This window comes from Flavobacterium covae (assembly GCF_001534645.1).
GTDB classification, from domain to species: Bacteria; Bacteroidota; Bacteroidia; order Flavobacteriales; family Flavobacteriaceae; genus Flavobacterium; species Flavobacterium covae.
The window spans coordinates 800,685-916,027 of the sequence record NZ_CP013992.1; the positions used below are offsets into that span (position 1 = coordinate 800,685).

The window sequence follows — 115,343 nt, forward strand, 5'->3', positions numbered from 1 at the left end:
TCCAGAATATCAAATTCTGTTAGAAAGAATAACAAGCATCTTGATAGAAATGGATGACCTAGTTACAGATTTAGAAAATCAAAGCGAAAAACTAGTTAATGATCCTGAAAAATTAGAATTCGTTAATCAGAAATTACAACTTATTTACAACCTTCAAAAAAAACACCAAGTAAATACAGTTGAAGAATTAATTGAAATTCAAAAAAACTTAGATGCAAAAGTGATATTTGCAGATGATCTTGATGAACAAATACAAAAGTTACAAGCCGAAATAAATATTAAAAATGAACAAGTAACAGAATTGGCAACAAAAATTTCAAAAAAACGTAAAGAAATAGTCCCAGTTTTGATCACTCAAATTACAGAAATTCTAAACGAATTAGGAATGTCAAATGCTCGTTTTGAATTTGATATAAAAGAGTCAACAACATTCTTGCCAAATGGAAAAGATGAAATCCAGTTATTGTTTTCTGCTAATAAAGGAACTGATTTTGGATTGCTAAAAAAAGTAGCATCAGGAGGAGAAATGTCTCGTATAATGCTAGCTGTAAAAGCAGTTTTAGCAAACTATTCAAAATTACCTACTATAATTTTTGATGAAATAGATACAGGAGTATCTGGCGAAGTAGCTCAAAAAATGGCCAATATCATGCAACAAATGAGTCATAAAATGCAAGTCTTTGCTATTACACATTTACCTCAAATTGCTTCAAAAGGACAACAGCATTATAAAGTTTTTAAATCAGATCGAGTAGATGTTACTATTTCTGAATTAAAACTACTATCCCAAGAAGAACGAATTATAGAAATAGCAGAAATGTTATCAGGTAAAAATATTTCAGACTCAGCCATTGCACATGCAAAAGCTTTGCTTAACTAATTATTTAAATTAAATTTGCTAATCAAACTAATTGAAAAGATATGATTATTGAACCAAGAATGAGAGGTTTTATATGCCTGACAGCGCACCCTGATGGTTGTGCTCAAAGTGTAAAAAACCAAGTTAATTACGTATTATCTAAAGGAAAAATAGACGGACCAAAAAGAGTATTAGTAATTGGTGCTTCTACAGGATTTGGTTTAGCTTCTAGAATTACAGCTGCTTTTGGTAGTAATGCTTCTACAATTGGAGTATTCTTTGAAAAAGAACCAACAGAAGGAAAAACAGCTACCCCAGGATGGTATAATTCTGCCGCTTTTGAACAAGAAGCTAAAAAAGGAGGCTTATACGCTAAAAGTATTAATGGAGACGCTTTTTCAAAAGAAATTAAAGAAAAAACAATTAATATGATAAAATCAGATCTAGGACAGGTCGATCTTGTCGTATATAGTTTAGCTTCTCCTGTACGTATGCACCCAAATACAGGAGTGTTACATCGTTCTGTATTAAAACCTATTGGTCAGATTTTTAGTGATAAAACGGTTGATTTTCATACCGGAGTAGTATCGGAAGTTTCTATTCAACCCGCTGTACAAGAAGATATAGATAATACAGTAGTTGTAATGGGGGGAGAAGATTGGACAATGTGGATTGATGCTATGAAAGAAGCTGGAGTATTAGCCGAAGGAGCTACTACTGTTGCCTATTCTTATATTGGTCCAGAAGTAACAGAAGCAGTATATAGAAAAGGAACGATTGGTCGTGCTAAAGATCACCTTGAAGCAACAGCCTTTGAAATAGACGAAAAATTAAAGGATATTAACGGACGTGCTTTCGTATCTGTAAATAAAGCTTTGGTTACGCAAGCCAGTTCAGCAATTCCTGTCATCCCATTGTATATATCATTATTATATAAAACAATGAAAGCAAAAGGAATACACGAAGGATGTATTGAACAAATGCAGCGTTTATTTTCAGAATGCTTATATAATGGAGCAACAGTACCAGTAGATGAAAAAGGACGTATTCGTGTAGATGATTGGGAAATGCGCGATGATGTTCAGGAAACTGTTAAAACTTTGTGGAAACAAGCTGATACAGAAACTTTAAAAGAAATTGGAGATTTAGCAGGTTATAAAAATGATTTCTTAAACCTATTTGGTTTCGGTTTTGAAGGAGTTGATTATTTAGCTGATACAAGCGAAATAGTTCCTATTGAAAGTATAAAATAAATAGCCTAATAAATAAATAAAAAGAGGTTTTCTAATTATTTAGAAAACCTCTTTTTATTTAGACTTAAAATATACTGGATTAAAAAGTAAAATTCTCGATATGTTTTTTAATTTTAAAAATTAAATACAAACAAAAGGTATTTAGAATTCTTTTTTTGAAATTTTCAGAGCAGGCTTAAACCTCTTTAAAAAATGTTTCACAGTGATTTTGGGTAACTAATTCCAATAAAATAAAGAAAATAAACTTTTGTAAAAATAAAAAGATAGTATTTTTATAAAAAAATGAATAAACTGAGATATAATGACAAAATTAAAGTAGTTTATATTAGAACCCTATTTTGAAATGTTTTTTGTAAAAAAAAGACAAATTAAGGTAAAAAAGCACTTATTTTTCATTATTATTTTTTGTTAAAAATGTAACTTTGTCAAAAAAGTAAGAAGAATGAATTTTTCTTTTGTTATCCCTGTTTACAATAGACCAGATGAAATAGATGAATTATTAGAAAGTTTGACTAAACAAACTTATAATAAACCTTTTGAAATTATAATTGTTGAAGACGGTTCTACAATACCTTGTGAACATATAGTAGATAAGTATAGAGCAGAGTTGAATTTGACTTATTATTTAAAATATAATTCAGGGCCAGGAGACTCTCGTAATTTTGGAATGCAATATGCAAAAGGAAATTATTATATTATTTTGGATTCAGATTGTATACTTCCGCCACAGTATCTGTTAGAAGTAGAAAAATCCTTGTCAGAAAAATATGTAGACTGTTTTGGCGGACCAGATGATATGTTGTCCACGTTTACACCAATTCAAAAAGCAATTAATTTTGCTATGACCTCCGTACTCACTACAGGAGGTATAAGAGGAGCTAGTGAAAAAATTGGAAAATTTCAGCCTAGAAGCTTTAATATGGGAATTTCTAAAAAAGCCTTCGAAGCATCAAAAGGATTTTCTAATATTCATCCAGGAGAAGATCCTGATTTGTCAATTAGATTATGGAAAATGGGATTTGAAACAAAGTTAATTCCTAGCGCGTTTGTATACCATAAAAGAAGAATTGATTGGGAAAAATTTTATATTCAAGTTAATAAATTTGGTAAGGTAAGGCCTATTTTAAATAAATGGTATCCTGAACACGCAAAACCCACATTCTTTTTACCCTCATTATTTGTGTTAGGTTTTTTTACAGGTATACTTCTGAGTTTCCTATTTCTGTTTGATTGGTTATTAAAACTATATTTTTTATACACAGTAGCCATATTTCTTGTTTCAACCTATAAAAATAAAAATTTAAAAGTAGGGCTGTATTCTATTATAGCTGTTTGGAGACAGTTTTTTGGATACGGTATGGGCTTTATAGAATCGTATTACAAAATTAATATCTTAAAAAAAATGCCAGAGGAAGCTTTTCCTGAATTATTTTTTAAAGTTTAATGACAAAAGTTATTGGATTAACAGGAGGGATAGGAAGTGGAAAAACCACAATAGCCCGTTTATTTCAAGATAAAGGAATCCCTATCTATATAGCTGATGAAGAAGCTCGTAAAATAATGGAACTACCCCAAACAATTCAGCAAGTCACCGAATTATTTGGGAGTAGTGTATTGCTAGAAGGTAAAATAAATCGAAAACAATTAGCTCAAATTGTTTTCAATAATCCTTCCAAATTAAAAACATTAAATAATTTGATACATCCTTTGGTAGCGAAACACTTTGATCAATGGTTGCAACTACATCATTTTCATTCCTTTGTAGTAAAAGAATCAGCCATACTTATTGAGAGTGGAAATTATAAAAAATGTGATAAAATTATTTTAGTTACCGCTTCAGAAGAAACACGTATCAAAAGAGTAATGCAACGTGATAACTTAACTAAAAAAGCTGTTTTAGATCGTATGCAAAATCAATTATCAGATGAGAAAAAGCGTCTAAAAAGTGATTTTGTTATAATAAATGAAAATTTAAAAGAAACTCAAAAACAATTTGATGATATTCTTAAAATTTTATCAAATTCATACTAAAATCTTTTATTGTTAATGTTTGGTTAATTTTTTTAACAAATGAATGTTAAAATATTATATTTGCTTCAATGAATAAGAATTGGTTCCGTTTTGTCGTAGTATTAATGTCCATCGCTCTTCTAGGAATTGTAGTTGTGCAAGGATATTTGATAAATGTTTCTTTTAAAAATAAAGAAGAACAATTTAAATATCAAGTAAAACAAGTTATTGATAACGTAGCAAGAGAAGTAGAAGAGCAGGAAGCCTATACCTTTTTGAGTCGATTTAGTAAAATAAAAGACAGTATAGGAAAAGAACCAGAACGAAGTGAATTAATGAAGTTTTTTTATGTAGAAAAAAATGAATTAACAAATCAAACCATAATTTATTCAAATAGTATAATTCCCGAAGATTACTCCGTATCTTCATCGTTCTTTGATAAAAACAATGATTCTACACGAATCAAAAATTATGTGGCAAAACGCGTAACAGAAGTGTATAATGAAACCACTTTAAATGATCAAAAGATGAGTTCAGTGGTTTATCCTTCTGAACGAATAGAAAAAGCAGGGGTGGTTGAAATTTTAGATAAAGCAACTTTTGAACTTAATTTTAAAGATATAGCAGCAACCAGACAAGTTTCGCAAAGAGTAAGTGTAGAACAATTACAAGTTTTATTTGCAAATGAACTAAAAGCATTAGGGATAAATACTCCTTTTGAGTTCGGAATTTATAATAACGGTTTAGCCACTAAAGTTAAATCGGAACATTTTAAATACGATAAAAAAAATACCTACGATACACCCCTATTTACGGATAACGATGGCATTAGTAGATATCAATTATTGTTGAGTTTTCCTAAAAAGAAAGTCTTTTTAGCCTCTGACTTTGTTGGAATTGCATTTCTAGCTTTCTTATTCACATCTATTATAATCGTAGCCTATTATAGTGCTTTAAAACAGCTTAATACTCAACGTCATATTTCCGAAATCAAGACAGATTTTATCAACAATATGACACATGAATTTAAAACCCCCATTGCAACAATTAACTTAGCTTTAGATGCTATTCGAAACCCTAAAGTAATTGATGACAAGGAAAAAGTGCAACGTTATTTGCAAATGATCAAAGACGAAAATAAAAGAATGCATGCACAAGTAGAGAATGTTTTAAGAATTTCAAAATTAGAAAGAAAAGAATTAGATATAACAAAAGAATGTCATGATGTACATGATATGTTAGAAGAAGCAATTGAACATGTAAGTTTAATTGTAGAAGATCGACAAGGCGAAATGAAAACCGATTTTAAAGCATTAAAATCAAAAGCCTTACTAAATGATATACACTTTACGAACGTTTTAGTAAATGTTTTAGAAAATGCAGTTAAATACACACCTGAAAAACCTGTAATAAATATAAGCACAGAAAACGTTAAAAATTTTATTGTTATAAAAATTAAAGACAATGGAATAGGAATTGGTAAAGTAGCACAAAAAAAGATTTTTGATAAATTCTATAGAGAACACACAGGCGATATACACAATGTTAAAGGACATGGATTAGGATTGGCCTATGTAAAAAGAATTATGGATGACCACCATGGAGAAGTGGTAGTAGAAAGTGAAAAAGGTAAAGGAAGTACATTTATAATAAAATTACCCTTAATAGTTTGATTATGGAAATGGTAAAAAAAATATTGTTAGTAGAAGATGACCCTAATTTTGGTTCAATTCTTCGAGATTATTTAAGTATGAATGATTTTGAAGTAACGTTGGCTAAAAATGGAATGGAAGGCTTCGAGAAGTTTAAAAAAGACGAATACGATTTGTGTATTCTAGATGTTATGATGCCTTATAAAGATGGTTTTACATTAGCCAAAGAAATAAGAGAAAAAAACAAAGAAGTACCTCTTATTTTTCTTACAGCAAAAACCATGAAAGAAGATGTTCTAAAAGGATATAAGGTAGGAGCAGACGATTATTTGAACAAACCTTTTGATTCAGAAGTGTTGCTGATGAAAATCAGAGCTATTATTCAACGAAAAGCTTCTGAAATGAAAGGAGATACTAGCAAATATGAATTTGAAATAGGTAAGTTTCATTTAAATGCTAAGTTACGCTTCTTAACTTATCCAGGAGAAGAGCCCGTAAAACTTTCTCCAAAAGAAAATGAACTACTAAAAATGTTAGCATTGCACGAAAATGATTTAATGCCACGTGAGTTAGCTTTAACTAAAATCTGGAGAGATGATAATTACTTCACTTCTCGTAGCATGGATGTTTATATTGCCAAGTTGCGTAAATATCTTAAACACGACGAAAACGTCGAAATACTTAATATTCATGGAGAAGGGTTTCGATTAGTTGTAAAGAATAACTAAAAAGACAATGTAGTAAAAAATAGCACCTAAAAAATGTTATTAAGCCCAATGAAATAAGTAGATAAAGAGAAGTATATTGAAACTACTTTCAATATACTTCTTTATTTGTGAAAAAAATAAAAAAGTGTCCTAAGTGTGGCTCAAGTTACACTATAAACATTACAAGTCGTAAGGGAATTAAAAAACAAATGACACTTTCTTAGAGGAGCTCACAAGACGTTTTGTCTTGCATATACTCCCCAAAAACTTTTTCAAAATAAAGTAATACGGGGATTTTACCCATAAGTGAAGGAAATCACCCTAAAAACCACCTAAAGTAGACTTCAAAAAAAGAGGCGTTAAATGCCTCTTGTATATTCTTAAATTTTTACTTCGATATTCTCATAATGGATGGAATCTCAACGGTTCCGTTCAACAGAGGTTTCATTGTTGGCTCTTCGAGCCCAACGAAACCTTAGCTGTTGTAGGTAGTTGTTATTTGTCGGAAGTACTTTCTTTTTTCTTATCTTTATTTTTTTCAGGGAATAAGTTTTTAAGAACAATTACCACCATTCCAATAACATTTGCTGTAGAAGTTACAAGTAAAGCAATTAATACATTATCAGAAAGTTTATAGCCACAAAGATTATTATGAGTTAAAATATGAATTACCTTATTTAGCCAAATAATTAGTAAACAAGTATACACTACTGAAAATATTATGCGTAAAACCGTGTCGATTATGTATCGCCGTGTTTTTGCTATATATCGTTTTTCTTTAAATGAGATGTCTTTATTTACCGCATCATTATCTCTAACTGCATCTGAGAAATCAACATCATTATAATCAATAGTAGGGTTATTAGGTAATCTATCAAAGAAAAACATATTATAACACTTTTTGATTTTCGGTTAGGCTTGCTTCTTTGCTAATTGGTTTTAATTTAGGCAAATAGTGTTCTAAAATTTTTTCATCTTCAATTTCAGAGTTACAACCATAACAATAAGAGTTTTTCCATGGTGTATTGTCTGCGTGTGTCATAGCACTTAATTGTACTCCATCAAATTTACCATACATTGACCATATTTTATCTAAAAATTTAGCATCGTTAATATCTATAACTTCACTAATATTTGTTGGTATAATATCATTTATTTTAATTTTTCCGAAGTTTTTTATGTTCTGATAAAGCTTTGGAAAAACTGGGCCATAATCCCAAGCTTCTAAACGTTCTTCTATTAGCTTTTTATCTCCGTTTGTCAATGCCAAATACCAGCTATACGCCAAATAAGTCATTTTAATCAACTTCATAGGAGTTAGGTCTCCGTATTTGGAGTAATTACGGACGAAATAATTTGCGATTGTTGTTGAATTATAACTCATATTATTTTGGCATTTAATTTATTTAATTTCCCTTTTTTCTATATGCGAAGTTACTAAATATAAACAAATTACAAAAAACATTATGAGAATTATAACGTAAATCATTCTTTCTGTTGTGTTTACGCTTCGGTTCTCGTACAATTACCTACAACGTCAGTCTGTGAAAAAACACAGAAACCTCACCAAATATAGCTAAAATAGTTTGTTAAAAAAGGGGAATTTTCGTATTTTTAAAAATGCAGCATATCCAAGGGATTTCCCGTAATCAGTTACAGGCATCGAGTTTAGAAGACAAAATTACTTCTGAAAACCCAGTTCGATTCATAGATGCTTTTGTTGAACACATAGACCTTCAAAAAGTAGGATTTACAGCAGTGATTTTAAAAAAAGAAGGTCGTCCAAGTTTCAATATCCAAGTGTTTCTTAAAATCTATTTATACGGTTATTTGAATGGTATTCGCAGCTCCAGAAAACTAGAAAAAGAGTGTATTCGTAATATTGAAATGCAATGGTTGTTAGAAGATATTCGTCCTAATTATCACAGTATTTCTGATTTTAGAAAAGACAATTCCAATGCATTGAAGCAACTCTTTAAACTGTTTGTTTCTTTTTTGAAAGATGCCGATGGGGATACAATCATACCAATTTAATAGGACTTGAAAAAGTAAACGGAGAACATAGCTTAATTATGCTAGTGTACAACATCAAGCGTACCATAAATATTCTTGGAGTCCCTGATTTAATAGCAAAAATCAAAGCTTGGAACTCACCTTACAAGACAAAGGACTTGTTTTTGATAAAAACGACTTATTTAAACCTGTTTATAGGCTTTATATTTTTTGAAACACCTCAAAATAAGTTCAAAAATAGCATTGTTTAAAACAAAGTTATGTCAGTTTGGTGGGATGAATTGTATTCAAAAAAGAGGTTTTTTCACGGCCTGACGTTTCACGGCTTTAAGAAGTGGCGATGAACCAAGACCAAGCCTTCACAAATATAAACAAAACTTTAAATTAATAACCTTTCCAATTTCTGATAAATCCCAAGCCTCGCCATTTCTTGAAACCGCTGTTAGCGGTAGTTTTTTCTCTTTAATAGTTCTTAAAAACTTTATTTTCAGTGTTATTCAAAATAATTGAATATTCTCCTTTGTATATTGAATTTGGAAAATTGTTTTTCAACTGTTTTTTTATATTTAAGTCATTAATTTCATGCAAAGCTATTTTAACATTATGACCTTTACCTGGAATTATCATTACTAAATTAAGTATATTATTTTTATTGTTAATAGTTTCGTCAATCAAAAATCTACGAATTTCATTTCTTAACAAGTCAATATTCTGTTTTAGAATCGTTTCAGAAATACTATTTTTTCTAATTTTTCCAATTCTTACTAAATCAAATTTTACTTCCATTTTATTTTCTGAATTTGTTAATTATTTCATTAAAATTTAAACCAATTCCCGCAATATTAGGTTTCAATTCAAGATTGTCAATATCTAAAATCTTATTCCAAAAACTATCATTTTCGCCTAAATTTAATTTTCGTTCTTTTTTTAAACTTCTTTTTATTTTATCAAGTTTAGCTTTGTATTCAGGCGTATAATTAGGTTTTTTTAAAAAGTTGGTTTCAAAATTTTCCATATTTTCTGTAAATTTAAAAGGATTTTCTTCCATAAATTTTTTACAGACTTCCATATGAAGCCATATTGATAAATTATGCAATCTCGATTGATAACCTGTTAATTTAATCTCGCCATTTTCAAGTATCAAATCACCGTTTTCAATTAATAAATCATTTTCTCCTTTTCTATCAATATCTTTAATTAAATAAAAAATGTCTTTGTAGAGAATTTCAATAAAGTTTTCATTTTCACTCCTTATTGGTTCAAGAATTTTTTCAATGAATTCGTCAATTGATTTTTTATCAGTATTTCTGATTTCTTCAATTATCGCTAAATAATCTTCTCTTTTTAACATCTTCAAATATTAAATTTTATTGTTAAACGTCTCGTTTTTAGTAAAATTACCGCTGTTGTAGGTAGTTGTTATTGGGACTTTTGTGATTTTTTTAATAAGTCGGCATAAATTTAAATATCAACTATTAATTCTTTTCTGAAGATACATTGTCATTCCTTTTGCAAAATATTCAACTAATAAATCATCATTTTTATTTTGCTCACATTTTACAATTGTTGAGATATATTCTATTTGTTCATCTTGGGTTGTGACTTCTGGAAATATTGGTGGGCAATTATTAGTCATTAAAACTGCTCCTATGATAATTCGGCATACACGACCGTTTCCATCGGCAAATGGATGTATGTCATTTAAAAATTTATTGTGAAAGAAAGCAATCCTTGTCAATAAATGTTTTTCTATTACTGTGTTGTCAATATCATTTAGTCTATCGTTAAATATATCAACCCAAGAAGCCATTATAAATTCTAAATTAAAATGAGGAGCATATTCTTTATTGTCAAAAAAGGGTTGTCTAGATCCAATCGTTGGGACATTTCTGTAATTTCCAACAAGTTCTGGTTTAAAATCGGTTTCCCATGCTAATGGAGAACTCATTAAGCACGAATGAACATTTTTGATTATTTCTTCAGTTAACTTGAAATTTTCTAAATTTTCAAGAAGATTTTTTAAAACAGATTGATGTTCTGAGATACCAAGTAAAGAATCAAGATTGATACCTCGTACAGTTTCGTTATTTAAAAAACGAATTGTGTCGCCATATTGAAGTTTTGAATCCTCAACTCTAGCTGAATAAAAAGAATAATCATTTATTAGTGAATCTCTAAACTCAGAAGACCATTCATTTCTAGGAAATTTATCTTGGAATCTTAAAAGGACTTTATTAAATTCTAATAAATAGTCTGGAAGCATTGACTATTACCCGCTATATTTATTAAACATAAAGCGAGTCCACTTTTTAATATCATGAGGATATGCAAATAAAGTATCGTCTTTTTTTAAAAAAGTCTTTCCAAAAAAGAAAAGTTGAAAGTCTTTTTTAAAGGTACTAGGAATCCCATCAACTGCAATAAGTTCTTTTGTAGTTGATAAATTTTTTAAAATTATTATGTCTTGTCTTGTAACTAACATATTGCAAATGTACTAAATACTTCTGATTTTTCAACATTCATAATTGAATTTTTTAATGATAAAATAATCAAAAGTTTTTCAAATATTCTACAAATTTTATTCCAAAGCATAATTTTAAGTTGTTTTTCTTTCAACGCGTGGTTCTCTACAATTACCTACAACGTTCCGCCGGCTTGGCTTGCCGTTGCGTAAGTATAGCACAAAAGTTTGCAGGTACAAAACCAAGATTGGAAAAAAAAGAAATTTTCCAAGTATGCCTAAGCCCAGCAATGGCGCCAAACTGCTGTTATGTGATGTACCTATTCTCATTTTTTGTAAGGTCCAAGAAATTTATCTCCATTGAAGTGTACTAAATGGTCAGGATTATCTGCTATCCAAACTTCGGTTTCCCAAGCAATGTCAGCTATAAATTGTCTAAATTTTGGTCGTGTCAGAAATGCTGTGACGTAAACAATATCGGCTTTACAGTTTTTTGTTAGTTTCTGTAACTGCAAAAGACGAATTTCTGAAATTGGACCTGATGAATGAACCGCCTCAATCATATAGAGCCAATTCTTTTTCTTAGAATAAGCAATTACGTCAGGTAATTCTTCGTGAGAAATTTCAAAAAAGTTTAGTTTTTCTAATTTATCCTTTTCAAGGTATAAATATTTGTCCGCTGTATCTCCAACATACAAAACTTCTGCTCCGAAACCATATCTCGGCAGAAAATCTTCAATAATAGCCTTTTGTAAATCGTTATGTTCTCCTACCGAAAATGTCAATTGTCCAGCTGATGGAAGCGTAACTTCAACTTTTGAAATCTGTCTTTCTCTTTTTAGTTTTTGGCTTAAAGGTTCAATATTTTTCAGCTTATCTTTAACCGTTTTCTCCCATTCTTTCTTTCCATAATTTCTTATCAACTCTGCGTAAGTTGGATTGATGGAATACCCACGTGTAGAATCGTTTGTTGCAGAGTTTGGGCTTGATTGTAAAACTACTTCAGCAATTGTCAAAAGTTTTAAATCTTTCCTTCTGATGTCGTCATACGAACCTGAACTGATATTTTCGTTGAAATGTTCGTTCACATAGTTGATTATATCTCTTGTTTTTAGAGCAAAACCACTATTTAAATCTTTTGCTTTTGCAAGTTCTTTTAATGATTTTATATCGCCACTTGCCAAAAAAGCAATAGCCATTCTTTCCAATCGTCGTGGTGTTCCTTCAATTGGAATTCCAAAAGTGTCGAGAATGTAAAGTGCTGTATTAATAAGTTCTTGAATTGCTTTTGGCTTTTCATTAAATGTTTTTGAACTATCTGAATTGATATACTGCTTCATTCTCGAATAATTTAAGTTGCTCAAGTTCAATTACAGGATAATCTTCCTTAGAAGTTCCCATAATGTGAGTTTTAATATTTTTGGCTAAATGGAATGCAAAGTTAGGGGCAACTGCATTGCCAATTTGTGTGTATTGATGTGTTTCTGTTCCTTGAAATTCAAACCAATCAGGAAAACTTTGCAATCTTGCAGCTTCACGAACAGTAATTCTTCTTCTTCTTCCGTCATTTAATCTCACTCGGTGCATATCTCCTGTGGCTCCTGCAAGATTTCGGCAGGTCAAAGTTCGGGCTGGTCTATCTAAATATAAATCTCTTGGGTTTACGCATTTTGACGCTTTTTCATAATTAGCGACATATCTGTCCATAGATTCTGTGAAAAATTTAGAATTTTCATCAAATTCAAATGCTAAATTTCCTAAAGCGTCTCCTGCCGTAACTTTTTTATATATTGGATTTGGTAATTTAATTTTCTGTTTTGAACCAATAACAATTACACGCTCTCTGTTTTGAGGAACCTCAAAATTAACAGCATTCAAAAGAGCATAATCAATATAATACCCCAAACTTTCAAGCTCGTCAATCACTTCTTTTAGATACCATTTGTTTTTGTATAACATTCCACGAACGTTTTCAAACATAAAAACTTCGGGATTTAGTTGTCTAACTGCTGATAAAAAAATAGGGAATCCATCTCTTGAATCTTTTAATCCAAGTTGTTTTCCTCCAACACTAAACGGTTGGCAAGGTGGACCTCCAATTACTATATCTGCTTTGGGATATGTTGATTCAGGAGTTAGTTTTCCTGTAATACATTCTCCTAAAAGGTTTTTGTTGTATGTGTTTGAAGCATTTTCGTCCATCTCATAACCAATAGTTTTAAATCCATTCGCTTCAAATCCAAGAGATAAACCGCCACAACCTGCAAAAAGGTCAACCACCGTCTTTTTCAAGTCGGTGTCTATCCAAGGTTTTAGTTTGTTATTCATCTCTTTCCAATATTCCATTCGGTAAATTTACAAAAATTTTCTTTTGGTATGATGTGTGGTTTTGGTATATCACATAACGTCCAGCCGGCTTTGTGCTGGTGGGGATTTATGTCCCCGAACCATTCCATTAAGACTGAAGTCAAATATATAAAAAAACCTTTAAATTTTGCCTAAAACCCCACTTGCACAAAACCGCTGTTGTGTGACGTAATTTTAATTTTTATATAATTCAATTATTTCACTCAACAATGAAATAGTCTCAGGTTTATATTTATTTTGATTTTTAATTTTTTCAATCAATGATTCAAAATTGTCTTCATAGTATGAGTGAAAACTATTATCTTCTTTGACATGATTGTCAAGAATGAAATCTTTAATTGAACTAATTGTATCTAAATTACATTCATCGAGTTTTGGTAAAAGTTTTAAAAAATTCCCTTCATCATATTTGAATTTATAATCTTTTGTGATAAAGAGGCCAATATAGATACCGATAGTAAAATTTTCGGAGAATCTATAATTAATATTAAACATAACATCTTTTGCATCAAAACATCCCATTTCTGCTGCTTTGGTGATTCTTCTACCTAGTTCTAAACAAAGTTTTTTGTTCAATTTATTTTGAAAAGTTTGACCAAAATCACTTTTTAAAATTCTTATAGAATCTTGTTGTCTGTAGAAATCATTTGAATCAAATTCGATTAGGAATCTTTTATATAGTTCTTCTTCATTTTTATAGAAATCAAATGATTCAATGATGTTTAATTTATTTATATGCTTTTCAAATTTTATTTCTAAAGCTTTTGTAAATAAGTTTTTCTTATAAACTTTACTTATTAGAATTGTTGTTTGATGTTTTTCAGCAGATTCATTTTGTTGTATTATATATTCTAATACTAATTCTTTGGCTCTTTTTGGAATTTTTTTCCAAACTCTATAATCACAAGAACCTAAAACAAATTCATAAGTATGATTTAACGCTAAATCCTCTATTCTCCATTTGCCATCATTTAGAGATTGGGTAGTTGATTTTAAAAGAATATTTGAAAATATTCTCAATCTTTTTAAAATGATTTTTTTGGTGTCATCTGATTTATTTTCTCCAATTTTAGCAATTAAAGATTTATAAAAATATGAATGTAAATCTTTATTGATTCTTGGTATAATTTTTTTAGCGTATGTTTCTATGGTTAAATTGTCATTAGATAAAAAATGAGGTTTATTTATCAAATTTTCAATTAAATCATTTACATAGTTTTTTTTGAATTCTAGTTTTTTGCCTAACGAAATATCTATAGACTGTTTGATTATGAAAGTCAATTCATCTGCATTAGGTTCTTTTTCATAAGGGTGAGCAAATAAGCATCTCTGACTCCAAAAGAATAGTAGTTTTTTATAATCTTCAGGTTCAATTATGCTAATTGTTTTAGCTTCTTCTATTATTTGAATATCTGCTGATTTTTCTATTTCCTCAAGTTTTTCAATTTTTTTAAAAGATTGTGTAGCTTGAATATCACCTGTATTTGCAAGTGCATTTATTTTTCTTTTTAGAGACTCTACAATTGAAATCCATGCTATTATATAACCAGCTCTATAAGTTTTAGATTTTAAACAATTTACAGCTTCTCTAAATAATATTTTGTCAAGATTTATTATAATTTTATCTTCAAGTGATACTATTTCGTCCATTTAAGATTTCGTTTTTCTATTATGTCACACAACACACAAATATACGCAACTCAGCGATGATTACAAAGAACAACAAACAAAACTAAGTTTATCTAGCTAATACCTTTAAAATCAATACTTTAAAAAGATACATCAAATACGTATTTTATGTATCTTTATATAGTTTTATTGCGAAAAATAATATTTAAATATTTAAAATGCGCAGTTATGGATTTATCACAATATCAATTTTCATTCGGCACACATCAAGGTCGAAACATCATTTGGATTCAGTTTAAATATCAGCTTAGTTTGAAAGACGCACTCCGCGAACGCTTTCCATCAGCCCGTTATAGTAGTACACATAAAGCATGGTATTTACCTGACTTAGCTGCCGTTCGTAAGGAGCTAAAACTGCCTCTTAAAACTTTGAAAGAGCAAACTTTTAGTCATATTTCAGAAAATAATCGCTTGGCTGTAATTCAATATAGTAATCAGTTAGATTTAATGGCTTACAGCCCCCACACCAAGCGTACCTATCTGCAAGAGTTTATGCAATTATTGTCACTACTGGGGAACGTTTCTGTAAATTCTCTAACACCAGATAGATTGAAAGATTACTTTCTGTACTGTTTGCAAAAAAATGAACTTAAGGAGCAAAGTATGAACTCTAAAATTAATGCAATCAAATTTTATTTTGAAAAAGTCTTGCATCGCGAACAAATGTTTTTTGATATTCCCAGACCCAAAAACCCTTTAACATTACCCAAAATGTTATCCAAAAATGAAATTGTGAAATTATTCTCAGTTTTGGAAAATAAAAAACATCGGCTTATTTTAAAATTATGTTACGGGATGGGACTACGCGTGAGTGAAATTGTTAATCTAAAAGTAGAACATATTGATAGTCAGTCTATGCGGGTTTTGATTGTAAATGCAAAAGGAAAAAAAGATCGTTATACGAATCTTCCTGAATCGGTTTTAGAAGACCTCCGAGCTTATTATTTAGAATATCGTCCTAAGACATGGTTGTTTGAAGGGGCTTACGGTGGCAATTATTCGATTCGTAGTATTCAAGCTGTTTTTAAAAGTGCTATGAAAAAAGCTAAGATTACTAAAACTATTGGAATACATGGATTGCGACATAGTTATGCTACACATTTAATTGAAGGAGGGGCAGATATTCGTTTTTTGCAAAAGCTTTTAGGACATAGCAATATTAAAACAACTCAAATTTACACGCATGTTACCGATGTGACACTTTCTAAAATAAAAAGTCCTCTAGATGGATTATTTTTGTGATACCATTTGAAAACCTTAGATTTTCTGGATTTTTTAATATATATTGCTATTTTGTGGTTTAGAATTGGGCGGATATAACTTTTGCTAATACTGACCATTCTGTCTGGAACGTTTTTGCTCTTTTTAATTTCTTTTTTTCTCTTTTTTTGAATATTTATTGTATCGCTTACGCTAATCTAAATATTTAGTTCTTGGTAGTTTTATCCATTTAAACTTAAAATATACTGGATTAAAAAATAAAGTTCTCGATCTGTTTTTTTCATTTTAAAATAACTCGAACAAAGAGTTGAGTATATAATTGAAATCATCGTTAGTTCGAGCGTGAAGCGCATCGAGAATCAAGACTAATTTTTATTTCTTTTATAGGATAGTCTCTAAATCAACATGTAGTTTGTCACTCCTACACAAGGAGGAGTTTGATAATCAACATTGTGTGATTTCTCCCTTTGGTCGAAATGACAAGATTGCGAACTTTTTGGGCAGTTTCAGGGTTAAAAAAATAATATTATAAGGAAATTTCAAAGTTAGATGGTATAAATCAACATGCGGTTTGTTTCTCCTGCGTAATCCTGCGTGAGGAGGAGTCTTATAATCAACATTGTGTGATTTCTCCCTTTGGTCGAAATGACAAGATTGCAAATTTTTTGGGCAGTCTCAGGGTTAAAAAATAGTATTATGAGGAAATTTCAAAGTTTAAAATAATATAAATAAACATGCAGTTTGTCACTCCGACGTGAGGAGGAGTCTCATAATCAACATTGTGTGATTTCTCCTTTTGGTCGAAATGACAAGATTGCGAACTTTTTGGGCAGTCTCTAGGTTAAAAAAATAGTATGATGAGGAAATTTCAAAGTTAGATGGTGTAAATCAACATGCGGTTTGCACTCCTACGAAGGAGGAGTCTTATAATCAATACTATGTGATTTCTCCTTTTGGTCGAAATGACAAGATTGCGAATTTTTTGGGCAGTCTCAGGGTTAAAAAAATAGTATGATGAGGAAATTTCAAAGTTTAAATCGTATAAATCAACATGCGGTTTGTCACTCCTACGTAAGGAGGAGTTTCATAATCAATAGTATGTGATTTCTCCTTTTGGTCGAAATGACAAGATTGTGAATTTTTTGGGCAGTCTCGAGGTTAAAAAAATAATATTATAAGGAAATTTCAAAGTTAGATGGTATAAATCAACATGCAGTTTGTTACTCAGTAAGGAGGAGTTTCATAATCAATAGCATGTGATTTCTCCCTTTGGTCGAAATGACAAGATTGTCAGCTTTTTGGGCAGTCTCAGGGTTAAAAAAAAGTATTATGAGGAAATTTTAAAGTTAGATGGTATAAATAAACATGCGGTTTGCACTCCTGCGTAAGGAGGAGTCTTATAATCAATAGTATGTGATTTCTCCCTTTGGTCGAAATGACAAGATTGCGAGCTTTTTGGGCAGTTTCAAGGTTAAAAAAATAGTATTATGAGGAAATTTCAAAGTTAGATGGTGTAAATAAACATGCAGTTTGTTTCTCCTGCGTAATCCTGCGTAATCCTGCGTGAGGAGGAGTCTTATAATCAACATTGTGTGATTTCTCCCTTTGGTCGAAATGACAAGATTGCGAACTTTTTGGGCAGTCTAAGGGTTAAAAAAAGTATTATAAGGAAATTTCAAAGTTAGATGGTATAAATCAACATGCGGTTTGTCTCTCCTACACAAGGAGGAGTTTTATAATCAATAAATAGTATGTGATTTCTCCCTTTGGTCGAAATGACAAGATTGCGAGCTTTTTGGGCAGTTTCAAGGTTAAAAAAATAGTATTATGAGGAAATTTCAAAGTTAGATGGTATAAATCAACATGCGGTTTGTCACTCCTACGAAGGAGGAGTTTCATAATCAATATTATGTGATTTCTCCTTTTGGTCGAAATGACAAGATTGCGAATTTTTTGAACAGTTTCAAGGTTAAAAAAATAGTATGATGAGGAAATTTCAAAGTTTAAAATAATATAAATCGACATCCAGTTTGTCACTCAGTAAGGAGGAGTTTCATAATCAATATTATGTGATTTCTCCCTTTGGTCGAAATGACAAGATTGCAAATTTTTTGGGCAGTCTCAGGGTTAAAAAAAAGTATTATAAGGAAATTTCAAAGTTTAAAATAATATAAATCGACATGCAGTTTGTCACTCCGACGTGAGGAGGAGTTTGATAATCAAAATTGTGTGATTTCTCCCTTTGGTCGAAATGACAAGATTGCGAGCTTTTTGGGCAGTCTCGAGGTTAAAAAAATAGTATTATAAGGAAATTTCAAAGTTTAAAATAATATAAATAAACATGCGGTTTGTCACTCCGACGTGAGGAGGAGTCTCATAATCAACATTATGTGATTTCTCCCTTTGGTCGAAATGACAAGATTGCGAACTTTTTGGGCAGTCTCTTGAAATTGGATTTTTTTGAATGTTTTTTAAGGAAAAACTTTATTTTTTCTTTTTATAGACTTCTTTTATCAGAGTATATTTTATACTTGATCCGTCAGCTGGTGGATTTGGTATTTTTTCTTCTTTAATAATAAGTTCATATTCATTGCCTTGTTCGTATTTAAATCCTTCTATATTATTATAAAGGAATTCCCATTCTTTTTGATTTTTGTCCCATTTTATTTGTAAACATTGGGTTTCCATTACTCCTGCGTTACAAGGTTTTGTTTGAGCTCCAATATAAATGGTTTTTTCGTCTTTGTTCATAGAATTACAAGACATTAGTAAAAAGGTAAAGGTTGATAAAATTATTCGTATCATATTTATTTAGAGAATATAAATTAAACTGTAATTAAACTATGTTGAACTAAATCTTCGGTAGTTGCATTACGTATTTTGATTATTTTTCAAAGATAACTTAATTATTTATTATGGCTAGAAAAAAAAGCATCCTGATGATTTAAGAGAAAACAAAATCCTAAATCAAGCCAAACGAGAAGTAGAAGGCTTTTTAGTACTTATTTACCGCTTTGAACTTAGCATTTCTATATTAGGGAGAAGTCAAAGCACATTTAGCAATTATGCTCGACACGTTGCCGTCGCCGCGCTTTATTTCGGGAAGATTCCAACGGAGTTGGAATCTTCCCACCATTAGTAACCATCGACTCCAAGAAGTAAATTTAAAAGGTGTAACTTTTAGTTACAAGGATTACAAGACGTTTTGCTTTGCATATACTTCCTAAAAACTTTTTTAAAATAAGACATTACGTTTTTTTGAGTAGTATGGGGATTTTGTACCCATAAGTTAAGGAAATCACTATAAAAACCACCCAAAGTAGACTTCAAAAAAAGAGGCGTTTATGCCTCTTGTATATTCTTAAATTTTCACTTCGATATTCCCATAGTGGATGGAATCTCAACGGTTCCGTTCAACAGAGGTTTCATTGTTAGCTTTTCGAGCCCAACGAAACCTTAGCTGTTGGCGGTAGTTTTTTATTTAAATTTATATTTTGTATAAATATCTATGTCTTCAATTTTTCTATAAGCCGCCCCTTTACTTGTGTAGATTTGCTTCGTTTCAATTATGATTTGATCTAAGTCAAATCCCTGAATTGTTCTTCCTAGTAAAAAGGATATTGTGTAGTCATCCCAATTTTTACCTTTAATATTTGCTATTTCAGAAGCTTTTTTCATAATTTCCCAAGTTTCGTTTTCTGTTAAATACCCAACCCAATGACACCATTTTGTAAGTGATACAGCTCTACAAATGTCCCAAGCATAAGCAGATTTTACTTGCTCTACTTTATTTTGCTCAATTCCTAACCCTTTTGCAATTTTTTTTTGAATGGAACTCAATTCTTTTGATTGTTGGTTAATAATTGGTTCAAATTCATTACTTCTTTCTAAATTTAATAATTTATTTAGGGTTTCTTTTGCTTCTGCGGTATTTGAAATTTCCCACTGTTGTTTTAGTCCTCCTATATATTCAAACAAGTTTTTTTCAGGTTTCATTCCAAGTATTTTTTCGCCTCTATAATAAAATAATATTCCTCCAAAGGATAGTAATCTTTTTTGTTCTTCGGTTAATGGTAACCCTGAATTATTTTTCTCAAATTCATCTAAGAGCTTTTGATTTCTTTTTTTCATTATTGTTTTTAAGAAAATCATATAGACAATAAATAGTACTGTAACTCCTCCAATAATTAAATAAGTGTTTGTTGTCATTTTTTGTTAATTGTTTTTATTAAAAGTTATAATTTATTTTATCCTCGGTCATTTTACAAAATTGTACTAACGTCAGTCTATGAAAAAAATTCACAAACTATGTCAAGTATAACTAAAATGATTAGTTTTTAAAAAATAAATTTTGTGCTTTTAAGTATGTAACCTATAAGTGAAGATCTTGATTTTTTAGAAAAATTACTAACAAAGACATCAGGTTCTTTGAAGAAAGACCGAGTAAAGACCTTGATCCTAATTAAGAAAGGGAAATGTGTTTGTTTTAGTGATATAACTAAGAAGCTTGGGAGAACTGAAAAGACAGTAAGAGTTTGGTTTAAAGACTATTTAAAAAATGGTATTTCTGAAATGTTATGTGTTAGAAGTAGGGGAAACAATACTAAGCAAATATCAGATAAAATGGTGAAGTCTATTGAGTAGAAATTGACTGATTCAAAAACAACAATTACATCTTATATAGAATTATTAAGATTACTTGAAGCAAAACGAAACGGTTAACTATGGAACTTTATATTGTAAACGAAAACATCAATCAAAGTTAAAAATAGCAAGAAAATCCCATTACAAAAAGAAAGAAAACACGGAAGTGTTTTTGGAAAACCTTGTAAATAAGCTCGAAGAGTACAGAATTATTCTTGATAAAAATAATTTAAAATCTGTAAATTTATACTTTCAAGATGAAAGTCGCTTCGGGTTGATCACAAAATAAAAAGAGTTATTATGGCAAAAAGAATGAAAGCCATTGGTACCTATAAGCTCAGTTATCTCTAATTGGCTTTGGGGAAGTTTTTCCCCCATAACAGTTGAGAGTTTTTGTATGACAACACAGAGTGTTTGTAAAGAATTATTTATAAAATATTTGGAATCATAAACCAACAGAATTAAAGATTATGATAATTGATAATGTAGCATTTCATTCCACAAAAAATGTAATATCACTGAGAACATATTTCTGTTACCAATTCCTCCATATTCTCCAGGACTCAACCCTGCTGAAAAAATCTGGCAATGGATGAAAGGTAAAATTGCAATGAAAATTTATGATACTCTAGCCGACTTAAATCAAAAAACGTTAGTTAGAATACCGTCACCGAAACTCCTCCGAAATTTAACATCAAAGATTATTTTTTGTAAATTTGACAAAGAAAACAAGTTGAGAACATGAAGGCAAAATACATCAATCCCTTTACGGATTTTGGGTTTAAGAAGATATTTGGGGAAGAAGCCAGTAAAAACCTACTTATCGACTTCCTCAATGCCTTGTTGCCAGAATATGACCAGATCAAAGAACTTTCTTTTAAAAACACCGAGCAACTCGGGCAGAGCGACCTCGATAGAAAAGCCATCTACGACATCTATTGCGAAAACGAAAAAGGCGAAAAATTCATCGTAGAACTCCAAAAAGCCAAGCAAAACTACTTCAAAGAAAGAACCATCTATTACTCCACATTTCCCATTAGAGAACAAGCCGAAAAAGGCGAATGGAACTATAATTTGAAAGCGGTTTATTGCGTAGGTGTTTTAGATTTCACCTTCGACGATTACGAAACAGAACCCGAAAGAAGCGAAGTAGTACATACCATCAAACTAAAAAACCAAAACGGAAAAGTATTTTACGATAAACTGACCTATATCTACTTAGAAATGCCCAATTTTGACAAACAGGAAAACCAATTAAATTCCCGTTTAGACAAATGGTTATATTTCATCAAAAACTTGGAAGATTTTCAAAATATTCCCACAATTTTCAAAGACGAAGTATTTACCCAAGCCTTTGAAAAAGCAGAATTGGCAAATTTCGGGCAATTAGATTTAGACAAATACGAGAGCAGTCTTAAAGTTTACCGAGATTTAAAAGGCGTTATTGACACTGCTTTCGACGAAGGAAAGATGGAAGGATTAATTGAAGGAAAGATGGAAGGAAAAATAGAAATGGCGAAATTAATGAAATCGGAAAACGAAACAATTGAAAAAATCATAAGATATACAGGACTTTCCAAAGAAGAAATCAACAAGCTCTAAAATAAGATACTAGAGGTAACATCAACATCAAAGGTTATTTTTTGTAAATTTGACAAAGAAAACAAGTTGAGAACATGAAGGCAAAATACATCAATCCCTTTACGGATTTTGGGTTTAAGAAGATATTTGGAGGAGAAGCCAGTAAAAACCTACTTATCGACTTCCTCAATGCCTTGTTGCCAGAATATGACCAAATCAAAGAACTTTCTTTTAAAAACACCGAACAACTCGGGCAGAGTGACCTCGACAGAAAAGCCATCTACGACATCTATTGCGAAAACGAAAAAGGCGAAAAATTCATCGTAGAACTCCAAAAAGCCAAGCAAAACTACTTCAAAGAAAGAACCATCTATTACTCCACATTTCCCATTAGAGAACAAGCCGAAAAAGGCGAATGGAACTATAACTTGAAAGCGGTTTATTGCGTAGGTGTTTTAGATTTCACCTTCGACGATTATGAAAGCGAACCCGAAAGAAGCGAAGTAGTACATACCATCAAACTAAAAAACCAAAACGGAAAAGTATTTTACGATAAACTGACCTATATCTACTTAGAAATGCCCAATTTTGACAAACAGGAAAACCAATTAAATTCCCGTTTAGACAAATGGTTATATTTCATCAAAAACTTGGAAGATTTTCAAAATATTCCCACAATTTTCAAAGACGAAGTATTTACCCAAGCCTTTGAAAAAGCAGAGTTGGCAAATTTCGGGCAATTAGATTTAGACAAATATGAGAGCAGTCTTAAAGTTTACCGAGATCTAAAAGGCGTTATCGACACTGCTTTCGACGAAGGAAAGATGGAGGGATTAATTGAAGGAAAGATTGAAGGAAAGATTGAAACGGCTAAATCCTTAAAAAAAATAGGTGTTTCAGTAGAAATCATTACGCAGGCAACAGGCTTAACCAAAGAAGAAATCAACAAACTATAATAAGGTGCTACTACGACAGCTAAGTTTTCGTTGCGTGCGGAGCACGAACATGAAACCTCTGTTTCCAGTCTGCATATCCAGGACACACGCTGTCGATTGAACTAAACCTTCGGTAGTTGCATTGTGTATTTTGATTATCTTTCAAAGATAACTTAATCATTTATTATGTCTACAAAAAAGCATCCTGATGATTTAAGAGAAAACAAAATCCTCAATCAAGCCAAACGAGAAGTAGAAGGCTTTAGCGAATTTATTTACCGTTTTGAGCGTAGCATTTCTATACTCGGTAGAAGTCAAAGTACTTTTAGTAATTATGCTCGGCACGTTGCTGCCGTTGCGCTTTATTTTGGGAAGATTCCAACAACGTTGTGAACTACCCACCATTAGCTACCACGGACTTCAAGAGGTAAATCCAAAAGGGGTAACGTTTAGTTACAAGGATTTGTAGATAATCTAGGAAAAAACATAGAGTTTGTGTTTATAAAGATGTGAAAAAGGGAAGTGGGTGTTTAAAAAGCAGTAACTTAATGTTTAACTTGTTGCTTCAACGGGAAGAAAAGTTATCTTATCAAGGACTATGAGATTTCGTTTGAGTTTCTTTTTGATCCAATGAAAGATTGCGAACTTTTAGAACACCCTTTTTGTTATTCTATTGTTTTAACTCCTTTAATAAAAATCCACTTCATAAAAATTTTTTCTCCATCACGTGTTGTAATTGCTTGAAATTTAGGTGCTAATATGGTGCTAATAACAAAAGCAGTCATAGGAATCCACCAGCCATTTAAATGGGTATATTGATTAACCAAGTAACGTGCTGAAAAAAAGAAAAGAGCGAAGGATAAAAAATTATAAATAAAGGTTTTTGTTTTTTTGTTCATTATATGTTTTTTAGAATTTTTGTACGTAAAAATTGATTAAGTTTTTATTTAGATTTTAGTGTAGATGTAATCTTTTTTGAATAAAATTGTATCCTGCTTTATTATTAAAACCAATATTAAGAAAACTAATAATGTAAAGGGGTGTTTGTTCCTATAACTAAGGGTTGAGTTAAATAAAGAAAAAAATAATTCTATTAATGCAAAATAATACAGTGTTTGTATACTACTTAATAAACATTCTAGAATTATATTTTTCAATATTTATATTTTTAAAATAATAACGGCTGAATTAATGATAGGGTAATTTTAACTATTGGTGTTTAAAAATTTTCCTTTTTTACTACCTTCATACATTTCAAATTTAGCTAAACGGGTTTCTAGCTTTCCATTGAATAGTTTGATCTTTCTTGAAGGTTTTAATCCTACGAATTTCAATGCGTCTATATTACCCGTTATGAACCAAGCATGGGTGTTTGGATATCCTTGTTTTAGGGTATCACCTATTTCGCGATAAAAACGTTCTAAATGAATATCAAGACGCTCTCCATAGGGTGGATTAAAAACCATGTGTAATGGGCCTTCCAATGTTTTTTTAGTTTCAAAAAAGTTTTGTTCGCGAATAATGATGTATTCATCTAGATTGGCTTGTGTAATATTGGTTCGGGCTTTCATTACAGCACTTGGAGCTTTATCGTAACCGATAATTTTATAATGAAATTCTTTTGTTTTGTTTAACAATGAATCCATTATTTTATCAAATAAATCATTATCCCAATCATTCCATTTTTCAAAAGCAAATTCCTTGCGATTGATATTGGCAGGAATGTTGCAAGCAATCATAGCAGCCTCGGCTAAAATAGTGCCTGAACCACACATGGGATCCATAAAATGACAACTACCATCCCATCCTGATAATAATAATATTCCAGCTGCTAATACTTCATTTATAGGCGCAATATTGGTTGCTGTTTTATATCCTCTATGGTGTAAAGAATCTCCTGAAGAATCTAAGGAAACAGAACAGTTTTCTCTATCAATATGTACATTGATACGTATATCTGGACGTTCTTTGTCAATACTCGGACGATGGCCTAATTTTTCTTTAAATTGATCTACAATGGCATCTTTGCATTTTAATGCCACAAATTGCGAATGATTAAAATATTCTGAATTTACCGTTGTGTCAATTACAAAAGTTTGATTGGCTCCAAAATATTGAGCCCAATCTATTTGTTGAATCCCTTTATATAAACTAGATTCGTTATAAACTCTAAATTGATGAATTGGTTTTAATATTTTTAAGGCTGTACGCAATGCTAAATTAGCTTTGTACATAAATCCTTTATCGCCTAGAAAACTCACCATACGAGTTCCTATTTCTACTTTTTGAGCACCTAAAACTTGTAGTTCTTTTGCCAACACTTCTTCCAAACCAAAAAGTGTCTTAGCAACCATTTTAAAATTATTATCCATAAATTATTTTAAATTCCAATAGTCAAAATTTTAATTTCCCAATCTCAAATCCTATAATATTTTCAAACATCAAATTTTAAAACTGAAATTGGAATGCAAAAATACTTTAAATTTGTATGCAAATAAGTATAAATGTCAGAATTATCAAATCATAAAGCACAGACCCCAGAAGCCAAATCAGAAAATTGGTTTGAAACTTGGTTTAATTCCCCTTATTATCATATTCTTTATAAAGAACGAAATGACCAAGAAGCACAGTTATTCATGGATAACTTAACACATTATTTAAACTTACCTGAAGAAGCTAAAATTCTAGATTTAGCGTGTGGAAAAGGACGACATTCTATTTATCTGAATCAATTAGGATATGATGTTACAGGAGTAGATTTAGCAGAAAACAGCATTTCAGAAGCAGCTCAGTTTAGTAATGAAAAGTTACAATTTAAGGTACATGATATGCGCGAACGTACAGAAGAAAAATACGATGCGGTATTTAATCTTTTTACTAGTTTTGGTTATTTTGAGAATGAAAGTGATAATTTAAAAACCTTAATAGCTATCAAGGAAAGCTTAACGGAATATGGTTTTGCGGTTATTGATTTTTTAAATGTTAATTATGTGATCAATAATTTAGTTCCTGAAGAGATCAAAACAGTTGATGGAATTGATTTTTATATTAAAAGGGATCTAAGAGAAGGACATATTTTTAAAGAAATTAATTTTGAAGATAAAGGGAAAAAATACCATTTTACAGAAAAAGTTCGTGCCTTGACACTACAAGATTTTGAAACTATGATGGAAGAAGCAGGAATCTACCTTTTAGAAATTTTTGGAGATTATAAACTGCGTAAGTTTTATAAAAACGAATCGGAACGATTAATAATGATTTTTAAATAAAAGTTGACGGATTCATTTGAATATTGGTTTATTTCAAAATCCGCTTTTCAAATGAATTTATCAGAAATAAACATAAATGATATATTTAATTCCTTTTTTATCTGTTGTATTAGGTTATATAGTAGCTATTTTTTTGCAACCTAAAAACAAGAAGAATCTAAAATTATTATTAGCTTTTAGTGGTTCTTTTCTATTAGCGTTGACTGTTTCTCATTTGCTTCCTCAAATTTTTACAGGTGTAAATAAGGAGATAGGGGAGCATTTGCATAACAATATAGGAATGTTTATTATGGCTGGAATTTTATTTCAGATTATCTTAGAATATTTTTCACAAGGAGCAGAACACGGTCATGTACATGGACACAATGATTTAGCACATATTCCTTGGGCTTTATTTGTAAGTCTGTGTTTGCATGCTCTATTAGAGGGAATGCCAATCAGTCAACACCCTCATGTGGCATGGGGAATATCAATACATCACTTTCCTATTGCAATTATTTTGACAATTTTTTTAATTCAATCCCATCTAAATAAAATTCAAATAGCTATATTTATGTTAAGCTTTGCTTTAATGACTCCTATGGGAACGTATATTTCAGTTAGTATGAATTTTCTTGTACCTTTTCATAAAGAAATTACAGCATTTGTTATAGGTATTTTATTTCATATTTCTTCTACTATTATTTTTGAAAGTAGTGAAGGACATAAATTTAATCTAGCTAAATTAATTGCTATTATATTGGGAATTGTTTTAGCTTATTTTATGTAAAATGTAAATTAAAGATGCTTTCACTTTAAATGTATAAAAAATGACCTTCATAAAAACCACAGAACAATCATCAGAATATCAAGATTTAGAAAAAATGTCGGTTCATGACTTATTGATTAATATTAACAATGAGGATAAAACCGTTCCCTTAGCAATAGAAAAAGCATTGCCACAAATAGAAGCATTAGTTCATCAAATTGTAGAAAAGATGAAAATAGGCGGAAGATTGTTTTATATAGGAGCTGGAACTTCTGGAAGATTAGGAATTGTAGACGCTTCAGAATGCCCTCCTACGTTTGGAGTTCCGTTTGATAGAGTCATAGGAATAATAGCAGGAGGAGACACCGCTATCCGAAAAGCAGTAGAATTTGCAGAAGATGATAGAGAACAAGCATGGAATGATTTAGAAGCATGGGATATAAATAAAGATGATGTCGTTATAGGTATAGCCGCTTCGGGAACTACACCTTATGTTTTAGGAGGGTTAGAAAAATGCAATGATAAAGGGATTATAACAGGCGGAATTACCTGCAACGCTGGAAGTCCCTTAGCATTAACCTCTACATTTCCCATAGAAGTAGTTGTAGGGCCAGAATTTGTAACAGGAAGTAGTCGTATGAAAGCAGGTACAGCTCAAAAGTTAGTTTTAAATATGATTTCAACCTCTACTATGATTCAATTAGGACATATAAAAGGGAATAAAATGGTTGATATGCAATTAAGTAACATAAAACTAATTGATCGCGGCGTAAGAATGATAATGAATGAAATACCTGTAAATTATCAGGAAGCCGAAAGACTTTTAAAAGAACATGGAAGTGTTAGAAAAGCAATTGTAAATTATCTTTAAAATATAAACAACATTAATCAATATGTCAACTAATAAAGATGTTTTATTAAAAGGAATAAAAACGTTAGCAATGGCTCTGCCTCTTATGTTTATAGGACCGTCTGTTATTTTTAGCGCATTCAAAAATCAAGGGCATCCATTTTATATTCCTGTTCTAGGTCTAGGAGTTATTTTATGTTTCTTTTCAATATATCTTATATTCAAAGGAATTCAGACTATCATGAAAAGTTTGTTTGATGGAAAATACTAATCTCTATTTAGAAAGTGTAAAAAAACAGATGTTTTATTACAAAACTATTGCTGAGAAGGCTATAGATCAGTTGAATTCAGAACAATTATTTGTAATGTCTAACGAAGATACCAATTCAATTGCTGTAATACTACAACATATAGCGGGTAATATGTTATCTCGTTGGACCGATTTTCTTACTTCTGATGGAGAGAAAGAATGGCGTGATCGAGATGCTGAATTTGAAAATAAAATAATGACTAAGGAAGAGCTTTTAGTCTTATGGGAAAAAGGATGGAAATGTTTTTTTGATGCAATTAATGACTTAAAACCTCAAAATTTAAGTCAAATTATTTACATTCGAAATGAAGAACAAACTGTTATAGATGCTATTAATCGTCAGTTAGCACATTATCCATATCATATCGGACAAATTGTTTTTTATGCTAAAATGCTAAAAAATAAAACCTGGAACAGTTTATCTATTCCTAAAAATCAGTCAAAAGAATATAATAATATCAAATTTTCAAAAGAAAATAATTTATAAAATCCTTAAACAACTATTAAAATGTTTAAAAATTTATTTTTCCTTCTAACACTTTTTTTTGTTTCTTGTTATAATGTAGAACGTAATTGCAATGATTTTAAAACAGGTACTTTTAAATTTGATGAAGAGATAGAAGGGGTTAAACACACTTCTACTTTTGTACGTAATGATTCTTTACAAATAGAAACATTTGGAGGAAAAATAGATACAGCTAAAGTACGATGGGTTAACGATTGCGAATACATACTGCAAAAAGTAAATCCTAAAAATTTAGAAGAAAAAAAAGCAATTCAGATAAAGATACTGAGTACCAATCAAAAAGGTTATTATTTTGAATATTGTTTTGTAGGAGAATCAAAAAAACAAAAAGGTTTTGTAACAAAAATAAAATAGTCGCGTATAATGATTGTAAATTCAAAAAAACAAAATGGAAATCTTATTTAACCCAGATGCTTGGATAGCATTATTAACTTTAACATTTTTAGAAATTATTTTAGGAATTGATAACATTGTTTTTTTATCAATCGTTTCCGGAAAATTAAAAGAGGAAGAGCAACCCAAAGCGCGTCGAATAGGGTTGTTATTAGCCATGGCTTTTCGTATTGTATTACTATTTGGTATTACATGGGTTTTAAGCTTGCAAGAAGTTTTATTTCACCTTGATTGGGGATGGCTTCAAGCAGGAATAACAGGGCAAAGTCTTATCATATTTGGAGGAGGTTTGTTTTTATTATACAAATCAGTATCTGAAATACATCACAAATTAGAAGGCGAAGAAGAAGGTGAAAAAGGAAGTGCAAGTAGTAGTTTGTCAGCAGCTGTTTTTCAAATTGCAGCACTAAATTTAGTTTTTTCTTTTGATAGTATTTTAACCGCTGTTGGATTGGTAAGTATGAAACCTGCCCCTGAGGGTTTTGGATATGAAGGAGCTTTAGTGATTATGATTCTTTCAATTATTATTTCAATTGTTATTATGATGATATTTGCGGGACCAGTGAGTAAATTTGTAAATAATCACCCAACGATTCAAATTTTAGGGTTATCATTCTTAATACTAATAGGTGTAATGTTGTTAGCAGAAGGAGGACATCTTGCTCATATTGCTTTCTTTGGAGGCACAGAAGTACATAGTATTCCTAAAGGATATTTATATTTCTCAATCTTTTTCTCTCTATTTGTAGAATTCTTAAACTTAAGAATGAAAAAATCTAAAAACCCTGTTAAATTACATAATAATAAAATAGCAGATGCTAAATTAGAAGATCAAGATTTTACTAATTAAGGATCGTTTTAAAAGAAAAAAAACTATTTTATTTTAGACTTTTAATATAAAGGATGTCCTAAAAAATAGTAATTCAATATCCAGTTTGTCACTTCGACGAAGTAAGAACACATTTTTAGTATTATGTGTATTTCACTTGTTCAATTCGTTCGAATTTTTCTTTTCAAACATAGGATGAAGGTTACAATTTTTTTAGGACATTTTTATTTTATATAAAAAATGAATATTCTATTATAATAAAACCAGATTGTACATTATACCATTTAAACTTTGAAATTTCCTTGTAATACTATTTTTTTAACCTTGAGACTGTCCAAAAAGTTCACAACCTTGTCATTTCAACCAAAGGGAGAAATCACATAATGTTGATTTAGACACTATCCTACAAAAGCAATAAAAATTAATGTTGGTTCTCGATGTGCTTCGCTCTCGAACTAACGATGATTTCAATTATATACTCAACCGTTTGTTCGAGTTATTTTAAAATGAAAAAAAATATATAGAGAATTTCACTTTAAATAAAAGGGCGTTTTGTTTTTAAAGTTTATCTACTACAGGTTTTTCATTTCTGTTAGCTAAATTCCATATAATGGCAAAGGCAAGTTTTGCACGTTTTGCTAACGCATCATATTCAATTTTATCAGGATCATCCGTTGGTTTGTGATAGTCTTCGTGGGTGCCATTGAATAAAAAAACAGATGGAATGTTGTGTTTTGCAAAGTTATAATGATCTGAGCGATAGTAGAAACGATTTGGGTCATTCTTGTCATTATATTTGTAATCTAATTTTAGATTTACAAAATCAGAATTGGCATTTTCAACAATTGTATATAAATCAGATGATAAATAATCGGATCCTATTATATAAAGATAATTGTTAGAATCTTTATGTAAATCATCTCTACGACCTATCATATCAATATTAACATTGGCAATTGTGTTTTTTAGAGGGAAAAGAGGATTTTCGGAATAAAAACGAGATCCGTGTAATCCATGCTCTTCACCTGTTACATGCAAAAATAATATAGAACGTTTAGGACCATGTCCTTCATTTTTTGCTTTTTGAAAAGCTTCTGCAATTTCTAGCAAAGATACGGTACCAGAGCCATCATCATCTGCTCCGTTATAGATTTCACCGTTTTTCATTCCTACGTGATCATAATGAGCAGAAACAATTATTATTTCTTTAGGTTTTTCGGTTCCTTTTATAAACGTCCAAATATTTTCAGAATCACCCAAACGGGGGCTAAATGCTTTTTGAAAATAAGAAGAGGGGATAGGTTGGTAGTAAGATGTAGTTTCATCTGGAAAGCTAATATTGTTTTTTATATATTCTGAAATGATATATTTTCCTGCTTTTTTTTGTCCTTCTTCTCCCGTATTTCTTCCTTGCATTTCGTCAGAAGCAATTATATAGAGGTGGTCTTTAAGTTCTTTTTCTGTTATGGTATTTAGATAGGTTGTAACTAAATTTTTATTGTTATGGTCTGATTTTGTCACTTTTTTTTGACTAAAGCAGTTTAGTGATAGGGAGGAAAGAAGTCCTAATAAGATCGTCTTTTTATTCATGATTTAACATTTGATAGACGAATATAGGTAAATGTTGGCTTACAAGCAAGAATTATATCTTTTAAATAGTGCAAGTAAAATCGTTGAGAAAATAGAATAGGTGTCCAGAAAGTAATCAAATTTGTTTTATGAATCTCTAGTTTTCTTGTTTTGATTGAAAAGAATCTAAGAATTAAGTACGATGTTTCTTTTCTTCTTAGAGTGCTCAATTAACTATTTATTTTTTACTTTTTGGACACTTTATATATTGGGTATGGTTATTCTAAATGATTAGATTTTCCATAAAGTCTCCATTTTTCTATACATAAAACCATATCTTCTGGTAATTCAGTATTAAAACGCATGTATTCTTTTGTAACAGGGTGTTCAAATCCTAGTGTTTTTGCATGAAGAGCTTGGCGAGGTAAAATTTTAAAACAATTTTCTACAAATTGTTTGTATTTAGAGAAAGTAGTTCCTTTTAGAATGAGATGACCACCATAACGTTCATCATTGAATAAGGTATGTCCTATATGTTTCATGTGAACACGTATTTGATGTGTACGTCCTGTTTCTAATTTACAGGATACAACAGTAACGTAGCTTAACCGTTCTATGATTTTATAGTGTGTTACAGCGTGTTTCCCTATAGATGAATCAGTATATACGGCCATTTGCATACGATCAGTGGAGTGACGGGCTATATTGCCTTTTATGGTTCCATAATCTTCTTCTACATTTCCCCATACAATGGCTATATATTCTCTTTCTGTAGTTTTTTCTTCAAACTGTTTGGCTAAATGAGCCATAGCTTGTTCGGTTTTTGCAACAACTAAAAGTCCAGAAGTATCCTTGTCAATTCTATGTACTAGCCCTGGTCGGTTACTTGAATTCATAGGTAGGTTTTCAAAATGAAAAGCCAATGCGTTAGCTAAAGTGCCGGTATAGTTTCCGTGACCAGGATGAACAACTAATCCTACAGGTTTGTTAATGACTATAAGAGCATCATCTTCATATATAATGTCTAAAGGAATGTTCTCAGGAATAATCTTATTCTCAAAAGGAGGATGTGATAGTACAACCTTTATTTCATCAAATGGTTTTATTTTATAACTGGATTTTACAGCTATGCCATTTGCTAATATAAATCCTTTTTCAGCGGCTTGTTGTATTTTGTTACGTGTAGTATTTTCTATGCTGGTCATTAAGTATTTGTCTACACGCATTGAGCTTTGCCCTTTTGGAATATCAAATTTATAGTGTTCATATAAATCGTTTTCCCATTCCTCTTCCTTTTCTATAAATGTAATAGCCATTTTTATTCTGTAACAGTAGAGTCTATAGATTCATTTTCAGGATCAGTATTTTCTTCTTCAAAACCTATTTTACCATCTCCTAATATAAGATTAACACGTGTCATTTTTAAAACTTGTTGCCCAGGTCTTATAGGTTTACCATTAATATTCATTTCTAATACCATGTCTTTAGCAAGGTTAGGGACATAGGTTGTGTCTCCTACAGATAATCCTAATGCGTTAAGAGTAGGAACGGCTTGACGATATGTTTTTTGTATTAGATCTGGAAGTCTTACTTTAGCATATTCTTCTGCATTAATTTTTACATAGATTACACGGTTTTGTTTTACTTTACTTCCAGGTTTAGGGTCTTGTTGAACAATAGAAAGTTTTGGAAATGCAGGATTATAATCTGTAGTGTCTAATAATTCATAATCTAAATCTAGTTCATCTAGTTTTTCTTCCGCTTGTTCTAATGTTAATTTGTTTAGGTTAGGAACTGTAATTTCTTCTCCATGATTAGTAGTAAAATGAATCCATTGCATGAAAATAAATAAAGAAGCAGATACTATTAAAAATGCGAAAAATAGTTGCTTAAAAAAAGTAAAACTAAGTATAAAACGTTTCCAGTTCATATAAAAATGCTAATTTTCAAAGGGTTAATTTTTTTATGCTGTTTTTTTTAGAAAAAAAGCAATATATGCAAAGATATAAAAATAGTAAAACGAATTCATTTGAAAAAAAATGATATTTTTGTTTGAAGAGATTTTAGATAAAAAATAAGTTTTTAAATCTTTCTTAAACGATTTTATAAAAAATAAATATACAAATATGAAAGTTGCTGTGGTAATGGGAGGCTATTCAGGCGAAAGTGTAATTTCGTTGCGTAGTGGTCAGTTGATATTAAATAATTTAGATCAGAGTAAATACCAAACTTTTGAAGTGCATATTCTTAAAGAAGGGTGGTATGTTTTGATAAATGATCAAAAGTATACTTTGGATAAATCAGATTTTTCATTTACATTGAATCAAGAAAAAATAACATTTGATGTAATCGTAAACACAATTCATGGTACTCCAGGTGAAGACGGTCATCTTCAAGCTTATTGGGAGTTGCTAGAAATTCCTTATACAGGATGTAACTTTTACCAATCAGCGTTAACATTTAATAAACGAGATACACTTTCTGTATTAGCTAAATTTAATATTTCTAAAGCCAAATCTATTTATCTAACAAAAGGAATGAAAATAGATAAACAAGTAATTATAGATGAGTTAGGATTACCTTTTTTTGTTAAACCAAATCAATCAGGAAGTAGTTTAGGTGTTTCAAAAGTAACAGATTTAAGTCAGTTTGATAAAGCATTAGAATTTGCATTTGCTGAAGATAGTGATATATTAATAGAATCCTTTTTGGAAGGAACAGAAGTTTCGGTAGGAGTATTTCATTATAAAGGTGAAACAAAAGTTTTAGGAATAACAGAAATTGTTTCGCAAACAGATTTTTTTGATTACGAAGCGAAATATCTTGGTAAATCAGAAGAAATTACACCTGCAAGATTAACTGATGAGGTACGTATAAGAGTAGAACAAACGGCAAAAAAAGTATATGAGGCTTTAGGAATGAGTGGTTTTTCTAGAACGGACTTTATTATTATGAACGAGGTGCCTCATTTTATAGAAATGAATACAAATCCAGGTTTGTCACCACAAAGTATTTTTCCACAACAAGCTCAGTACGCAAAGTTAGATTTTGGAGAAATGTTAGATAACGAAATTCAATTAGCATTTCAAAGAAAATTAATTTGGAGAAAATAATGAGAAAAGCGATTTTTCCTGGGTCTTTTGACCCAATAACTTTAGGACATATTGATATTATAGAAAGAAGTCTTCCCTTGTTTGATGAAATTGTAATAGCTATAGGGGTTAACGCTGATAAAAAGTATATGTTTTCATTACAAGAACGCATTCATTTTATAGAAGAAACATTTAAGTATGAAGACAAAATTACAGTTGTATCTTATGAAGGACTAACAATTGATTTATGCAAACGTTTAGAAGCCGATTTTATTCTAAGAGGACTTCGAAATCCAGCTGATTTTGAATTTGAAAAAGCTATTGCACATACTAACAGATTATTATCAAAAATAGACACCGTATTTCTTTTAACCGCACCTGATACTTCATTTATTTCTTCCAGTATAGTACGTGATGTGATACGTAATGGAGGTGATTATACAGGTCTAGTGCCAGAAGCAGTAAGAATCAATAAGTCAAAATAAAATGTTGAAATCTAGGAAAATGAAATTTTTTCATTTTCCTAGATTTCAGTTTCTTTATGTACTCTGAAGAATAGTAATTTTAAGATTAGAGTACGCTATGGGAATTTTTTTGGGGTATGTTTCAGACTGTTAGTTTAGTGGGACTGTATGAAAATGTTTCATATCAATACTCAAAATAATAAGCTTATGAGTTTTAATATATTATTTTTGGTAGCCTTTTTTATAATTCACATATATTTTAATACAGTTTCTTTTCTTTTTATTTTTCCTGTTTCCGTTTCTTCAAATTTAGTTATAAAAACCACTTGCTTAGGTGTTTCATAATGAGTTAATTCACTAAAAATAGAGGGGTTTGTATCTTTTTTTAATCCTTCTATTACGAGTATGATTTTTTCTCCTAATCGTTCATCAGGTAAACCATATATAAAAAAACGTTGTGTGATTTTTTCTATTAATTTAGCTTCTATTTGTTCAGGAAATAATTTTATACCCCCACTATTGATAACATGATCTACTCTTCCTTTCCATATAAATTCTGTTTCGGAAACTAATTCTATTAAATCGTTAGTCACTATCATTTCATCATTTATATTAGGTGCATCTATTATTAAACATCCTCTTTGATCTTGACTAATTGTTATCCCTGATAATAATTTAAAACTTTCTGTTCCTATTTTTTTTAATGCAATATGTGTAATAGTTTCGGTCATACTATAAGATTCATAAGCATTAACCTTATTTTTAATTAGTTTTTGAGCTAAATTGGGATTTACTTTTGCTCCTCCTATTAATACAATTTTAATATTTGATAATTTTTCTAATGATTGTTGAACTTGTAAAGGAACCATAGCTACAAAATCATATTTAAGATAAGAATCCTTTAAAGGAGATGAACTTGGCTCTACAATGGTTAAATCCCATCCTAGCACCATTGCTCTAACTAACATCATTTTACCTGCAATATATTTAACGGGTAAACAGCATAATGCTTTTGATCCTGCATTTAAATCAAAAAAGGCACCTGTGCTTTTAGCGGAATAAATCATCGCTCTTTTTTTTAGTGCTATTTGTTTAGCCGTTCCTGTTGTTCCTGATGTTTGCACTTTTAGATCAGAATCATTATTTAACCATTCTAAAAAGAATGTTCCTATAATTTTTTCGTATTCTTTTCCTACTTTGCTTTTTTCTTTTGCCCAAAAAGACAAAGTTTTTGCATCATAAGATATTCCATTTAATTTAAATTCCGAATGAATTATCATTATTTATTTTGTATTAAAATCGTACCTTTTAATTTTTCTTCCCAATTTTTCCAATGATATTTATTAGAGAAAATCATTAATAAAATAGGAAAAATTATAACTATTGGTAAAAAAAGTTCGAAACTTAATTTTGGATTAGAAACATCCTTTAGAACTGATGCCGTTTGTAACACAGTCCATTTGGAAGTTACCAACAAAGCGGTAATTAAATTATTTGCGGCATGAAATCCTAATGAAAGTTCCATTCCTTCATCCATCAAAGTTATAATGCCTAAAAATAGGCCTGTACCTATATAATAGACTACTAGGATATTACCTAATTTAGCGACTTCAGGATTACTGATGTGTAATACTCCAAACAAAACAGAAGTAAAAAATAAGGGTATTAATTTATTTTTAAATACTAATGCAAAACCTTGCATTAAATAACCTCTAAACATTAATTCTTCTATGGAAGTTTGTATAGGAATCATGAATAAAGCTATAAAAAACAAGATTAAAAAAGGTTTTAATTCAAAATTTAATTGGTAATCAGCAGGTGATATAAAATAAGAAACTAATAATATTAAAACCTGAAGAACAGCCCAAACGGTAAACGAAAAAAGAATACGATTCCAGTCTATAGATGCTCTACTTGTAATAATTTTAACAAGAGGTTGTTTGTGCAACGTTTTAACGACAAAAATAAAACCCAAAAAAGCAAAAACAAAACTTAATAACATTAGAAAAAGTTGAAAATTACTATCTAAAACTTGTAAAAGAGCTGTCTCATCTTTTCCATAAATAGTATCTCTTTTTTCTTCTAATTTAGAAAAAACAGCAATCATAAAGGGTATTTGCCCTATTAAAGTAAAAATAAAAATAATAAAGGTTCCTAAAAGGTATTTCCAAAATTTATTTCCATTAAAAAAAGCTTGTTCTAAAAACATATATTTATTTTTAAAGTATAAGAGCAATTTAATCTATTTTTGTTACAAAAAAAATATTTTAATTTATGATTACAATTTACCATAATACCCGTTGTTCTAAATCAAGAGACGGAGTTTGTTTTTTAGAAAATCAAAATCAAAATTTTGAAGTTGTTAACTATTTAGAAAACACACCTACTGCAGAAGATTTGAAAGATTTATTAAAAAAATTAAATATACCTGCTATTGATTTAGTTCGGAAAAAGGAAACTATCTGGATTGAGAATTTTAAATCGAAAGAATTAAACGAGGAGGAAATTATTCAGGCAATGGTAGAGTTTCCCAAACTTATAGAAAGACCCATTGTAGTTAAAGGGGATAAGGCTGTCATTGCAAGACCTACTGAACGGATCAATGAAATTTTATAAATTAACATTTTATTAATTTTTTAATTCAAGCATATCCGTTAATTTTACCCATTAATTCCCTCTAAATGAAAAAAATACTATTTCTCTTTTTTATTCTTTTTACAATTGTTTTTAATGCACAAGAAAAACAATTTATTAAGAAAATCACAATTACAGGTAGGCTTGTTGATAAGACAACTCAGCAACCACTTGAATATGCCACCATAACTGTTATTAATCCGAGTAACAATAAACCTGTTAATGGTACAGTTACCGATTTAAAAGGAGAATTTACTCTTCAAAATACATCGGGTAATTTTATATTAAAATATGAATATTTATCATTTAAGACTTTATTAACCACTCCTAAATTATACAACGAAAATTTAGATATTGGAATTATTTCCTTAGAGCCTGATGCTAAAATATTAAGTGAAGTAGTGGTAAGATCTGAACGAACAACGGTAGATCTAAAACTTGATAAAAAAGTTTTTACTGTAGGTAAAGATATATTAGTTAGAGGAGGAACTGTAAGTGATGTTCTTGATAATATTCCTTCTATTTCTATCAGTAGTGAAGGAACTGTAGCCCTAAGAGGGAATGAAAATGTTAGAATCTTGATAGATGGTAAACCAACTAATGCAGTTAGTGTAACTGATGCTCTAAAAATGATTCCTGCCGATGCAATAGATAAAGTAGAAACGGTTACAACACCTTCTGCTCGTTATGATGCTGAAGGAGGAGGAGGAATCATTAATATAATTCTTAAACAAGGTAAAAACCAAGGAATTAATGGAAGTATTATAGTGGCAGTAGGAACACCAAAAAACAATAGTCTTTCTACTAACGTAAATTACAAAAATGAAATGATAAATTTTTTTTCAACCGTAGGTTATAATGATCGTGCTAATCCAGGAAGAACAAAAATTGATCAAGAAACTTTTAATAAAAAAACGGGGCTTTTAGATTCTTATTTAGAAGAAAGAAGAGAAAGCGAAAAGTATGCTAAGGGAATCAACTTAAATTTTGGTCTTGAAATTGCTATCAGTAAGAATACATCTTGGACCAATGCTTTTAATTATAGAAATAACAAAGGGGGAAATAATGAAGCCGTTTTATACTATAACTTTGATGCTAATAAAATTTATAACAATACATCTAAACGTGATAATCAATTAGTATCTACAGGTGATAATGTAGAATATACCACTAATTTTACTAAAAATTTTAAAAAAGAAGGACATAAAATTACTTTTGATGGTGCTTTTTCAAAAAACACGGATAAAGATGATTCTGATATTTTACAAATAATCCTAAATAACAATCAATTTGTTAGAAACGAACGTAGTAAAAAACACGATACACAACTACGAAATTTATTACAATTAGACTATGTACTACCTTTAAAAAAAGATTCCCAATTTGAAGCAGGCTATCGTGGTAATTTTGTAAAGTTATTAGCTGATTTTTCTGTACAAAATTTTAATACAAATACAGGTATTTTTGAAAATATTATAGGTTTTTCTAATACAATGAACTATGTAGAAAATGTAAATGCGTTTTACACACAATTTGGGTCTAAAATGAATAAAATATCCTATCTTTTAGGAGTGCGTCTGGAAAATTCACATATAGAAATCAATCAATTGACCTCGCAAATTTTTAAATCAAAAAATTACAATAATTTTTTTCCAAGCGTTTTCTTAACTTATGAATTAGGGAAAAATACAAGTATATCCACCAATTATAGCAAACGTATTACTAGACCGAGAGATCGTTTTATTAATCCTTTTGCTTCTTATACAAGTAATATTAACTTATTTCAAGGGAATCCTGATATTAATCCTGCTTATAGTGACGCTTTTGATATTGGTTTTTTAAAGAAGTGGAATCAATTGACATTAAATACCTCTGTTTATTTAAATCATACAAAAGATGCTTTTCAGGTTATTCGTAAAGAAAGAGGTGATTTTATTGATGGTACTCCTGTAATCATTAATACACCATTTAATCTTTCAATAGACGATAAATATGGCCTAGAAATTACAGCTAATTATACCTTAAAAAAATGGTGGAAATTAAATGCTAATGCTAACTTTTTCTATAATATTACAAAAGGAGATTATCAATATACCAATACCAAAAATGAATTAATTGTTCAAGATTTTAATTTTAAATCTTCTACTTGGACAGCACGTTTAAATTCAAGAATTAATTTACCTTATAAAATTGATTTTCAATCTAATTTTACTTACAACGCATCACAAAAAATAGCACAAGGAGTTCAAGAAGGAGTTGCAGTACTTAATTTAGGATTTAGTAAAGACATCCTAAAGGATAAAGCTACTTTAGCCTTTAATATCAATGATGTTTTTAATTCACGTAAGATGATACGTGATTTAAATTTACCAAGTGTAAATTCTTATTCTGAAATGCAAAATCGTATGCGTGTAGCTACTTTATCTTTTACTTATCGTTTTAACAAATCAAAAACCGAAAAAGAAAAAGATTCTAAGCAGAGACTAAATCATGATGGTAATGATAATGATTATATGGGGGGGTAGTATAATTAAAAAAGCCCCATTTGTGGGGCTTTTTGTTTAAAACAATAATAAAATTACTGTTTTAAGCTTTCTCTATTAGCTCTCTTTTCTTTGTATTCATTCCATAAATAACCTCCTACCCAATAGAATACGAAATTAATTAAGAAAATCATTAACCAAAATCCCATAGTTAAAATGGTTAAGAAAAGTAAGAAACCTAAATACTGTTGAAATTCAAACATTTTCCGGATTTTTTTGTATACTCTACAAAAGTAAAAATACTATTTATTATAGCCAATAATTATGACTCTTTTTTTATTTACTAAAGTTTTCTTTTTTAAAACAATTAAATGTTATTTTTATCCTAGAACCATTTTCTCCATTTAAAATAAATTGCCATAGCTATTAATAATATCACCATAGAAACTAATACCATAAAATAACCATATTTCCAGTGTAATTCAGGCATATTGTCAAAATTCATTCCATAAACACCTACTATAAAAGTCAAAGGCATAAAAAATACGGAAACTATAGTTAAAGTTTTCATTACCTCATTCATCTTGTGGCTTTGTGAAGCAAAATAAAAATTTGAAGCACTCTCTAAAGTTGTTAAATCATATTCTATTTGCTCTAATAACTCTAAACATTTTTGATGTAATCGTTCAAAAAAACTATAATTTTCCTTTTTTATTACATTAAATACATTGTCGTCTTTTGTTGTTCTTATAGAGTATAATGAATCTCGTAAAGGAATTATTGAACGTTTTAAAAAATTAAAATTGTCTCGATGTTTTTCTATTTGCTCTAATATTTCGGGTTTAGAATTTGTTTTAGAAATATTAATTAACGCCTCTACTTTATCTTCTTCTGCCTCTATTGTTATAAAAAAATTTTCTATGATAGCATCTAATAATAAATACAATAAATAATCAACTTCTTTATCACGTACTATACCTGAATGTGTTCGGATGCGCTCTCTTATATGTGCAAAAAAATCACTCTTCTTTTCTTGAAAAGAAGTTAAAATTCCTTCTTTTAATAAAAACGATATCTGCTCTACCTTTATATTATCAGAATGCTCAATGGGTAAAATAGACTTGATGCTAAAAAAGAGGACATTATGATACTCATCTATTTTTGTGCGTTTTGTTGTATTAAGAATATCTCCTAAAATAAATTTATCAACATTTAAAAAAGCACCTATTTTTTGAATTTTTTCTAAATCTGTTAATCCATGAATATTAATCCAATTTTGTTTTTTTAGATCTACATCTACAATCATTTCTTCAAAAAATCCATCAGCACTTTCTACTAGAGTATGTGTATCATAAACAAATAACTGCATGGTGGTGGGTATACTTTTATAACTTCCTGTATACTCTAAAAAAGTAGGAATTATTTTTTTTCCTTTTTTATATTTTATTTTTCGCAAGATTCATTTCTTTTTAGTACAACACAAAAATATATTTTAAAAGACAAAAAACTGTTAAAAAAATAAGCAGTTTTAGTGCGTTTAATGATGTCTTCTTAAAAAACGTAGTTTCTTTTTTTTGATAATAATTTTTTAACACACTTTTATATGAAGAATCTATAATACTGTTATCTTTTTTATTTCTTGAAAATCATTTATCTTATTTTTATAAAGGCTATTAAAATCAGTCTTTTATATCTATTTTTAGAGTAAAAAGAACAGTTTAATAAGATTATTATTCTAAAAAAAACATCTGATTTCTTTTTAAAAAACATTTTTTTTGTTGAATACTATAAAACAAAGTACTTTAGCAAGACTATTTTTATAAAGATGAAAAAATTAATTATAAACATACAAGAATTATTACAAATAAGAGAACAATCTATTCTGAAAGTTTCAGGAAAAGATATGGCTGAACTTCCAAAAATCAACAATGCGTATTTATTAATTGAGGATAATCTTATTTCTGATTTTGGACCTATGGAAAACTGTCCGGAAAAAGTAGATGCTCATATTATAGATGCTAAAGGAAAAGTAGTTTTACCTACTTGGTGTGATAGTCATACACATCTTGTGTATGCGGGCAACAGAGTACAAGAATTTGTAGACCGAATCAAGGGCCTATCATACGAAGAAATTGCTCAAAAAGGAGGTGGGATTTTAAACTCTGCAAAAAAATTAAATGAAACCTCTGAAGAAGAAATTTTTGAACAATCAAAAATTAGATTAGAAGAAGTTATCCAACAAGGCACAGGAGCTATTGAAATAAAGTCTGGTTACGGGTTAACAGTTGAAGGAGAACTTAAAATGTTACGGGTTATTAAAAAATTAGCAAAGCAATATCCTATTAAAATCAAATCTACTTTTTTAGGAGCTCATGCCTTTCCTGCTTCCTACAAAGAAAATCATAGTGCTTATATAGATCTAATTATAAATGAAATGCTGCCTATAATTGCTAAAGAAAACTTCGCTGATTATATAGATGCTTTTTTAGAAACAGGTTATTTTTCTGTTGAAGAAACAGAACGTATTATGAAAGCAGGTCAGGAATATGGCTTACGAGCTAAAATTCACGTTAATCAATTTACTGCCATTAACGGAATTGAGGCCTGTGTAAAACACCAAGCTCTTAGTGTTGATCATTTAGAAATTGTAACGGATCATGATATTGAAGTATTAAAGAATTCAAATACCATGCCTGTAGCATTACCTAGTTGTTCATACTTTATTAGTATACCATATACACCTGCCAGAAAAATGATAGAAGCAGGTCTTCCGTTAGCTCTTGCTACTGATTTTAATCCTGGTACTACTCCGTCAGGAAACATGAATTTTGTAGTAGCTACTGCTTGCATTAAAATGAAAATGACTCCTGAAGAAGCCATTAATGCAGCCACGTTAAATGGAGCGTATGCTATGGGCATCAGTGATACACATGGTAGTATCACGAAAGGAAAAGTTGCTAATTTAATTATTACGAAAGAAATTCCAACCTATTATCAGTTGCCATACGCTTTTGGAAGCCATCTTATTGATCAAGTAATTATAGAGGGTAAAATTATGTAATTTCTTATTTTTATATCAAAAAAAGTCTGTCCTTAAAACCTGAATTAAAAATTATCATTCGTTTTTTATGAACAGACTTTTGTTTTTAAAATAAAATTTTTTCAATATTGGGTTTAAAATAATGAGGTCCTTTTAAAACTTTTCCATCTTCTCGATAGATAGGTTTTCCATCTATACCAAGTTTGCTCATGTTACTTTTTTGGATTTCTTCAAAAACTTCTTCTATTTTATATTGTAATCCATGCTCTAAAATGGTACCACATAATATATAAAGCATATCTCCTAAAGCATCTGCAACTTCTACTAAATCATTGTTTTTAACTGCTTCTAAATATTCTTCATTTTCTTCTTTCATCAAATTAAAACGAAGTTGGTTTAAATCATTGCCTAAATCTGCCACTGGGACTTCTTTTACCCCTAAACCAAAAGATTGATGAAATACGCGTACTGATTCGAGTTGTTTTTCCATTTTTATTTGATTATAAATTTTATATGATAATTAAGATGTTTAAAATAAAAATATACCAATACTAATACTTAATTTTGCAATAAAAAACTATGTTTAGTCAAGGTCAAATTATATTTGCAATTTCTTTTTTTATTTGCTTTGTTATATTAATGATTTTTTCTTACAGAAAAGATATAAAATTACATAAATTACATTACAAAGGTAGTTTTTGGATACTGATCTCTTTTTTAATTTTCATCGGAATTTTATTTCTGATAAAAACAACACTCAAAAATCAATAAGAAATTTGCGTTTTTAACATTTTTTTATAGCTTTACATGAGTTTACACTTAAAAACATGAAGGTAGCTAAATACTTATTCTTATTAATGCTATTACTTACAGGGACTATAGCTGTATTTGTAGCCACAAAAGATGGAAAATATAAGATACAACATGAAAAGTTAATAGGGGTTTCTAAAGAAATCGCTTTTAAATATGTGAGTGATCGTGCCAATTGGGATTCTATTAACCCTTGGAAGGATGGAAAAATTAAAGTAATTCAACTCCAAAAAGTTTCTAATGAATCTATCTCTCATCAAATTGTTTTGAATGAAGCAGTAAATAAATTGATGCTAAAGTTTAAAGATACTTTACAAAATAAGACCAAAGCTATTTGGTCTACCGAAGGAGAATTAACATTTAAAGATAAATTTCTTAGTATTATAGGTAAAGGTGTACAAAACGATTTTGAAGATCGTTTTGAATCGGCTTTAAATTTTGTAAATACAACATTAACAAGAGAGATTAATAGTTTTCAGATAAAACTAGATGGATTTGTAAAAAGAGATACTCTTTATTATATACAACTACCTATAGTTTCTAAAAAAGAACAAATTCCATTGATGATTAAACGTTTTGTTCCTAAATTACAAAAAATACTAACCAGTACAAATACCCCCATAAACGGAGCTCCCTTTCTTATTTACCATGCTAAAGATAGTATACAAAACCAATTTAAGTACTCTATTGCCATACCTATAAAGAAAAAAATATATACGAGTGGAGATAGTGATATACTAAGTGGTCAGATTAATCCTTCAAGTACTGTAAAAGCAACTGTAAAAGGAAATTATATTCATTTAGCAAAAGCTATACCTCAATTATATGCTTTTATGCAAAAAAATAAATTAGAACAAAGTGATAAGTATAGAGAAATAGAAGTTTTAGTTAAAAATAGTACAGCATACCAGTCCGCTTCTTCTTGGGTAACTGAAATTTATATTCCTGTCAGACCTATAAAAATAGCTACCAAAGTGAGTGTTGTAAAAAAAGACACAACAAAAACTCAAATTGATAGCCCTTAGAATCCGCAAAAAAGATAGTGGATTTTTATTTTTTAAGTAAATCTCTAATTACCTTTTCGGCTGCATGTAAACCAAACAAGGCAGGCATCCAACTGTTCGTGCCATAAAATGACTTCTTAAAATTAGATCCATCGGTCATTTTTACACTTGAATAATCAGGTCTTTCGTATGAATAAACTACTTTTACTCCTCCTGAAATTCCTTCTGATTTAAGTCTTTTACGCACTTGCTTAGCTAATGGACAATAGTCTGTTTTACTAATATCTTTCACGCATACTTTACTTGCTTCGAACTTGCCTCCAGCTCCCATATTGCTGATTATTTTTACTTTTTTCTTTTTAGCTGCAATAATAAGATTTAGTTTAGGCGTAATACTATCTATACAATCCATAACATAATCAAAATCCTCTGTAACAAGCTCATAAGCTCTTTCTGGCGAAAGAAATTCTTCGATAACAGTCAGATTTATGTCAGGATTTATATCCTTAATACGTGCGGCCATTAACTGCACTTTAGGTATTCCTACAGTAGAATGTAAAGCGGGTAATTGTCTATTAATATTTGTAATATCAACTACATCACCGTCTACAATAGTCATTTTACCTACGCCTGCACGTGCTACAAATTCTGCTGCAAATGAACCTACTCCTCCCATTCCTACAATTAAAACGTTGGAATTTCTTAATTTTTCTAAGCCTTCTGTTTTAAATAATAACTCTGCTCTTTCCTGCCAAACTGCCATTCAATTTTATTTTTTATTTATTCATTAAAGTTGAAACACTTTCATAAAATTAGCTTCAATTAATTTTTCTATATTTTTGCCTTTAATTATTGAAGCCTTATTGTATACTTCTTCAATCGTTTCTTCTATTGTATCTGTCTCTAAAAAAAAACGATCTTCTGGTACATAATTAAACACTGATGCTAATTCAGGATTTCTTATTAAATATTTTCCAAAAGAAAGATAAAATCCGTTGTCTAATAAGCTTTTAGCAACTTGAATATTCTTAGAAAAGCCATGTATGATAACAGGTTCCTCTATTTTTATTGCTTTTTTTAAACTAATTATTTCCTGAAAAGCTGAAACGCAGTGCAAAATTAAGGGTTTTTTATATTTTTTTGCAAGTTCTAATTGTTTTTCAAAGACTTGTATTTGATCCTCTAATTTTATATCTATTCGTTTATCTAAACCACATTCTCCTATTGCTAAACAATTTTTTAATGGTAATTTATCTTCTATTATTTTCAATTCTGTACTAATATGTTCTTCTTTTATATACCATGGATGTATACCTATAGAAAAATATGGTGTTTTTTCATTAAATTCCAAAGGGTATTGGTTTACAATTTCTAATACCTCTTTTTGATTTTTAAATGAATGTGTATGTAAATTATATTTCATCAGTCATGAAATTTTTTAACTCCAGTAGGAATGGAGATTGATAAAGTATTTTTATAAAGTACTAAAGAGCATGAATATTTTTCATTATAAGTAGAATAGGGGGGTGATTGATTAGAATTAACTAATATCGAAGAGTTTTTAGGAATACATATTTCTAAATGTTTTCTGTTTGCATAGGTTGTTATTCCGTTTGTTTTATCTTTAAATGAAATAAAAAAGTAATTTTTTAAATCTTTTTTATTTTTTAACTTTTGATAGACAGATGATTCTTTTTTTACGTTTTTTATTTTAAAATCTAAAAGACCATATCTTTTGTACCTTACTTTGTGTTCCGTTGTTGTAGTCATTTTAAAAATTTTGCCGTCTTTCATCTGAAAAAAATGCTTTAACTAAATATTTGTCGTTCATAGGAGAAAAAAGTAAGCTTTTAAATTAGTAAGATCTGTTTTTTCTAAAGGTGTGCTTAAGTTATCTAAAAACTCTTTATTTAAAGGTGTTTTTTGAAGAGCCTCCTTTTGTCCAAAAAGATAAAAAAAATAAAAGACTATAAATAAATGTTATTTTTTCATTTGTTAAAATTAAGTAAATATCTATAAATTACATATATTTTCTATTGATGTTTAGTATTTTTGAAAAACTATTACATTATTATGATAAAAGCTGGAATTATTCGTTATGTTAACAATTTTAAGGGATTTTCAAGAGAAATTTGGATATTAACTCTAACCACTTTTATCAATCGCGCAGGTACTATGGTACTTCCTTTTTTATCTAAGTATTTAAAGGAAGATTTGCATTTTAGTTACAAAGAAGTGAGTTGGGTCTTAGTAAGTTTTGGTATTGGTTCTATGATCGGTTCGTGGTTGGGGGGAAAACTTTCAGACAAAATAGGTTTTTATAGAGTCATGCTTTTTAGTCTTCTAACCAGCGGTATTTGTTTTATTATTTTACAATTTATCACTTCATTTATAGGTTTATGTATAGGAATCTTTCTTATTATGATGATAGCTGATATGTATAGACCTGCCATGTTTGTTTCCTTAAATACTTTTGCTACTAAAGAAAATAGAACAAGGGCTTTAACGTTAGTTCGTTTAGCTATTAATTTAGGGTTTGCATTAGGTCCCGCTATGGCTGGATTAATTATTATGGGAATAGGGTATAAAGGGTTATTTTGGGTTGATGGTATAACTTGTATACTGGCTATTAGTCTTTTTAGATATTTTATAAAAATAAAAACGAATAGGCATAACTCTAAAAAAGATGAAAGTTTATCTAGTAATAGCATCAGCGTATTTAGTGATACTCTTTTTTGGATTTTCTTATCTTGTTGTGTGCTTATAGCTGTTTTGTTTTTTCAACTTTTCACTACTTTACCTCTTTATCACAAGATTCAGTTTAATTTAACGGAATTTCAATCGGGATTACTTCTGATGTTCAATGGTTTACTTATCTTTTTTTTAGAAATGCCCATTGTAAGTTATGTTGAAAGAAAACAAATTAATAAAATAAAAATTATTACGATAGGTGCATTTGTAATGTCTTTAAGTATGTTTATACTTTTAGTTTCGTCATGGAGTATAATATTAATAATTATGATGATTTTAATGTCTTTGGGCGAAATGTTTGTTTTTCCTTTTTCAAACTCTTTTGCTATGAGTAGAGCTCCTAAAGGACATGAAGGCAGATATATGGCTATTTTTAGTATGAGTTTTAGTGCTGCTAATATAATAAGCGCAAAAATAGGTATGTCTATCGTAGATTATTTTGGATATACGACAAATTGGTTAATTATGGGGTTTTTAGGAATCATTGCTGTTTTATTAGGTATACTTATCTATAATCTTACCCTCAAAAAAGAATAGATTGTTTTGTCTTTTTCTTAAAAATAACTTAATTTTTAGTTAAACAACTATAAAAATAGTTGCCTAACTAAAAACATCGTTTTAGTTTTGCTTTACTTATTAAAAGTAGTAGAAACGATTTTAATTATGCAAAAGTTAACAAACAAAGAAGAAGAAATTATGCAAATTTTGTGGAAGCTTAAAAAAGCTTTTGTAAAAGACGTAATGGCTGAAATAAAAAATGAAACCCCACATTACAATACCCTTTCTACAATTATAAGAAATTTAGAAGACAAAGGTTATGTAGGCCATTATATTTTTGGTAATACACATCAATACTACCCAATTATTACCTTGGAAGAATATAGAAAAAAGTTTTTTAATAATGCTATTGAAAACTACTTTAATAATTCATATAAAAATTTAGTTTCCTTTTTTGCAGAACAAGAAAAAATTTCCGCTGCTGAACTTAGAGAAATCTTAGAATTAATAGAAAATAAGGAATAATATGGAAACACTTATTTCATATATAACCAAAGTAAATATATTGATAACCATTTTTTATATTGCGTATCATTTTTTTGTAAGTAAAGAAACTTTTTTTTACAAAAATAGATGGTTTTTACTATCTGGATTAATAACATCTGTTATTTTACCTCTTATTTTTATTCGTAAATATATTATAATCAGGTCTCAAATAACATCTAATCCTTCTTTTTTACAAACAACTACAAATTATAGCTCAATAGATTATTCTGAATCCACATCGTTTATTAATTGGACTATCATAATAGCATCTGTTTATTTTATAATTTCTCTGACTTTATTCATTAGACTCGTCATTAGTTTTTTTTCGTTGTATAAACTCCTTAGTAAAGAAGACGTTATTAGAAAAGGATCTTTCAAATTAGTAGATTCAGATAAAGATATTGCTCCCTTTTCATTCTTCAATTATATAGTCTATAATTCTGATTTTTATACCGAAGAGGAATTACAATATGTGTTAGTACATGAAAGGGTTCATAGTAAAGAAAAGCACACAATAGATATGCTAATTACTTCTATATTCTGTATTCTTTTCTGGTTTAACCCATTTATTTGGTTATACAAAAAAGCAATTGTTCAAAACTTAGAGTATATAGCAGATCAAAAAGCAAGTTATTTATCAAAGGATAAAATCAAATATCAAAAAACATTATTAAAAGTAATTACACAACGAAATTATTTTTCAATTTCAAACCATTTTAACTCATCATTAATTAAAAATCGAATCATTATGTTAAACCAATCTCAATCAAAAAAAAGAAAATCTTGGAAATACGCATTAATAATTCCAATGTTAGCCGTTTTTATATTTTTTTTTCAAATAAGAACAATAGCACAAGAAAGAAACATGAATCAGTCAAGCTCTAATGGTTTATATATTACTACTGATAAAAATTCGACTGATCAAGAAATGAAAGACGATGCTAAAATTGCAAAAGAAAGATTTGGTATTACACTTAAATTTTCTAGGATCAAACGTAATACAAAAGGTGAAATAACAGCTATAAAAATAGAATATAAAGATGCTGATGGTAAAAAAGGAATGACTCATATTCAGGGAGAAGAACCCATTAAACCTATTTATTTTCATAAAATAAAAAATAAAATTGGTTTTGGAAAATCAAATGAACCCAGTATATCTAAAAATTTTCATAAATCAAATAATGAAGAAGATTACTTTGGTTTTTCATTTTTAGAAAAAGAAAATGATCTAATATCTGATCCTAATGAACGAATTGCTATACCTGAAATTTCAGATACACTAAGCCAATTAGATAAAAAAAATGATTCCAAAGAAACGCTAAAAAATTATACTAAAAGCATCGTTATAAAAAAACGAAATAATGGAAAACCTGAAGTAATCATAAATGGTAAACCAATAGAAACTGATTCTGAAGAATATAAAAAAATGCTAAATGATTTTAATGGTAATTTTGAATTCAATATCCCAGAAGGAGGTCCTATGATGTTAAAATTTAATAATGAAAATATTTTGAAATTTGATTCTAAAGAAATTGAAAAAATAACCGAAGATGCGTTATCTAATACACAAAAATATTTTCAAAAATTACATGATAAAATGAACAATATTCGTCCTGAAATAGATCAAATGAAAATTGAAATGAAAAAAATTAAACCCGAAGATTTTGATTTTAACTGGAATGAAAAAGAGAGCGAGTCCGAAATAAAAAAAGCTAAAGAAGAAATGCTAAAAGCAAGAGAGGAAATGTTAAAAGCAAGAGAAGAAATGCTAAAGGCAAGAGAAGAAATGCTAAAAATAAAGAATCAACAAAATAAAATAAAGAAAGTATAAGTATTATCCTGAATATATTCCTATCATAGAGGGGATAGATTAAATATTAATTTTTATAAGATATTATCTTTCCAGAAAGAATGTAAGTTAAAAAGTAAGGCTTGGGTTTTTATAATTCGGGCCTTTTCTTAAATAAAAAATGGATTTAAAAAAATGCTTCAATTTTAAATTAGTAATTATCATTTTTAATTGTTTTTTTTAATACTAAGTAGATTGATCTTAAAGTGCTATTATCAATAGATGAAGACATTTTTTCGTTTTTAATTTTTAAAATTCTGTTTTTGATAAGGTTCAATTTTAGTAGTAAAAGAAGAAAAAAATCTTCAATAGGTTAAAAGTAAGAGCCTAAAAAAACATATATTTTTATAAAGACTGTAATATCTTAAATACTCCTAGTATAGTGTGTTTTAGGGGGGGGAATGCTTCAAAAAAGAGTTTTTTGATCTCTTACTATAATGTTTTTGCCATCTTGACAAATTTCTAAACTTCTTTATTGTTTAAAGAAGTTGTTTTGTTAATTATAACTATATGAATTTAAATAATAAAAAGTCATTCGGGAAAATTAGCTCTTTTAAAAGGAGTTGATTTTTTAGAATGACTTTTTAATTTATACAATTTGTATTGTATTTACTGCCTAATGTAATGTTTATACATCACGTGACTATTATCTTCTTTATCTAATTTGAATTTGTTATTTTTAGATCAGCTTAGCTTGGAGTGAAGTGAGGTAAAAACAATGTAATTTTTTATCTTAGAGAAAAACTTGTTTTGGCAACTAATTCGGTTTTATCAAAAACATTTACAAAAAAGGTACCTTCTGAAATATCTTCTACAGGAAGATCTTTTTCTACTTTTACAGTTTTGTTTTCATAACGAACAGAAGACATAAAGCTATAAGTAAGCATTTTATCGCCAAAGCTTTCAATCTTTTTATCGCCTAATACATTATTTTTACTATCTATGATTTGTACGTAATATGACTTATCTCCTGATTTGGCAATTTGATTTTCAGCTATTGTAAAACTAATTTTTAAAAGATTAGCGCGACTTGCTTTATCTGTAACAATTTGTTTACCACTGCTTTTTTGCTTAACGGCCGTTGTCTGTAGGTTTACAATAGAAAGTTTTGATCCTTTTTCAATTGCTTTGGCAAGCATATTGTTTTTTGAGATTAAAGTGTCATTTTTAGAACGAGATTCTTTTAATACAGTATTAGTACTATCAATTTTAGTATTAAGTGTTGCATTCTCTTTTTTTAATCCATCAATTTGTTTTATCAAATTTGCAATTTTTGATTTTAGTTTCTGAACTTCATTTTTATATTTGTTGATAGAAACTGTGTCTGTGCTTTTTGTTTTTTCTAATTCATTCATTAATTGCTGAATTTTCTCTTTTTCAGCCATTAATTCTTCAGTCATTGTAGTATTTGATTCCATGGCAGTTTCTAAAGATTGCTTAGTTATTTCTAAATCTTTCATTAAAGCCTCTTTTTCATTTTTTACTACAGATAAGGTATTTTTAGAATCTTCATTTAGTTTGTAAATGTAAACCAAGCTGGCAGTTAACATGATTAATAAAATACCTATAACAATTTTGAATCCTATGTTGTTAGGTCTTTTTGGAGCATTTCTTTGCATATTAAATTTATTTATTTAGGGTTATTATAGTATGCTAAAATAATTTTTTAATGTGATTGTACCAAGAGTTAACGTAACTTTACATAAAAATAGTATTTTTGACCCAATATAATTTCGTTCCCCAATGGAAAAATTAATTCGTTTTAGACAATCTGATCTTTCAAAAATTACATCTTATCGTAATGGAGAAATAAAATTTGGAGAAAAAATTCAAATTCTCCCTAAAGATGAAGATGTTTTTAGTTTTTTAAAAAGAAGTGAAGCAAGATACGTACTAGTAGGAATTCCAGAAGATATAGGAATACGTGCTAATTTAGGAAGAAAAGGAGCTAAAACAGCATGGGAAAGTACCATTCAAAGTGTAGCTAATATACAACATAACAAGTTTTGTAAAGGAAGCCAAATTATTATTTTAGGACGTGTAGATGTTTCACAAGAAATGAGTGAGGCAGAAGATTTAGATCCTAATAATCCTGATGATCGAAAACAATTATTTAAAATAGTTGAAAATATAGATAAAGAAGTATCTCATATTATTTATCATATTATAAAAGCGGGTAAAGTACCTATTGTGATTGGCGGAGGACATAATAATGCTTACGGAAATATTAAAGGAACCGCATTGGGATTAGGGAAATCTATTAACGCTGTAAATTTTGATGCCCATTCTGATTTTAGAATTTTAGAAGGAAGACATAGCGGTAATGGTTTTTCGTATGCCTTTGAAGAAGGCTTTTTAAAAAATTATTTTATTTTCGGATTACATGAAAGTTATACATCTAAAAATGTATTAGATATTATAAAAAGTAAAAATGATCGTGTCAGATATACTACCTATGATGAAATTAAAATTCGTCAAGAAAAACACTATCAGTCAGAATTAAAGGCAGCCTACGAACATGTAAAAGGAGATCCGTATGGAATTGAAATAGATTTAGATTCTATTCCTAATATACCTTCTAGTGCCATGACATTAAGTGGTTTTTCTGTAGAAGAAGTAAGACAGTTTTGTTATTTTTTTGGTAAACATAAAAATGCTTCTTATTTACATATTTGTGAAGGAGCTCCTTCTTTAGGAGAAGATAAAAATCCTCAATTAGTAGGTAAACTAATAGGATATTTAATAACTGATTTTATAAAAGCACATTCTTCAGTCACAAAATAGTACCTTTACCTAAAATATATATATATGACTTTTGAACAGTTTAGTTTTCATCGAAATATAGTACAGTCAATAAAGGAAGCAACCTATATAAAACCGACAGAAATACAAGAAAAAGCAATACCAATCATTCTTGAAGAAGAAGATTTAGTAGGTTGTGCCCAAACAGGAACGGGAAAAACAGCCGCTTTTGCAATTCCTATCCTAAATTATTTAATTCCTATAGTAGGATCTTTTAAAAAAAGAAAACACATTCGTACACTTGTTTTAGCTCCCACAAGAGAATTAGCCTTACAAATAGAAGAAAGCTTTAATAAATACGGAAAATATACAAATTGTACAACACTTACCATTTATGGAGGTGTATCACAAACCACTCAAGTAGAAAAGTTAAAAGAAGGAATAGATATATTAATTGCTACCCCAGGACGATTTTTAGACCTGAATAAACAAGGAGTAATAGATATCAATCACCTACATCATTTAGTTATAGATGAAGCAGATTTAATGCTTGATATGGGATTTATAAATGACGTAAGAAAAATAACGAAAATAGCTCCTCAGAACAGACAAACCCTATTGTTTTCTGCTACAATGCCCATAGAGATTAGAGAAATTGCTGAAGAATTTCTTAAAAAACCTAAATATATAGAAGTTAAATCAACCATACATAGTAGTCAGAACATAACACAATTGGTTTATTTTGTAGAAAAAACCGAAAAAAAACAACTTTTATTGCGAGTTATTAAGCAAAAAGAACTCGTTAATACCATAATATTTGTAAGAACAAAACAAGGAGCAGATAATCTTGCTGAGTTTTTGCAAAAAAATCAATTAAACTGTGATGCTTTGCATGGGGATAAATCACAAAGTGCACGCCAAAAAGTATTAGAAAATTTTAAAAATAAAACAATTGATTTCTTGATAGCCACAGATGTTGCTTCAAGAGGAATTGATATAGATCAGCTTCCTGTAGTTCTTAATTATGATTTGCCCAATATTCCTGAAACCTATATTCATAGAATAGGAAGAACGGGGAGGGCAGGACATTCAGGTATAGCAATTTCTTTTTGTGGAAAAGATGAAGAAACATATTGGAAAGATATAACCAGATTATTAAAGAATAAAGTAACAATAGAAGAAGATCATCCCTTTCCTTGGAAATCAAATAATAGTAAAAAAAATCAACTAAATCAAAAAAAAGCCATCCTTAAAGGCAATATCCAACCAAAGGAAAAAAGTGGAAAAAAATCAAGGAAGTCAGATAATTCTAAGAAAAATAAAAAAAGATGGTATTAAAAAAAATATTCTAACGAAGATAAGTTATAAATATATATAATCTTTTTAGGAATAAATTTTACTGATAAAAATACACTTTGGTTTAACTTAGCTCATAATATTTTCCGAGTTCTTTTTTAGAACTGAATATGATGTGTGTTCTTTTGTAAAAAAGAAGCTCTTTAGAAAAAAACAATTTAGTATGTTGTTTTAGAGAGCTTCTTTTTTGAGTTTTATTTTATTAAACCTCTAGAAATTACAATTCTTTGAATTTCAGAAGTTCCTTCGTAGATTTGAGTGATTTTAGCATCACGCATCATCCTTTCTACATGGTACTCACTTACATATCCATTACCACCATGTATTTGAACGGCTTCTATTGTTACGTTCATAGCTGTTTCTGAAGCAAATAGTTTTGCCATTGCACCAGAATGAGAAATATCTTGTCCAGCATCTTTTTCACAAGCTGCTTTCAAGCAAAGCATTCTAGCAGCCGTAATTTGAGTAGCCATATCTGCCAATTTAAAAGCAATAGCTTGATGTTGGAAGATAGGTTTTTTAAATGCTACGCGTTCTTGTGAATATTTTAATGCTAATTCGTATGCACCAGAAGCAATCCCCAAAGCTTGAGAAGCAATCCCTATACGTCCGCCATTTAGGACAGCCATAGCAAAATTAAAACCAAAACCATCTTCACCTATGCGGTTTTCTTTTGGTACTTTTACATCTGAAAACATAAGAGAATGTGTGTCAGAACCTCTGATCCCCATTTTTTTCTCCTTAGGACCTATAGAAAAACCTTCCCATCCTTTTTCTACGATGAAAGCATTAATTCCTTTGTGTCCTTTTTCAGCATCTGTTTGAGCAATAACTATATAAGTAGAAGCTGAACCACCATTTGTAATCCAGTTTTTAGTACCATTTAATAAGTAATAATCTCCTTTGTCAATAGCAGTCGTTTTTTGAGATGTAGCATCTGAACCCGCTTCTGGTTCAGATAAACAAAAAGCACCAATAACATCACCTTTAGCTAGAGGAACTAAATACTTCATTTTCTGCTCTTCACTAGCAAATTTTTCTAAACCTGCGCATACTAATGAGTTATTTACAGACATAATTACAGCTGCAGACGCATCAATTTTAGCTATCTCTTCCATAGCTAATACATAAGAAACGCTATCTAAACCTGCTCCTCCGTATTTAGGATCAACCATCATACCTAAAAAGCCTAGTTCAGCCATTTTTTTTACTTGCTCCGTTGGAAATATAGAATGTTCATCTCTTTCTACAACTCCTGGTAATAACTCAGTTTGAGCAAAATCTTTTGCCGCTTGCTGAATCATTAAATGTTCCTCGCTTAAATTAAAGTTCATTGTATTTTTGTGTTTTTGTTTTTATAAAAGTTTTCAAATATAGTTATTTATACTAATTTACCAATGAGTTTAATTATTTTTGCAAGTCATGAAAAAGAACTTTTTTAATGTTATAGGCGTTATGTCTGGTACCTCCCTAGATGGAGTTGATTTGGCTCATATATTTCTAAAAAAAGAGCTTCAAACTTGGAAGTTTGAAATCCTAGAAGTAGAGACCATATCTTATGAAGAAGAATGGTTGTATAAATTAAAATCTGCCGTAAATTTTAATAATAAAGAATTACAGATTTTAAACGAAGAATACACAGTCTATTTAAGTTCTATTATAAATAGATTTATTGATAAGTATCAACTAAAAGACTTAGATGCTATCTGCTCTCATGGGCATACGATCTTACATCAACCTCAAAACGGTTGTACTTTACAAATTGGAAATTTGCCTATACTAGCCGAGCTAATAAAGCAAAAAGTAGTGTGTGATTTTAGGGTTCAAGATGTTGAAAAAGGAGGACAAGGAGCTCCTTTAGTCCCTATAGGAGATCAGATTTTGTTTTCAGATTTTGAATATTGTCTAAACTTAGGAGGATTTTCTAATATTTCATTTGAATTCCAAGGAAAAAGAATAGCTTTTGATATTTCTCCTGTAAATACAGTTTTAAACTTTTTATCAGAAAAAGTCGGAAATAAATTTGATAACAAAGGAAAAATGGCTGCTTCGGGTTCTGTCAATGATCTTTTATTAGCAGAACTAAACGAATTGAACTTTTATAAATTACCATTTCCTAAATCGTTAGGAATAGAGTATGTCAAAAAAGAAGTATTGCCTATAATTAATAAATTTAATTACTTAATTATTCCAGATATTTTATCAACATTTTCAGAACATATTGCCATTCAAATTAAAAATATACTATTAAATAAATCAGGTAAAATGTTGGTTACAGGAGGTGGAGCTTACAATGATGATTTGATAGAAAGGATAAAAAAGAATAATCCAAATATAGAAATTGTTGTGCCTGAACAAAAAATAATTGAGTTTAAAGAGGCACTAATTTTTGCATTTTTGGGAGTTTTAAAGTTAGAAAATAAAATTAACGTACTTTCAAGTGTTACAGGGGCTTTTGAAGATCACTCATCAGGATTTATATATACGTTTTGAATGAGAATAAAAAAAAATCATTTTTTGGAATGAAATTTAAATGTAATACATTTGTATTACCCTAAAAAATTCAAAAATATGAAACTAAAAAAGTTATTTTTTACCGCTTTTATGTTTGTAACATTCTGGTCTAATGCACAAACACAATTTGAGACAGAAGGCGTAATTGTTCCTAGAAACATAGAAGTAAATGGAGGAAAAAAAATTCAATTAAATGGATTTGGAACTCGTTCAAAAGCTTGGGTTGATGTATATGTACAAGCTTTGTATTTAACAGCTTTATCTCAAGATCCACAAGTTATTATGGATAGTGAAACAGATATGGCCATTCGTATTGAAATAATTTCAAAAATGGTTACAGCTCGAAAGTTAACCAGTGCAATGGAAAAAGGTTTTGAAAAATCATGTGGAGAAAAACTAAACGCTATGATGCCTAAAATTAACCAATTTAAATCATTGCTTTCCGAAGAGATTGTAAAAGGAGACGTATACGTATTATCTTACAATCCAAAAGAAGAAGCTATTTCAGTTACTAAAAATGATAAGTTAAAAGGTAAAGTAGAAGGAAAAGATTTTAAAAAAGCTCTTTTCGGTATTTGGTTATCAAATGAGCCAGCAGATGAAGATTTAAAGAATGAACTTTTAGGAAAACATTAAAAAATTAACCTATAAAAAAAGTTGTGCAAAATATTTACATTTGCGCAACTTTTTTTATAAGATACACATCTAAAAATAAATAGAATAACATGAAAGAGCTTTTAAAGAAATTTGAAAATAAAGAACCAGAAGTAGTATTTCATTGGAAGGATCCAGAAACAGAAGCAGAAGGTTGGACTGTAATTAATTCGTTGCGTGGAGGAGCTGCTGGAGGAGGAACTCGTATGCGTAAAGGATTAGATATGAATGAAGTTTTATCGTTAGCCAAAACAATGGAGGTTAAATTTTCAGTTTCTGGACCAGCTATAGGAGGCGCAAAGTCAGGAATTAATTTTGATCCAAATGACCCTAGAAAAAAAGAAGTATTACAACGTTGGTATAAAGCAGTTTCTCCTTTACTAAAAAGTTATTATGGTACTGGAGGAGATTTAAATGTAGATGAAATTCACGAAGTAATACCAATGACCGAAGAATGTGGCGTTTGGCATCCACAAGAAGGTGTTTTTAATGGACATTTTAAACCAACTGAGGCTGATAAAATAAACCGTATAGGACAATTACGTCAAGGAGTTGTAAAAGTTATAGAAAATACCACCTTTTCACCTGATATTCATAGAAAATATACTGTAGCAGATATGATTACAGGGTATGGAGTAGCGCAAGCCGTTAGACATTATTATGATATTTATGGAGGGAGTGTTGTAGGTAAAAAAGCCATTGTTCAAGGTTTTGGTAACGTAGGTTCAGCAGCTGCGTTTTATTTAGCAGAAATGGGAGCCAAAATTGTAGGAATAATAGATAGAGATGGTGGTCTTATTAATGAAAATGGTTTTAGTTTTGAAGAAATTAGAACATTATTCTTAAATAAAGATGGAAATAAATTAGTAACGAATGATATGATTTCTTTTTCTGAAATTAATGAAAAAATTTGGTCTATAGGAGCAGATATTTTTGCACCATGTGCCGCATCACGTTTAGTTACAAAAGAACAGGTTGAAAGTATGATTACTTCAGGATTAGAAGTGATTTCTTGTGGAGCCAATGTTCCTTTTGCAGATAAAGAAATTTTCTTTGGTCCTATTATGGAAGAAACAGATAGCAAAGTAAGTTTAATTCCTGATTTTATTTCAAATTGTGGTATGGCTCGTGTTTTTGCTTACTTTATGGAACGAAAAGTACAAATGACAGACGAAGCTATTTTTAATGATACTTCAGACGTTATTAAAACAGCTATCCAAAAAACATTTGATTCAAGTTCTGATAAAAAGAATATAAGCGCAAGAGCTTTTGAAATAGCATTAAAACAATTAGTTTAAAAAAATTAAATCTCCAAAAAGAAAAATTTTATGCACATAAATAATATTGTAAAAATCATATAAAATATTTTGACAACAATGTCTTTGGCGATTAAAATGAAGATAGTTGATCAAGTTAAGTGGATAAGATTTTAAACTTTTGGATAGTCTTAGATATTATAGATTTATATAAAAAGAGAATATTATCATTATATGAATATTCTCTTTTTTAAATTTATAGGATCTAGCCAAGCCAACCTTCTCGATCTAGACTCCTGTATTGTATAGCTTCCGCTATATGATGAGCGTGTACACCATCTGAATTTTCAAGATCAGCAATAGTACGAGATACTTTTAATATTCTATCATAAGCTCTAGCGGATAAACTTAGTCGTTCCATTGCAGCTTTTAATAAATGAAGAGAATCATTATCTAAAGAGCAATATTCTCTTATTTGTTTTGTAGTCATTTGAGCGTTATAGTGTAAATATTCATATTTCTCAAATCTTAAACTCTGTATTTCACGTGCTTTACAGACTCTTTTTCTAATTTCTAAACTACTTTCGGAAGGACGATTGTCTGAAAGTTTTTCAAAAGGAACAGGTGTTACCTCTATATGTAGATCTATTCGATCTAATAAAGGACCTGATATTTTGTTCATATACCGTTGCATTTCATTAGAACTTGAACTTAATTTAGAAGAAGAATCATGAAAATAGCCACTCGGACTAGGATTCATACTGGCAACAAGCATAAAGGATGAAGGGTAGGTAATTGTAAATTTAGCTCTGGAAATAGTTACTTCTCGATCTTCCAATGGTTGACGCATTACTTCTAAAACTTCTCTCTTAAACTCAGGGAGTTCATCTAAAAAAAGAACACCATTATGAGCTAAGGAAATTTCTCCAGGCTGTGGATAACTGCCTCCACCTACAAGAGAAACACTTGAGGCAGAATGATGAGGAGCCCTAAAAGGACGTTGATTAATTAAACCTGAATCTTTTGATTTTCCTGCAACACTATGTATTTTTGTTGTTTCTAATGCCTCTTTTAATGTCATAGGAGGTAAAATGCTGGGTAACCTTTTAGCTAGCATGGTTTTGCCTGCTCCAGGCGGACCAATTAATATAATATTATGTCCTCCAGCTGCTGCTATTTCCATACATCTTTTAATTGATTCCTGACCTCTCACTTCTGCAAAATCAAATTCAGGAAAATCAATAGTCTTAAAAAAATTTTCTCGAGTGTTTATTTTTATAGGTTCTAGTTGTGTTTTATTTTCAAAAAAATCAATAATTTCACTCACGTTTTCAATGCCATACACCTCTAAATCAGATACGATTGCGGCTTCATTGGCATTTTGTTTGGGTAAGAAAAATCCTTTAAAACCCTCTTCTCTAGCCTTTATAGCAATAGGCAAAGCACCTTTTATAGGTTGTAAACTTCCATCTAAAGAAAGTTCGCCCATTATGACATATTGGTCTATTTTATCCTTGCTAATTTGTTCTGAAGCGGCTAGAATACCAATAGCAATCGTTAAGTCATAAGCGGATCCTTCCTTGCGTAAATCAGCAGGAGCCATATTTACGATTATTTTTTTTCCTGGAAATTGATAATGATTATTTTTAAGAGCAGCTGCTATTCTAAAACAACTTTCCTTGATGGTGCTATCAGGCAATCCTACTAGATGATAACCAATCCCTTTTTCTGTGTTTACTTCTACTGTAATAGTAGTAGCATCTACGCCAAAAACGGCGCTTCCAAATACTTTTACTAACATGGCTTATATTATTTTAAAGGCTTTATATCTAATAAAATTAGTAAAAAAAGAATATTAATTCTTATTTTAAACTTAAAATTTTGTTAAAATTTAATTAAAATAAAATATATTGACTGCTTATTTTTAATTTTCAAGAATTAAACAAAACTTTAATAATGAAAAATATAAAAGCATTTTTACTCCTAAATTTAGTGTTTTTACAAACAATAAATTCGCAAGAATATTTTCCAAATAATGAAAATGTTAAAAATAGATTCCATAACCTAAAAGCTTTTATTAATGCAAAAATTTACATTACACCTTCTGAAATAATAGAAAACGGAATACTATTAGTTAAAGAGGGTAAAATAATAGAAGTTGGTCAAAATGTAATAATTCCTAAAGAAACTATTAGTATTGATTTAAAAGGAAAGACAATTTATCCTTCATTTATTGATTTGTACACTAATTTTGGAATCGAAACAACGACAAAATCTAATACAAATAGAAATGATAATCTTTTTTATGATACTAAAAGAAAAGGATATTATTGGAATGAACACATTAAAACAGAAAATAATGCTTTTGAAGTTTATAAGTATGACAATCAAAGAGCAGAAGAATTTTTAAAAGCAGGATTTGGTCTTTTATGTACCCATATTCCAGATGGAATTGCTAGAGGTACAGGTGCTTTAGTATTTTTGAATAATGAACAAGAAACCCATAATTTTTTAGAAAAAACAATAACTCATCATTTCTCTTTAATGAGAAGTACATCTTCTAATCAAGCGTATCCATCTTCATTAATGGGAACATTAGCACTGTTGAAGCAGATGTATCACGATGCTAATTGGTATAAAAAAGAAAATTCAGACTATAAAGATACTTCTTTAGAATCTTTGATAAAAAATGAAAAACTAGTTCAAATTTTTGACACAGAAGATAAATTAAACAGTTTACGAATAGCCAAAATAGGAAAACAATTTGGAATTAATTATATATTCAAAGGAGCAGGAAACGAATTTGAACGTATTGAAGAAATTAAAAAAATAAATTCTAAATTTATTATCCCGATTAATTTTCCCGAAGCTTATGACGTATCAGATCCTTATATAGCCAATCAAATAGAATTGGCTGATTTACGATTCTGGAATCAAGCTCCCTTAAACCCTAAAATATTAGATGATAATGGCGTTGTATTTGCCCTAACAACAGATAAATTAAAAAAAATAGAGGACTTTAAAACGAATTTATTAAAAGCCATAAAATACGGTTTAAACAAAACTAAAGCACTAGAAGCATTAACTACAGTTCCAGCTAGTTTGCTAGGGAAAACCAATAAAATAGGATGTCTGAAAAAAGGAGCTTATGCCAATTTTTTAATTACTTCAGGAGATATTTTTGATGTAAAAACTACCTTGTTTGAAAATTGGGTTAATGGTAGAAAATATATAATAAACGATTTAGAAACAAAAGATATCAGAGGAACCTATCAATTAACCATTGGAGATGAAAAATATAAAATGAATATAGAAGGAGAAATAAATACTCCCAAAATAGAAGTTAAAAACGATCAGGATAAAAAAGTAAACTCTAAATTAACAGTTTCTCATAATTGGATAAATCTTCTATTACAAACAACAGATTCCACCACAACAAAATTTCATAGATTAACAGGGTTTATTTCAGATGCTAAAAACATACAAGGAAAAGTTGTAACAGCCCAAGGATTAGAATCTACTTGGGAAGCTAAGCAAACAAATGTTTTTGTAACAACCAAAGAAAAACCATCGAAAGACGAGATAAAAAAAATTTCCCCTATAACCTACCCAAATTTACCGTATGGAAACCCTGAAAGACCTAAAGAAAGAAATATACTATTTAAAAATGCCACAGTTTGGACTAATGAAAAAGAAGGAATACTAACAGAAACAGATGTCTTAATAAAAAATGGAAAAATAAAAACAATAGGAAAGAATATTAGTGATATTACAGCCGAAGTAATAGATGCAAAAGGCAAACATTTAACAAGTGGAATTGTTGATGAACACTCACATATAGCAATATCTAAAGGAGTAAATGAAGGAGGACATAATTCATCAGCCGAAGTAACAATAGAAGATGTTGTTAATTCAGAAGATATTAATATCTATAGAAATTTAGCAGGTGGAGTAACCACCTCACAATTATTACACGGTTCAGCCAATCCTATAGGTGGGCGGTCAGCTATAGTACGTTGGAAATGGGGATTAGCACCCGATGAAATGATTTTTCAAAACGCACCTCAATTTATCAAATTTGCTTTAGGAGAAAATGTAAAACAATCTAATTGGGGAATTTCAAATCCAACCCGTTTCCCGCAAACCCGTATGGGAGTAGAACAAGTATTTATAGATTATTTTACCCGAGCATTAGAATATGATAAAATGTGGAAACTCTACAATACACAAGGAAAATCAGGTAAATTAAAAGAACCACGGATTGATCTTGAATTACAAACAATAGCTGAAATCTTAAATAAAAAACGATTCATCTCATGTCATTCTTACGTTCAGTCTGAAATTTTATCTTTAATGAGAGTAGCTGAAAAATTTAACTTTAAGGTAAATACCTTTACGCATATATTAGAAGGATATAAAGTTGCGGATGAAATAAAAAAACATGGGGCAGGAGCTTCCACTTTTTCCGATTGGTGGGCCTATAAATATGAAGTAAATGATGCCATACCTTATAATGCTTCCATTCTTCATAAACAAGGAGTACTTGTAGGAATAAACTCTGATGATGCCGAAATGTCAAGACGATTAAATCAAGAAGCAGCAAAAATAGTTAAATATGGCGGCATATCAGAAGAAGAAGCTTGGAAGATGATAACATTAAATCCAGCTAAATTACTACACCTAGATGATAGAATAGGAAGTATAAAAATAGGTAAAGACGCAGATCTAGTTTTATGGAATGATAATCCATTATCAATATATGCAAAAGTAGAGAAGACCATAATTGAAGGAACTATATATTATGATAGAATACAAGATCAACAATACAGACAAACAATTCAACTGGAGAAAATAGAATTAATAAATCAAATGTTGCAGCAAAAAAACCAAGGAGCCCCTGTGCGACCAGCAACTAAAACAGAAAAAAAGCATTACCATTGCGATACAATAGAAGACTAAAAGACTCATGATAACCAATAAAGATTTAAATAAATGAAAACATATATAAAACTTCTATATTCCGTATTATTTATAACAGGAATGTATGCTCAACAAATACCAGCTCCTAAACAAACTAAATCAATACTTATTATAAATGCTATAGCCCATTTAGGAAATGGTCAGCTAATAGAAAATAGCGCGATAGGATTTAAAGACGGGAAGCTAAATTTAATAGCAGATGCACGTCTGACACGTATTGATTTAAACTCTTATGATGAGGTAATAAAGGCAGAAGGTAAACACATATATCCTGGTTTTATAGCACCTAATTCCACCATAGGACTAGTAGAAATAGACGCAGTAAAAGCAACCAATGACGAAAGAGAAATAGGAAGTTTTACTCCTAATGTAAGAAGTTTAATAGCCTATAATACAGAATCTAAAATAATAGAAACAGCTCGTATAAATGGAGTTCTCACGGCTCAAATTACACCTAGAGGAGGATATATAGCAGGAACCTCTTCTATTGTACAAATGGATGCTTGGACTTGGGAAGATGCAATAATTAAGGAAAATGACGGAATTCATTGTTATTTTCCAATTACATTCAAAAAAACAGGTTGGTGGGCTGAACCAGGTACTATAGAAGTAAATAAAGAGTATCTAAAAGAAGTAACCGAATTTTCAGATTTCTTAAAACAAGCCAAAGCATATTTGAATAACGAACCAATAGAAAAAAATATTGTTTTTGAATCTATGAGAGGAATTTTTAATGGAACCCAAACACTATATGTAAACGCCTATGAAGAAAAACAAATCATCGACGCTATTCGAATAATAAAAGAAAATAATATACAAAAAATGGTAATCATTGGAGGCTATCAAGCAGATAAAGTAGCCCCCCTTTTAGTTCAAAATAATATTGGAGTTTTAGTAGGAAGAGTACACAGTTTGCCCAATTTAGATCACGATGATATAGATCAGCCTTTTAAACTAGCAAAGATTTTAATGGATAAAGGAGTTTTAGTAGGATTAGAAAATAGTGGTGATATGGAGCGAATGAATACAAGAAACCTTCCATTTTTAGCAGGTACAACAGTAGCATACGGATTGACAAAAGAACAAGCCCTACAAACCATTACACTAAATACAGCCAAAATTTTAGGAATAGATTCAACTTGTGGTTCCTTAGAAGTAGGTAAAGAAGCAACATTATTCATCTCAGAAGGAGATGCTCTGGATATGCGAACAAATAATTTATCACAAGCTTACATTCAAGGAAGAAAAATTTCTTTAGAATCGCATCAAACTCAATTAAACGACAAGTATAAAAAAAAATACAATATCCAATAAAAAAATATAAGAAAAGTAAGAATAATATAACAAATAACACTCTGTTTTTACACTAAAACAAAGACACAAAAGAAGATATTTAGATCAGATAAAAAAACTTAAATCTCTAATTCTTGGTTCTTGAAACAAAAATCGTAATTTTGTATTCCAAAATAGAAGAATTACAATATGTTAGACAGACTTCAATATGTAAAACAACGTTTTGATGAAGTATCAGACTTAATTATTCAGCCAGATGTTATAGCTGATCAGAAACGTTATGTACAATTAAATAAAGAATACAAAGATTTAAAAGCATTGGTTGAAAAACGAGAAGAATACGTAAATCTTGTTGGAAATATTAATGAAGCTAAAGAAATAATAGCAGATGGTTCTGATGCAGAAATGGTAGAAATGGCCAAAATGCAATTAGAAGAAGCACAAGAAAGACTACCACAATTAGAAGAAGAGATCAAGTTTATGCTTATTCCTAAAGATCCAGAAGATGCTAAAAATGTAATGGTAGAAATTAGAGCAGGTACAGGTGGAGATGAAGCTTCTTTATTTGCAGGAGATTTATACAAAATGTACACCAGATACTGTGAAACAAAAGGATGGAGAACCTCTGTTGTAGATCTAAACGAAGGAACAGCAGGTGGATTTAAAGAAATTATTTTTGAAGTAACAGGAGAAGACGTTTATGGAACTCTAAAATATGAAGCAGGTGTACATCGAGTACAACGTGTACCACAAACAGAAACACAAGGACGAGTACATACCTCAGCAGCTACTGTTATGGTATTACCAGAAGCAGAAGAATTTGATGTACATATAGATATGAATGATGTACGTATAGACTTATTCTGTTCTTCAGGACCAGGCGGACAGTCCGTAAATACAACTAAATCAGCTGTTCGGATGACACATATTCCAACAGGATTAGTGGCACAATGTCAAGACGAAAAATCCCAACATAAAAATAAAGATAAAGCCTTATCAGTACTACGTTCCCGCTTATATGAAATGGAACTAGCTAAAAAACAAGAAGAAGACGCTAAAAAACGTAATTCGCAAGTTAGTTCAGGTGACCGTTCTGCAAAAATTAGAACTTATAACTTTCCACAAGGACGTGTAACAGATCACCGAATAGGAATGGATATCTTTGATATGGATGGGGTGATGAGTGGGAAAATTCAAAAATTCATAGACGAATTACAATTAGTAGCTAATACAGAAAAACTAAAAGAATCAGAAGTATATTAATAAGACTGTCCCGAAAGGAACAGTCTTTTCATTTTGACCAAACAGAAACTCCAACGAAGTGAATAGTAAAAGTAAATTATATAACACTAATAATGTGTTTATCCTATAATAGATACTGATCTTTAACTTTTCAGACCCCACGAAAAAAAAACTTTTTAACCATCAAATAAATTTAAATGAAAAAAATTTTAGCATTATTTTCCCTATTTCTTTGTACAGAGCAAATAGAAGCACAATCCTATATAGGATTTGTACCCGATAATTACAGTGGTGTGCATGGGATGATTTATAACCCTGCTACTATAGTAGCATCTCCTTATCGTTTGGATTTAAATCTAGTTTCAGGGAGTGCCTTGCTAGGCAATGATTATTTTGGTGTAAAAATTACAGATCTTTTAAAAAAAGATTTTGACATAGATTTACAATCTAAAAAATTTGCTTCATCAAATAATAATATAATCGTAAATGCAGACATACTAGGTCCTTCATTTATGTTTAATATAACACCAAAACATTCTATTGGATTCTTCTCCAGAGCTAGAGGAAATGCAAACATACACGAACTAAATGGTACTCTATTTGATAAATTTAGAAAAGACTTTAAAGACATTAAAGACTACAACATAGATGAAGGAGACTTTAATATGGTAGCAAATAGCTGGGCAGAATTAGGGCTATCTTATGGAGCTATTATATTAAATAATGAGCAATATTCATTAAAAGGAGGTATATCACTAAAATACTTACAAGGATTTGCTAACTCCTACGCTTATGGAAAAAACATAAACCTATTTTTCAACGCAAACAATTTTCCTAATAATCAAAAAATTACAGCTACAGGAGATTTTGTTTATGGAGGTACAAAAGATTTTAATAACCTAGATAAAGAACTAAAATACAACCCAAACTCAAATGGTTTTGGAGGTGATCTAGGATTAATTTTTGAAATAAAAAACCAAAATGTTCAAAAAAAATATGGACCTAATTATAAATGGAAATTTGGAGTATCTGTAACAGATATAGGTACTATTAATTATAAAACAAATACTGAAAACCATTACGAATTTAATAGCATCACCGTAAATCAAGTATTAGTAGAATCAGCAGGTAATTTAGAAAAGATATTAGCCCTATTTGATACAAGACCAGAAATCTATTCTTCACAAAAAGTAACGCTGCCAACAGCCTTGCATACTAATATAGATTGGAATTTTTTTAGAAAATTTTATTTAAATATTAATGGAGATTTTAATCTAAATGATAAAAAAGCACTAAATACAACATCAATTGCAAACACCTATATTGTAACTCCACGTTACGAAAGCAAATGGTTTAGTTTTGCAATACCTATTAATTATTTAGAATATAGAGGACTAAATGTAGGAACTAGTTTACGCTTAGGTCCTTTATTTATAGGATCAGGATCTGTTTTAAGCAATTTAATTTCTTCAGAATCAAAAGGAGCAGATGTATATTTTGGATTAAAAGTGCCAATCTACAAAGGAGAAAAACGTAAAAAAGAACCAAAAGAAATTAAAATACCAGAACCTACTCCCGTAGCTCAAGAAAAAATAATACCTGATACAGATAATGATGGAGTCCTAGATAATCTAGACCAATGTATTAACGAAAAAGGACCCAAAGAAAATAAAGGATGCCCTTATAAAGACACAGATAATGATGGTGTTATAGACCCTGAAGATAAATGTATAACAGTAGTAGGACCTGTTGAAAACAACGGTTGCCCTTGGCCTGATACTGATGGAGACATGGTTTTAGATAAAGATGATAAATGTGTAAACGTTCCTGGAACAATTAAAAATAATGGATGTCCAGAAGTTACACAAGCAGTTGTTAAAAAACTAAACGATTATGCAAAAACAATTTTATTTGATGCAGGAAAAAACACTTTCCAAGCCTCTACCTATTCAGTATTAGAAGCCATGACAGCCTTATTAAATGAATATCCTACAGCTAAATTTTCATTAGAAGGACATACTGACAGTGTTGGTAAAGCAGAAGTTAATAAAACACTTTCAGAATCTCGTGCATCTGCTATTATGAATTACCTAGTAGATAAAGGAATTGATAAATCTCGACTAAAAGCTATAGGTTACGGAGAATCAAAACCCATTGCCTCTAATAAAACAAAAGCAGGAAAAGCATTAAATAGAAGAGTAGAAGTGAAATTAATCATTGAATAATTCATCCTTCTTTAGTATATTGAACGTTATTGAAACACAATAACGTTCAATATGAAAAAAATAAATTTTTAAAAAAGAGACTGTTCAAAAAGTTCGCAATCTTGTCATCTCGACTAAAGGAACAAATCACATAATCTTGATTTATTACTTTTAGGACAGCCTCTTTTTTTTCTTACTGCTCAAGAAAAAGAAACGAATGAATTAAAAATTAGCTGCCGAATAGTTTCCATAAATAATATTATAAATACTGTTACGAACAGCTACCAGACCAGCAAGTTTAGGAACCATACCAATTGACAATGAAGTCAGTAAAGGTACATTTACTCTAGAGTATAACTATGCAATAATTAATAGATTAAATTTATGATTACATCTAGCTTATGAAGTTTTTGAATCAGATGTATTATCTAATAATAAAGTAATTAATAAGCAAAAAGAAGATAACATTACCCTAGCCCTAAAATCTAATTATAACTATTTTTTAAACCATAAATTTAGACTATGTTCAGGACTAGCAATAGGATATACTCTTATACGAAATAGAACAAATCAATTATTATCAGAAGGAATATCCTTTGATAATTCAAGCCAATTTAATTTTTAAATCAAAGACATAGTATTTAGGTGTGGGAAAAAATTAGAAATCAGCGTAGAATCAGGATTAGGTTATAAAAGAATTTTAAACAGAGGAATTTCCTATCAATTCTAAAACTAATATATTTCTTAAAAGGATGTTCAATTTGAATATCCTTTTTTTATTTTTGCACCACAAAATAAGATGATGACAACACAACAATTGATCCAACAAATCCAACAAAAAAAATCATTCCTTTGTATAGGTTTAGATGTAGATTTAGAAAAAATTCCACAACACCTATTAACAAAAGAAGACCCTATTTTTGAATTTAATAAAACCATTATAGATGCTACACACGATTTGTGCGTAGCTTATAAACCCAATATAGCTTTCTTTGAAGCCTATGGAGTTAAAGGATGGATTTCACTAAAAAAAACCATCCAGTACATCAACGAAAATTATCCTCAAATTTTTACCATTGCAGATGCAAAAAGAGGAGACATAGGCAATACTTCTACTATGTATGCTAAAGCTTTTTTTCAAGATTTAGAATTTGATTCAATTACCGTAGCACCCTACATGGGAAAAGATTCAGTAGAACCCTTCCTATCATTTGAAAATAAACATACAATCATGTTAGCCCTAACATCTAATGAAGGAGCCTTTGATTTTCAAACACTAACTACTAATGGAAAAGAATTATACCAACAAGTAATAGAAACTTCTAAAACTTGGAAAAATACCCAAAATTTAATGTATGTAGTAGGAGCAACTAAGGCAGAATATTTTCAAGAAATTAGAAAAATAATTCCCGAAAGCTTCCTGCTAGTTCCAGGAATAGGAGCACAAGGAGGAAACCTACAAGAAGTATGTAAATACGGAATGAATAAAAATGTAGGTTTATTAATTAATTCCTCCAGAGGAATAATTTATGCCTCTAAAAATCAAGATTTTGGTATAAAATCAAGAGAAGAAGCCCTGAAAATACAAAAAGAAATGAAACAAATTTTAATAGAAAGAGCAATTCTATAAAAGGAAACTATAAAAGAGTTGAATTATCAAACTTAAACAAATGATTTATACGGATCAAATAGGAAATCAACATAATTTAGAAACAACACCAAAAAGAATAGTTTCATTAGTACCTTCACAAACAGAACTATTATATGATTTAGGATTAGAAAATAAAATTGTAGGTATTACAAAATTTTGTGTACACCCTTTCCATTTTAAATCAACTAAAACCATAGTAGGAGGTACAAAAAATATAAAATTTGATAAAATAAAAGAATTAAAACCTGATATTATAATTTGTAATAAAGAAGAAAACACACAAGAAATAGTTCAAGAACTAAGTTCAATCTGCCCAGTTTGGGTAACTGATATTTATACACTAGAAGATAATAACAAGATGATTGAAGATTTTGGCAAACTATTCAACGTTCGTACCGAATCACAAAAATGGATTGATAAAATTAATTTTCTAAAAAATGATTTTCTACATTTTATAGAAAATTATGAAAAACAAACCGTAGCGTATTTCATTTGGGGAAAACCCTATATGGCAGCAGGAAGAAATACTTTCATAAATCACTTATTAGAGATCAATAAATTAGAAAACATTTATGCAACTAATGATAAGTATCCTGAAAGATATCCTGAAGTTATTGTACAAAAAATGCGTATTCAAGGCGATCCCGATCTTATTTTCTTATCATCAGAACCATATCCATTCAAAGATGAACACGCATTTGAATTAGGACGATATTCTCATCATGCCAAAACCGTTTTTGTTGATGGAGAAATGTTTTCTTGGTACGGTTCACGACTAGTAAAAGCCTTTGATTACTTTAAAAAATTACGTTTAAGAATAGGAGAACTACATCTTCACCACACACATTGATAACATAATAAACATCTCAAAAAATATGATTCATTATACCATTTATGAAAATACTTCCACAAATCAATGGGTAACCTTTATACATGGAGCAGGAGGGAGTTCTTCTATATGGTTTAAACAAATTAGAGAATTTCAAAAACACTTCAATGTCTTACTGTTGGATTTAAGAGGACATGGAAATTCTAAAAAAACAAGCCTCTCAAAAAAATATACCTTTATATCTATAGCTCATGACGTACTAGAAGTTATAGACTATCTAAAAATACAATCATCTCATTTTATTGGAATTTCCCTAGGAACTATAGTAATTAGACAATTAGCCGAAATACAACCAGAAAGAGTTAAAAGTATGATAATGGGAGGAGCAATCTTAAAAATGAATTTCCGTTCACAAATATTGATGAGAATAGGAAATGTTTTTAAATACATACTCCCTTATTTAGTTCTCTATAAATTATTTGCCTTTATTATTATGCCAAAGGAGAACCATAAACAATCTCGTTTAATGTTTATCAATGAAGCCAAAAAAATATATCAAAAAGAATTTATAAAATGGTTTAAACTAACAACCGAAATAAATCCCGTATTAAGTTGGTTTAGACAAGTAGAATTAAATATTCCAACTTTATATATAATGGGAGAAGAAGACTATATGTTCCTTCCAGCTGTAAAAAAGGTAGTAGAAGCACATTATAAATCAGCAAAACTAACCATTATTGAAAAATGTGGACATGTTGTAAATGTAGAACAAGCCCACGCCTTCAATAAAAAAGCAATTGATTTTTTAAGAAAATTGTAATAATCAATTTAAAATCTTTTAACTCAGATTATATATTAGACTTTGTGATGAAAATGAAAAAGAATAAAAAAATTTTCATATAGACAGTTTACCATACTAACAACAAAAATCGTTAGTTCGAGCGCGAAGCACATCGGGAACCAATACTAATTTTTATTGATTTTGTAGGATAGTGACTAAATTAACATGTAGTTTGTCACTCCGACGTGAGGAGGAGTCTCATAATCAGCATTATGTGATTTCTCCCTTTGGTCGAAATGACAAGATTGCGGACTTTTTGGGCAGTCTCGAGGTTAAAAAAAGTATTATAAGGAAATTTCAAAGTTAGATGGTGTAAATCAACATGCGGTTTGTCACTCCTGCGTAAGGAGGAGTCTTATAATCAATAGTATGTGATTTCTCCCTTTGGTCGAAATGACAAGATTGTGAATTTTTTGGGCAGTCTCTAGGTTAAAAAAATAGTATTATGAGGAAATTTCAAAGTTAGATGGTGTAAATCAACATGCAGTTTGCCACTCCTAAACAAGGAGGAGTTTGATAATCAATAGTATGTGATTTCTCCCTTTGGTCGAAATGACAAGATTACAAATTTTTTGGACAGTCTCAGGGGTAAAAAAGTATTATGAGGAAATTTCAAAGGCACATTCATAATTACCCAAACACTTGCATATCAACAAAATAAGTGTTATTTTAGAAGAAACAAACCCCGAAATTGCTCAAAAAGAGTCAAAAACGGGGTTTTTCTTTAAATGCTATGCCAAAAATAATACGTTTAAGCGAATTTCAATACCAAATTCCATTTTTTACTATCAATAAAGATTTTGATGGTTTTTACGCCCAATTTTTAAAAACAGATTTGGGTAAAATTTATCTTTCGATGCCTTTTTCAGAGCTTGCTCAAGCCTTCAAACTGAAAGATTCTCAAAAAGGGACTCATTGTTATTTTAGTCCTAAAGGCAAAATTGCTCTGATGATGCTTAAAAACTACTACGGTTGTTCGGATAAAAAGTTGATTGAACTTCTCAATGGAAATATCTTTATGCAATTTTTTTGTGATATTCTGATTCCGATTGATAAACCTTTGAAAAACTTTAAAATCGTGAGTCAAATCAGAATGGAGCTATCCAAGACTTTAACCATTGGCAAAGCTCAAGAAGTACTAGCTAAGAACTGGATTCCTTATATGGGAGATTTAGATAAAATGCTTACGGATGCTACTTGTTACGAGAGTGAAGTGCGCTTTCCTACGAACCAGAAATTGCTTTGGGAGTGTGTACAGTGGAATTATAAGCAAATGGAAGCTTTGTGTCATTTGTTTAAAATAAAACTACCAAGAACTAAATATTTAGATTGGTGTAAGCGATACAATCAATATTCAAAAAAGAGAAAAAAACAATCAAAACATCGCACAAAAGTTACCCGAGGTTTACTTAAATTATTATACAAACTCAATGGCGAACTTAGCCGTATTGAAGCACAAAATCCGTTTGAAGCCACTACAAAATATAGCAAACAGCGCCTGATTATCAAACAAGTATACAAACAACAAATTCAGATATTTAAAACTGGTAAAAGTGTTCCAGACAGGATTGTAAGTATTAGCAAAAGTTATATCCGCCCAATTGTTCGCGGGAAAGAAGTAAAGCAAGTTGAATTTGGAGCCAAAGTAAACAAAATTCAAATCGATGGCATTAACTTCATCGAACACATTCAATATCGAGCTTTCAACGAAGGAACTCGTCTGCAAAGCAGTGTTTTTTGCGCTCAGAATTTAACTAAAACAAAAGTAAAAATACTTGGAGCCGATGCCATTTATGCTACCAATAAAAATCGAACCTTCACGTCTACCAATACTATCCAAACCGATTTTGTACGTAAAGGAAAAGCTGGAAAAAATGAAGAACAACGCAAAATTTTAGCGCAACACATCAAGAAAGAACGAGCTACTCGACTAGAAGGAAGTTTTGGCAAGGAGAAGGAACATTACCATCTCAAGAAAATCAAAGCCAAAACCCAAAAAAGTGAGATCCTTTGGATTTTCTTTGGCATTCACACAGCCAATGCATTAGAAATAGGGAGACGGATTTATCTACAACAGCAAACTTTAGTAGCATAAAAAAAATGTAAGACCAGCATCATAGGGGAACGTGCGTCGTGTTGCGACCCAAAAACCTATTTTTAAACATTTGAATCCTTTAAAAAACAAAAATGACCCAAATTTGTAAATCAAAATGGGTCATTGTTTTATTTTTTTACAAAAGTGAGGTTACTTCTGAATGTGCCTTCAAAGTTTAAATGGTATAAATCAACATGCAGTTTGCCACTCCTAAACAAGGAGGAGTTTGATAATCAATAGTATGTGATTTCTCCCTTTGGTCGAAATGACAAGATTGCGAGCTTTTTGGGCAGTCTCGAGGTTTAAAAAAAGTATTATGAGGAAATTTCAAAGGTTAAATGGTATTATTCTAAAAAAAATCTAAATCAGTTCTAAAAAACACATTTACCTATTAGATAAGCATCCTTGATAATTATCTAAAAAATAAAAACAAAACTTCAGTTTATCATTTTTGAGCAAAAAAAACGATATAATCAAGTATGCAATTTAAAGTACACCTTCCCGTAATCTATTTTTTTATAGTAAAAAGACAGGTGAAAAATGATAAAATCTAACTTTTTATTACTTTCATTATTCTTAAAAATCATTTAAAAAATTAAATAAGATTCTAGCTATTATCATTCTCTTTAAATAGGTTTATATATTTTATTCGTTCCTTGTAAATTTGAATCATCTCTAAATTGTGATAATAATCTAAAGAATTTGGATTTAGAATTTTTAAGATTTCCTCACGTTGAGCAATCATATCATTCAAATGCTTGATCGTTTTATCATGTTCGTTTTCTTTGAAATAAATAGAAGCAGGTTCGTTTACATAATTTGCACTGAATAAGACATTTTCTAAAATTTGATATTTTGTTGATGGAATTTTCTTCCCATTTTCGTATCCGTTATAAGTTTGGAATGAAACACCTATTAAATCAGCTACTTCTTTTTGAGTCAAGCCCTTCTTCTTTCTAGCTATTTTTAATTTTTCTGGAGTCATAGATTTTTCTGTGGTTTGGTCTAATTTTAAAATTGTTTATTATTTTATATATTTGTGTGTCTGGTTTTCATATATAATTTGAGCGTGTATATAATCTGTTTAATTATAACATGCAGTTTACGCAAACTATTTGTGAAAATAGTTATGGTATTACTCTAAAAAAAAATCTATATCAGTTCTAAAAAACACATTTACCTAATTAGATAATCATCCCTAATAATTATCTAAAAAAATAAAAACAAAACTTCAGTTTATCATTTTTGAGCAAAAAAAACGATATAATCAAGTATGCAATTTAAAGTACACCTTCCCGTAATCTATTTTTTTATAGTAAAAAGACAGGTGAAAAATGATAAAATCTAACTTTTTATTACTTTCATTATTCTTAAAAATCATTTAAAAAATTAAATAAGATTCTAGCTATTATCATTCTCTTTAAATAGGTTTATATATTTTATTCGTTCCTTGTAAATCTGAATCATCTCTAAATTGTGATAATAATCTAAAGAATTTGGATTTAGAATTTTTAAGATTTCCTCACGTTGTGCAATCATATCATTCAAATGCTTGATCGTTTTATCATGTCCGTTTTCTTTGAAATAAATAGAAGCAGGTTCGTTTACATAATTTGCACTGAATAAGACATTTTCTAAAATTTGATATTTTGTTGATGGAATTTTCTTCCCATTTTCGTATCCGTTATAAGTTTGGAATGAGACACCTATTAAATCAGCTACTTCTTTTTGAGTCAAGCCCTTCTTCTTTCTAGCTATTTTTAATTTTTCTGGAGTCATAGATTTTTCTGTGGTTTGGTCTAATTTTAACATTGTTTATTATTTTATAAATTATTTGATTTTTTATTTGTTTAACATCAAATATTTTATATATTTGTATATCTGGTTTTCACATATAGTTTGAGTGTGTATATAATCCGTTTAATTATAACACACAGTTTACACAAACTATTTGTGCAAATATTTTGTGCATATATTAAAAACAAATATACAAAAGTTATGTTAGTTGATTCTAAAAATACAATGAAGAAGAGAGAACTGTCTACATTAAAACGTATTGAGCTAATTCAGCGTTCAAGTAGCCTTTTGATGGGTTTTTTTCATAAAGGTTTTAGAAGTTTTGATGCCTTCAAAGCAGTTATTCAAAATTATTATCCAGAAATACCAGAATCAAAAGTGTTTGATTTTTGGCATTTCAGAAATGTAAATGAAGAAGTGTGTAATAAAATAGAATTAGTTCTAGGAGTCTTGGTTAATCAATAAGACCCCAAAAATAAACTTAAAAAAAGAGTTAATTCAGAGATAATATTTCAATAAATTATTTAGTAATCAAACTATTACGAAATAGATAGTGAAAAATAGATCTTATAGAGATAATTTATTTGATAAAAAGATATTTATTGATGAAATAAAGAAGTCATTAAAAAGAGATTCAGATAATATAACAAAAATAAAAGGATAAAAAATCATGAAATCATTATCAAATCTATTTTTTATTAACATTGAAAATTATATATGAAAACTATAAAAAAAATAGGAATGTGTAATAATTGTTTGGTCTGGTTATTAATAGGAGTAATATTAAACCTATTCGTTCAAGCTATACTTTATTTGATATTATAATCAAAAAAATACATTAGAAAAAATACAATTTGTTTTTAACTCATGAAATAAAAACACCTAAAAATAAAAGACCTAAAAGTCTTGTGGCATCCTTATATAATCTATTAAGCTTACAGTTTTTAGTTTTTTTTTAGTTTTTTTAGTCTTTAATTTTAGGTCTATTAATGAGGTCTAATGTATTTCCCCTAGGAATGTCTACAGTTAAATGTTTGTAGAAAAAAAGTTTTAAAAATGACAAACTTGGTGGTTGGGAGTCGTTTTTTAACTTCTGTTTTTTTAATAAAAAAGATAAACTATTAAACTAAACTTAGGCATTCCTTTTTTTAATCCTTTGCAATCAAAAGAAAAGTTGTATTATAAAATATGTTTTAAGTCTAAAAAAAAAATAAATAAAGACTTGTTAATACTTCTGGCTAAAAAGGGGGGCTACTTGTCTAATGTATAAGATCTGTGTTGAGATAATCTAAAAAAATAATCTTATTTAATTACTCTGCTAGTGGTAATAATCTTGTTAGATATGATAAAATAATCTATAAAGTTTATATTCAGATTATCTAAATTTTTGTATAATTAATTTCTAACTTTTTTCTTGATCCATCATTAGTTTGATGAATTGTTGATAAAACTGAAAAGCTCATACATCATGATAAAATGATCTATGAGCTTTATAGCTTTAAACTGTTATGTTTTGTGATCCAATCAGGATTCGAACCTGAGACCTACTGCTTAGAAGGCAGTTGCTCTATCCAGCTGAGCTATTGGACCTTTTAGATAAAATCTAAATTTTTCTTTGTCGGGGTGGCAGGATTCGAACCTGCGACCTCCTGGTCCCAAACCAGGCGCGATGACCGGGCTACGCTACACCCCGTAAGACTTTAGAAAAGCGGAGAGACAGGGACTCGAACCCTGGCATCGGTTACCCGATGACAGATTAGCAATCTGCTCCGTTACCACTCCGGCACCTCTCCTTAATTTTAAATATTTTAATGAACTTTCAACCTATTTAAGTTGATTTTTGTGATCCAATCAGGATTCGAACCTGAGACCTACTGCTTAGAAGGCAGTTGCTCTATCCAGCTGAGCTATTGGACCTTTTAGATAAAATCTAAGCTTTTCTTTGTCGGGGTGGCAGGATTCGAACCTGCGACCTCCTGGTCCCAAACCAGGCGCGATGACCGGGCTACGCTACACCCCGTAAGACTTTAGAAAAGCGGAGAGACAGGGATTCGAACCCTGGCATCGGTTACCCGATGACAGATTAGCAATCTGCTCCGTTACCACTCCGGCACCTCTCCAACGATTTTTACAAGAACTTTTATTTCGTTTTGCGGTTGCAAAGATATAATAAGATTGTGTTTTTACAAGTATTTATTTGTTTTTTTTTAAAAAAAAATAAGGATCATTTTATTTAAAAACATAATGTCTTAAACTCTAAATGTTTAGAGTTGTTAAATCATATTAACGAACTCTTAATTTAATATCTTCAATACAAAATAAGATAAGAAAATAAATCAAAAAAGGAAAACCCATGATAAAACAAATTAAAATCAAATAAAGTTTTATACCAACTTCTTATACGAATTATCATTAAAAGAGTTTACTATTTCTATTTTAAATTAGTATTTTCGCACAAACTAATTTAGAAAATTATTCGTAATGAAAAAAGTGGTTATAGTATCAGCTGCCCGTACACCAATAGGAAGTTTCATGGGGGCTTTATCAACGGTTACAGCTCCACAACTAGGTGCTGTTGCCATTAAAGGTGCTTTAAATAAAATAAATTTAGATCCAGCCTTAGTAAATGAGGTATATATGGGAAATGTTATTCAAGCAGGAGTAGGACAAGCCCCAGCTAGACAAGCAGCATTATTTGCAGGACTTACAAATGAGGTTCCTTGTACTACTGTAAACAAAGTATGTGCATCAGGTATGAAAGCGGTTATGATGGGAGCACAAGCTATTATGTGTGGTGATGCAGATATTATTGTAGCAGGAGGAATGGAAAATATGTCGTTAATTCCTCATTATGTACACATGCGTAATGGTGTGAAATTTGGTCCTACCACATTTGTAGATGGAATGCAAAAAGATGGTTTAACAGACGCTTATGACAATAACGCTATGGGAGTATGTGCAGACTTATGCGCAACAGAACATAATATTACCCGTGAAGAACAAGACCATTTTGCGATCCAATCATATCAAAGATCAGCCTCTGCTTGGGAGTCAGGAAAATTTGATAACGAAATTATTCCCGTTACAATTCCTCAAAGAAAAGGAGAGCCCATTGTAGTCTCTAAAGATGAAGAGTATACAAATGTAAAATTAGATAAAATTCCAGCTTTAAACCCTGTATTCACAAAAGAAGGAACTGTTACAGCAGCAAACGCTTCAACAATTAACGATGGAGCAGCCGCATTAGTTTTAATGAGCGAAGAAAAAGCAAATGAATTAGGATTAAAACCATTAGCTTATATAAAAGGATATGCGGATGCCGCACAAGAACCTAAATGGTTTACAACAGCCCCAGCTAAAGCATTACCATTAGCCCTAGCCAAAGCAGGTCTAACCTTAGATCAAGTAGACTTTTTTGAATTTAACGAAGCTTTTTCAGTAGTAGGATTAGCAAATGCTAAAATACTAGGGCTAAATAATGAAAAAGTAAATATAAATGGAGGAGCTGTTTCATTAGGTCATCCACTAGGATGCTCTGGAGCAAGAATCATCGTTACTTTATTGAACGTATTAGAGCAAAACAATGCAAAAATAGGAGCAGCAGCCATTTGTAACGGTGGAGGAGGAGCCTCTGCTATTGTAATAGAAAAAATCTAATAATAAAATCCCTATGAGTTATGAGTAAAGTCCTTAAAAAAGAATTTTTTCATAACTCATAATTTAAAAAATAGAATACACAAAATGTTTGGCATTTGTAATTTAGCTAATATCCCTTTACGTCTAGAACCAAGTGATCGCAGTGAACTCGTTTCACAAGTTTTATTTGGCGAGCATTTTCAGATAATAGAGCAAAACCCAAAATGGTCTAAAATAAAATTAGCCTTTGATGCCTATGAAGGATGGGTAGACAATAAACAATTTAAACCTATAACAGCTCAAACCTATCAAAAACTTGAAAACTCTGATTTACTACTAAATGGCGATTTTATAGAATATGTTACAACGTCAGAAAAAGGACTAATGGCTATCCCTCTTGGAGCTTCTCTACGTTTTTTAGATCTGCCAACCATAAATACAGAAAACTATCATTTTGAAGGATTAAAAATAACAGGACAGAAATCAAAAACCGAAATTATTAATACGGCCTTTATGTACTTACACAGCCCCTACTTATGGGGAGGAAAAACACCTTTTGGAATAGATTGTTCCGGTTTCACTCAAATGGTATACAAATTAAACGGCTATAAACTACTCAGAGATGCTTCTCAACAAGCCGCACAAGGTGATGCTCTAAGTTTTATAGAAGAAAGCGAACCAGGTGATTTAGCCTTTTTTGACAACGAAGAAGGTAATATTATTCATGTAGGAATCATAATGGAAAACAATTATATCATACATGCCAGTGGAAAAGTTAGGATAGATCGCTTAGACCATTTAGGAATATACAATGCTGAACAAAATAAACATACACACAAATTAAGAGTGATAAAAAAAATTATCTAATTCATCTTTTTTAATACATCATTAGCATTCATTTATTCTTAAAAAAATATAGTTAACTTTGCTACTAAATTTTTTAAGATATTCATGAATCTAGACACTATTGTAGCGCTTGCTACTCCATCAGGAGCGGGAGCCATAGCTGTAATCCGTATTTCAGGTAAAGAGGCAATTGTTAAAGCACAACAAGTTTTTAAATCCATTAAAAATAAAGACTTAGCCAAACAAAAATCCCATACGCTACATTTAGGGCATATTGTAGATGGAGATAAAATTCTAGATCAAGTCCTTCTTTCCTTATTCAAAGGACCCAATTCCTACACGGGCGAAGACACCGTAGAAATTTCCTGTCACGGATCTATATTCATACAACAACAAATCATCCAGCTACTACTTCGCAAAGGCTGCCGTATGGCACAAGCAGGCGAATTTACTCTGCGCTCTTTCCTAAACGGAAAAATGGATCTTTCACAGGCCGAAGCCGTAGCCGACTTGATTGCCTCGGACAACGAAGCCAGTCATCAAATTGCCATGCAACAAATGCGTGGCGGCTTTAGCAACGAATTAGCAAAACTACGCGAGGAATTATTAAACTTCGCTTCCTTAATTGAATTGGAATTGGATTTTGCCGAAGAAGATGTAGAATTTGCCGATAGAAGTCAGTTTATAGATTTATTAAACCGCATCGAATTTGTTTTAAAACGCTTAATCGACTCCTTTGCCGTAGGTAACGTCATTAAAAACGGAATCCCCGTAGCCATTGTAGGCGAACCTAATGTAGGTAAATCGACCCTATTAAATGCCCTATTAAACGAAGAACGCGCCATTGTTTCTGATATTGCAGGAACCACCCGTGATACCATAGAAGATGAACTAGTCATCAACGGCATAGGCTTTCGTTTTATAGACACCGCAGGCATACGAGAAACAAAAGATGTCGTAGAAAGCATAGGAATCCAAAAAACCTTCGAAAAAATCGAACAAGCACAAGTGGTTCTATTTTTAGTTGACAGTTCACAGCTAATAGTCAACAGTTTAGATTCACTTAAAAATGAAATAGAACAAATTAAAAACAAATATCCTCAAAAAACGTTACTGACAATTTTCAATAAAATGGATTTGATGCCAACCGAATTAATGTCAAACATCAAATCTCAAATTTCAAATTGTTTATTCATCTCAGCTAAACAAAAAATAGGTATCGATGAGTTAAAGAACACCCTATTATCATTTGTAAAGACAGGAGCCCTGCGCAACAACGAAACGATTATAACGAATACCCGTCATTACGATTCGTTACTCAAAGCCCTAGAAGAAATTCAAAAAGTACAATGGGGCATACAACAAGGTTTGTCTTCAGATTTGATGGCAATTGATATACGACAGGCATTGTATTATTTTGGTGAAATTACTGGGGAAGTAACTAACGATGAATTGTTAGGTAATATCTTTGCAAACTTTTGTATTGGGAAGTAACAGCTCTTATTTAACAAATATTATAAACACACTAAAACACTATAAAGTCCTATATTTAGGGCTTTTTTAATGTCTTATACTATCCGTTTGTTAATATCTATTATTTGTTGTTTATGTATTTATTTGTACCTTATTTGTACCTTTGAACTTTCGAGGTACAAAATTTGCCGTTTTTAATAAAGTTATTTCGCCAAATTTGTAACTAATCGTACTTAATGTAGCTTAATAATATTTAATCGTATTTAAAGAAAATGAGTTCAAATATTAAAATTCAAAAAATATGTAGTTTCTGTAAAAAGGAATTTACTGCACAAAAAACCACTACAAAGTATTGTTCTCACATTTGTAATAGTCGAGATTATAAAGCGAAAGCCAAGCAAGTAAAAATTGATACCACAAATAGCCAAACAGTTAAAACAATATCGTTTCCATTAGAGCAACTAAAAGCCAAAGAGTTTTTAACCGTTAAAGAAGCATCATTATTATTGAACTGTTCTATTAGTAGTATTTATTATTCAATTGATACTGGTAGAATAAATGCAGTCAATTTAGGTCAAAGAATTATAAGAATTAAACGCTCCGAAATTGATAAATTATTTAGTCGATAGTAAATTAAAGTTTTAAAACCCAACTACATTTTATACACAACCTACACAATTAAAAATAAAAGACAAAAATAAAAGACAAATGGCAACCAAAGTAACTTTAAGACAAAAGCCAATATCTAAAGGGCGTAAAAGTTTGTATTTAGACTTTTATCCACCAATTACCGTAGCTGGTTCAGATACTTCTACTCGTAGGGAGTTTTTAGGACTTTATATTATGAACAGCCCAAAAACACCATTGGAAAAGCAGGACAACAAACAAACTTTACAACTTGCTGAACAGATAAAGCAGAAACGAGATAACGAAATAAACAAACCCGAAGTTTACACGGCTTTTGAGATTGAACAACTTAAAGTAAGAGAAAAAGGAGAACTTTCATTTATTAGTTACTTTGAACAGCAAATGGAAAAACGAATAGGTAAAAATTATGATGTATGGTTTTCATCATTTTTCTACTTAAAAGAGTTTTCAAAAGGTAGTTTGAAGTTTTCAGACCTCAACGAAAAGTTTTGCAACGACTACAAAGATTACTTATTAAATGCCAAAAGTAGAAGAACAGGAAATACAACCATTTCGCAAAATACAGCCCACAGTTATTTCAATAAATTTAAAGCAACAATAAAACAAGCATTCAAAGACAATCTTATACCTATTGACCTCAACGGAAAAATAGAACCAATAAAAGAAGCCGATACCAACAGAACATTTTTATCAATAGAAGAAGTTAATCTACTGGCAAATACAGATTGTCCGAACCCAATACTAAAACAAGCGTCTTTGTTTTCGGCACTTACAGGGTTGAGGTTTTCAGATATTGAAAAACTAAAATGGAGTGAAGTCATTTATACTAATGAACAAGGTTATTTTATCCACTTTCAACAACAAAAAACAAAAAGCAACGAATATTTACCAATATCGGAACAAGCATACAATTTAATGGGAGAACCAAAAGAACCAAGCCAAAAAATTTTTGACGGTTTAATGTATTCAGCACACCAAAATAGTATTTTACTAAAATGGGCTATAAATGCTGGAGTACAAAAACATTTAACTTTTCATTGCTTTAGACATACATACGCAACACTACAACTGAATAACGGTACTGCAATAACAACCGTTTCAAAAATGTTAGGACACAAAGACTTAAAAACTACTATGATTTACGCCAAAATTGTTGATGAAACCAAACGTAAAGCAACTGATAAAATAATAATTGATTTCAAATGAAAAACCAAATAAACAGACATAAAACATTCTTAATTAATGAGTTTAAAGAATACTCATATTGTGATAAAAAAATGTACCAAGCAACTGGTGGCGAATACGAAATTCCCTTTGCTACTCAAAAAACTGATGGAAAACATAGTTTAGAAAGTTGCGAAAATTGTAGAGGTCATTACAATTTATTAGTATCTGAATTAACAACCAAATTTGATAAATTTCCAAATTGTTGTGATTTTCATAAAAACTTAAACAATTTAGATTTTTTCAAAAAAGAAGATTATGTAGATTTTGCAAATATTACCGCAAATAAAATACTCTTTTGTTATCATCATATTATTAATAATCTTGACAATGAAGATTGGTTTAATGACATCAAAGATTATTTAGAATACACAATAGAAAGTTATGGAAGTTTACCAGCAGGTTATGGAGAACCATTAGAATTGAGCAACTTTTACAGATGCCTTTTGCATTTAATAAATGGAATAGAGAACAAAGTTAGTTCAGATGTGATTTCAAAAGTTGAAATCAAAACACGAATGAACAGAGTAAAATATTTATTAAGTCCAATTAAAAATGATGTTGAAGAAAACACAACTGATTTGAATTTATTATGGAGTACATACGAGGACTGGTATAAAATTTTTCCATTTGATTTACCTTACTTTAAACACTTAAAAGATAAATTTAAAAATATTGTTCCACTCCATACTGGGCGACAAAAGACAAATAGATATTCTAAAGTTACCACTTATGAAGTACACACTAAAAACAGTTTAACAGTTGCATTGCTTCAAATTACCAAGAACATCATAACCAGTATAAACGGAGCAACATTATTTGAAAAAGGACGGCTAAACAACGCTGAAAAGATAAAATTAGATTTAATACTAAACAACCGTAAATTAGAACTTTACGAGTTAAGTAAAATGCAGAATAATAGTAAAACGGAATACATTAAGATTTTAAAAAAGTGGTTCAAGTCCGAAAAGAATTTTATTGAAGAAATTGCACCATTTACAAACAAGCAAATTGAACCTAAAGCAAAATCTGAACCAACAAAAGCACAAGTATTGGAAAATAAACTTAATCAATACAATTTCGATAGTTTAGACAAGGTAACTGAAAACAATAAAACAAGTTTGATAAATAAAATCGCTAACTCCGACTTGCCGATGCAAATTGCGTATTTAGAGTATTTGGGTTTCATTAACCATTTAAACAACAATCATTGTAATTCAGGCGTTGCACTTCACAAATTAATTGCGGATATTTTGAAAACAACTGAAAGAGCAGTAAGAGGAAATATAAACGGTATTAGAAACATTAAAAGCACAGACAGAACACGCTATACGGCATACCAGCACCAAGAAAACGTAGAAAAACATTATGCAACATTAAAATAGGGCGTACTCCTATCTTTTTGCCCTAAAAAGCCCCAACTAACATTGCACTATTATTTAACAATTAAAAAAATAGTGTAATGGAAGCATTAAAATTTGAACAGTTACCAAGCGTAATTGCAGACCTAAAAAACGAGGTTCAAGAAATGAAAGCCCTTTTACTTCAAAAGGTAGAACCTCAACCCGAAGCTGACAATCCTTTAAGCATTAAAGAGGTTGCAGAACTTACTGGATTAACCGTACCTACTCTATACGGTTATTGTCAGCGTAACGAAATCCCTTTTAACAAAAAAGGCAACCGTTTGTATTTCTTTAAATCTGAAATACTTGTTTGGATAAAAACAGGAAAACAGAAAACACTTAAAGAAATCCAAGAAGATGCCAACGCTTATTTGTCAAACAATAAAAAAGGGCTGAATTATGGAAAATAACCACAAAAACAGCCCGAATAAAAGACAAAGCGAAGATACTACTTTAATCATAAACTTTATAAAATCTAAAGTAGAAAAAGGTACTGGATTGACTTATGAAGAACTGAAAGAAAGTTATTTTGAAGAAGAACTTTTTTATGTTGCCTTAAAGTACGTTACAACTACAAAAAAAGCAATTTGTACCGCAATGGAAATACCAGTAGAAGCTGGTTGTAGATATAAAAGACGTTATGAAAAAGATGGCTTACTAAAACAGTCTAATTACGATGTTGTATGTCCTATTACAAAACATTTTGCACGTTTAATAAGTACCAATCCCAATGAATTTGATGGATTAACCAATACTAATCAATTAACGCTATTCTAATGAAAAAAGATAAAAAAACGAATATCGGAATTGATGACGTACTAAAAGAACAAAACGAACTTTTAGAAGCCGTTGCACAGGATAAAGAGTTATTAAAGCAAAACCAAGTTGCAAATATTCTAAATGAAATGCTTAATCACATTGAGCCAGTCAATTTTAGAGAATATTGTAAACTGGATAATGATAGCGACAAACTCCAAAGAAAACATTTTTTAGTTGCGTGTATCGAAATTCTATTGAATACCGTAAACGAAAAAGGTTTTAGTCTTTGCCGTAAAAGTGAATTTATCTATTTGTATAATTCTGAATATTGGGAGAACGTAAACGATGAGGTTTTCAAAGACTTTTTAGGTAGTGTTGCCCTAAAAATGGGCGTTAATCGATTTGATGCAAAGTACCACGATTTTAAAGACAATCTTTACAAGCAATTTATCGCCGATGCAGGGCTAAAAGAAATAAAATCAACCAGCAACACCACTTTAATAAATTTAAACAATGGCACGTTTGAAATCACACCAAAAAAGCAATCGTTAAGAGAATTTCGCAAAAGCGACTTTATTACTTACCAATTGCCATTTGCTTACAATAAAGATGCAACTGCTCCAATATTCAAAACCTTTTTAGATGAAGTTTTGCCCGAAGCAGAACTACAAAACATACTTGCTGAATATTTGGGCTACATTTTTGTAAAAAACAGTATATTAAAACTTGAAAAAGTCCTTTTGTTGTATGGAAGTGGAGCGAATGGAAAAAGTGTATTGTTTGAAATATTAATGGCATTATTGGGTTCGCAAAATGTCGCCAACTATTCTTTACAGAATTTAACTTCTGAAAACGGTAATGCAAGAGCTATGATAGTTGATAAATTGCTAAACTACACAAGTGAGATTAACGGAAAACTTGAAAGCAATACATTTAAGCAACTGATTTCGGGCGAACCAGTAGAAGCTCGATTATTATACAAAAACATTCAAATCGTTTCTGACTATGCGAGATTTATGTTTAACTGTAATGAGTTACCTAAAGAAGTTGAAAATACAAACGCCTTTTTTCGTAGGTTCATAATCTTACCTTTTCGGGTAACAATACCACAAAACAAGCAAGACAAAACACTTTCAAATAGAATAATTGAAACCGAATTATCGGGCGTTTTCAATTGGGTTTTGGCTGGACTTACTCGCTTACTTCAAAACAAAGGATTTACAGATAGTAAAATTGTAGAAAATCAAGTATTGGAGTACCAAAAAGAAAGCGATAGCGTATTGATGTTTTTAGAAGATGAAAACTATAAGCAATCTTTTGAACATCATAAACCATTGCAAGAAGTTTATACAGAGTATAAAAATTACTGTTTAGATAATGGCTATTTCAAAGGTTCAAACAAAACATTTTCACAACGATTGCGAAAAAATGGTTTTGTAATTGAACGTAAAAGTTACGGAAATGCGATTTACATTGAAAAAGCGATTGTGTAGCAAGTTTATAAAATGTAGTTTAAAAACAAAACAAAAAATCAAGTTATGAATGATTTTCAATACACATTAGAACCATACAACGGAATGAAAACAAGGTTTCAATGTCCGAACTGTAACAAAAAAGGAATATTCACAAAATACATTGACAACACAACAAACGAATATTTGAATGACAAAGTAGGCAAATGCAATAGAACTATTAAATGTGGCTACCATTATACGCCAAAACAGTATTTTAATGACAATGATTTTTCAAATAACGGTAAGGTTACGGCAAGGATAAAACAACGAGTTTACAACGAGAATAACCACAAGGTTACCACAAGGGCGAAAACTAAAATTGAAACCAGCTTTATACCAAAAGATGTTTTCAATAAAAGTTTACAAACTGAACACACTAATTGCTTTATAGATTACTTGGCAAACATTTGGGATTACGAAATAGCGTATTATTTAGCAGAAAAGTACAACATTGGAACTTCAAAGCATTGGAACGGTGCAACCGTATTTTGGCAAGTAGATAAAACTGGAAATGTTAGAAGTGGTAAAATTATGCTTTACAATCCAATCACAGGAAAAAGAGTAAAAGAACCGTATAATCACATTAATTGGGTGCATACGGTTTTGAAACTGGAAAACTTCAATTTAGAACAATGTTACTTTGGAGAACATCTATTGAATGAAGATAAAAGCAAACCAGTAGCAATAGTTGAAAGCGAAAAAACAGCAATTATTTCAAGTGTTTTTTTGCCTGATTTCATTTGGATTTCTTGCGGAAGTGTAAACAATTTAAACTACACAAAAACAAGCTTTTTAAAAGGTAGAAACGTTGTGTTATTTCCTGATTTGAGTTGTTACGAATTATGGAATAGCAAAATAGCAACACTTACTAAACTTGCTACATTCAGAACCTCAACCCTATTAGAAACCAAAGCAACCGAAGAAGAAAAAAAGCAGGGTTTAGATATTGCCGATTATTTAATACAAATCAATAACAACTATAAACTATGAAAGAAAAAGAAAAAATATTAACCAGCGATTTGCGTAACAGTCTAAAAGAGGTTGTGCAAAAGGAACTAAAACAATTACCTGAACAATTGGAAACATTAGAGCCAAAAGACAGGATAAATTTTGTTTGTAAACTGATGCCTTATGTGTTTCCAACAGTACAAAAGGTTCATTTAAAAGAGGGCGAACCCTTTACTTTTGATTAAAAATTAATGCAACGTTTCCTAAAGATTTAGGTTTTAAAATTTACAAAAATGCCAAAAAACTCAACTTTTCCGTTCCTTTTCGATGAAGAAAAAAGCATAAGTATTACCAATTTAAACAAATGGAACTACTTAAAAATGAACAGTCAAAAAAGCGGTACACTAATTTGGAGCAGGAACAATGTAGAAACTGGTAAAATTTCAATAGAAGTGTTTATCTATGGAAATACTTCATTTGTTACATTGAATTATAAATGCAACGGCACAGATTACAATTACCAAGTACCGTTGATTACATTACCGTCTAATTTAGGGATTGGCTACGTTTGGTATTTCGTTTGTCCTTTTACAAATAAGCGATGTCGTAAACTTCATTTAATAGACGAACGCTTTATGCACCGTTCCGCAATACCAAGCGGAATGTACTCTACACAAACCCAAACAAAAAAGTGGCGACAATTAGAAAAGGTTTACGGTGCGTATTTTGATAGTGAAAAACATTTTGAAGAACTACACAGCAAACATTTCAAAACACACTACAACGGAAAACCAACAAAACGCTATCTGAAATTACTTGAAAAAATAAATGAAATAGAGAACTTTTCAGCAGAAGAAATTGAAAGATTGTATTTGATGTAACTGAATTATGTTGCATAATGTTACCAAAGAAAAATATTTGTCATTTAATGTCGTTTTTTATCTGAAATTATCATTTAACTTACTAACAACAAACCAATTAACATCAATTAATTAAAATAAAGCGTCATAAAACCGAAAAGTAGTATTAATGTCATTTTATGTCCTATAAAAAATATCCTATATTTGCAGTACATAATAAATAATCAATGAGATAAATAAAACATTTGATTTTTAAAATATAATAAAGCGTTAGTCTTTATTCTTGTTTTCGGAAAACTGGCAAAACTTTCTAAAAAACTACAAGGATAATAGAATGATGCTCACGTTACGGCGTGGGCTTTTCTATTTTGTAGTTTTTAGGTATGCCAGTACCTCCGAAAGCAGAAGTAGATTAAGTTCCACGCTTTTTTTATTGTTTAATGTTACTTGGAACGGTAACAGTTTACTTTAAAAAATGAAAAAAACATTACTACTCTTATCAATGATTTTGTCTTTTAACCTAATCTTTTCACAGGATATAGAAACAAAAGACAATAACGGTTTTACTACAATAGGTTACTTTTCTTCAAAAAACCTTATCGGAATAAAAGGCAAAATCTTAAAACTCGAAAACTATACTTTTCTACAAATCATTTTAGATGAAGAACTTTATACAAGTGATTACGATGCTTCAATTGGAGTAAGTTTCAATTTCGATTTAGGCAACGGAAAATTGAAAAACGATTATGCAATTTTCACTCCAATATCAAACACAACGAATGATAAAAGGGTGCATTTAATTTTACTAAACGAAAGCGAGGTTGAAACTTTGAAACAGCATAACATAATGGAAATTGAAATATCATTGGGCTACTCTACAACTTATAATTTCAAGAACATACAAGCACCAAACTTTTTTATAAATCAACTAAAGTAATTAACTATGAAAAAACTATTATTTAGCATCTTAACTGCTATGTTACTAACTTCAACTTATGCACAGGAAACAAAAGAAGAACCAATAAAACTTAAAGGCGTTGAGGTTGAAAACGATTATCACAATAATATTTCTTGGATAAAATCAAAACCAATTCCGTTAGTTTCAAAAGATTTTACTGTTAGTCCGTATTCTGTAACTTATATCCAAATTTATTTTGGAATGTATGTAAAAGACGGTAAACAGTTTATGACACCAATACGTTTAGTAAACCGATACAGAGATAGCGATTGGATTTTCTTTGATGAAGTTAGTTACCTACTTGGAAGCCGAAAAGACGTTAGAGCAGGAAAAGGAGTTATTTTCAAAGTAACCGATACAGAAACCAATAAGGACGTAAATAAAGGTATTTCTGAAAAGTCTGATGTACTTGCCGATGAAAACGCAATTAACTTTATAAAATATGTTTTAAACAACGAAACTGGGCTAAATATTAGATACACCAACAACAGAGATAACAAATACGTTGAAATAGATGTACCCGATGGAACAAAGAAACTGCAAAAGCATTTCAAAACGTTGATTGACTATTACAACCAACTAAATGAAAAGTTTAAACTAAATCAACCCTTTTAAATTAAACGGCTCAAAAAGAGCCGTTTTTTATTACTTTTACATTTCAAAAATTATTCAAATATGGATTTCAATTTAATACCAATATCAAAAGAAGTTGAAGAAGCAATTAAATTTGTAGCAAGTGCAACAGCTGGTGGCGTAATTGGAAATAGAGTTGATAGTTGGTTTGTTAATCTTTATTACCACGAAAAAAGTAGGATAGCAAGTTGGCTCAAAGATTGGGCTTTAACAGAAGAAGACAAAGAAAATATAAAACAAAATGAAAATCTAAAAATACTTTTTAGTCAAGTTACAAGTAATGTTGCAAATGAGATTTTCGATAAAAAATTAGTAATTTGGTCAAGCATCACCGAAAGTTTGTTAAGAAATGAAAATTATTCGTTTGACAAAAAACAATATTTCATAAATCTTTTTGTTAAAGCAGAGCCATTCACGATTAATTATCTTGCTAAACTGTATTTCTTTGGAGCGATAGAATACAACGTTGTGTTTCCTGATAATGATTTACATAAACCTGAAATTAATGATGCTAATTTTGGTTTATATTTAGGTCAATTACAAAGTGCTTATACTGGTATAACAGATATGTACCAAGCGAACGGAACAACAATGATAAAAATTTCTGATTTAGGAAAAGAGTTTATTGATTTCATATCAAATTCGTCAATGGAAAAAATCAAAAAAATGGCTGAATAGTATAAGTTTTGTACCCTATTTGTACCTTAAACTTTTAAAGCCCTTATTTTATTAATGAAATACTTTTTGTATCGGGAAATAAATTAACTTGACAAAATAAACTTACCTATATTTATTATAACCTAATCTATTAATTATTTTGAATATACTATAAAAGAAGTATTTACACAATACCACTTATAACTTACTGATCAAATTAACAAAACAGAGACGGAAATATTTATCTATCAAAATGATGTAACAAATAAGTAGAAATTAGTTAAGAAAAAGGTTAAAAAAAAATTCAGTTGATTGTGAGGATAAAGCATTTGATTTATCGATTTAACATCAAAGATTATTTTTTGTAAATTTGACAAAGAAAACAAGTTGAGAACATGAAGGCAAAATACATCAATCCCTTTACGGATTTTGGGTTTAAGAAGATATTTGGGGAAGAAGCCAGTAAAAACCTACTTATCGACTTCCTCAATGCCTTGTTGCCAGAATATGACCAGATCAAAGAACTTTCTTTTAAAAACACCGAACAACTCGGGCAGAGCGACCTCGATAGAAAAGCCATTTACGACATCTATTGCGAAAACGAAAAAGGCGAAAAATTCATCGTAGAACTCCAAAAAGCCAAGCAAAACTACTTCAAAGAAAGAACCATCTATTACTCCACATTTCCCATTAGAGAACAAGCCGAAAAAGGCGAATGGAACTATAATTTGAAAGCGGTTTATTGCGTAGGTGTTTTAGATTTCACCTTCGACGATTACGAAACAGAACCCGAAAGAAGCGAAGTAGTACATACCATCAAACTAAAAAACCAAAACGGAAAAGTATTTTACGATAAACTGACCTATATCTACTTAGAAATGCCCAATTTTGACAAACAGGAAAACCAATTAAACTCCCGTTTAGACAAATGGTTATATTTCATCAAAAACTTGGAAGATTTTCAAAATATTCCCACAATTTTCAAAGACGAAGTATTTACCCAAGCCTTTGAAAAAGCAGAGTTGGCAAATTTCGGGCAATTAGATTTAGACAAATATGAGAGCAGTCTTAAAGTTTACCGAGATCTAAAAGGCGTTATCGACACTGCTTTCGACGAAGGAAAGATGGAAGGATTAATTGAAGGAGAAATAAAAGGAGAAATAAAAGGAAAGATTGAAACGGCTAAATCCTTAAAAAGATTAGGTGTTTCAGTAGAAATAATTACGCAGGCAACAGGTTTAACCAAAGAAGAAATCAGCAAATTATAATAAGGTACTACCGCCAACAGCTAAGGTTTCGTTGCGTGTAGAGCAGGAACAATAAATTGTAATCACTAAACTAGAACAAAGGATTGAGTATATAATTAATACAGTTTGCCATTTCTGTGTAAGGAGGATTCTGATAGTCAACATTATGTGATTTCTCCCTTTGGTCGAAATGACAAGATTGTGAACTTTTTGGGTAGTCTCAGGGTTTAAAAAATAGTATTATGAGGAAATTTCAAAGTTTAGATGGTATAAAAACCAAAATAAAATAACTATTACACTTCAAAAAAAGAGGCGTAAATGCCTCTTGTATATTCTTAAATTTTCACTTCGGTATTCCCATAGTGCATGGAATCTCAACGGTTTCGTTCAACAGAGGTTTCATTGTTCGTGCTCTGTACGCAACGAAACCTTAGCTGTTAGCGGAAGTAATTTTTTTAATTAGTATAATAGTCAAAAGCATCAATTATGTCTAAATAGACTCCGTCAAAGTTAGCATCTAGTATTTTTTTTAGATAAGAATTATTGTTTCCATAAATAATGCTTTGCCATTTTTCATCCCAATATTTTACTTTAAAGTTACCTTTCCAATCAGGATTTTCTTCATCTAACCAGGAAGGTTTGTTGGCAAACCAATTGGTTTGCCAGTAATAACGATAACTTTCGGCTTCTCCAATTGACATATATGAGATAACGAGTCTTCGTCCTCCGTTTTCTTTGTTTTTAAGTTGATTTATTTCGGTAGAGGTAAAAGGGACTCCTTTAAAAAATAGATCCATTATTATTAAATCATAGTTTGTTTTATTTACGGCTGCAATAAAATCAGTTTTAGATTTGTATTGAGTAGGGTTTATGATATATAAGAAATTTTTGATGTTATTGATGTTGTTAATATTTGTGTCATTTTCTTGATTTATAGGATTGGGTAGGGGGGGGATGGAGTTTAATCCTATTTCGGTTGTGGCAAAAGAGGTGTAATTGTTGTTATTGTTTTGTAAATAAGAATCAGAAATATCAGTATTGTTTGAACAAAAATCAATCACTAGAATTTTATTTCCTGAATTTTTAGATATATTAAGTAATTTTTTTAAATATTCTGTTCGATTGCTAGGAGTTGCTTGATTGTCATTTTCAGAGCTATAAAACAGGTCTTCTTGTCCATTAGCATCAATAGCATCAAGGTAAGAATCGTGAGGATTTCCTAAATCATTTCCAGTTGTTGAAACTAATTCGATACCGTTCTGAGGAATTATATAAAAATCAGAATTAATTGCTTTAGAGTATTTGCTGATACCGATTACAAATTCTCTCATTTTTTGTTTAAAGTCAATTGGTTCTTCAGTCTTTAAACTTGCTATTTCGTTTTCTTTATTACAAGAAAAGAGTGTTGCTATTAGGGTAAGAGTTAAAAGTTTAATTTTCATTTTATTAGTTTGTTTGGTAAGAAGGTTTAACTATGATTTAAAAAGTTATGTTTTTATATTTCGTATATAAAATTAGTATTGAAATAAAGATATTATTTTAACGATAAATGTTTCTATTTAGTATTTATATGATTAAATGTTGAATAGATATGATTTTAATTATGTTTAATAAAAATAATTGATTTTAGAGGGTATTCCTAAAAATAATAAGGAATGAGTTGTGTATTGTGTAAGGATATAAGGGTTTTGTGATTTTTTTTCATTAGATATTCTTTTGTTGATTCATGAAGCCAAGGTATAAAAATGATTTAATTAATAATTACGGAAAATCCGTACAAAAATATAAGATTTTAAAGTGATAAGACTTTTTTATTTAAATAGTGTAAAGATGATTTTGTACAGATAAAATGATTTTAGGTCTGGTAAAAGTGTGCTTTTTTTGTTTTTAATGAATAAGGAGGGATTTGAAGGAAGAGATTTTTAGTGTTTTGTTTTTATTAGAGAGGTTTGTAGTAAGTCAGTATTTGATAGAATGATATAGGGGAGGATAGAAAAATAAAAAAGTATTTCTTTTTTTAAAAAAAGAATAAAAAAAACGAACGTTCATTCTTTTTATGTATATTTGTCATCACAAAAGAGTAGTAGAGATGAGAGCTGAATTAAAAGATAAAGAGAAGGCTATATTAGAGGCAACTTTAGAATTAGTAAATAATAATGGTTTTCATGCTTCTTCAATGTCAAAAATTGCACAAAAAGCAAATGTAGCACCAGCTACTATTTATATTTATTTTGAAAATAAGCAAGATCTTATAAATAAGCTTTATCTCCATTTAAAAGAGGAGATTAGCCATTGTATTTTTGCAGATTACGAAGAAGGAATGTCGGTAGAAGAGGGGTTTAGAGTAATCTGGAATGGTATAGCTAATTATAAACGTACTCATATTAAAGAAGCTCTTTTTCAATCGTTGTGTGATATTACGCCTATGATTAATGAGGAAACACGTAGTAAGGGGATTTCGTATTTGCAAAAGTTTATGGATTTATGTAAACGAGGGCAAGAAGAAGGAATCATTAAAGATTGTTCTCTTTATTTGATCTATGGATTTGCTATAAATCCGCTTTCCTTTTTGGTTGCAAAACAGCAAACGGGCGAACTTTTTTTTGATGAAGAAGTGTTAGAAAACGCATATAATATGGCTTGGTATAGTATTAAGAAGTAATAGATACTTACAAAAATAGAATAATAAAAATAATAGATTACATTAAAATAAATAAAATGGATTTTTTAGAATTATTGAATAATCGTTATGCTTGTAAAGCAATGACGGGAGAAACGATTCCAAACGAAAAGATAGAAAACATTTTGGAGGCTATTAGATTGACTCCAACTTCTAGTGGATTACAACCTTTTGAAGTTTTTGTAATTACAAATCCAGATGTTAAAGCAGAAATTAGGAAAATAGCATGGAATCAGTCGCAGGTTACTGATTGCTCTCATTTGTTAGTTTTTGCGGCTTGGGATAATTATACAACAGAAAGGATCAATCACATGTTTGATTTGACTAATGAAATAAGAGGAATTAAAAATGAAGGATGGGAAGCGTATCGCCAAAAACTTTTATCATTTTATCCAGACCAAGACCCAGAAGAAAACTATAATCATGCTGCAAAACAGACTTATATAGCTCTTATGTCAGCTATGACACAGGCTGAGTATGAGGGGATAGATAGTACGCCTATGGAGGGTTTTGATCGTGATGAGTTAGATAAGATACTTGATTTAAGAGCGAAGAATTTAAGAAGTACATTAATTCTTCCTTTGGGATACAAGAATGTGCCTAATGATTGGTTAGTAAATCTTAAAAAGGTACGAAAACCTATGAATGAATTAGTAACGTTAATAGATTAATAAAAAATGAAAACATTATATTCTACAAAAGTAACTGCAACAGGAGGAAGAGAAGGTAGTGTAAAATCTGAAGACGGTGTTTTAGATTTTAAAGTAGAAATTCCAAAAGAATTAGGAGGAAAAGGAGGTGCTTTTACAAATCCAGAACAATTATTTGCGGCAGGTTATGCGGCGTGTTTTGATAGTGCGTTAAATTTAGTCGCTCGTAATTTAAAAATTAAATTAGGAAGCACTAGTATAACAGCTGAAGTAGGCATTGGTGCTAATGCAAATGGGGGTTTTGATTTAAGCGTAAATTTAGTTGCTCAAATAGAAGGAGTAGAAAGAGAAGTGGCTGAAGATTTATTAGCTAAAACACACCAAATCTGTCCTTATTCTAATGCAACTAGAGGTAATATTCAAGTAGAAATATCATTAAAATAAATAATTTTGAGTAATTGTGGTTTTTAATTAGATTTTAATATTTGTTAGTAAAGAGATCATTGGTTTGATAGGTATTGTAGCAAAAGATATTTTCTAATAAATAGAATATAAAATTTAAAATAATTAGAAATCTATATTATACGCCCTAAAGGTAATCGTCTATATTTATGTAGAGGTCATGCTTTTAGGGCATTTTTTTTGATTAAAGTTTCTTAAAATGTTAGGATTATACCATTTAAACTTAAAAAATATTGGATTAAAAAGTAAAATTCTCGATATGTTTTTTTCGTTTTAAAATAACTCGAACAAAAGGGTGAGTATATAATTGAAATCATCGTTAGTTCGAGCGCGAAGCGCATCGAAAATCAACACTAATTTTTATTGCTTTTGTAGGATAGTGTCTAAATCAACATACAGTTTGTCACTCCTACGTAAGGAGGAGTTTCATAATCAACATTATGTGTTCTCCCTTTGAGAGATGAAAAGATTGCGAACTTTTTGGATAGTCTCAAGGTTAAAAAAATGTATTATGAGGGAATTTCAAAGTTTAAATGGTATTACTGTAAAGTCTAATGTGTAAGCTGAATTTTAAAAGTAATTTGAGGGGGAGTTGAGGAAAAGGAAATAGTTTTGATGTTTTTCTAGAGAAGAAAAGAAAAACTAGAGGTTGGGTTCTTTGTTTTTTAAACCACCTCTAGTTAAAATTTTATGAAAATAAGGTATTATAATTTATATGTAACACCAAAAGCTATAATGCGTTGTAAGAACCAAAAATGTTGGCTTGCTCTGTCTGATGAATCGTAGGAAGTACGAATATCAGGCATGTTAATATAGCCTCCTTTGAGTTCTCCTTGTACAAAGAAATGTTTTAAAAAGGTTAAATTTAAACCAGCTTTAGCAGCTATACCATAACCTGCTAAATGAAATTCATCGTAGCGTTCTTTATGAAAAAGTTTGGTATTTGTTTTAGGTAATAAAATACCAGCACCAATTCCTTCTGTCAGATTTAGTTGTACTTTATCTGTATTAAGGGTAGGAACGATGTATTTAGTGAGATCATCAACTCGGCTGATTTCTGCATTAACATAATTAAGCCCGTCAGTATGTTCAAATGTTAAAAAATCCTCGGTTAAATTTATTTGATTTGAACTGATAGGTTGACCTAATTCATTTTTATCTTCACCATATAAACCTCTGTTAGGGTAATTACCTGTGTAATTTACGACTTTATTTTGATACATAACATATTTCATGTGGTCTAAGCCTAATGAAATATTGTAATGATCGTTAATAAAATATCCTAATCGGAAATTTGTTTGTGGGATGGTCATTCTAAGCGGATTGATATAATCTATATGCCAACCTTTAGGTTTGTCTTGAGCTGGTACATCATAAATGGTAAAGTTGTAATCATTTCCTTTAAAAGTAATGTCAGAATTACTGAAAGTTTCGCGATTTCCTCCCCAATATACATAGAACTTACCTTTATTATGTGAAGTATAACGTTCTGAAACCGTTTCTTGAGCTAATGAAAAAAGCGAAATCAAAGAACTGAAAACGGATAAATAAATTGTTTTTTTCATTTTAAAATATATGATTCTTTGTGTTAAAAATTATAAACAAAGATAACTTACATTTTTAACGTTTTTTAGATATTTTTAGATTAAATTCTACTAGACAATAAAATTATAAATGCAAATATGTTTTTAAGGATTGTTATTTAATCAATATTCTAAAATTGTTTATGATTCATCTTGTATGTTATTAAATTTATAGAGTTAGTGATATTGGCTACTCAATGTTTTGTGAGTAAAATAATTTATTGAAATGAATTATTTTAAATTAGGAGGGTATGCTTTTTAGACTAATTGATATTAAATTTTGTTAAAAACAGATTGTTTTTATTTGGTGTTTTTTGTAGATAAAAACTTAATTATTTCAGTTCTTCCAAAACGTTGTGCATATTCAAGAGTTCTTTTATTTGTTTCTTCATCGCATTTTTCGTTATTTATTAAATATTTAGCAATATCATCTTCACTAGCCACGATTGCTCCCATTAAAGCAGTATTTCCTCTTTTATCCTTTATACATAAATCGGCTCCTTTAGAAAGTAAAAATTCTACTGCTTTTTTCTGCCCATTGTATGCCGCAATCATTATTGCAGTATAGCCGTTTTCACCTTGATAATTAACACTCACACCCGTTTTAATAAATTCATCTAGTATTTCTATGTTAGATGTTCTTGCTCCATAAAAGAAAGATTTTTCAAGTTCATGTTGCGCATTAGAATTTTGAGCATAGGAAAAGAAAAAAGCGTTTACTAATAAAAGAAGTGTGAAAATTTTTTTGATATACATAATCTTATGTTTTAAAAGAAAGAATGCTATAGATATTAGAACGGTTAAAAACTAATATTATAGCATTCTAACGAGTTAAGGGAATTTATTTATTATAACTATCTTTAGATAAACCTAGAGCATTACCAACTCTTGTTCCGTATTCTTGATCTGCTTTGTATAAAAAGCTAACAATGGTAGCCTGAATGTTTTTATCTTTAACTTTACTTAAATTATTAGTCCAGTTTTTTATTAAGTTATCTTTTTCTTGTTTTGAGTAACCTCGATATAAGATACCTGCTTGATAAAAATCTTTAGAGTCTTTTATTTCTTCACGTACCATATAACCGTCTAAAAGTCTTTTATCATCTGCGTTGAATTCTGTATATGTAGGATTATTATGACTAGGAAAGTAGTTTGTGTCTCCTGTTCTTTCTTCAAAATTCATTGCACCGTCTATATGGTAATTATTTACTTTTACTAAAGGTCTATTAGCTGGTAATAATTGATGATTTTTACCTAATCTGTACATTTGTGCATCAGCATAAGAAAAATTTCTACCTTGAAGCATTTTGTCAGGAGAAAAACCAATTCCAGGTATTACTCTAGAAGGAGCAAAAGCAGCACTTTCTGTATATTGAAAGAAGTTTGCTGGTATACGATCTAAAACTAGTGTACCTACTTTTATTTCTTCAACATTAAACCATTGTTTTGTGTCATCAAAAATATTAAAATCGTATTTGTTAATGTCTTTATTAGGTATTATTTGTACATATAAATCCCATTTAGGAAAATTACCAGCAGCAATGTTATCGTATAAGTCTCGGGTCATGTGACTAAAGTCTTTCCCTTGCACTTGAATTACTTCTTCTGCTGTTAAATTTTTAATTCCTTGTAATGATTTGAAATGAAATTTAACCCAAGAAATGTCTCCTTTGTCATTAATAAATTTAAATGTATTTACGCCAAAACCATCCATTTCTCTATAAGATTTAGGGGTTCCATTATCAGACATTAACCAAGTTAATGTTTGAGTAGCTTCTGGTGTTTTTGAGAAGTAATCAAAAATTCTATTTTCATCCTGAAGATCCGTGATAGGAGATGGTTTGTTAGCGTGTGTGAAATCAGGAAATTTAATAGCGTCTCGTATAAAAAATGTAGGTATATGATTGCCTACTAAATCCCAGTTTCCTTCTTCTGTATAGAATTTTATAGCAAATCCTCTTGGATCTCTTGCTGTTTCAGGAGAACCTTTAGAGTGAATAACGCTTGAGAAACGAACTAAAACAGGAGTTTTTTTATTTACCTCTGTAAAGATTTTAGCTTTAGTAAGATCGCTGATATTTTTAGTTAAAATGAAATAACCTTGAGCGCCAGTTCCTCTTGGGTGCATAACACGTTCAGGAATTCTTTCTCTACTAAAATGTTGTAATTTTTCAATTAAATGCACATCTTCTAGTAAAACAGGACCATTTGGTCCTAGAGTTAAGGACTGTAAGTCACCATTTACAGGTGCTCCAGCACTGGTTGTAAGTGTTTTTTGGGCAAATGCACTCATTGAAATAATAAGTGATGCACAGGTTAAAAATGATTTTCTCATTACTATTTAAATATTTATATTAAATCTAAATCGGTTAAGCTGATGCCTAAAGCTGCGGCAACTCCTTTGCCATAGTTAGGGTCTGCTTTGTAACAATTATGAATATGACGTTCTTGTATAAATCTTTCAGCTCCTCCTACAGAACGTGCTGTGTTTTCAAACAATGTTTGTTGTTGTTCAGGAGTCATGATTCTAAATAGGTTACCTGGTTGTGTGTAGTAATCATTATCATCTTCTCTAAAGTCCCAATGATCAGCAGCTCCTTCCAGAGCTAAAGCAGGTTCTCTATATTCTTTTTGTTCTTGCCATTTTCCATAACTATTAGGTTCATAATGTACTGTTCCTCCGCCGTTACCGTCAATACGCATAGCACCATCTTTATGATGATTATGAAACGGACATCTTGGGGCGTTTACAGGGATTTGATAATGATTAACTCCTAATCTGTAGCGTTGTGTATCTCCGTAAGAAAAGAGTCTACCTTGTAACATTCTATCGGGAGAAAAGCCTATACCAGGAACGATGTTTGCTGGGTTAAAGGCAGATTGCTCTACGTCTGCAAAATAGTTTTCAGGATTTTTATTTAATTCTAATACTCCAACATCAATAAGAGGATAATCACTATGAGGCCAAACTTTTGTTAAATCAAAAGGATTAAAAGGATATGTTTTAGCATCTTCTTCAGGCATTATTTGTACTTTCAGGTGCCATTTTGGATAATTTCCTTCTTTGATGCTGTTGTATAAGTCTCTTTGATGACTTTCTCTATCTTTTCCTATTATTATTTCTGATTCTTGATCCGTTAAACATTCTATTCCTTGAGCTGTTTTAAAATGAAATTTCACCCAAAAACGCTCATTGTGAGCATTTATAAAGCTAAATGTATGGCTACCATAACCATTCATGTGACGGTAACTTTTAGGAATACCACGTTCACTCATAGTCATGGTGATTTGATGTAAAGATTCGGGTAACAATGTCCAATAATCCCAATTATTATTAGCACTTCTAAGATTTGTTCCAGGATCTCTTTTTACCGCTTTGTTTAAATCTGGAAATTTATACGGATCACGAATAAAAAATACAGGAGTATTGTTTCCTACTAAGTCCCAATTGCCTTCTTCAGTGTAGAATTTCACTGCAAAACCACGAATATCTCTTTCTGCATCAGCTGCTCCGCGTTCTCCAGCAACTGTTGAAAACCTTAAAAATAAATCTGTTTGTTTGCCAATTTCAGAAAATATTTTAGCTTTGGTATACTGGGTAATATCATGTGTAACGGTAAACGTTCCAAATGCAGCTGAACCTTTTGCGTGCATACGTCTTTCAGGAATTACTTCCCTATCAAAATGAGCTAGTTTTTCTAAAAACCAAATATCTTGTAAAAGCATTGGTCCTCTTTTGCCAGCAGTTAGGGAATTTTGATTATCAGCTATAGGTCTGCCTGATACTGATGTCATTTTGTTTTCTTTATTATAACTCATTTTCAATCGTTTTATAATTAATTAATAATGAAGAATAAGGTTTAAACTTTATAAACAATACTTTTTATTAAAAGGTGTATAATGCGTTTTTAAAAGTTTATATTAGGTTCACTATACTATTTTAATGGTGTATTGTTGTATTTGTTTAATTTCTTATTTCTTAGGCAAAACTAAAGTGATTTTATTTATTCATTTTTTATTTTTAATAAATATTTCTTATAGTGTTATTGTTTTGTTTTAGTTTGAATAAAGGCTTATTAGAGCTATAAAGAATATTTATGTTTCAATAGAAAATTAATAGGTTAGGAGGGTAAAAAGAGTGTTTTTAATAGCTAAATTTGCATCCAGAAAACAATAATTTAACAATTAAATATTATGGCTTTAGTAGGCAAAAAATTTCCAAATATTACGGTAGATGCAATTTCAGAAATGGGAGACAATTTAAGAATTAATGTTCTTGAAGAAGCAACAAAAAATAATAAGAAAGTTTTATTATTTTGGTATCCAAAAGATTTTACATTTGTTTGCCCAACTGAATTACATGCTTTTCAAGCTGCTTTACCAGAATTTGAAAAAAGAAACACAGTTGTAATAGGAGCTTCTTGTGATACGAATGAAGTGCATTTTGCATGGTTAAATACACCTAAAAATAATGGAGGTATTGAAGGTGTTACATACCCATTATTAGCTGATACTACTCGTAATTTATCTAAAGCATTAGGTATTTTAGATGCAGAAGAGGTATATGATGAAGAATCTGATGATATTTTATTAGATGGTTCAAATGTAACTTTCCGTGCTACTTACTTAATTGATGAAACAGGAAAAATATTCCACGAAAGTGTAAATGATATGCCATTAGGAAGAAATGTAGGTGAATATTTACGTTTAGTAGATGCTTATACACACGTCCAAACGAAAGGAGAAGTTTGTCCTGCAAACTGGGAAGAAGGTAAAGAAGCTATGAATGCAGATAGATTAAGTACAGCTGCTTACTTAAGTCAAAACTAATTTATTCCAAATAATTTTACAATATATCAATGGCAATGTTTTGTCAATAATAAGCATTGTCATTGGTATTACAATTTTTAAAAATATGTTACTAGAATTAAACGAAGATATATTACAAAACGTAATTAACGAAAATGAAAAAGTAATTGTACAATTTTCTGCGTCATGGTGTGGTAATTGTAGAATTATGAAGCCAAAGTTTAAAAAATTATCAACTGAAAATGAAGGTCTTACCTTTGTAATTGTAGATGCTGAAAATTCACCAGAATCTAGAAAATTAGCAAATGTTTCTAATTTGCCTACATTTGCAACTTTTGTTAATGGAAAATTAGTAAAAGAAACACAAACTAATAAAGCAGAAGTATTAAGTGAATTAGTTAGTGAAATTCTTTAAGAAAAAGAAATTATGAAATTACCTGTTATAAAACATTTGACTCAGTTTATAGAAGAAAATGACAGTGATTATTTAGTAGAAACAATTGCTGTACTGGAAAATCTTACGGAGTTAGAGTCGTTAAAAGATGAAGAAATAGACGTTATTGGAGAGTTAATTTCTAATCTTTATGGAGCTTTGGAAGTTCAAAAATTAGTTAAAGAAGGAAAAGAAAAAAAGGTAGCGTTAAATGAATTTATGAAACGCGTGTTAGGATCTATTGATAAATAAAGATGAAAGCCAGCAAATGCCGGCTTTTCACGTTATTTGATTTATACGTTTTTTAGTATATATTTTTTAATTTCTGAAAAAATATAATAAAATTCACTTGCAATTTCAATGCTTTTTTCTTCGTACTTTAAATCCATTAGTTCTGTGTTGTCAAATAATTTAGGATCCTCATATCTTATTGTAATTTTTTTATCTGCTCCTATAACAATAGGACATCCCTCATCTGCATTACTACAAGTCATAATAGCCGCAAAATTTGATTTAGGATTAAATGCGTGATCATAAGTTTTTGAAAAACAAATAATCCCAGTCTTGTTTTCATCATATTTTACACTATAAATAGCATTTGCTTCATTACTTAATTGAATGATGGAAAAACCTTGTTTTTTTAGAGTTTCAATTACCTTATGAAAGAAAGTGGTACTTTCTGTTCCTCCAGAATAGCAATAAATATTAGGTATCTCAAAATAAGAAGCTAAAGTTTGAGCCCATATTTGTGAAAGATGACTTCTTCTGGAATTGTGCGTGCAAATAAAATTAAGATTGATGTTTTCTTTCTCTTCTGTTTTTTCTTTTATATATTCAATGAGCGGTTGAAGAATTAATTTTCGGTCGCTAGAAGGTGAAAACGACGCTATTTTTTTAATGTTTTTAGATAGATTTAAAAGCATAAGCGTTTTTTTTAAAAGTACAAAATATAAAATTTTGGATTGTTTCAAAAGGTGTTTTGTGTTCTATGTCACGATTTTCTATAAGTTGAAAATCAGATTCAAAAATTTCTTTTAATCCACTAGCAGTGTATTGTGTGATAGGAAGACCACTGCATTTTAAAGGACCAGATGTTGAGAATGTGCCAAGAATAAGTGTACCGTTTTCTTTTATACTCTCAATGGCTATTTTTTTATAGATATTAATATGAATAGGGTTGGTTAAGAAGTGAAAAGAAGCTCTATCATGCCAAACATCAAATTTTTCTTTGGGCATAAATTGTATGATGTCACTAGTTATAAAATGAACTTTATCAGAATTTGCTTGTAATCTTTTTTGTATTCGTTCAATTGCTTTATTTGAAATGTCTAATAAATATAAATTGGTGTAACCTAGATCTAAAAGAGAATCTATTAGATAACTATCACCACCTCCAACATCTATTATTTTAGCATCTTTTGGAAGATTGAGTTTTTGAATAGATTGAATAGAAGTTTCAGGTTTTTTTTCGTACCAACTAACTTCGTTTTCTTTTTTTGTGGAAAAAACATTTTCCCAGTGTGCTTTTTTATTCATAATCTAACAACAACCAGAATTGGGTATACAAGAGTTAACAAGTTCATTTAAATTTTTTTTAATTTTTTCATTCGGAATTCCACAATTATCTTGAGCAAGACAAGTTGTTTGAGTAGGTAAAAGCACGAAGTGTTCTTTTTGAAAATCTAATCTGTATTTGCCAATAGTATTTTTGTCCTGATATTCTACTAATATTTCATAATCACTACAAACAATATTTTTTTCTATGGCTTCAATTATTTTAATTGTTTTATGACTGGTTAATCTATGGCAAGTATCTTCTGCGTGCCATAGTTGAAAGGTAAAATAATTTTCTTCTCTAAATGTATTTCCACAATCAGTGTATTTTTTGTTTAATACTCCCATTTCTGTAATATGGAAATGTTTTGGAATAAAAGTTCCGTCAACAAATGAAATATCAAAAGAATCAAGTTTTGATAAGTGTTGTTTAAATTCAGATAATTTCATAGGCTATGTGAAATTTGTAGTGTTAAGTATATATTTTTTGATTATTGACAACAATTAGTGTTTTTTATATTTTCTAAGAACAAAAAATAATGTTCTATTTTTTGTAATGTTTCTTTATTTATACAATAGCAAATAGATTTTCCTTCTATATTTCCTTTAATGAGCCCTACCTGTTTTAGCTCTTTTAAATGTTGTGAAATAGTAGGTTGGGCTAGGGGTAATTCTTCTACTATATCATTGCAAATACAGGAGTTTACTTTTATTAAATACTCTATAATAGCTAAACGAGCAGGATTACTCAGAGCTTTAAATAAATTGGCTAATTCATTTTGTGAATTACTGAAAAAGGCTGATTTTGAGGCTCCCATATTTTTTTTATTTACATATTGCAATATTACGATATTAAATATAAATAATTACACTTTTATTAAGAAAAAATATTTGAAAAATATCCTTATTTTTGGAGCTTTAAAAAAATAAAATTATGGGACAGATAACATTTAAAGGAAATGCGATAAATACAGTTGGAGAATTACCTGTAGTAGGATCAGTGGCAAAATCGTTTGAATTAGTAGCAACGGATTTATCCGTAAAGACACTAGAAGATTTTAAAGGACAAAAATTAGTGTTAAATATTTTTCCTAGTATAGATACTGGAATTTGTGCTGCTTCTGTTCGAAAATTTAATGAAACCGCATCGAATTTAGAAAATACAAAAGTATTGTGTATTTCTAGAGATTTACCATTTGCGCAAACTCGTTTTTGTGGAGCAGAAGGATTAGATAATGTTATTAATCTTTCAGATTTTAAAACAGGTGATTTTGGGGCTGATTATGGTTTGACTATAGTAGAAGGGCCTTTGGCAGGTTTGCACTCACGTTGTGTAATAGTATTAGATGAAAACGGAGTAGTAAAATATACGGAGCAAGTAGCAGAAATTGCTCAAGAACCTAATTATGAATCTGCTTTAGCTTCTTTATAATGAAATTTGAAAAAGACGAAACCTTATTTACAGGTAGATTAAAGAGTATAGGATTTGCTGCTAAAGGAGCGTTTAAATTAATTACTACTGAACATAGCGTAATGGTTCAGTCTTCCTTGGCGGTTTTAATGTCATTAGCAGGATATTATTTTCAAATTACTCGTGAAGAGTGGATGTTTCAGATATTTGCCTTTGGATTGGTTTTAAGTATCGAAGGATTGAATACAGCGGTTGAAAAATTAGCTGATTTTGTACATCCCGATTTTCATGAAAAAATTGGCTTTATAAAAGATATTGCGGCTGGGGCTGTTTTTTTTGCAGCTATGACAGCTTTTGCTATAGGAAGCTTTATTTATTTGCCTAAAATGTTGTAAGCTAAATTGTTATAAATCGACCTATTTTTTTAAATTATAATGGCTAAATCAAAAAAGAAAGAAAACACATCTGCCGAAGTAGAATCTGAAATTATACAAAGACGATTTTCATTAAATCGTCAGCAAAAAATTACATTTGGAATTTTACTGATACTATTCTCTATAGCGTTGGCAATTTCCTTTGTTTCTTATTTTGTCAATGGCAAATTAGATCAAAGCGAAATACATGAATTTAGTAATAGAGAATCACAGGTTCAAAATTGGTTAGGTAAATTCGGCGTATTTTTAGCTAATTCCTTTGTTTACCAAGGATTTGGCGTTGCGGCATTTTTGTTCGTTCGTTTGTTGTTTTTAACAGGTTCTTATTTGGTTCTAGATTTAGCTGTTTCTAAATTAAAAAAAACATGGTTTTGGGATATTTTTGTAATAATAATTCTGTCTATTCTTTTTGGTTTTTTTAGTACCTCTCTTCCAGAATTAGGCGGAGTAATTGGATTTGAAATGAATTCTTTTTTACAAGATTATTTAGGGAAAGCAGGTACTTTACTTACATTACTTTTTGGAATTTTTATTTACCTTATCTTTAAAATAAAAATATCGCCTGAGAAAATAAAAGCCGCTTTTGAAAAAACAAAATCAGAATTAAAAGAAGATTTTAAAAACCCGTTGTCTAAAGAAAGTACAACAGCTTATAATTTAGAAGAGTTTGTTGTTCATGAGGACGAAATACAACCCGTTTTAAAGAATAAAAACGTTTTTACAGACCCCATAAAACCTATAGAAGAAGAATATGAGGATGAAGATTTAGAAGGGATAATACTAAAAACCATTCCTTCTCAGCAAGAAATTAATGATGATTTTTTGAAGCCCATTAAAGGGAACTCTTCAGAATTAACCTTAGATGTTAATCCTATTATAAAACCCTTAATTGAGTCAGAATCTACCTCAGATGAATTAGTAATTCAAAAAATAGAAGAAGAAGATATTATAGAAGAAAATTTAGCAGAGCGTTTAGTAGCTCATTTTGGTGAATTTGATCCAACTCTAGATCTTTCTAATTATAAATTTCCAACAATAGATTTGTTAAAAGAATACGGTTCCGGAGGCATAACAATTAATCAGGAAGAATTAGAAGAAAATAAAAATCGTATTGTAGAAACACTTCGAAACTATAAAATAGACATAGCTCAGATAAAAGCTACTGTCGGTCCTTCTGTAACTTTATATGAAATAGTACCAGAAGCAGGAGTTCGTATTTCTAAAATAAAAAGTTTAGAAGATGATATAGCACTTTCCTTAGCAGCATTAGGTATTCGTATTATAGCCCCAATGCCAGGTAAAGGAACTATAGGTATTGAGGTACCTAATAAAAACCCAACGTTAGTTCCTATGAAAGGGGTAATAGCCTCAGCGAAATTTCAAGAAGCAGAAATGGAGTTGCCAATAGCTTTAGGGAAAACAATTTCAAATGAAACATTTGTGGTTGATTTAGCTAAAATGCCTCACTTGTTAATGGCGGGAGCAACAGGACAAGGTAAATCAGTTGGTTTAAATGCTGTACTTACTTCATTGTTATACAAAAAACATCCAGCCGAAGTCAAGTTTGTTCTAGTAGATCCTAAAAAAGTTGAACTAACTCTTTTTAATAAGATAGAAAGGCATTATTTGGCAAAATTACCTGATACAGAAGATGCTATTATAACAGATAATTCAAAGGTAATTACTACACTAAATTCATTGTGTGTAGAAATGGATAATCGCTACTCTTTATTAAAAGATGCGATGGTTCGTAATATAAAAGAATACAACGAAAAGTTTAAACAACGTAAGTTAAATCCTGAACAAGGACATAGATTTTTACCTTATATTGTTCTTGTAGTTGATGAGTTTGCGGACTTAATTATGACGGCTGGTAAAGAAGTTGAAACGCCCATTGCTCGTTTAGCGCAATTAGCTCGAGCAATTGGTATTCATTTAATAATAGCTACGCAACGTCCTTCAGTAAATGTAATTACAGGTATTATTAAAGCCAATTTCCCTGCTCGTATTGCTTTTAGAGTAACTTCTAAAATAGACTCTAGAACCATTTTAGATCAACAAGGAGCTGATCAGCTAATAGGTAGAGGAGATTTATTATACACAAATGGAAATGATTTAGTGCGTGTACAATGTGCTTTTGTTGATACTCCAGAAGTAGAAAAAATAACAGAGTATATTGGCGCTCAAAAAGCCTATCCAAACGCTTATTTGCTCCCTGAGTTTATTGGTGAAGAAGGAAGTGGGTCAAGTCTTGATATAGATATTTCAGAACGAGATTCTCTCTTTAGAGATGCTGCCGAGGTAATCGTTACAGCTCAACAAGGTTCAGCTTCTTTAATTCAACGAAAACTAAAGTTAGGTTATAACCGTGCAGGCCGATTAATAGATCAGTTAGAAGCAGCAGGTATTGTAGGGCCTTTTGAAGGTAGCAAAGCTCGTACCGTAAATATACCTGATTTAGTGGCTCTAGAACATTTTTTAAATAATGAGAAAAACAATTAAAAATAAAATGAAAAAAATAATTGCATTACTATTAGTCTTAACATCTTTTACTTTTCAAGCTCAAAATGAAGCAAAAGCAAAAGCTTTGTTAGATAAAGTAGCAGCAAAAGTTAAGTCTTTTAAAACGATTAGAGTAGATTTTAAATATAATTTACAAAATACAAAGGAAGGAATTAATCAAGATAATAAAGGGAGTGTTGCTTTATCAGGTAATAAGTATCTTTTAAATTTTCTTGGTGTTACAAAAATATGCGATGGAACCAAGGTATATACTATATCAAAAGAAGACGAAGAAATCTCAATTGCAAAAGTTGGAAATGAGGAAGAAGCAGATACACCCGCTAAAATGTTAACCTTTTTTAATAAAGGGTTTAAATACAATTGGGATATCAGTCAGACAATTAAAGGTAAAAAAATTCAATATATAAAACTAATACCAATAGGATCGAAAGATGATCGTAAACAAATTTTAGTAGGAGTGGATCTGTCTACACAATTAATTTACAATACGATTACATTAAATAAAAACGGTACTAAAGTAACCTTACTAGTTGATTCTCTAAAAACGAATGAAACTTTACCCAAAAACTATTTTACTTTTGTAAAATCAAAATACCCAAATTATTACATCAATAACCTGGATTAATTTTGCTAATGAAAATCCTAGACCGATATTTACTCAAATCTTTCTTGATTACATTTACATCAGTATTTGTAATCTTATTTTTTATATTTATTCTACAAACAGTTTGGTTATTTATATCTGAATTAGCAGGAAAAGACCTTGATTTTTTTATGATTATCAAGTTTTTAATTTTTGCAACCCCTAAATTAATGCCAATGGTCATTCCCTTGACGGTACTACTGGCTTCCATTATGACATTTGGAGATTTAGCAGAACATTATGAATTTGCTGCAATGAAATCAGCAGGTGTTTCTTTCTTTAGAAGCTTAAGAATCTTACTAGTGTTTATTTTAGGTTTGAGTATCCTAGCTTTCTTTTTTGCCAATAATATTATACCTTATTCTGAATATAAATTTACTAATTTTAGAAGAAATTTAGCACAGGTTAAACCTGCGCTGGCTATAGCAGAAGGACAGTTTTGTGATATAGGAGAATTTAATATAAAAGTTGAAAAAAAGACAGGAGAAAAAGGAGAAAAATTAAAAGGAGTTACCATACATAAAAAATCAAACACAGGAGAAGGAGCAAAAACAGTAATAAAATCAAAAGAAGGTCTTTTGTTATCTTCAGAGACAAGTGATTTGTTACAGTTAGTACTAAAAGAAGGATATTACTATGAGGATATTAGTCCCGTTAATTACGAACAGCGTCAAAAATTACCTTTTGTAAAAGTTTTTTTCAATAAATATACAATCAACATTGATTTATCCAAATTAAATACAAGCGCAGCATTAAAAGATGAGTTAAAACATTCAGATGCAATGCTCAAAATTAACGATCTAAAATATACTGCAGACTCCTTAAAAGCTAATTACAATAAAGAACTCATTGCACTTGCCGATAATACTTATCAACGTCTTGGAGTTACTAGTAATTATAATGTAGATACAGTAAAGATTAAGAATACAAAAAAAATTGATTTGTTAAGTATTGTTAAGGAAAAAACATCTAAAATTAATGTTTTAAACGTAGCAGAAAGCGACTTAATAAGTTCTAAAAGTAATTTAGAAATGTATGAGTTTGCCATGCTAGCCAAGGAAAAAGAAATTAACGGATACCTGAACGCTATTTTTGAAAAATTTACTTTTAGTTACGCTTGTATACTCATGTTTTTTATAGGTGCACCCTTAGGAGCTATTATCCGAAAAGGAGGATTAGGATTGCCAATTGTATTTGCCATGCTCATCTTTATTTCGTTTCATTTTATGAATACATTTAGTAAAAAAATGGCGCAAGAATCTCAAATTCCTGTTTTTTTAGGAGCTTCCTTGGCATCTATACTATTAACTCCTTTGGCAATTTATTTAACTAGGAAAGCAATAAATGATAATGGTGATGTTAATTTTGACTTCATTACAGAGCCATTTAAGAATATATACACAAAACTAACACAACTCAAAAAAAACAAAAATGGAAACACAAACCATTAAATTAAATACCATTGAAGAAGCAATAGAAGATATCCGTCAAGGAAAAGTAATAATTGTAGTTGATGATGAGGATAGAGAAAATGAAGGTGATTTTTTAGCTGCTGCTGAAAAAATAACACCAGAAATGGTAAATTTTATGGCTACGTATGGTAGAGGGCTTATTTGCGCACCACTTACAGAAACACGTTGTAAAGAACTAGGATTAAATCCAATGGTAACGAATAATACGGATCACATGGAAACAGCTTTTACGGTTTCTGTTGATTTAAAAGGACATGGTGTTACTACAGGAATATCAGCTTCAGATAGAGCTAAAACAATTCAAGCATTAGTTAATCCTGATACAAAACCTTTTGATTTAGCACGTCCAGGACATATTTTTCCTTTAATAGCAAAAAAAGGAGGCGTTTTGCGTCGTACAGGACATACAGAAGCAGCTATAGATTTTGCTCGTTTGGCTGGTTTAAAACCAGCTGGAGTTATTGTAGAAATCATGAATGAAGATGGGACAATGGCTAGATTGCCCCAATTAGTTGAAGTTGCTCAAAAATTTAATTTAAAATTGGTTTCTATAGAGGACTTAGTAGCCTATAGAATGCAACATGATAGTCTAATTGTAAAAAAAGAAGATTTTGATATACAAACTCGATTTGGTGTTTTTCGCTTAAGAGCCTATGAGCAAATAACAAACAAACAAATTCATATTGCTCTAACAAAAGGAAACTGGAATTCAGGTGAAGCTGTTTTAACAAGGATTAATTCATCTCAAGTAAATAATGACTTACTAGGGACCTTAACCAATAATGTTGATAAACAATTAGACGATATGTTTAAAGTTATTAACGAACAAGGAAAAGGAGCCGTTATTTTTATTAATCAGGATATACAAACGATAAGCCTTTTAAATCGTATTACAGAATTAAAGGAATTACAACAACAAGGTGAAATGAAAGCCCCTAAAATAGTAATAGATAGTAAAGATTATGGGATAGGAGCTCAAATTCTTCATGATATAGATATTACAAAAATTCGTTTAGTTTCTAACACAGAAGTAGGAAAACGCGTAGGAATGATAGGTTACGGATTAGAAATTGTAGAATATGTAAAATACTAATTATTTGATATTAAAAACTTTATAAAACGAAATTGTTTTTTTAAAAAAATCGTTTTAAAATACTTGTAAAACTAAAAAACATTTGTATATTTGCACTCGCATTACAAAAGTAGTGCATAATATACTGGAGAAATGGCAGAGTGGTCGAATGCGGCAGTCTTGAAAACTGTTGACTGTAACAGGTCCGGGGGTTCGAATCCCTCTTTCTCCGCAGCTTTAAAACCCTAACCCTTGTAAATAAAGGAGTTAGGGTTTTTTGTTTAATAAATATTCCTAACTTTTGTTCTTGATCAAAAAAAATCACTATAAAGTGTGATTTTTTTGTTATTTCAAAACACTATATTTGGAGATTATCTAATTAACTTTAACAAATAAAATTCTTTCTAAAAATTTAGTGCATTTAGAATTTACAACTTAAAATGATGACAAGCACCATTCAAAAACAAGAATTACAAAATAAAATATGGAAAATCGCTAACGAGGTACGTGGTGCCGTAGATGGTTGGGATTTCAAACAATTCGTTCTAGGCGCATTATTCTATCGCTTCATTAGTGAAAACTTCAAAAATTATATAGAAGCTGGTGATGATAGCATTAACTACGCCAACTTATCGGACAGCATTATTACGCCCGAAATTAAAGACGATGCCATTAAAACCAAAGGATATTTTATTTATCCAAGTCAGCTTTTTGAAAATATGGCTAAAACAGCCAATACGAACACCAATCTGAACACCGACTTAAAAGCGATTTTCGATGCTATTGAAAGTTCAGCAAATGGCTATCCTTCAGAACAAGATATCAAAGGTTTGTTTGCCGATTTTGATACCACAAGTACCCGTTTAGGAAATACGGTTGAAAGTAAAAATGATCGGTTGGCTAAGGTTCTAAAAGGAGTTGAAGAATTAAACTTTGGTAATTTCGAAGACAATCAAATTGACCTTTTTGGTGACGCTTATGAGTTTTTAATAGGTAATTATGCTGCCAATGCAGGTAAATCGGGAGGTGAATTTTTTACCCCACAAACGGTATCGAAACTGATTGCACAATTAGCCATGCACAAGCAAACCACGGTGAATAAAATTTATGACCCAGCTGCCGGTTCAGGCTCTTTATTATTGCAAGCTAAAAAACACTTTGATAGTCATATTATAGAAGAAGGATTCTTCGGGCAGGAAATCAATCATACGACTTACAACCTAGCGCGTATGAATATGTTTTTGCATAACATCAACTACGATAAGTTCAACATTGCTTTAGGGAATACCTTGTTAGACCCCCATTTTTTAGATGACAAACCGTTTGATGCCATTGTATCTAATCCACCGTACTCAGTAAATTGGATTGGTTCTGACGACCCTACCTTGATTAACGACGACCGTTTTGCGCCAGCAGGCGTATTGGCACCAAAATCAAAAGCCGATTTTGCCTTTGTCTTGCATTGCTTAAGTTATTTATCAGGTAAAGGACGAGCGGCTTTGGTTTGTTTCCCTGGTATCTTTTACCGTGGCGGTGCCGAACAAAAAATTAGAAAATATTTAGTAGATAACAATTTTGTTGAATCTGTAATTGCTTTAGCACCCAACCTTTTTTATGGTACTTCTATAGCCGTAAATATTTTGGTACTCTCTAAAAGCAAAACTGAAACCAAAACCCAATTTATAGATGCTACGGGCGAAAATTTCTTTAAAAAAGTAACCAACAATAATGAGCTGACTAACGAACATATTGATAAAATTATGGATATGTTTGATAGCAAAGAAGAAGTACCTCATATAGCAACTACCATCGACAATGCTAAAATTGCCGATAACGACTATAACTTATCTGTGAGTTCGTATGTGGAAGCTAAAGATAATCGTGAGAAAATAGATATTAAGGAACTCAACCAACAAGTTGCCAAAACCGTAGTAAAAATAAACCAACTTCGTGCCGATATTGATAACATCATTAAAGAGATTGAAGCATGAGTTTCTTAGATAAATTATTAGACCTGTCTGCCGAACAGGCAGGAGGTGTGGAAGTGGAATGGAAATCTTTAGGAGAAATTTGTGAGATTAAGACAGGGAAAGGTATAACTAAAAATGATAGTTCAGATTCTGCTCCATATCCAATTATAAGTGGAGGAAAAGAGCCAATGGGCTACTTTGAGAAATTTAATAGAGTTGAAAATACTGTTACAATTTCACGTGTTGGAGCTAACGCAGGTTATGTTAGTTATTTAGAAAGTAAATTCTACTTAAATGACAAATGTTTTTCAGTTCTACCTCTTGAGGAGT

General features: G+C 30.1%; 108 protein-coding genes, 7 tRNA genes and 2 pseudogenes (2 of these 117 cut by a window edge). 73 read left to right on the forward strand and 44 right to left on the reverse strand.

Annotation, left to right across the window (positions count from 1 at the left end; translation table 11 throughout):
• From recN to AWN65_RS03490, 6 genes are all read left to right on the forward strand, one after another.
• On the forward strand, positions 1-880 hold the 3' portion of the coding sequence (recN, locus tag AWN65_RS03465; RefSeq protein WP_060381886.1) for a DNA repair protein RecN. The gene continues 773 nt to the left of window position 1, outside the view; 880 of the gene's 1,653 nt are visible here — the last part of the coding sequence; its start codon lies off the left edge, out of view; it ends in the stop codon at positions 878-880.
• 41 nt (positions 881-921) lie between these two features.
• A complete protein-coding gene (gene fabV / locus AWN65_RS03470; RefSeq protein ID WP_060381887.1) occupies positions 922-2,112 on the forward strand; it encodes an enoyl-ACP reductase FabV in 1,191 nt (396 codons plus the stop codon).
• Between the two features lie 442 nt (positions 2,113-2,554).
• Entirely contained in the window at positions 2,555-3,556 is a 1,002-nt protein-coding gene (locus AWN65_RS03475; RefSeq protein ID WP_060381888.1) for a glycosyltransferase, read from the forward strand.
• On the forward strand, positions 3,556-4,143 hold the full coding sequence (gene coaE / locus AWN65_RS03480) for a dephospho-CoA kinase (RefSeq protein ID WP_060381889.1): 588 nt from the start codon (positions 3,556-3,558) through the stop codon (positions 4,141-4,143). The genes AWN65_RS03475 and coaE overlap by 1 nt, the downstream gene beginning before the upstream one ends.
• Positions 4,144-4,211: 68 nt before the next feature.
• Positions 4,212-5,795, forward strand: coding sequence for a sensor histidine kinase (locus AWN65_RS03485; RefSeq protein ID WP_060381890.1), 1,584 nt, complete (start codon positions 4,212-4,214; stop codon positions 5,793-5,795).
• 2 nt (positions 5,796-5,797) lie between these two features.
• On the forward strand, positions 5,798-6,502 hold the full coding sequence (locus tag AWN65_RS03490; protein WP_060381891.1) for a response regulator transcription factor: 705 nt from the start codon (positions 5,798-5,800) through the stop codon (positions 6,500-6,502).
• A gap of 474 nt (positions 6,503-6,976) precedes the next feature.
• Here the strand turns inward: AWN65_RS03490 and AWN65_RS03495 are convergent, their stop codons facing one another.
• Both AWN65_RS03495 and AWN65_RS03500 read right to left on the reverse strand, forming a co-directional pair.
• Positions 6,977-7,369 (reverse strand): hypothetical protein, encoded by a 393-nt coding sequence (locus AWN65_RS03495; RefSeq protein WP_014165503.1) that lies wholly within the window; start codon positions 7,367-7,369, stop codon positions 6,977-6,979.
• A 1-nt stretch (position 7,370) separates the two neighbouring features.
• Positions 7,371-7,865: a Panacea domain-containing protein gene (locus AWN65_RS03500; RefSeq protein WP_050855775.1), complete on the reverse strand. Its 495-nt coding sequence runs from the start codon at positions 7,863-7,865 to the stop codon at positions 7,371-7,373.
• 236 nt (positions 7,866-8,101) lie between these two features.
• On the opposite strand from AWN65_RS03500, the pseudogene AWN65_RS03505 reads away from it, so the two are divergent.
• A pseudogene (locus AWN65_RS03505) lies at positions 8,102-8,503 on the forward strand (transposase); the annotation flags it as partial.
• 453 nt (positions 8,504-8,956) lie between these two features.
• Here the strand turns inward: AWN65_RS03505 and AWN65_RS03510 are convergent.
• The 7 genes from AWN65_RS03510 to AWN65_RS03540 all read right to left on the reverse strand — a co-directional run bounded on the left by AWN65_RS03510 (position 8,957) and on the right by AWN65_RS03540 (position 14,972).
• Positions 8,957-9,280, reverse strand: coding sequence for a hypothetical protein (locus tag AWN65_RS03510; protein WP_060381892.1), 324 nt, complete (start codon positions 9,278-9,280; stop codon positions 8,957-8,959).
• A 1-nt stretch (position 9,281) separates the two neighbouring features.
• Positions 9,282-9,845, reverse strand: coding sequence for a hypothetical protein (locus AWN65_RS03515; RefSeq protein WP_060381893.1), 564 nt, complete (start codon positions 9,843-9,845; stop codon positions 9,282-9,284).
• A gap of 117 nt (positions 9,846-9,962) precedes the next feature.
• Positions 9,963-10,757, reverse strand: a complete 795-nt coding sequence (locus tag AWN65_RS03520; protein WP_060381894.1) for a Fic family protein — start codon at positions 10,755-10,757, stop codon at positions 9,963-9,965.
• Between the two features lie 6 nt (positions 10,758-10,763).
• Entirely contained in the window at positions 10,764-10,976 is a 213-nt protein-coding gene (locus AWN65_RS03525; RefSeq protein ID WP_060381895.1) for a hypothetical protein, read from the reverse strand.
• Between the two features lie 305 nt (positions 10,977-11,281).
• Entirely contained in the window at positions 11,282-12,295 is a 1,014-nt protein-coding gene (locus tag AWN65_RS03530; RefSeq protein ID WP_060381896.1) for a BsuBI/PstI family type II restriction endonuclease, read from the reverse strand.
• Entirely contained in the window at positions 12,270-13,301 is a 1,032-nt protein-coding gene (locus AWN65_RS03535; protein WP_060381897.1) for a DNA cytosine methyltransferase, read from the reverse strand. The genes AWN65_RS03530 and AWN65_RS03535 overlap by 26 nt, the downstream gene beginning before the upstream one ends.
• Before the next feature lie 195 nt (positions 13,302-13,496).
• Positions 13,497-14,972, reverse strand: a complete 1,476-nt coding sequence (locus tag AWN65_RS03540) for a hypothetical protein (RefSeq protein WP_060381898.1) — start codon at positions 14,970-14,972, stop codon at positions 13,497-13,499.
• Between the two features lie 207 nt (positions 14,973-15,179).
• On the opposite strand from AWN65_RS03540, the gene AWN65_RS03545 reads away from it, so the two are divergent.
• Positions 15,180-16,253, forward strand: coding sequence for a tyrosine-type recombinase/integrase (locus AWN65_RS03545; RefSeq protein WP_060381899.1), 1,074 nt, complete (start codon positions 15,180-15,182; stop codon positions 16,251-16,253).
• A 2,463-nt stretch (positions 16,254-18,716) separates the two neighbouring features.
• Here the strand turns inward: AWN65_RS03545 and AWN65_RS03550 are convergent.
• Positions 18,717-19,037 (reverse strand): DUF4377 domain-containing protein, encoded by a 321-nt coding sequence (locus tag AWN65_RS03550; protein ID WP_081078390.1) that lies wholly within the window; start codon positions 19,035-19,037, stop codon positions 18,717-18,719.
• 329 nt (positions 19,038-19,366) lie between these two features.
• Between AWN65_RS03550 and AWN65_RS15460 the strand changes: the two are divergent.
• Positions 19,367-19,499, forward strand: a pseudogene (locus tag AWN65_RS15460) (IS91 family transposase); the annotation flags it as partial.
• A 210-nt stretch (positions 19,500-19,709) separates the two neighbouring features.
• On the opposite strand, the gene AWN65_RS03555 reads toward AWN65_RS15460, so the two are convergent.
• Positions 19,710-20,441: a DUF1266 domain-containing protein gene (locus AWN65_RS03555; protein WP_060381901.1), complete on the reverse strand. Its 732-nt coding sequence runs from the start codon at positions 20,439-20,441 to the stop codon at positions 19,710-19,712.
• A 1,176-nt stretch (positions 20,442-21,617) separates the two neighbouring features.
• Here AWN65_RS03555 and AWN65_RS03565 point away from each other — a divergent pair.
• The 3 genes from AWN65_RS03565 (at position 21,618) to AWN65_RS15005 (ending at position 23,785) form a co-directional block, all read left to right on the forward strand.
• A complete protein-coding gene (locus tag AWN65_RS03565) occupies positions 21,618-22,478 on the forward strand; it encodes an Rpn family recombination-promoting nuclease/putative transposase (protein WP_060381903.1) in 861 nt (286 codons plus the stop codon).
• Positions 22,479-22,552: 74 nt separating this feature from the next.
• Positions 22,553-23,413 (forward strand): Rpn family recombination-promoting nuclease/putative transposase, encoded by an 861-nt coding sequence (locus AWN65_RS03570; protein WP_060381904.1) that lies wholly within the window; start codon positions 22,553-22,555, stop codon positions 23,411-23,413.
• Between the two features lie 165 nt (positions 23,414-23,578).
• Complete coding sequence (locus AWN65_RS15005) at positions 23,579-23,785, forward strand: hypothetical protein (RefSeq protein WP_060381905.1); 207 nt, start codon at positions 23,579-23,581, stop codon at positions 23,783-23,785.
• A 272-nt stretch (positions 23,786-24,057) separates the two neighbouring features.
• Here AWN65_RS15005 and AWN65_RS03580 read toward each other — a convergent pair whose 3' ends face one another.
• The gene (locus AWN65_RS03580; RefSeq protein WP_060381906.1) at positions 24,058-24,291 is read right to left on the reverse strand and encodes a hypothetical protein; all 234 of its coding nucleotides are present in this window, start codon (positions 24,289-24,291) and stop codon (positions 24,058-24,060) included.
• 306 nt (positions 24,292-24,597) lie between these two features.
• Positions 24,598-25,764 (reverse strand): THUMP domain-containing class I SAM-dependent RNA methyltransferase, encoded by a 1,167-nt coding sequence (locus AWN65_RS03585; RefSeq protein ID WP_235588342.1) that lies wholly within the window; start codon positions 25,762-25,764, stop codon positions 24,598-24,600.
• A 132-nt stretch (positions 25,765-25,896) separates the two neighbouring features.
• On the opposite strand from AWN65_RS03585, the gene AWN65_RS03590 reads away from it, so the two are divergent.
• From AWN65_RS03590 to AWN65_RS03620, 7 genes are all read left to right on the forward strand, one after another.
• Complete coding sequence (locus AWN65_RS03590; RefSeq protein ID WP_060381907.1) at positions 25,897-26,661, forward strand: class I SAM-dependent methyltransferase; 765 nt, start codon at positions 25,897-25,899, stop codon at positions 26,659-26,661.
• A 76-nt stretch (positions 26,662-26,737) separates the two neighbouring features.
• On the forward strand, positions 26,738-27,430 hold the full coding sequence (locus AWN65_RS03595) for a ZIP family metal transporter (protein ID WP_060381908.1): 693 nt from the start codon (positions 26,738-26,740) through the stop codon (positions 27,428-27,430).
• A 40-nt stretch (positions 27,431-27,470) separates the two neighbouring features.
• Entirely contained in the window at positions 27,471-28,280 is an 810-nt protein-coding gene (gene murQ / locus AWN65_RS03600; RefSeq protein WP_060381909.1) for an N-acetylmuramic acid 6-phosphate etherase, read from the forward strand.
• Between the two features lie 22 nt (positions 28,281-28,302).
• Complete coding sequence (locus AWN65_RS03605; protein WP_060381910.1) at positions 28,303-28,530, forward strand: DUF6095 family protein; 228 nt, start codon at positions 28,303-28,305, stop codon at positions 28,528-28,530.
• A complete protein-coding gene (locus AWN65_RS03610; protein WP_060381911.1) occupies positions 28,517-29,056 on the forward strand; it encodes a DUF1572 family protein in 540 nt (179 codons plus the stop codon). The genes AWN65_RS03605 and AWN65_RS03610 overlap by 14 nt, the downstream gene beginning before the upstream one ends.
• A 21-nt stretch (positions 29,057-29,077) precedes the next feature.
• The gene (locus tag AWN65_RS03615; protein ID WP_060381912.1) at positions 29,078-29,449 is read left to right on the forward strand and encodes a hypothetical protein; all 372 of its coding nucleotides are present in this window, start codon (positions 29,078-29,080) and stop codon (positions 29,447-29,449) included.
• Positions 29,450-29,483: 34 nt separating this feature from the next.
• A complete protein-coding gene (locus tag AWN65_RS03620) occupies positions 29,484-30,338 on the forward strand; it encodes a TerC family protein (protein ID WP_060381913.1) in 855 nt (284 codons plus the stop codon).
• A gap of 537 nt (positions 30,339-30,875) precedes the next feature.
• Here the strand turns inward: AWN65_RS03620 and AWN65_RS03625 are convergent.
• From AWN65_RS03625 to AWN65_RS03635, 3 genes are all read right to left on the reverse strand, one after another.
• The gene (locus AWN65_RS03625; RefSeq protein ID WP_060381914.1) at positions 30,876-31,907 is read right to left on the reverse strand and encodes a M28 family peptidase; all 1,032 of its coding nucleotides are present in this window, start codon (positions 31,905-31,907) and stop codon (positions 30,876-30,878) included.
• A 257-nt stretch (positions 31,908-32,164) separates the two neighbouring features.
• On the reverse strand, positions 32,165-33,202 hold the full coding sequence (locus tag AWN65_RS03630; protein WP_060381915.1) for an RluA family pseudouridine synthase: 1,038 nt from the start codon (positions 33,200-33,202) through the stop codon (positions 32,165-32,167).
• 2 nt (positions 33,203-33,204) lie between these two features.
• On the reverse strand, positions 33,205-33,816 hold the full coding sequence (locus AWN65_RS03635; protein ID WP_060381916.1) for a PASTA domain-containing protein: 612 nt from the start codon (positions 33,814-33,816) through the stop codon (positions 33,205-33,207).
• Positions 33,817-34,012: 196 nt separating this feature from the next.
• On the opposite strand from AWN65_RS03635, the gene AWN65_RS03640 reads away from it, so the two are divergent.
• Positions 34,013-34,999 carry a D-alanine--D-alanine ligase gene (locus tag AWN65_RS03640; protein WP_060381917.1) on the forward strand — a complete coding sequence of 329 codons (987 nt, stop codon included), beginning with the start codon at positions 34,013-34,015 and terminating at the stop codon, positions 34,997-34,999.
• Positions 34,999-35,463 (forward strand): pantetheine-phosphate adenylyltransferase, encoded by a 465-nt coding sequence (gene coaD, locus AWN65_RS03645; RefSeq protein WP_060381918.1) that lies wholly within the window; start codon positions 34,999-35,001, stop codon positions 35,461-35,463. Before AWN65_RS03640 ends, coaD begins: the two co-directional genes overlap by 1 nt.
• 227 nt (positions 35,464-35,690) lie before the next feature.
• Here coaD and AWN65_RS03650 read toward each other — a convergent pair whose 3' ends face one another.
• Positions 35,691-36,722 (reverse strand): AMP-binding protein, encoded by a 1,032-nt coding sequence (locus AWN65_RS03650; RefSeq protein ID WP_060381919.1) that lies wholly within the window; start codon positions 36,720-36,722, stop codon positions 35,691-35,693.
• Positions 36,722-37,651 (reverse strand): CPBP family intramembrane glutamic endopeptidase, encoded by a 930-nt coding sequence (locus tag AWN65_RS03655; RefSeq protein ID WP_060381920.1) that lies wholly within the window; start codon positions 37,649-37,651, stop codon positions 36,722-36,724. The genes AWN65_RS03650 and AWN65_RS03655 overlap by 1 nt, the downstream gene beginning before the upstream one ends.
• A gap of 65 nt (positions 37,652-37,716) precedes the next feature.
• On the opposite strand from AWN65_RS03655, the gene arsC reads away from it, so the two are divergent.
• Positions 37,717-38,058: an arsenate reductase (glutaredoxin) gene (gene arsC, locus AWN65_RS03660; RefSeq protein WP_060381921.1), complete on the forward strand. Its 342-nt coding sequence runs from the start codon at positions 37,717-37,719 to the stop codon at positions 38,056-38,058.
• Between the two features lie 65 nt (positions 38,059-38,123).
• Positions 38,124-40,601 carry a TonB-dependent receptor domain-containing protein gene (locus AWN65_RS03665; RefSeq protein ID WP_060381922.1) on the forward strand — a complete coding sequence of 826 codons (2,478 nt, stop codon included), beginning with the start codon at positions 38,124-38,126 and terminating at the stop codon, positions 40,599-40,601.
• A gap of 53 nt (positions 40,602-40,654) precedes the next feature.
• On the opposite strand, the gene AWN65_RS15010 is transcribed toward AWN65_RS03665, so the two are convergent.
• Together AWN65_RS15010 and corA are read right to left on the reverse strand one after the other, a co-directional pair.
• Positions 40,655-40,822: a hypothetical protein gene (locus AWN65_RS15010; RefSeq protein WP_014165448.1), complete on the reverse strand. Its 168-nt coding sequence runs from the start codon at positions 40,820-40,822 to the stop codon at positions 40,655-40,657.
• Between the two features lie 122 nt (positions 40,823-40,944).
• Positions 40,945-42,015, reverse strand: coding sequence for a magnesium/cobalt transporter CorA (gene corA / locus AWN65_RS03675; RefSeq protein ID WP_060381923.1), 1,071 nt, complete (start codon positions 42,013-42,015; stop codon positions 40,945-40,947).
• A 369-nt stretch (positions 42,016-42,384) separates the two neighbouring features.
• Here corA and hutI point away from each other — a divergent pair, with 369 nt between their 5' ends.
• The gene (gene hutI, locus AWN65_RS03680) at positions 42,385-43,620 is read left to right on the forward strand and encodes an imidazolonepropionase (RefSeq protein ID WP_060381924.1); all 1,236 of its coding nucleotides are present in this window, start codon (positions 42,385-42,387) and stop codon (positions 43,618-43,620) included.
• Between the two features lie 85 nt (positions 43,621-43,705).
• On the opposite strand, the gene AWN65_RS03685 is transcribed toward hutI, so the two are convergent.
• Positions 43,706-44,089, reverse strand: a complete 384-nt coding sequence (locus AWN65_RS03685) for a pyrophosphohydrolase domain-containing protein (RefSeq protein ID WP_060381925.1) — start codon at positions 44,087-44,089, stop codon at positions 43,706-43,708.
• Between the two features lie 337 nt (positions 44,090-44,426).
• Here AWN65_RS03685 and AWN65_RS03695 point away from each other — a divergent pair, with 337 nt between their 5' ends.
• On the forward strand, positions 44,427-45,434 hold the full coding sequence (locus AWN65_RS03695) for a GyrI-like domain-containing protein (RefSeq protein ID WP_060381926.1): 1,008 nt from the start codon (positions 44,427-44,429) through the stop codon (positions 45,432-45,434).
• 25 nt (positions 45,435-45,459) lie between these two features.
• On the opposite strand, the gene AWN65_RS03700 is transcribed toward AWN65_RS03695, so the two are convergent.
• From AWN65_RS03700 to AWN65_RS03710, 3 genes are read right to left on the reverse strand one after another with little or no spacing between them, the layout of a single operon-like run.
• A complete protein-coding gene (locus AWN65_RS03700; protein WP_060381927.1) occupies positions 45,460-46,176 on the reverse strand; it encodes a tRNA threonylcarbamoyladenosine dehydratase in 717 nt (238 codons plus the stop codon).
• Positions 46,177-46,200: 24 nt separating this feature from the next.
• Positions 46,201-46,836 carry a TatD family hydrolase gene (locus AWN65_RS03705; RefSeq protein ID WP_060381928.1) on the reverse strand — a complete coding sequence of 212 codons (636 nt, stop codon included), beginning with the start codon at positions 46,834-46,836 and terminating at the stop codon, positions 46,201-46,203.
• Positions 46,836-47,207 (reverse strand): DUF1684 domain-containing protein, encoded by a 372-nt coding sequence (locus tag AWN65_RS03710; RefSeq protein WP_060381929.1) that lies wholly within the window; start codon positions 47,205-47,207, stop codon positions 46,836-46,838. The genes AWN65_RS03705 and AWN65_RS03710 overlap by 1 nt, the downstream gene beginning before the upstream one ends.
• 279 nt (positions 47,208-47,486) lie before the next feature.
• Here AWN65_RS03710 and AWN65_RS03715 point away from each other — a divergent pair, with 279 nt between their 5' ends.
• The 3 genes from AWN65_RS03715 (at position 47,487) to AWN65_RS03725 (ending at position 51,039) form a co-directional block, all read left to right on the forward strand.
• The gene (locus tag AWN65_RS03715) at positions 47,487-48,701 is read left to right on the forward strand and encodes an MDR family MFS transporter (RefSeq protein ID WP_060381930.1); all 1,215 of its coding nucleotides are present in this window, start codon (positions 47,487-47,489) and stop codon (positions 48,699-48,701) included.
• Between the two features lie 126 nt (positions 48,702-48,827).
• Positions 48,828-49,187, forward strand: coding sequence for a BlaI/MecI/CopY family transcriptional regulator (locus tag AWN65_RS03720; RefSeq protein ID WP_060381931.1), 360 nt, complete (start codon positions 48,828-48,830; stop codon positions 49,185-49,187).
• A gap of 1 nt (position 49,188) precedes the next feature.
• Complete coding sequence (locus tag AWN65_RS03725) at positions 49,189-51,039, forward strand: M56 family metallopeptidase (RefSeq protein ID WP_060381932.1); 1,851 nt, start codon at positions 49,189-49,191, stop codon at positions 51,037-51,039.
• 746 nt (positions 51,040-51,785) lie between these two features.
• On the opposite strand, the gene AWN65_RS03730 is transcribed toward AWN65_RS03725, so the two are convergent.
• On the reverse strand, positions 51,786-52,676 hold the full coding sequence (locus tag AWN65_RS03730) for a coiled-coil domain-containing protein (RefSeq protein ID WP_060381933.1): 891 nt from the start codon (positions 52,674-52,676) through the stop codon (positions 51,786-51,788).
• A gap of 124 nt (positions 52,677-52,800) precedes the next feature.
• On the opposite strand from AWN65_RS03730, the gene AWN65_RS03735 reads away from it, so the two are divergent.
• Both AWN65_RS03735 and AWN65_RS03740 read left to right on the forward strand, forming a co-directional pair.
• Positions 52,801-53,841 (forward strand): formimidoylglutamase, encoded by a 1,041-nt coding sequence (locus AWN65_RS03735; RefSeq protein WP_060381934.1) that lies wholly within the window; start codon positions 52,801-52,803, stop codon positions 53,839-53,841.
• 24 nt (positions 53,842-53,865) lie between these two features.
• Positions 53,866-55,137, forward strand: a complete 1,272-nt coding sequence (locus AWN65_RS03740) for a DEAD/DEAH box helicase (RefSeq protein WP_060381935.1) — start codon at positions 53,866-53,868, stop codon at positions 55,135-55,137.
• A 212-nt stretch (positions 55,138-55,349) separates the two neighbouring features.
• On the opposite strand, the gene AWN65_RS03745 is transcribed toward AWN65_RS03740, so the two are convergent.
• Positions 55,350-56,489 carry an acyl-CoA dehydrogenase gene (locus tag AWN65_RS03745; protein ID WP_060381936.1) on the reverse strand — a complete coding sequence of 380 codons (1,140 nt, stop codon included), beginning with the start codon at positions 56,487-56,489 and terminating at the stop codon, positions 55,350-55,352.
• 88 nt (positions 56,490-56,577) lie between these two features.
• Between AWN65_RS03745 and AWN65_RS03750 the strand changes: the two genes are divergently transcribed.
• From AWN65_RS03750 to AWN65_RS03760, 3 genes are all read left to right on the forward strand, one after another.
• A complete protein-coding gene (locus tag AWN65_RS03750) occupies positions 56,578-57,648 on the forward strand; it encodes an anhydro-N-acetylmuramic acid kinase (RefSeq protein WP_060381937.1) in 1,071 nt (356 codons plus the stop codon).
• Between the two features lie 78 nt (positions 57,649-57,726).
• Positions 57,727-58,305: a chalcone isomerase family protein gene (locus AWN65_RS03755; protein ID WP_060381938.1), complete on the forward strand. Its 579-nt coding sequence runs from the start codon at positions 57,727-57,729 to the stop codon at positions 58,303-58,305.
• An 89-nt stretch (positions 58,306-58,394) separates the two neighbouring features.
• Positions 58,395-59,621: a Glu/Leu/Phe/Val dehydrogenase dimerization domain-containing protein gene (locus AWN65_RS03760; RefSeq protein WP_060381939.1), complete on the forward strand. Its 1,227-nt coding sequence runs from the start codon at positions 58,395-58,397 to the stop codon at positions 59,619-59,621.
• 223 nt (positions 59,622-59,844) lie between these two features.
• Here AWN65_RS03760 and AWN65_RS03765 read toward each other — a convergent pair whose 3' ends face one another.
• Entirely contained in the window at positions 59,845-61,380 is a 1,536-nt protein-coding gene (locus AWN65_RS03765; RefSeq protein ID WP_060381940.1) for a YifB family Mg chelatase-like AAA ATPase, read from the reverse strand.
• Positions 61,381-61,535: 155 nt separating this feature from the next.
• On the opposite strand from AWN65_RS03765, the gene AWN65_RS03770 reads away from it, so the two are divergent.
• From AWN65_RS03770 to AWN65_RS15155, 8 genes are all read left to right on the forward strand, one after another.
• A complete protein-coding gene (locus AWN65_RS03770) occupies positions 61,536-64,538 on the forward strand; it encodes an amidohydrolase family protein (RefSeq protein ID WP_060381941.1) in 3,003 nt (1,000 codons plus the stop codon).
• Between the two features lie 33 nt (positions 64,539-64,571).
• On the forward strand, positions 64,572-65,873 hold the full coding sequence (locus tag AWN65_RS03775; protein WP_060381942.1) for an amidohydrolase family protein: 1,302 nt from the start codon (positions 64,572-64,574) through the stop codon (positions 65,871-65,873).
• 168 nt (positions 65,874-66,041) lie between these two features.
• On the forward strand, positions 66,042-67,115 hold the full coding sequence (gene prfA, locus AWN65_RS03780) for a peptide chain release factor 1 (protein ID WP_060381943.1): 1,074 nt from the start codon (positions 66,042-66,044) through the stop codon (positions 67,113-67,115).
• Positions 67,116-67,291: 176 nt separating this feature from the next.
• Positions 67,292-69,319 (forward strand): DUF5723 family protein, encoded by a 2,028-nt coding sequence (locus AWN65_RS03785; protein ID WP_060381944.1) that lies wholly within the window; start codon positions 67,292-67,294, stop codon positions 69,317-69,319.
• Between the two features lie 781 nt (positions 69,320-70,100).
• Positions 70,101-70,928 carry an orotidine-5'-phosphate decarboxylase gene (gene pyrF / locus AWN65_RS03790; protein ID WP_060381945.1) on the forward strand — a complete coding sequence of 276 codons (828 nt, stop codon included), beginning with the start codon at positions 70,101-70,103 and terminating at the stop codon, positions 70,926-70,928.
• Between the two features lie 40 nt (positions 70,929-70,968).
• Positions 70,969-71,799, forward strand: a complete 831-nt coding sequence (locus AWN65_RS03795) for an ABC transporter substrate-binding protein (protein ID WP_060381946.1) — start codon at positions 70,969-70,971, stop codon at positions 71,797-71,799.
• A gap of 25 nt (positions 71,800-71,824) precedes the next feature.
• Positions 71,825-72,598 (forward strand): alpha/beta fold hydrolase, encoded by a 774-nt coding sequence (locus tag AWN65_RS03800; RefSeq protein WP_060381947.1) that lies wholly within the window; start codon positions 71,825-71,827, stop codon positions 72,596-72,598.
• Between the two features lie 754 nt (positions 72,599-73,352).
• A complete protein-coding gene (locus tag AWN65_RS15155) occupies positions 73,353-74,714 on the forward strand; it encodes a hypothetical protein (RefSeq protein ID WP_063744209.1) in 1,362 nt (453 codons plus the stop codon).
• Positions 74,715-75,321: 607 nt separating this feature from the next.
• Here the strand turns inward: AWN65_RS15155 and AWN65_RS03810 are convergent.
• Both AWN65_RS03810 and AWN65_RS03815 read right to left on the reverse strand, forming a co-directional pair.
• Entirely contained in the window at positions 75,322-75,699 is a 378-nt protein-coding gene (locus AWN65_RS03810) for a helix-turn-helix domain-containing protein (RefSeq protein ID WP_060381948.1), read from the reverse strand.
• A 416-nt stretch (positions 75,700-76,115) separates the two neighbouring features.
• Positions 76,116-76,526, reverse strand: coding sequence for a helix-turn-helix transcriptional regulator (locus AWN65_RS03815; protein ID WP_060381949.1), 411 nt, complete (start codon positions 76,524-76,526; stop codon positions 76,116-76,118).
• Between the two features lie 210 nt (positions 76,527-76,736).
• Between AWN65_RS03815 and AWN65_RS03820 the strand changes: the two genes are divergently transcribed.
• On the forward strand, positions 76,737-76,976 hold the full coding sequence (locus tag AWN65_RS03820) for a hypothetical protein (RefSeq protein ID WP_123861986.1): 240 nt from the start codon (positions 76,737-76,739) through the stop codon (positions 76,974-76,976).
• Between the two features lie 1,051 nt (positions 76,977-78,027).
• Here AWN65_RS03820 and AWN65_RS03825 read toward each other — a convergent pair.
• The 6 genes from AWN65_RS03825 to AWN65_RS03850 all read right to left on the reverse strand — a co-directional run bounded on the left by AWN65_RS03825 (position 78,028) and on the right by AWN65_RS03850 (position 78,631).
• Positions 78,028-78,101 (reverse strand) — tRNA-Arg (locus AWN65_RS03825).
• A 28-nt stretch (positions 78,102-78,129) separates the two neighbouring features.
• Positions 78,130-78,204 (reverse strand) — tRNA-Pro (locus tag AWN65_RS03830).
• Positions 78,205-78,220: 16 nt separating this feature from the next.
• A tRNA-Ser gene (locus AWN65_RS03835) sits at positions 78,221-78,304 on the reverse strand.
• A 50-nt stretch (positions 78,305-78,354) separates the two neighbouring features.
• Positions 78,355-78,428: transfer RNA gene (locus tag AWN65_RS03840), tRNA-Arg, on the reverse strand.
• Positions 78,429-78,456: 28 nt separating this feature from the next.
• Positions 78,457-78,531, reverse strand: a tRNA-Pro gene (locus AWN65_RS03845).
• Between the two features lie 16 nt (positions 78,532-78,547).
• Positions 78,548-78,631, reverse strand: a tRNA-Ser gene (locus AWN65_RS03850).
• 361 nt (positions 78,632-78,992) lie between these two features.
• On the opposite strand from AWN65_RS03850, the gene AWN65_RS03855 reads away from it, so the two are divergent.
• The 16 genes from AWN65_RS03855 to AWN65_RS03930 all read left to right on the forward strand — a co-directional run bounded on the left by AWN65_RS03855 (position 78,993) and on the right by AWN65_RS03930 (position 93,338).
• The gene (locus tag AWN65_RS03855) at positions 78,993-80,168 is read left to right on the forward strand and encodes an acetyl-CoA C-acyltransferase (RefSeq protein ID WP_060381951.1); all 1,176 of its coding nucleotides are present in this window, start codon (positions 78,993-78,995) and stop codon (positions 80,166-80,168) included.
• A gap of 84 nt (positions 80,169-80,252) precedes the next feature.
• Positions 80,253-81,014: a C40 family peptidase gene (locus AWN65_RS03860; RefSeq protein ID WP_060381952.1), complete on the forward strand. Its 762-nt coding sequence runs from the start codon at positions 80,253-80,255 to the stop codon at positions 81,012-81,014.
• A gap of 84 nt (positions 81,015-81,098) precedes the next feature.
• Positions 81,099-82,487 carry a tRNA uridine-5-carboxymethylaminomethyl(34) synthesis GTPase MnmE gene (mnmE, locus tag AWN65_RS03865; RefSeq protein ID WP_060381953.1) on the forward strand — a complete coding sequence of 463 codons (1,389 nt, stop codon included), beginning with the start codon at positions 81,099-81,101 and terminating at the stop codon, positions 82,485-82,487.
• 251 nt (positions 82,488-82,738) lie between these two features.
• A complete protein-coding gene (locus tag AWN65_RS03870) occupies positions 82,739-83,095 on the forward strand; it encodes a helix-turn-helix domain-containing protein (RefSeq protein WP_060381954.1) in 357 nt (118 codons plus the stop codon).
• 79 nt (positions 83,096-83,174) lie between these two features.
• Positions 83,175-84,320 (forward strand): site-specific integrase, encoded by a 1,146-nt coding sequence (locus AWN65_RS03875; RefSeq protein WP_060381955.1) that lies wholly within the window; start codon positions 83,175-83,177, stop codon positions 84,318-84,320.
• Complete coding sequence (locus AWN65_RS03880; RefSeq protein ID WP_060381956.1) at positions 84,317-85,723, forward strand: hypothetical protein; 1,407 nt, start codon at positions 84,317-84,319, stop codon at positions 85,721-85,723. Before AWN65_RS03875 ends, AWN65_RS03880 begins: the two co-directional genes overlap by 4 nt.
• 77 nt (positions 85,724-85,800) lie before the next feature.
• Positions 85,801-86,151, forward strand: coding sequence for a helix-turn-helix domain-containing protein (locus tag AWN65_RS03885; protein WP_060381957.1), 351 nt, complete (start codon positions 85,801-85,803; stop codon positions 86,149-86,151).
• Positions 86,141-86,518, forward strand: a complete 378-nt coding sequence (locus AWN65_RS03890) for a hypothetical protein (RefSeq protein WP_060381958.1) — start codon at positions 86,141-86,143, stop codon at positions 86,516-86,518. Before AWN65_RS03885 ends, AWN65_RS03890 begins: the two co-directional genes overlap by 11 nt.
• Positions 86,518-87,993: a DNA primase family protein gene (locus tag AWN65_RS03895; RefSeq protein ID WP_060381959.1), complete on the forward strand. Its 1,476-nt coding sequence runs from the start codon at positions 86,518-86,520 to the stop codon at positions 87,991-87,993. Before AWN65_RS03890 ends, AWN65_RS03895 begins: the two co-directional genes overlap by 1 nt.
• Positions 87,994-88,038: 45 nt before the next feature.
• Entirely contained in the window at positions 88,039-89,004 is a 966-nt protein-coding gene (locus tag AWN65_RS03900; protein WP_060381960.1) for a DUF6371 domain-containing protein, read from the forward strand.
• Positions 89,001-89,207, forward strand: coding sequence for a hypothetical protein (locus AWN65_RS03905; RefSeq protein ID WP_060381961.1), 207 nt, complete (start codon positions 89,001-89,003; stop codon positions 89,205-89,207). Before AWN65_RS03900 ends, AWN65_RS03905 begins: the two co-directional genes overlap by 4 nt.
• 48 nt (positions 89,208-89,255) lie before the next feature.
• Positions 89,256-89,843: a hypothetical protein gene (locus AWN65_RS03910; protein WP_060381962.1), complete on the forward strand. Its 588-nt coding sequence runs from the start codon at positions 89,256-89,258 to the stop codon at positions 89,841-89,843.
• 454 nt (positions 89,844-90,297) lie between these two features.
• The gene (locus tag AWN65_RS03915) at positions 90,298-90,759 is read left to right on the forward strand and encodes a hypothetical protein (protein WP_060381963.1); all 462 of its coding nucleotides are present in this window, start codon (positions 90,298-90,300) and stop codon (positions 90,757-90,759) included.
• A gap of 6 nt (positions 90,760-90,765) precedes the next feature.
• Positions 90,766-91,395 (forward strand): hypothetical protein, encoded by a 630-nt coding sequence (locus AWN65_RS03920; RefSeq protein WP_060381964.1) that lies wholly within the window; start codon positions 90,766-90,768, stop codon positions 91,393-91,395.
• 60 nt (positions 91,396-91,455) lie between these two features.
• On the forward strand, positions 91,456-92,091 hold the full coding sequence (locus AWN65_RS03925) for a hypothetical protein (protein ID WP_060381965.1): 636 nt from the start codon (positions 91,456-91,458) through the stop codon (positions 92,089-92,091).
• A 374-nt stretch (positions 92,092-92,465) separates the two neighbouring features.
• Positions 92,466-93,338, forward strand: coding sequence for an Rpn family recombination-promoting nuclease/putative transposase (locus tag AWN65_RS03930; RefSeq protein ID WP_060381966.1), 873 nt, complete (start codon positions 92,466-92,468; stop codon positions 93,336-93,338).
• Positions 93,339-93,772: 434 nt separating this feature from the next.
• Here the strand turns inward: AWN65_RS03930 and AWN65_RS03935 are convergent, their stop codons facing one another.
• Entirely contained in the window at positions 93,773-94,759 is a 987-nt protein-coding gene (locus tag AWN65_RS03935; RefSeq protein ID WP_060381967.1) for an endo alpha-1,4 polygalactosaminidase, read from the reverse strand.
• Positions 94,760-95,406: 647 nt separating this feature from the next.
• Here AWN65_RS03935 and AWN65_RS03940 point away from each other — a divergent pair.
• The 3 genes from AWN65_RS03940 to AWN65_RS03950 are packed head-to-tail and all read left to right on the forward strand — an operon-like array spanning position 95,407 to position 97,091.
• Positions 95,407-95,979: a TetR/AcrR family transcriptional regulator gene (locus AWN65_RS03940; protein WP_060381968.1), complete on the forward strand. Its 573-nt coding sequence runs from the start codon at positions 95,407-95,409 to the stop codon at positions 95,977-95,979.
• Between the two features lie 56 nt (positions 95,980-96,035).
• Positions 96,036-96,668: an NAD(P)H-dependent oxidoreductase gene (locus tag AWN65_RS03945; RefSeq protein WP_060381969.1), complete on the forward strand. Its 633-nt coding sequence runs from the start codon at positions 96,036-96,038 to the stop codon at positions 96,666-96,668.
• 6 nt (positions 96,669-96,674) lie between these two features.
• Entirely contained in the window at positions 96,675-97,091 is a 417-nt protein-coding gene (locus AWN65_RS03950; protein ID WP_060381970.1) for an organic hydroperoxide resistance protein, read from the forward strand.
• A gap of 722 nt (positions 97,092-97,813) precedes the next feature.
• On the opposite strand, the gene AWN65_RS03955 is transcribed toward AWN65_RS03950, so the two are convergent.
• From AWN65_RS03955 to AWN65_RS03970, 4 genes are all read right to left on the reverse strand, one after another.
• Positions 97,814-98,674: a hypothetical protein gene (locus tag AWN65_RS03955; RefSeq protein WP_060381971.1), complete on the reverse strand. Its 861-nt coding sequence runs from the start codon at positions 98,672-98,674 to the stop codon at positions 97,814-97,816.
• A gap of 318 nt (positions 98,675-98,992) precedes the next feature.
• Positions 98,993-99,448: an ankyrin repeat domain-containing protein gene (locus AWN65_RS03960; protein WP_060381972.1), complete on the reverse strand. Its 456-nt coding sequence runs from the start codon at positions 99,446-99,448 to the stop codon at positions 98,993-98,995.
• A gap of 85 nt (positions 99,449-99,533) precedes the next feature.
• Entirely contained in the window at positions 99,534-101,027 is a 1,494-nt protein-coding gene (locus tag AWN65_RS03965) for a catalase (protein ID WP_060381973.1), read from the reverse strand.
• A gap of 14 nt (positions 101,028-101,041) precedes the next feature.
• Positions 101,042-102,511 (reverse strand): catalase, encoded by a 1,470-nt coding sequence (locus tag AWN65_RS03970; RefSeq protein WP_060381974.1) that lies wholly within the window; start codon positions 102,509-102,511, stop codon positions 101,042-101,044.
• Between the two features lie 375 nt (positions 102,512-102,886).
• On the opposite strand from AWN65_RS03970, the gene AWN65_RS03975 reads away from it, so the two are divergent.
• The 3 genes from AWN65_RS03975 (at position 102,887) to AWN65_RS03985 (ending at position 104,186) form a co-directional block, all read left to right on the forward strand.
• The gene (locus AWN65_RS03975; RefSeq protein WP_060381975.1) at positions 102,887-103,522 is read left to right on the forward strand and encodes a peroxiredoxin; all 636 of its coding nucleotides are present in this window, start codon (positions 102,887-102,889) and stop codon (positions 103,520-103,522) included.
• A gap of 85 nt (positions 103,523-103,607) precedes the next feature.
• Positions 103,608-103,916, forward strand: coding sequence for a thioredoxin family protein (locus tag AWN65_RS03980; RefSeq protein WP_014164670.1), 309 nt, complete (start codon positions 103,608-103,610; stop codon positions 103,914-103,916).
• Between the two features lie 12 nt (positions 103,917-103,928).
• Positions 103,929-104,186, forward strand: a complete 258-nt coding sequence (locus AWN65_RS03985) for a DUF6952 family protein (protein WP_060381976.1) — start codon at positions 103,929-103,931, stop codon at positions 104,184-104,186.
• A 41-nt stretch (positions 104,187-104,227) separates the two neighbouring features.
• Here the strand turns inward: AWN65_RS03985 and AWN65_RS03990 are convergent, their stop codons facing one another.
• Genes AWN65_RS03990 through AWN65_RS04005 form a run of 4 tightly spaced genes read right to left on the reverse strand, consistent with a single transcriptional unit; the run spans position 104,228 to position 106,306 of the window.
• Entirely contained in the window at positions 104,228-104,857 is a 630-nt protein-coding gene (locus tag AWN65_RS03990) for an arsenate-mycothiol transferase ArsC (RefSeq protein WP_060381977.1), read from the reverse strand.
• The gene (locus AWN65_RS03995) at positions 104,838-105,470 is read right to left on the reverse strand and encodes a class I SAM-dependent methyltransferase (protein WP_060381978.1); all 633 of its coding nucleotides are present in this window, start codon (positions 105,468-105,470) and stop codon (positions 104,838-104,840) included. Before AWN65_RS03995 ends, AWN65_RS03990 begins: the two co-directional genes overlap by 20 nt.
• A gap of 3 nt (positions 105,471-105,473) precedes the next feature.
• Positions 105,474-105,938 carry a DUF6428 family protein gene (locus AWN65_RS04000; protein WP_060381979.1) on the reverse strand — a complete coding sequence of 155 codons (465 nt, stop codon included), beginning with the start codon at positions 105,936-105,938 and terminating at the stop codon, positions 105,474-105,476.
• Between the two features lie 41 nt (positions 105,939-105,979).
• Positions 105,980-106,306, reverse strand: coding sequence for an ArsR/SmtB family transcription factor (locus tag AWN65_RS04005; RefSeq protein WP_060381980.1), 327 nt, complete (start codon positions 106,304-106,306; stop codon positions 105,980-105,982).
• A 116-nt stretch (positions 106,307-106,422) separates the two neighbouring features.
• Here AWN65_RS04005 and tpx point away from each other — a divergent pair, with 116 nt between their 5' ends.
• From tpx to AWN65_RS04050, 9 genes are all read left to right on the forward strand, one after another.
• On the forward strand, positions 106,423-106,920 hold the full coding sequence (tpx, locus tag AWN65_RS04010) for a thiol peroxidase (protein ID WP_060381981.1): 498 nt from the start codon (positions 106,423-106,425) through the stop codon (positions 106,918-106,920).
• Positions 106,920-107,294, forward strand: a complete 375-nt coding sequence (locus tag AWN65_RS04015) for a diacylglycerol kinase family protein (protein WP_060381982.1) — start codon at positions 106,920-106,922, stop codon at positions 107,292-107,294. Before tpx ends, AWN65_RS04015 begins: the two co-directional genes overlap by 1 nt.
• Before the next feature lie 39 nt (positions 107,295-107,333).
• The gene (locus tag AWN65_RS04020) at positions 107,334-109,835 is read left to right on the forward strand and encodes a DNA translocase FtsK (RefSeq protein WP_060381983.1); all 2,502 of its coding nucleotides are present in this window, start codon (positions 107,334-107,336) and stop codon (positions 109,833-109,835) included.
• Between the two features lie 7 nt (positions 109,836-109,842).
• Positions 109,843-110,481 carry a LolA family protein gene (locus AWN65_RS04025; protein WP_235588343.1) on the forward strand — a complete coding sequence of 213 codons (639 nt, stop codon included), beginning with the start codon at positions 109,843-109,845 and terminating at the stop codon, positions 110,479-110,481.
• 8 nt (positions 110,482-110,489) lie between these two features.
• A complete protein-coding gene (locus AWN65_RS04030; RefSeq protein ID WP_060381985.1) occupies positions 110,490-111,950 on the forward strand; it encodes an LptF/LptG family permease in 1,461 nt (486 codons plus the stop codon).
• Positions 111,931-113,064, forward strand: a complete 1,134-nt coding sequence (gene ribB, locus AWN65_RS04035; RefSeq protein ID WP_060381986.1) for a 3,4-dihydroxy-2-butanone-4-phosphate synthase — start codon at positions 111,931-111,933, stop codon at positions 113,062-113,064. The genes AWN65_RS04030 and ribB overlap by 20 nt, the downstream gene beginning before the upstream one ends.
• A 126-nt stretch (positions 113,065-113,190) precedes the next feature.
• Positions 113,191-113,275 (forward strand) — tRNA-Ser (locus AWN65_RS04040).
• Between the two features lie 211 nt (positions 113,276-113,486).
• On the forward strand, positions 113,487-115,034 hold the full coding sequence (locus AWN65_RS04045) for a type I restriction-modification system subunit M (RefSeq protein WP_060381987.1): 1,548 nt from the start codon (positions 113,487-113,489) through the stop codon (positions 115,032-115,034).
• Positions 115,031-115,343: the 5' end (the start) of a restriction endonuclease subunit S gene (locus tag AWN65_RS04050; protein ID WP_060381988.1), read on the forward strand. Its footprint extends 878 nt past the window's final position; the window shows 313 of its 1,191 coding nt (coding positions 1-313); its start codon is at positions 115,031-115,033; its stop codon lies off the right edge, out of view. Before AWN65_RS04045 ends, AWN65_RS04050 begins: the two co-directional genes overlap by 4 nt.

What these genes read in the sequence shown, in the direction of transcription:
- fabV (WP_060381887.1), top strand. Translation starts at nt 922, where the DNA reads ATGATTATTGAACCAAGAATGAGAGGTTTTATATGCCTGACAGCGCAC.
- AWN65_RS03475 (WP_060381888.1), top strand. Translation starts at nt 2,555, where the DNA reads ATGAATTTTTCTTTTGTTATCCCTGTTTACAATAGACCAGATGAAATA.
- coaE (WP_060381889.1), top strand. Translation starts at nt 3,556, where the DNA reads ATGACAAAAGTTATTGGATTAACAGGAGGGATAGGAAGTGGAAAAACC.
- AWN65_RS03485 (WP_060381890.1), top strand. Translation starts at nt 4,212, where the DNA reads ATGAATAAGAATTGGTTCCGTTTTGTCGTAGTATTAATGTCCATCGCT.
- AWN65_RS03490 (WP_060381891.1), top strand. Translation starts at nt 5,798, where the DNA reads ATGGAAATGGTAAAAAAAATATTGTTAGTAGAAGATGACCCTAATTTT.
- AWN65_RS03495 (WP_014165503.1), bottom strand. Translation starts at nt 7,369, where the DNA reads ATGTTTTTCTTTGATAGATTACCTAATAACCCTACTATTGATTATAAT.
- AWN65_RS03500 (WP_050855775.1), bottom strand. Translation starts at nt 7,865, where the DNA reads ATGAGTTATAATTCAACAACAATCGCAAATTATTTCGTCCGTAATTAC.
- AWN65_RS03510 (WP_060381892.1), bottom strand. Translation starts at nt 9,280, where the DNA reads ATGGAAGTAAAATTTGATTTAGTAAGAATTGGAAAAATTAGAAAAAAT.
- AWN65_RS03515 (WP_060381893.1), bottom strand. Translation starts at nt 9,845, where the DNA reads ATGTTAAAAAGAGAAGATTATTTAGCGATAATTGAAGAAATCAGAAAT.
- AWN65_RS03520 (WP_060381894.1), bottom strand. Translation starts at nt 10,757, where the DNA reads ATGCTTCCAGACTATTTATTAGAATTTAATAAAGTCCTTTTAAGATTC.
- AWN65_RS03525 (WP_060381895.1), bottom strand. Translation starts at nt 10,976, where the DNA reads ATGTTAGTTACAAGACAAGACATAATAATTTTAAAAAATTTATCAACT.
- AWN65_RS03530 (WP_060381896.1), bottom strand. Translation starts at nt 12,295, where the DNA reads ATGAAGCAGTATATCAATTCAGATAGTTCAAAAACATTTAATGAAAAG.
- AWN65_RS03535 (WP_060381897.1), bottom strand. Translation starts at nt 13,301, where the DNA reads ATGGAATATTGGAAAGAGATGAATAACAAACTAAAACCTTGGATAGAC.
- AWN65_RS03540 (WP_060381898.1), bottom strand. Translation starts at nt 14,972, where the DNA reads ATGGACGAAATAGTATCACTTGAAGATAAAATTATAATAAATCTTGAC.
- AWN65_RS03545 (WP_060381899.1), top strand. Translation starts at nt 15,180, where the DNA reads ATGGATTTATCACAATATCAATTTTCATTCGGCACACATCAAGGTCGA.
- AWN65_RS03550 (WP_081078390.1), bottom strand. Translation starts at nt 19,037, where the DNA reads ATGATACGAATAATTTTATCAACCTTTACCTTTTTACTAATGTCTTGT.
- AWN65_RS03555 (WP_060381901.1), bottom strand. Translation starts at nt 20,441, where the DNA reads ATGACAACAAACACTTATTTAATTATTGGAGGAGTTACAGTACTATTT.
- AWN65_RS03565 (WP_060381903.1), top strand. Translation starts at nt 21,618, where the DNA reads ATGAAGGCAAAATACATCAATCCCTTTACGGATTTTGGGTTTAAGAAG.
- AWN65_RS03570 (WP_060381904.1), top strand. Translation starts at nt 22,553, where the DNA reads ATGAAGGCAAAATACATCAATCCCTTTACGGATTTTGGGTTTAAGAAG.
- AWN65_RS15005 (WP_060381905.1), top strand. Translation starts at nt 23,579, where the DNA reads ATGTCTACAAAAAAGCATCCTGATGATTTAAGAGAAAACAAAATCCTC.
- AWN65_RS03580 (WP_060381906.1), bottom strand. Translation starts at nt 24,291, where the DNA reads ATGAACAAAAAAACAAAAACCTTTATTTATAATTTTTTATCCTTCGCT.
- AWN65_RS03585 (WP_235588342.1), bottom strand. Translation starts at nt 25,764, where the DNA reads ATGGATAATAATTTTAAAATGGTTGCTAAGACACTTTTTGGTTTGGAA.
- AWN65_RS03590 (WP_060381907.1), top strand. Translation starts at nt 25,897, where the DNA reads ATGTCAGAATTATCAAATCATAAAGCACAGACCCCAGAAGCCAAATCA.
- AWN65_RS03595 (WP_060381908.1), top strand. Translation starts at nt 26,738, where the DNA reads ATGATATATTTAATTCCTTTTTTATCTGTTGTATTAGGTTATATAGTA.
- murQ (WP_060381909.1), top strand. Translation starts at nt 27,471, where the DNA reads ATGACCTTCATAAAAACCACAGAACAATCATCAGAATATCAAGATTTA.
- AWN65_RS03605 (WP_060381910.1), top strand. Translation starts at nt 28,303, where the DNA reads ATGTCAACTAATAAAGATGTTTTATTAAAAGGAATAAAAACGTTAGCA.
- AWN65_RS03610 (WP_060381911.1), top strand. Translation starts at nt 28,517, where the DNA reads ATGGAAAATACTAATCTCTATTTAGAAAGTGTAAAAAAACAGATGTTT.
- AWN65_RS03615 (WP_060381912.1), top strand. Translation starts at nt 29,078, where the DNA reads ATGTTTAAAAATTTATTTTTCCTTCTAACACTTTTTTTTGTTTCTTGT.
- AWN65_RS03620 (WP_060381913.1), top strand. Translation starts at nt 29,484, where the DNA reads ATGGAAATCTTATTTAACCCAGATGCTTGGATAGCATTATTAACTTTA.
- AWN65_RS03625 (WP_060381914.1), bottom strand. Translation starts at nt 31,907, where the DNA reads ATGAATAAAAAGACGATCTTATTAGGACTTCTTTCCTCCCTATCACTA.
- AWN65_RS03630 (WP_060381915.1), bottom strand. Translation starts at nt 33,202, where the DNA reads ATGGCTATTACATTTATAGAAAAGGAAGAGGAATGGGAAAACGATTTA.
- AWN65_RS03635 (WP_060381916.1), bottom strand. Translation starts at nt 33,816, where the DNA reads ATGAACTGGAAACGTTTTATACTTAGTTTTACTTTTTTTAAGCAACTA.
- AWN65_RS03640 (WP_060381917.1), top strand. Translation starts at nt 34,013, where the DNA reads ATGAAAGTTGCTGTGGTAATGGGAGGCTATTCAGGCGAAAGTGTAATT.
- coaD (WP_060381918.1), top strand. Translation starts at nt 34,999, where the DNA reads ATGAGAAAAGCGATTTTTCCTGGGTCTTTTGACCCAATAACTTTAGGA.
- AWN65_RS03650 (WP_060381919.1), bottom strand. Translation starts at nt 36,722, where the DNA reads ATGATAATTCATTCGGAATTTAAATTAAATGGAATATCTTATGATGCA.
- AWN65_RS03655 (WP_060381920.1), bottom strand. Translation starts at nt 37,651, where the DNA reads ATGTTTTTAGAACAAGCTTTTTTTAATGGAAATAAATTTTGGAAATAC.
- arsC (WP_060381921.1), top strand. Translation starts at nt 37,717, where the DNA reads ATGATTACAATTTACCATAATACCCGTTGTTCTAAATCAAGAGACGGA.
- AWN65_RS03665 (WP_060381922.1), top strand. Translation starts at nt 38,124, where the DNA reads ATGAAAAAAATACTATTTCTCTTTTTTATTCTTTTTACAATTGTTTTT.
- AWN65_RS15010 (WP_014165448.1), bottom strand. Translation starts at nt 40,822, where the DNA reads ATGTTTGAATTTCAACAGTATTTAGGTTTCTTACTTTTCTTAACCATT.
- hutI (WP_060381924.1), top strand. Translation starts at nt 42,385, where the DNA reads ATGAAAAAATTAATTATAAACATACAAGAATTATTACAAATAAGAGAA.
- AWN65_RS03685 (WP_060381925.1), bottom strand. Translation starts at nt 44,089, where the DNA reads ATGGAAAAACAACTCGAATCAGTACGCGTATTTCATCAATCTTTTGGT.
- AWN65_RS03695 (WP_060381926.1), top strand. Translation starts at nt 44,427, where the DNA reads ATGAAGGTAGCTAAATACTTATTCTTATTAATGCTATTACTTACAGGG.
- AWN65_RS03700 (WP_060381927.1), bottom strand. Translation starts at nt 46,176, where the DNA reads ATGGCAGTTTGGCAGGAAAGAGCAGAGTTATTATTTAAAACAGAAGGC.
- AWN65_RS03705 (WP_060381928.1), bottom strand. Translation starts at nt 46,836, where the DNA reads ATGAAATATAATTTACATACACATTCATTTAAAAATCAAAAAGAGGTA.
- AWN65_RS03710 (WP_060381929.1), bottom strand. Translation starts at nt 47,207, where the DNA reads ATGAAAGACGGCAAAATTTTTAAAATGACTACAACAACGGAACACAAA.
- AWN65_RS03715 (WP_060381930.1), top strand. Translation starts at nt 47,487, where the DNA reads ATGATAAAAGCTGGAATTATTCGTTATGTTAACAATTTTAAGGGATTT.
- AWN65_RS03720 (WP_060381931.1), top strand. Translation starts at nt 48,828, where the DNA reads ATGCAAAAGTTAACAAACAAAGAAGAAGAAATTATGCAAATTTTGTGG.
- AWN65_RS03725 (WP_060381932.1), top strand. Translation starts at nt 49,189, where the DNA reads ATGGAAACACTTATTTCATATATAACCAAAGTAAATATATTGATAACC.
- AWN65_RS03730 (WP_060381933.1), bottom strand. Translation starts at nt 52,676, where the DNA reads ATGCAAAGAAATGCTCCAAAAAGACCTAACAACATAGGATTCAAAATT.
- AWN65_RS03735 (WP_060381934.1), top strand. Translation starts at nt 52,801, where the DNA reads ATGGAAAAATTAATTCGTTTTAGACAATCTGATCTTTCAAAAATTACA.
- AWN65_RS03740 (WP_060381935.1), top strand. Translation starts at nt 53,866, where the DNA reads ATGACTTTTGAACAGTTTAGTTTTCATCGAAATATAGTACAGTCAATA.
- AWN65_RS03745 (WP_060381936.1), bottom strand. Translation starts at nt 56,489, where the DNA reads ATGAACTTTAATTTAAGCGAGGAACATTTAATGATTCAGCAAGCGGCA.
- AWN65_RS03750 (WP_060381937.1), top strand. Translation starts at nt 56,578, where the DNA reads ATGAAAAAGAACTTTTTTAATGTTATAGGCGTTATGTCTGGTACCTCC.
- AWN65_RS03755 (WP_060381938.1), top strand. Translation starts at nt 57,727, where the DNA reads ATGAAACTAAAAAAGTTATTTTTTACCGCTTTTATGTTTGTAACATTC.
- AWN65_RS03760 (WP_060381939.1), top strand. Translation starts at nt 58,395, where the DNA reads ATGAAAGAGCTTTTAAAGAAATTTGAAAATAAAGAACCAGAAGTAGTA.
- AWN65_RS03765 (WP_060381940.1), bottom strand. Translation starts at nt 61,380, where the DNA reads ATGTTAGTAAAAGTATTTGGAAGCGCCGTTTTTGGCGTAGATGCTACT.
- AWN65_RS03770 (WP_060381941.1), top strand. Translation starts at nt 61,536, where the DNA reads ATGAAAAATATAAAAGCATTTTTACTCCTAAATTTAGTGTTTTTACAA.
- AWN65_RS03775 (WP_060381942.1), top strand. Translation starts at nt 64,572, where the DNA reads ATGAAAACATATATAAAACTTCTATATTCCGTATTATTTATAACAGGA.
- prfA (WP_060381943.1), top strand. Translation starts at nt 66,042, where the DNA reads ATGTTAGACAGACTTCAATATGTAAAACAACGTTTTGATGAAGTATCA.
- AWN65_RS03785 (WP_060381944.1), top strand. Translation starts at nt 67,292, where the DNA reads ATGAAAAAAATTTTAGCATTATTTTCCCTATTTCTTTGTACAGAGCAA.
- pyrF (WP_060381945.1), top strand. Translation starts at nt 70,101, where the DNA reads ATGACAACACAACAATTGATCCAACAAATCCAACAAAAAAAATCATTC.
- AWN65_RS03795 (WP_060381946.1), top strand. Translation starts at nt 70,969, where the DNA reads ATGATTTATACGGATCAAATAGGAAATCAACATAATTTAGAAACAACA.
- AWN65_RS03800 (WP_060381947.1), top strand. Translation starts at nt 71,825, where the DNA reads ATGATTCATTATACCATTTATGAAAATACTTCCACAAATCAATGGGTA.
- AWN65_RS15155 (WP_063744209.1), top strand. Translation starts at nt 73,353, where the DNA reads ATGCCAAAAATAATACGTTTAAGCGAATTTCAATACCAAATTCCATTT.
- AWN65_RS03810 (WP_060381948.1), bottom strand. Translation starts at nt 75,699, where the DNA reads ATGACTCCAGAAAAATTAAAAATAGCTAGAAAGAAGAAGGGCTTGACT.
- AWN65_RS03815 (WP_060381949.1), bottom strand. Translation starts at nt 76,526, where the DNA reads ATGTTAAAATTAGACCAAACCACAGAAAAATCTATGACTCCAGAAAAA.
- AWN65_RS03820 (WP_123861986.1), top strand. Translation starts at nt 76,737, where the DNA reads ATGAAGAAGAGAGAACTGTCTACATTAAAACGTATTGAGCTAATTCAG.
- AWN65_RS03855 (WP_060381951.1), top strand. Translation starts at nt 78,993, where the DNA reads ATGAAAAAAGTGGTTATAGTATCAGCTGCCCGTACACCAATAGGAAGT.
- AWN65_RS03860 (WP_060381952.1), top strand. Translation starts at nt 80,253, where the DNA reads ATGTTTGGCATTTGTAATTTAGCTAATATCCCTTTACGTCTAGAACCA.
- mnmE (WP_060381953.1), top strand. Translation starts at nt 81,099, where the DNA reads ATGAATCTAGACACTATTGTAGCGCTTGCTACTCCATCAGGAGCGGGA.
- AWN65_RS03870 (WP_060381954.1), top strand. Translation starts at nt 82,739, where the DNA reads ATGAGTTCAAATATTAAAATTCAAAAAATATGTAGTTTCTGTAAAAAG.
- AWN65_RS03875 (WP_060381955.1), top strand. Translation starts at nt 83,175, where the DNA reads ATGGCAACCAAAGTAACTTTAAGACAAAAGCCAATATCTAAAGGGCGT.
- AWN65_RS03880 (WP_060381956.1), top strand. Translation starts at nt 84,317, where the DNA reads ATGAAAAACCAAATAAACAGACATAAAACATTCTTAATTAATGAGTTT.
- AWN65_RS03885 (WP_060381957.1), top strand. Translation starts at nt 85,801, where the DNA reads ATGGAAGCATTAAAATTTGAACAGTTACCAAGCGTAATTGCAGACCTA.
- AWN65_RS03890 (WP_060381958.1), top strand. Translation starts at nt 86,141, where the DNA reads ATGGAAAATAACCACAAAAACAGCCCGAATAAAAGACAAAGCGAAGAT.
- AWN65_RS03895 (WP_060381959.1), top strand. Translation starts at nt 86,518, where the DNA reads ATGAAAAAAGATAAAAAAACGAATATCGGAATTGATGACGTACTAAAA.
- AWN65_RS03900 (WP_060381960.1), top strand. Translation starts at nt 88,039, where the DNA reads ATGAATGATTTTCAATACACATTAGAACCATACAACGGAATGAAAACA.
- AWN65_RS03905 (WP_060381961.1), top strand. Translation starts at nt 89,001, where the DNA reads ATGAAAGAAAAAGAAAAAATATTAACCAGCGATTTGCGTAACAGTCTA.
- AWN65_RS03910 (WP_060381962.1), top strand. Translation starts at nt 89,256, where the DNA reads ATGCCAAAAAACTCAACTTTTCCGTTCCTTTTCGATGAAGAAAAAAGC.
- AWN65_RS03915 (WP_060381963.1), top strand. Translation starts at nt 90,298, where the DNA reads ATGAAAAAAACATTACTACTCTTATCAATGATTTTGTCTTTTAACCTA.
- AWN65_RS03920 (WP_060381964.1), top strand. Translation starts at nt 90,766, where the DNA reads ATGAAAAAACTATTATTTAGCATCTTAACTGCTATGTTACTAACTTCA.
- AWN65_RS03925 (WP_060381965.1), top strand. Translation starts at nt 91,456, where the DNA reads ATGGATTTCAATTTAATACCAATATCAAAAGAAGTTGAAGAAGCAATT.
- AWN65_RS03930 (WP_060381966.1), top strand. Translation starts at nt 92,466, where the DNA reads ATGAAGGCAAAATACATCAATCCCTTTACGGATTTTGGGTTTAAGAAG.
- AWN65_RS03935 (WP_060381967.1), bottom strand. Translation starts at nt 94,759, where the DNA reads ATGAAAATTAAACTTTTAACTCTTACCCTAATAGCAACACTCTTTTCT.
- AWN65_RS03940 (WP_060381968.1), top strand. Translation starts at nt 95,407, where the DNA reads ATGAGAGCTGAATTAAAAGATAAAGAGAAGGCTATATTAGAGGCAACT.
- AWN65_RS03945 (WP_060381969.1), top strand. Translation starts at nt 96,036, where the DNA reads ATGGATTTTTTAGAATTATTGAATAATCGTTATGCTTGTAAAGCAATG.
- AWN65_RS03950 (WP_060381970.1), top strand. Translation starts at nt 96,675, where the DNA reads ATGAAAACATTATATTCTACAAAAGTAACTGCAACAGGAGGAAGAGAA.
- AWN65_RS03955 (WP_060381971.1), bottom strand. Translation starts at nt 98,674, where the DNA reads ATGAAAAAAACAATTTATTTATCCGTTTTCAGTTCTTTGATTTCGCTT.
- AWN65_RS03960 (WP_060381972.1), bottom strand. Translation starts at nt 99,448, where the DNA reads ATGTATATCAAAAAAATTTTCACACTTCTTTTATTAGTAAACGCTTTT.
- AWN65_RS03965 (WP_060381973.1), bottom strand. Translation starts at nt 101,027, where the DNA reads ATGAGAAAATCATTTTTAACCTGTGCATCACTTATTATTTCAATGAGT.
- AWN65_RS03970 (WP_060381974.1), bottom strand. Translation starts at nt 102,511, where the DNA reads ATGAGTTATAATAAAGAAAACAAAATGACATCAGTATCAGGCAGACCT.
- AWN65_RS03975 (WP_060381975.1), top strand. Translation starts at nt 102,887, where the DNA reads ATGGCTTTAGTAGGCAAAAAATTTCCAAATATTACGGTAGATGCAATT.
- AWN65_RS03980 (WP_014164670.1), top strand. Translation starts at nt 103,608, where the DNA reads ATGTTACTAGAATTAAACGAAGATATATTACAAAACGTAATTAACGAA.
- AWN65_RS03985 (WP_060381976.1), top strand. Translation starts at nt 103,929, where the DNA reads ATGAAATTACCTGTTATAAAACATTTGACTCAGTTTATAGAAGAAAAT.
- AWN65_RS03990 (WP_060381977.1), bottom strand. Translation starts at nt 104,857, where the DNA reads ATGCTTTTAAATCTATCTAAAAACATTAAAAAAATAGCGTCGTTTTCA.
- AWN65_RS03995 (WP_060381978.1), bottom strand. Translation starts at nt 105,470, where the DNA reads ATGAATAAAAAAGCACACTGGGAAAATGTTTTTTCCACAAAAAAAGAA.
- AWN65_RS04000 (WP_060381979.1), bottom strand. Translation starts at nt 105,938, where the DNA reads ATGAAATTATCTGAATTTAAACAACACTTATCAAAACTTGATTCTTTT.
- AWN65_RS04005 (WP_060381980.1), bottom strand. Translation starts at nt 106,306, where the DNA reads ATGGGAGCCTCAAAATCAGCCTTTTTCAGTAATTCACAAAATGAATTA.
- tpx (WP_060381981.1), top strand. Translation starts at nt 106,423, where the DNA reads ATGGGACAGATAACATTTAAAGGAAATGCGATAAATACAGTTGGAGAA.
- AWN65_RS04015 (WP_060381982.1), top strand. Translation starts at nt 106,920, where the DNA reads ATGAAATTTGAAAAAGACGAAACCTTATTTACAGGTAGATTAAAGAGT.
- AWN65_RS04020 (WP_060381983.1), top strand. Translation starts at nt 107,334, where the DNA reads ATGGCTAAATCAAAAAAGAAAGAAAACACATCTGCCGAAGTAGAATCT.
- AWN65_RS04025 (WP_235588343.1), top strand. Translation starts at nt 109,843, where the DNA reads ATGAAAAAAATAATTGCATTACTATTAGTCTTAACATCTTTTACTTTT.
- AWN65_RS04030 (WP_060381985.1), top strand. Translation starts at nt 110,490, where the DNA reads ATGAAAATCCTAGACCGATATTTACTCAAATCTTTCTTGATTACATTT.
- ribB (WP_060381986.1), top strand. Translation starts at nt 111,931, where the DNA reads ATGGAAACACAAACCATTAAATTAAATACCATTGAAGAAGCAATAGAA.
- AWN65_RS04045 (WP_060381987.1), top strand. Translation starts at nt 113,487, where the DNA reads ATGACAAGCACCATTCAAAAACAAGAATTACAAAATAAAATATGGAAA.